Annotated in this window: 113 protein-coding genes and 1 pseudogene (2 of these 114 only partly in view); 53 read left to right on the top strand and 61 right to left on the bottom strand. The window is 33.5% G+C overall.

Annotated features, from left to right (window positions below; all coding sequences use genetic code 11):
• The 8 genes from guaA to A0O34_RS01285 form a co-directional block, all read right to left on the bottom strand.
• Window positions 1-849: the 5' portion of a glutamine-hydrolyzing GMP synthase gene (guaA, locus tag A0O34_RS01250; protein WP_066750333.1), read on the bottom strand. Its footprint begins 681 nt before the window's first position; only the first 849 of its 1,530 coding nucleotides appear in the window; it begins with the start codon at window positions 847-849; its stop codon lies off the left edge, out of view.
• 313 nt (window positions 850-1,162) lie between these two features.
• The gene (purD, locus tag A0O34_RS01255) at window positions 1,163-2,401 is read right to left on the bottom strand and encodes a phosphoribosylamine--glycine ligase (RefSeq protein WP_066750336.1); all 1,239 of its coding nucleotides are present in this window, start codon (window positions 2,399-2,401) and stop codon (window positions 1,163-1,165) included.
• A 93-nt stretch (window positions 2,402-2,494) separates the two neighbouring features.
• Complete coding sequence (gene purH / locus A0O34_RS01260) at window positions 2,495-4,012, bottom strand: bifunctional phosphoribosylaminoimidazolecarboxamide formyltransferase/IMP cyclohydrolase (protein WP_066759398.1); 1,518 nt, start codon at window positions 4,010-4,012, stop codon at window positions 2,495-2,497.
• Window positions 4,013-4,429: 417 nt separating this feature from the next.
• Window positions 4,430-4,993: a phosphoribosylglycinamide formyltransferase gene (purN, locus tag A0O34_RS01265; protein WP_066750339.1), complete on the bottom strand. Its 564-nt coding sequence runs from the start codon at window positions 4,991-4,993 to the stop codon at window positions 4,430-4,432.
• A gap of 152 nt (window positions 4,994-5,145) precedes the next feature.
• Window positions 5,146-6,138 carry a phosphoribosylformylglycinamidine cyclo-ligase gene (gene purM / locus A0O34_RS01270; protein WP_066750342.1) on the bottom strand — a complete coding sequence of 331 codons (993 nt, stop codon included), beginning with the start codon at window positions 6,136-6,138 and terminating at the stop codon, window positions 5,146-5,148.
• Window positions 6,139-6,348: 210 nt separating this feature from the next.
• Window positions 6,349-6,900 carry an NADPH-dependent FMN reductase gene (locus tag A0O34_RS01275; protein ID WP_066759400.1) on the bottom strand — a complete coding sequence of 184 codons (552 nt, stop codon included), beginning with the start codon at window positions 6,898-6,900 and terminating at the stop codon, window positions 6,349-6,351.
• Window positions 6,901-7,036: 136 nt separating this feature from the next.
• Window positions 7,037-7,765: a pirin family protein gene (locus tag A0O34_RS01280; RefSeq protein WP_066750345.1), complete on the bottom strand. Its 729-nt coding sequence runs from the start codon at window positions 7,763-7,765 to the stop codon at window positions 7,037-7,039.
• A gap of 474 nt (window positions 7,766-8,239) precedes the next feature.
• Window positions 8,240-8,611: a winged helix-turn-helix transcriptional regulator gene (locus A0O34_RS01285; RefSeq protein WP_066750348.1), complete on the bottom strand. Its 372-nt coding sequence runs from the start codon at window positions 8,609-8,611 to the stop codon at window positions 8,240-8,242.
• Between the two features lie 94 nt (window positions 8,612-8,705).
• Between A0O34_RS01285 and A0O34_RS01290 the strand changes: the two genes are divergently transcribed.
• Window positions 8,706-9,305 (top strand): FMN-dependent NADH-azoreductase, encoded by a 600-nt coding sequence (locus tag A0O34_RS01290; RefSeq protein WP_066750351.1) that lies wholly within the window; start codon window positions 8,706-8,708, stop codon window positions 9,303-9,305.
• Between the two features lie 297 nt (window positions 9,306-9,602).
• Here the strand turns inward: A0O34_RS01290 and A0O34_RS01295 are convergent, their stop codons facing one another.
• The 10 genes from A0O34_RS01295 to A0O34_RS01345 form a co-directional block, all read right to left on the bottom strand.
• A complete protein-coding gene (locus A0O34_RS01295) occupies window positions 9,603-10,769 on the bottom strand; it encodes an MFS transporter (RefSeq protein ID WP_082891071.1) in 1,167 nt (388 codons plus the stop codon).
• Window positions 10,766-12,298, bottom strand: coding sequence for a GMC oxidoreductase (locus tag A0O34_RS01305; RefSeq protein ID WP_066750360.1), 1,533 nt, complete (start codon window positions 12,296-12,298; stop codon window positions 10,766-10,768). Before A0O34_RS01305 ends, A0O34_RS01295 begins: the two co-directional genes overlap by 4 nt.
• 294 nt (window positions 12,299-12,592) lie before the next feature.
• Window positions 12,593-13,975: an MFS transporter gene (locus tag A0O34_RS01310; protein ID WP_066750363.1), complete on the bottom strand. Its 1,383-nt coding sequence runs from the start codon at window positions 13,973-13,975 to the stop codon at window positions 12,593-12,595.
• Window positions 13,976-13,987: 12 nt separating this feature from the next.
• Window positions 13,988-14,506 (bottom strand): nuclear transport factor 2 family protein, encoded by a 519-nt coding sequence (locus A0O34_RS01315; protein ID WP_066750366.1) that lies wholly within the window; start codon window positions 14,504-14,506, stop codon window positions 13,988-13,990.
• 105 nt (window positions 14,507-14,611) lie between these two features.
• Window positions 14,612-16,468, bottom strand: coding sequence for a glycoside hydrolase family 13 protein (locus tag A0O34_RS01320; RefSeq protein WP_066750369.1), 1,857 nt, complete (start codon window positions 16,466-16,468; stop codon window positions 14,612-14,614).
• A gap of 153 nt (window positions 16,469-16,621) precedes the next feature.
• A complete protein-coding gene (locus A0O34_RS01325) occupies window positions 16,622-17,662 on the bottom strand; it encodes a succinylglutamate desuccinylase/aspartoacylase family protein (RefSeq protein ID WP_228394338.1) in 1,041 nt (346 codons plus the stop codon).
• A 304-nt stretch (window positions 17,663-17,966) separates the two neighbouring features.
• Window positions 17,967-20,126: a glycoside hydrolase family 97 protein gene (locus tag A0O34_RS01330; protein WP_066750372.1), complete on the bottom strand. Its 2,160-nt coding sequence runs from the start codon at window positions 20,124-20,126 to the stop codon at window positions 17,967-17,969.
• 137 nt (window positions 20,127-20,263) lie between these two features.
• The gene (locus A0O34_RS01335) at window positions 20,264-21,232 is read right to left on the bottom strand and encodes a SusE domain-containing protein (protein ID WP_082891072.1); all 969 of its coding nucleotides are present in this window, start codon (window positions 21,230-21,232) and stop codon (window positions 20,264-20,266) included.
• 21 nt (window positions 21,233-21,253) lie between these two features.
• Entirely contained in the window at window positions 21,254-22,885 is a 1,632-nt protein-coding gene (locus tag A0O34_RS01340; RefSeq protein WP_066750375.1) for a RagB/SusD family nutrient uptake outer membrane protein, read from the bottom strand.
• Window positions 22,886-22,897: 12 nt separating this feature from the next.
• Window positions 22,898-25,633, bottom strand: coding sequence for a SusC/RagA family TonB-linked outer membrane protein (locus A0O34_RS01345; RefSeq protein ID WP_066750379.1), 2,736 nt, complete (start codon window positions 25,631-25,633; stop codon window positions 22,898-22,900).
• A 337-nt stretch (window positions 25,634-25,970) separates the two neighbouring features.
• Here A0O34_RS01345 and metG point away from each other — a divergent pair, with 337 nt between their 5' ends.
• Window positions 25,971-28,007 carry a methionine--tRNA ligase gene (metG, locus tag A0O34_RS01350; RefSeq protein WP_066750382.1) on the top strand — a complete coding sequence of 679 codons (2,037 nt, stop codon included), beginning with the start codon at window positions 25,971-25,973 and terminating at the stop codon, window positions 28,005-28,007.
• A gap of 22 nt (window positions 28,008-28,029) precedes the next feature.
• Entirely contained in the window at window positions 28,030-28,725 is a 696-nt protein-coding gene (locus A0O34_RS01355; RefSeq protein WP_082891073.1) for a hypothetical protein, read from the top strand.
• Window positions 28,726-28,839: 114 nt separating this feature from the next.
• On the opposite strand, the gene A0O34_RS01360 is transcribed toward A0O34_RS01355, so the two are convergent.
• The 4 genes and pseudogenes from A0O34_RS01360 to A0O34_RS01375 all read right to left on the bottom strand — a co-directional run bounded on the left by A0O34_RS01360 (window position 28,840) and on the right by A0O34_RS01375 (window position 31,742).
• Window positions 28,840-29,544 carry a class I SAM-dependent methyltransferase gene (locus tag A0O34_RS01360; RefSeq protein WP_066750388.1) on the bottom strand — a complete coding sequence of 235 codons (705 nt, stop codon included), beginning with the start codon at window positions 29,542-29,544 and terminating at the stop codon, window positions 28,840-28,842.
• An 81-nt stretch (window positions 29,545-29,625) separates the two neighbouring features.
• Window positions 29,626-30,636: pseudogene (gene glsA / locus A0O34_RS01365) on the bottom strand (glutaminase A).
• A gap of 14 nt (window positions 30,637-30,650) precedes the next feature.
• Window positions 30,651-31,196, bottom strand: a complete 546-nt coding sequence (locus tag A0O34_RS01370; RefSeq protein ID WP_066759403.1) for a hypothetical protein — start codon at window positions 31,194-31,196, stop codon at window positions 30,651-30,653.
• Window positions 31,197-31,310: 114 nt separating this feature from the next.
• Window positions 31,311-31,742: a hypothetical protein gene (locus A0O34_RS01375; protein WP_082891074.1), complete on the bottom strand. Its 432-nt coding sequence runs from the start codon at window positions 31,740-31,742 to the stop codon at window positions 31,311-31,313.
• A 182-nt stretch (window positions 31,743-31,924) separates the two neighbouring features.
• On the opposite strand from A0O34_RS01375, the gene A0O34_RS01380 reads away from it, so the two are divergent.
• From A0O34_RS01380 to A0O34_RS01390, 3 genes are all read left to right on the top strand, one after another.
• A complete protein-coding gene (locus A0O34_RS01380; RefSeq protein ID WP_066750390.1) occupies window positions 31,925-33,067 on the top strand; it encodes a vWA domain-containing protein in 1,143 nt (380 codons plus the stop codon).
• Between the two features lie 228 nt (window positions 33,068-33,295).
• Window positions 33,296-34,750: a sigma 54-interacting transcriptional regulator gene (locus A0O34_RS01385; protein WP_066750392.1), complete on the top strand. Its 1,455-nt coding sequence runs from the start codon at window positions 33,296-33,298 to the stop codon at window positions 34,748-34,750.
• A 193-nt stretch (window positions 34,751-34,943) separates the two neighbouring features.
• Window positions 34,944-35,294, top strand: a complete 351-nt coding sequence (locus A0O34_RS01390; protein ID WP_157885930.1) for a hypothetical protein — start codon at window positions 34,944-34,946, stop codon at window positions 35,292-35,294.
• Between the two features lie 86 nt (window positions 35,295-35,380).
• Here A0O34_RS01390 and A0O34_RS01395 read toward each other — a convergent pair whose 3' ends face one another.
• The 4 genes from A0O34_RS01395 to A0O34_RS01410 all read right to left on the bottom strand — a co-directional run bounded on the left by A0O34_RS01395 (window position 35,381) and on the right by A0O34_RS01410 (window position 40,473).
• Window positions 35,381-36,973, bottom strand: a complete 1,593-nt coding sequence (locus tag A0O34_RS01395) for a transporter (protein WP_066750395.1) — start codon at window positions 36,971-36,973, stop codon at window positions 35,381-35,383.
• A gap of 102 nt (window positions 36,974-37,075) precedes the next feature.
• Window positions 37,076-38,203, bottom strand: coding sequence for an HlyD family secretion protein (locus A0O34_RS01400; protein WP_066750397.1), 1,128 nt, complete (start codon window positions 38,201-38,203; stop codon window positions 37,076-37,078).
• A gap of 24 nt (window positions 38,204-38,227) precedes the next feature.
• Window positions 38,228-39,538, bottom strand: coding sequence for a TolC family protein (locus A0O34_RS01405; protein ID WP_066750407.1), 1,311 nt, complete (start codon window positions 39,536-39,538; stop codon window positions 38,228-38,230).
• A gap of 89 nt (window positions 39,539-39,627) precedes the next feature.
• Window positions 39,628-40,473: a helix-turn-helix domain-containing protein gene (locus A0O34_RS01410; RefSeq protein ID WP_066750409.1), complete on the bottom strand. Its 846-nt coding sequence runs from the start codon at window positions 40,471-40,473 to the stop codon at window positions 39,628-39,630.
• 70 nt (window positions 40,474-40,543) lie between these two features.
• On the opposite strand from A0O34_RS01410, the gene A0O34_RS01415 reads away from it, so the two are divergent.
• On the top strand, window positions 40,544-41,017 hold the full coding sequence (locus tag A0O34_RS01415; protein ID WP_066750411.1) for an Mpo1 family 2-hydroxy fatty acid dioxygenase: 474 nt from the start codon (window positions 40,544-40,546) through the stop codon (window positions 41,015-41,017).
• 80 nt (window positions 41,018-41,097) lie between these two features.
• Here A0O34_RS01415 and A0O34_RS01420 read toward each other — a convergent pair whose 3' ends face one another.
• Window positions 41,098-42,165, bottom strand: coding sequence for a DUF2891 domain-containing protein (locus A0O34_RS01420; protein WP_066750419.1), 1,068 nt, complete (start codon window positions 42,163-42,165; stop codon window positions 41,098-41,100).
• A gap of 159 nt (window positions 42,166-42,324) precedes the next feature.
• On the opposite strand from A0O34_RS01420, the gene A0O34_RS01425 reads away from it, so the two are divergent.
• The gene (locus tag A0O34_RS01425) at window positions 42,325-43,209 is read left to right on the top strand and encodes a DUF4349 domain-containing protein (RefSeq protein WP_066750421.1); all 885 of its coding nucleotides are present in this window, start codon (window positions 42,325-42,327) and stop codon (window positions 43,207-43,209) included.
• 53 nt (window positions 43,210-43,262) lie between these two features.
• Here the strand turns inward: A0O34_RS01425 and A0O34_RS01430 are convergent, their stop codons facing one another.
• From A0O34_RS01430 to dnaA, 4 genes are all read right to left on the bottom strand, one after another.
• Complete coding sequence (locus A0O34_RS01430) at window positions 43,263-43,640, bottom strand: hypothetical protein (protein ID WP_066750423.1); 378 nt, start codon at window positions 43,638-43,640, stop codon at window positions 43,263-43,265.
• 72 nt (window positions 43,641-43,712) lie between these two features.
• Entirely contained in the window at window positions 43,713-44,411 is a 699-nt protein-coding gene (locus tag A0O34_RS01435) for an SAM-dependent methyltransferase (RefSeq protein WP_066750425.1), read from the bottom strand.
• Window positions 44,412-44,450: 39 nt separating this feature from the next.
• Window positions 44,451-44,906, bottom strand: a complete 456-nt coding sequence (locus A0O34_RS01440) for a low molecular weight protein-tyrosine-phosphatase (protein WP_066750427.1) — start codon at window positions 44,904-44,906, stop codon at window positions 44,451-44,453.
• Window positions 44,907-45,023: 117 nt separating this feature from the next.
• Window positions 45,024-46,478 carry a chromosomal replication initiator protein DnaA gene (dnaA, locus tag A0O34_RS01445; protein ID WP_066750430.1) on the bottom strand — a complete coding sequence of 485 codons (1,455 nt, stop codon included), beginning with the start codon at window positions 46,476-46,478 and terminating at the stop codon, window positions 45,024-45,026.
• Window positions 46,479-46,613: 135 nt separating this feature from the next.
• Between dnaA and A0O34_RS01450 the strand changes: the two genes are divergently transcribed.
• The 5 genes from A0O34_RS01450 to A0O34_RS01470 all read left to right on the top strand — a co-directional run bounded on the left by A0O34_RS01450 (window position 46,614) and on the right by A0O34_RS01470 (window position 51,910).
• Window positions 46,614-47,024, top strand: coding sequence for an acyl-CoA thioesterase (locus A0O34_RS01450; RefSeq protein ID WP_066750433.1), 411 nt, complete (start codon window positions 46,614-46,616; stop codon window positions 47,022-47,024).
• Between the two features lie 100 nt (window positions 47,025-47,124).
• The gene (gene pheA / locus A0O34_RS01455; RefSeq protein WP_066759408.1) at window positions 47,125-47,973 is read left to right on the top strand and encodes a prephenate dehydratase; all 849 of its coding nucleotides are present in this window, start codon (window positions 47,125-47,127) and stop codon (window positions 47,971-47,973) included.
• A gap of 313 nt (window positions 47,974-48,286) precedes the next feature.
• Window positions 48,287-49,024 carry a hypothetical protein gene (locus tag A0O34_RS01460; protein WP_066750442.1) on the top strand — a complete coding sequence of 246 codons (738 nt, stop codon included), beginning with the start codon at window positions 48,287-48,289 and terminating at the stop codon, window positions 49,022-49,024.
• Window positions 49,025-49,136: 112 nt separating this feature from the next.
• Window positions 49,137-51,365, top strand: coding sequence for a DUF2339 domain-containing protein (locus A0O34_RS01465; protein ID WP_066750444.1), 2,229 nt, complete (start codon window positions 49,137-49,139; stop codon window positions 51,363-51,365).
• 107 nt (window positions 51,366-51,472) lie between these two features.
• On the top strand, window positions 51,473-51,910 hold the full coding sequence (locus A0O34_RS01470) for a hypothetical protein (protein ID WP_066750446.1): 438 nt from the start codon (window positions 51,473-51,475) through the stop codon (window positions 51,908-51,910).
• 46 nt (window positions 51,911-51,956) lie between these two features.
• On the opposite strand, the gene A0O34_RS01475 is transcribed toward A0O34_RS01470, so the two are convergent.
• Window positions 51,957-53,234, bottom strand: a complete 1,278-nt coding sequence (locus A0O34_RS01475) for a replication-associated recombination protein A (protein ID WP_066750448.1) — start codon at window positions 53,232-53,234, stop codon at window positions 51,957-51,959.
• Window positions 53,235-53,431: 197 nt separating this feature from the next.
• Here A0O34_RS01475 and yidD point away from each other — a divergent pair, with 197 nt between their 5' ends.
• Window positions 53,432-53,674, top strand: a complete 243-nt coding sequence (yidD, locus tag A0O34_RS01480) for a membrane protein insertion efficiency factor YidD (protein ID WP_066750451.1) — start codon at window positions 53,432-53,434, stop codon at window positions 53,672-53,674.
• Between the two features lie 433 nt (window positions 53,675-54,107).
• Window positions 54,108-54,974, top strand: coding sequence for a prolipoprotein diacylglyceryl transferase (gene lgt, locus A0O34_RS01485; protein ID WP_066759410.1), 867 nt, complete (start codon window positions 54,108-54,110; stop codon window positions 54,972-54,974).
• Between the two features lie 63 nt (window positions 54,975-55,037).
• On the opposite strand, the gene A0O34_RS01490 is transcribed toward lgt, so the two are convergent.
• A complete protein-coding gene (locus A0O34_RS01490; RefSeq protein ID WP_066750454.1) occupies window positions 55,038-56,552 on the bottom strand; it encodes an NAD(P)H-hydrate dehydratase in 1,515 nt (504 codons plus the stop codon).
• Window positions 56,553-56,769: 217 nt separating this feature from the next.
• Here A0O34_RS01490 and mscL (A0O34_RS01495) point away from each other — a divergent pair, with 217 nt between their 5' ends.
• Window positions 56,770-57,150 (top strand): large conductance mechanosensitive channel protein MscL, encoded by a 381-nt coding sequence (mscL, locus tag A0O34_RS01495; RefSeq protein ID WP_066750459.1) that lies wholly within the window; start codon window positions 56,770-56,772, stop codon window positions 57,148-57,150.
• A 106-nt stretch (window positions 57,151-57,256) separates the two neighbouring features.
• Window positions 57,257-57,634: a large conductance mechanosensitive channel protein MscL gene (gene mscL, locus A0O34_RS01500; RefSeq protein ID WP_066750462.1), complete on the top strand. Its 378-nt coding sequence runs from the start codon at window positions 57,257-57,259 to the stop codon at window positions 57,632-57,634.
• Between the two features lie 52 nt (window positions 57,635-57,686).
• Here mscL (A0O34_RS01500) and A0O34_RS01505 read toward each other — a convergent pair whose 3' ends face one another.
• From A0O34_RS01505 to A0O34_RS01515, 3 genes are all read right to left on the bottom strand, one after another.
• On the bottom strand, window positions 57,687-58,646 hold the full coding sequence (locus tag A0O34_RS01505; RefSeq protein ID WP_066750465.1) for a D-2-hydroxyacid dehydrogenase: 960 nt from the start codon (window positions 58,644-58,646) through the stop codon (window positions 57,687-57,689).
• Between the two features lie 103 nt (window positions 58,647-58,749).
• Window positions 58,750-59,151: an LNS2 domain-containing protein gene (locus A0O34_RS01510; protein WP_066750468.1), complete on the bottom strand. Its 402-nt coding sequence runs from the start codon at window positions 59,149-59,151 to the stop codon at window positions 58,750-58,752.
• Between the two features lie 154 nt (window positions 59,152-59,305).
• On the bottom strand, window positions 59,306-60,235 hold the full coding sequence (locus A0O34_RS01515; protein ID WP_066750472.1) for an IS1595 family transposase: 930 nt from the start codon (window positions 60,233-60,235) through the stop codon (window positions 59,306-59,308).
• A 487-nt stretch (window positions 60,236-60,722) separates the two neighbouring features.
• On the opposite strand from A0O34_RS01515, the gene A0O34_RS01520 reads away from it, so the two are divergent.
• Both A0O34_RS01520 and A0O34_RS01525 read left to right on the top strand, forming a co-directional pair.
• Window positions 60,723-61,484: a T9SS type A sorting domain-containing protein gene (locus tag A0O34_RS01520; protein WP_066750474.1), complete on the top strand. Its 762-nt coding sequence runs from the start codon at window positions 60,723-60,725 to the stop codon at window positions 61,482-61,484.
• Window positions 61,485-61,608: 124 nt separating this feature from the next.
• Window positions 61,609-61,998, top strand: coding sequence for a hypothetical protein (locus A0O34_RS01525; RefSeq protein WP_066750477.1), 390 nt, complete (start codon window positions 61,609-61,611; stop codon window positions 61,996-61,998).
• A gap of 17 nt (window positions 61,999-62,015) precedes the next feature.
• On the opposite strand, the gene A0O34_RS01530 is transcribed toward A0O34_RS01525, so the two are convergent.
• A complete protein-coding gene (locus tag A0O34_RS01530) occupies window positions 62,016-62,216 on the bottom strand; it encodes a hypothetical protein (RefSeq protein ID WP_066750480.1) in 201 nt (66 codons plus the stop codon).
• Window positions 62,217-62,733: 517 nt separating this feature from the next.
• Here A0O34_RS01530 and A0O34_RS01535 point away from each other — a divergent pair.
• The 5 genes from A0O34_RS01535 to A0O34_RS01555 all read left to right on the top strand — a co-directional run bounded on the left by A0O34_RS01535 (window position 62,734) and on the right by A0O34_RS01555 (window position 65,959).
• Window positions 62,734-63,336 (top strand): Pr6Pr family membrane protein, encoded by a 603-nt coding sequence (locus A0O34_RS01535; RefSeq protein ID WP_066750483.1) that lies wholly within the window; start codon window positions 62,734-62,736, stop codon window positions 63,334-63,336.
• Window positions 63,337-63,411: 75 nt separating this feature from the next.
• The gene (gene idi / locus A0O34_RS01540; protein WP_066750486.1) at window positions 63,412-63,921 is read left to right on the top strand and encodes an isopentenyl-diphosphate Delta-isomerase; all 510 of its coding nucleotides are present in this window, start codon (window positions 63,412-63,414) and stop codon (window positions 63,919-63,921) included.
• A gap of 1 nt (window position 63,922) precedes the next feature.
• Window positions 63,923-64,396 (top strand): hypothetical protein, encoded by a 474-nt coding sequence (locus A0O34_RS01545; RefSeq protein WP_066750488.1) that lies wholly within the window; start codon window positions 63,923-63,925, stop codon window positions 64,394-64,396.
• 8 nt (window positions 64,397-64,404) lie between these two features.
• Window positions 64,405-65,481, top strand: coding sequence for a glycine cleavage system aminomethyltransferase GcvT (gene gcvT / locus A0O34_RS01550; protein WP_066750497.1), 1,077 nt, complete (start codon window positions 64,405-64,407; stop codon window positions 65,479-65,481).
• A 139-nt stretch (window positions 65,482-65,620) separates the two neighbouring features.
• A complete protein-coding gene (locus A0O34_RS01555) occupies window positions 65,621-65,959 on the top strand; it encodes a hypothetical protein (protein WP_066750500.1) in 339 nt (112 codons plus the stop codon).
• A gap of 2 nt (window positions 65,960-65,961) precedes the next feature.
• Here the strand turns inward: A0O34_RS01555 and A0O34_RS01560 are convergent, their stop codons facing one another.
• Window positions 65,962-66,303 carry a hypothetical protein gene (locus A0O34_RS01560; protein WP_066750503.1) on the bottom strand — a complete coding sequence of 114 codons (342 nt, stop codon included), beginning with the start codon at window positions 66,301-66,303 and terminating at the stop codon, window positions 65,962-65,964.
• A 45-nt stretch (window positions 66,304-66,348) separates the two neighbouring features.
• Window positions 66,349-66,702 (bottom strand): arsenate reductase family protein, encoded by a 354-nt coding sequence (locus A0O34_RS01565; protein ID WP_066750506.1) that lies wholly within the window; start codon window positions 66,700-66,702, stop codon window positions 66,349-66,351.
• A 119-nt stretch (window positions 66,703-66,821) separates the two neighbouring features.
• On the opposite strand from A0O34_RS01565, the gene A0O34_RS01570 reads away from it, so the two are divergent.
• Entirely contained in the window at window positions 66,822-67,289 is a 468-nt protein-coding gene (locus A0O34_RS01570) for an acyl-CoA thioesterase (RefSeq protein ID WP_066750509.1), read from the top strand.
• An 11-nt stretch (window positions 67,290-67,300) separates the two neighbouring features.
• Window positions 67,301-68,173, top strand: a complete 873-nt coding sequence (locus tag A0O34_RS01575) for a sugar phosphate isomerase/epimerase family protein (RefSeq protein WP_066750511.1) — start codon at window positions 67,301-67,303, stop codon at window positions 68,171-68,173.
• 364 nt (window positions 68,174-68,537) lie between these two features.
• Here A0O34_RS01575 and A0O34_RS01580 read toward each other — a convergent pair whose 3' ends face one another.
• The 8 genes from A0O34_RS01580 to A0O34_RS01615 all read right to left on the bottom strand — a co-directional run bounded on the left by A0O34_RS01580 (window position 68,538) and on the right by A0O34_RS01615 (window position 74,806).
• Window positions 68,538-68,723, bottom strand: a complete 186-nt coding sequence (locus tag A0O34_RS01580) for a hypothetical protein (RefSeq protein WP_066759412.1) — start codon at window positions 68,721-68,723, stop codon at window positions 68,538-68,540.
• A 161-nt stretch (window positions 68,724-68,884) separates the two neighbouring features.
• Entirely contained in the window at window positions 68,885-70,126 is a 1,242-nt protein-coding gene (locus A0O34_RS01585) for an MFS transporter (RefSeq protein WP_066750514.1), read from the bottom strand.
• Window positions 70,127-70,199: 73 nt separating this feature from the next.
• Window positions 70,200-71,768 carry a ribonuclease Y gene (gene rny / locus A0O34_RS01590; protein WP_066750516.1) on the bottom strand — a complete coding sequence of 523 codons (1,569 nt, stop codon included), beginning with the start codon at window positions 71,766-71,768 and terminating at the stop codon, window positions 70,200-70,202.
• A 227-nt stretch (window positions 71,769-71,995) separates the two neighbouring features.
• On the bottom strand, window positions 71,996-72,283 hold the full coding sequence (locus A0O34_RS01595; protein ID WP_066750519.1) for a cell division protein ZapA: 288 nt from the start codon (window positions 72,281-72,283) through the stop codon (window positions 71,996-71,998).
• The gene (locus tag A0O34_RS01600) at window positions 72,283-72,585 is read right to left on the bottom strand and encodes a hypothetical protein (RefSeq protein WP_066750523.1); all 303 of its coding nucleotides are present in this window, start codon (window positions 72,583-72,585) and stop codon (window positions 72,283-72,285) included. The genes A0O34_RS01595 and A0O34_RS01600 overlap by 1 nt, the downstream gene beginning before the upstream one ends.
• Window positions 72,586-72,722: 137 nt before the next feature.
• Window positions 72,723-73,505 carry a type IX secretion/gliding motility protein PorT/SprT gene (gene porT / locus A0O34_RS01605; protein WP_066750526.1) on the bottom strand — a complete coding sequence of 261 codons (783 nt, stop codon included), beginning with the start codon at window positions 73,503-73,505 and terminating at the stop codon, window positions 72,723-72,725.
• 3 nt (window positions 73,506-73,508) lie between these two features.
• A complete protein-coding gene (gene ubiE, locus A0O34_RS01610) occupies window positions 73,509-74,240 on the bottom strand; it encodes a bifunctional demethylmenaquinone methyltransferase/2-methoxy-6-polyprenyl-1,4-benzoquinol methylase UbiE (RefSeq protein WP_066750529.1) in 732 nt (243 codons plus the stop codon).
• Entirely contained in the window at window positions 74,237-74,806 is a 570-nt protein-coding gene (locus A0O34_RS01615; protein ID WP_066750532.1) for a hypothetical protein, read from the bottom strand. The genes ubiE and A0O34_RS01615 overlap by 4 nt, the downstream gene beginning before the upstream one ends.
• A 102-nt stretch (window positions 74,807-74,908) precedes the next feature.
• On the opposite strand from A0O34_RS01615, the gene A0O34_RS01620 reads away from it, so the two are divergent.
• Window positions 74,909-75,976 (top strand): 3-oxoacyl-ACP synthase III family protein, encoded by a 1,068-nt coding sequence (locus tag A0O34_RS01620; RefSeq protein WP_066750535.1) that lies wholly within the window; start codon window positions 74,909-74,911, stop codon window positions 75,974-75,976.
• A gap of 66 nt (window positions 75,977-76,042) precedes the next feature.
• Window positions 76,043-77,248, top strand: coding sequence for a metallophosphoesterase (locus A0O34_RS01625; RefSeq protein ID WP_066750538.1), 1,206 nt, complete (start codon window positions 76,043-76,045; stop codon window positions 77,246-77,248).
• A 322-nt stretch (window positions 77,249-77,570) separates the two neighbouring features.
• Here A0O34_RS01625 and A0O34_RS01630 read toward each other — a convergent pair whose 3' ends face one another.
• Entirely contained in the window at window positions 77,571-78,299 is a 729-nt protein-coding gene (locus A0O34_RS01630) for a polysaccharide deacetylase family protein (RefSeq protein ID WP_228394339.1), read from the bottom strand.
• A gap of 109 nt (window positions 78,300-78,408) precedes the next feature.
• A complete protein-coding gene (locus A0O34_RS01635; protein ID WP_066750542.1) occupies window positions 78,409-79,374 on the bottom strand; it encodes an NAD-dependent epimerase/dehydratase family protein in 966 nt (321 codons plus the stop codon).
• A 93-nt stretch (window positions 79,375-79,467) separates the two neighbouring features.
• Between A0O34_RS01635 and ggt the strand changes: the two genes are divergently transcribed.
• The 3 genes from ggt to A0O34_RS01650 all read left to right on the top strand — a co-directional run bounded on the left by ggt (window position 79,468) and on the right by A0O34_RS01650 (window position 83,986).
• On the top strand, window positions 79,468-81,156 hold the full coding sequence (gene ggt / locus A0O34_RS01640) for a gamma-glutamyltransferase (protein WP_066750544.1): 1,689 nt from the start codon (window positions 79,468-79,470) through the stop codon (window positions 81,154-81,156).
• Window positions 81,157-81,593: 437 nt separating this feature from the next.
• Window positions 81,594-82,382 (top strand): PhzF family phenazine biosynthesis protein, encoded by a 789-nt coding sequence (locus A0O34_RS01645; protein WP_066750547.1) that lies wholly within the window; start codon window positions 81,594-81,596, stop codon window positions 82,380-82,382.
• A 323-nt stretch (window positions 82,383-82,705) separates the two neighbouring features.
• Window positions 82,706-83,986 (top strand): dicarboxylate/amino acid:cation symporter, encoded by a 1,281-nt coding sequence (locus tag A0O34_RS01650; protein ID WP_066750550.1) that lies wholly within the window; start codon window positions 82,706-82,708, stop codon window positions 83,984-83,986.
• Between the two features lie 286 nt (window positions 83,987-84,272).
• Here the strand turns inward: A0O34_RS01650 and A0O34_RS01655 are convergent, their stop codons facing one another.
• From A0O34_RS01655 to gyrB, 6 genes are all read right to left on the bottom strand, one after another.
• A complete protein-coding gene (locus A0O34_RS01655; protein WP_066750553.1) occupies window positions 84,273-85,124 on the bottom strand; it encodes a diacylglycerol/lipid kinase family protein in 852 nt (283 codons plus the stop codon).
• A gap of 75 nt (window positions 85,125-85,199) precedes the next feature.
• Window positions 85,200-86,012, bottom strand: a complete 813-nt coding sequence (locus A0O34_RS01660) for an RsiV family protein (RefSeq protein WP_066750556.1) — start codon at window positions 86,010-86,012, stop codon at window positions 85,200-85,202.
• Between the two features lie 73 nt (window positions 86,013-86,085).
• Window positions 86,086-86,913: an RsiV family protein gene (locus tag A0O34_RS01665; protein WP_066750559.1), complete on the bottom strand. Its 828-nt coding sequence runs from the start codon at window positions 86,911-86,913 to the stop codon at window positions 86,086-86,088.
• A gap of 118 nt (window positions 86,914-87,031) precedes the next feature.
• Entirely contained in the window at window positions 87,032-88,963 is a 1,932-nt protein-coding gene (locus A0O34_RS01670; protein ID WP_066750560.1) for a transglutaminase-like domain-containing protein, read from the bottom strand.
• 2 nt (window positions 88,964-88,965) lie between these two features.
• Window positions 88,966-90,858, bottom strand: a complete 1,893-nt coding sequence (locus tag A0O34_RS01675; protein ID WP_066750561.1) for a DUF3857 domain-containing protein — start codon at window positions 90,856-90,858, stop codon at window positions 88,966-88,968.
• A gap of 115 nt (window positions 90,859-90,973) precedes the next feature.
• Complete coding sequence (gyrB, locus tag A0O34_RS01680; RefSeq protein ID WP_066750563.1) at window positions 90,974-92,908, bottom strand: DNA topoisomerase (ATP-hydrolyzing) subunit B; 1,935 nt, start codon at window positions 92,906-92,908, stop codon at window positions 90,974-90,976.
• Window positions 92,909-93,141: 233 nt separating this feature from the next.
• On the opposite strand from gyrB, the gene A0O34_RS01685 reads away from it, so the two are divergent.
• Window positions 93,142-94,485, top strand: a complete 1,344-nt coding sequence (locus tag A0O34_RS01685; protein ID WP_066750566.1) for a cytochrome ubiquinol oxidase subunit I — start codon at window positions 93,142-93,144, stop codon at window positions 94,483-94,485.
• Complete coding sequence (locus A0O34_RS01690; RefSeq protein WP_066750569.1) at window positions 94,482-95,486, top strand: cytochrome d ubiquinol oxidase subunit II; 1,005 nt, start codon at window positions 94,482-94,484, stop codon at window positions 95,484-95,486. Before A0O34_RS01685 ends, A0O34_RS01690 begins: the two co-directional genes overlap by 4 nt.
• Window positions 95,487-95,542: 56 nt before the next feature.
• On the opposite strand, the gene A0O34_RS01695 is transcribed toward A0O34_RS01690, so the two are convergent.
• From A0O34_RS01695 to A0O34_RS01715, 5 genes are all read right to left on the bottom strand, one after another.
• On the bottom strand, window positions 95,543-96,355 hold the full coding sequence (locus A0O34_RS01695) for an OmpA family protein (RefSeq protein WP_082891075.1): 813 nt from the start codon (window positions 96,353-96,355) through the stop codon (window positions 95,543-95,545).
• A 113-nt stretch (window positions 96,356-96,468) separates the two neighbouring features.
• On the bottom strand, window positions 96,469-98,169 hold the full coding sequence (gene lysS, locus A0O34_RS01700; RefSeq protein WP_066750574.1) for a lysine--tRNA ligase: 1,701 nt from the start codon (window positions 98,167-98,169) through the stop codon (window positions 96,469-96,471).
• A gap of 203 nt (window positions 98,170-98,372) precedes the next feature.
• Window positions 98,373-99,299 (bottom strand): 23S rRNA (adenine(1618)-N(6))-methyltransferase RlmF, encoded by a 927-nt coding sequence (rlmF, locus tag A0O34_RS01705; protein ID WP_066750576.1) that lies wholly within the window; start codon window positions 99,297-99,299, stop codon window positions 98,373-98,375.
• Window positions 99,300-99,301: 2 nt separating this feature from the next.
• The gene (locus A0O34_RS01710; RefSeq protein WP_066750579.1) at window positions 99,302-99,676 is read right to left on the bottom strand and encodes a c-type cytochrome; all 375 of its coding nucleotides are present in this window, start codon (window positions 99,674-99,676) and stop codon (window positions 99,302-99,304) included.
• Window positions 99,676-99,888, bottom strand: a complete 213-nt coding sequence (locus tag A0O34_RS01715; protein ID WP_066750582.1) for a hypothetical protein — start codon at window positions 99,886-99,888, stop codon at window positions 99,676-99,678. Before A0O34_RS01715 ends, A0O34_RS01710 begins: the two co-directional genes overlap by 1 nt.
• A gap of 178 nt (window positions 99,889-100,066) precedes the next feature.
• On the opposite strand from A0O34_RS01715, the gene A0O34_RS01720 reads away from it, so the two are divergent.
• The 20 genes from A0O34_RS01720 (at window position 100,067) to A0O34_RS01815 (ending at window position 115,205) form a co-directional block, all read left to right on the top strand.
• Complete coding sequence (locus A0O34_RS01720) at window positions 100,067-100,519, top strand: cupin domain-containing protein (protein WP_066750585.1); 453 nt, start codon at window positions 100,067-100,069, stop codon at window positions 100,517-100,519.
• Between the two features lie 56 nt (window positions 100,520-100,575).
• Window positions 100,576-101,226: a hypothetical protein gene (locus A0O34_RS01725; protein ID WP_066750588.1), complete on the top strand. Its 651-nt coding sequence runs from the start codon at window positions 100,576-100,578 to the stop codon at window positions 101,224-101,226.
• Between the two features lie 245 nt (window positions 101,227-101,471).
• Window positions 101,472-102,902: an anthranilate synthase component I family protein gene (locus tag A0O34_RS01730; RefSeq protein ID WP_066750591.1), complete on the top strand. Its 1,431-nt coding sequence runs from the start codon at window positions 101,472-101,474 to the stop codon at window positions 102,900-102,902.
• A 37-nt stretch (window positions 102,903-102,939) separates the two neighbouring features.
• Window positions 102,940-103,293 (top strand): four helix bundle protein, encoded by a 354-nt coding sequence (locus A0O34_RS01735; protein ID WP_066750593.1) that lies wholly within the window; start codon window positions 102,940-102,942, stop codon window positions 103,291-103,293.
• Window positions 103,294-103,908 (top strand): anthranilate synthase component II, encoded by a 615-nt coding sequence (locus tag A0O34_RS01740; protein WP_066750595.1) that lies wholly within the window; start codon window positions 103,294-103,296, stop codon window positions 103,906-103,908. It begins immediately after the preceding gene.
• A 38-nt stretch (window positions 103,909-103,946) separates the two neighbouring features.
• Window positions 103,947-104,933: an anthranilate phosphoribosyltransferase gene (gene trpD, locus A0O34_RS01745; protein ID WP_066759414.1), complete on the top strand. Its 987-nt coding sequence runs from the start codon at window positions 103,947-103,949 to the stop codon at window positions 104,931-104,933.
• Window positions 104,934-104,955: 22 nt separating this feature from the next.
• A complete protein-coding gene (trpC, locus tag A0O34_RS01750) occupies window positions 104,956-105,732 on the top strand; it encodes an indole-3-glycerol phosphate synthase TrpC (protein ID WP_066759416.1) in 777 nt (258 codons plus the stop codon).
• A complete protein-coding gene (locus A0O34_RS01755; RefSeq protein ID WP_066750597.1) occupies window positions 105,729-106,367 on the top strand; it encodes a phosphoribosylanthranilate isomerase in 639 nt (212 codons plus the stop codon). The genes trpC and A0O34_RS01755 overlap by 4 nt, the downstream gene beginning before the upstream one ends.
• 68 nt (window positions 106,368-106,435) lie before the next feature.
• Entirely contained in the window at window positions 106,436-106,888 is a 453-nt protein-coding gene (gene tnpA / locus A0O34_RS01760) for an IS200/IS605 family transposase (RefSeq protein WP_066759417.1), read from the top strand.
• Window positions 106,889-106,982: 94 nt separating this feature from the next.
• On the top strand, window positions 106,983-107,501 hold the full coding sequence (locus A0O34_RS01765) for a hypothetical protein (protein ID WP_066750599.1): 519 nt from the start codon (window positions 106,983-106,985) through the stop codon (window positions 107,499-107,501).
• Complete coding sequence (gene trpB, locus A0O34_RS01770; RefSeq protein ID WP_066750602.1) at window positions 107,491-108,669, top strand: tryptophan synthase subunit beta; 1,179 nt, start codon at window positions 107,491-107,493, stop codon at window positions 108,667-108,669. Before A0O34_RS01765 ends, trpB begins: the two co-directional genes overlap by 11 nt.
• A gap of 178 nt (window positions 108,670-108,847) precedes the next feature.
• Window positions 108,848-109,582 (top strand): tryptophan synthase subunit alpha, encoded by a 735-nt coding sequence (trpA, locus tag A0O34_RS01775; RefSeq protein ID WP_066750604.1) that lies wholly within the window; start codon window positions 108,848-108,850, stop codon window positions 109,580-109,582.
• Window positions 109,583-109,660: 78 nt separating this feature from the next.
• Window positions 109,661-110,389, top strand: a complete 729-nt coding sequence (gene lipB, locus A0O34_RS01780; RefSeq protein WP_066750607.1) for a lipoyl(octanoyl) transferase LipB — start codon at window positions 109,661-109,663, stop codon at window positions 110,387-110,389.
• A 24-nt stretch (window positions 110,390-110,413) separates the two neighbouring features.
• Window positions 110,414-111,010, top strand: coding sequence for a hypothetical protein (locus A0O34_RS01785; RefSeq protein ID WP_066750610.1), 597 nt, complete (start codon window positions 110,414-110,416; stop codon window positions 111,008-111,010).
• 148 nt (window positions 111,011-111,158) lie between these two features.
• On the top strand, window positions 111,159-111,791 hold the full coding sequence (locus tag A0O34_RS01790) for an NAD(P)H-dependent oxidoreductase (protein ID WP_066750613.1): 633 nt from the start codon (window positions 111,159-111,161) through the stop codon (window positions 111,789-111,791).
• A gap of 21 nt (window positions 111,792-111,812) precedes the next feature.
• The gene (locus A0O34_RS01795; protein WP_066750616.1) at window positions 111,813-112,247 is read left to right on the top strand and encodes a MarR family winged helix-turn-helix transcriptional regulator; all 435 of its coding nucleotides are present in this window, start codon (window positions 111,813-111,815) and stop codon (window positions 112,245-112,247) included.
• Window positions 112,248-112,670: an organic hydroperoxide resistance protein gene (locus A0O34_RS01800; protein WP_066750619.1), complete on the top strand. Its 423-nt coding sequence runs from the start codon at window positions 112,248-112,250 to the stop codon at window positions 112,668-112,670.
• 177 nt (window positions 112,671-112,847) lie between these two features.
• On the top strand, window positions 112,848-113,102 hold the full coding sequence (locus A0O34_RS01805) for a hypothetical protein (protein ID WP_066750621.1): 255 nt from the start codon (window positions 112,848-112,850) through the stop codon (window positions 113,100-113,102).
• Window positions 113,103-113,172: 70 nt separating this feature from the next.
• Complete coding sequence (locus A0O34_RS01810; RefSeq protein WP_066750623.1) at window positions 113,173-114,294, top strand: lactonase family protein; 1,122 nt, start codon at window positions 113,173-113,175, stop codon at window positions 114,292-114,294.
• A gap of 80 nt (window positions 114,295-114,374) precedes the next feature.
• Window positions 114,375-115,205 carry an SGNH/GDSL hydrolase family protein gene (locus A0O34_RS01815; protein ID WP_066750625.1) on the top strand — a complete coding sequence of 277 codons (831 nt, stop codon included), beginning with the start codon at window positions 114,375-114,377 and terminating at the stop codon, window positions 115,203-115,205.
• 17 nt (window positions 115,206-115,222) lie between these two features.
• Here the strand turns inward: A0O34_RS01815 and A0O34_RS01820 are convergent, their stop codons facing one another.
• Window positions 115,223-115,343: the 3' portion of a peptide deformylase gene (locus A0O34_RS01820; protein WP_066750627.1), read on the bottom strand. 509 nt of this gene lie beyond the right edge of the window; the window shows 121 of its 630 coding nt (coding positions 510-630); its start codon lies off the right edge, out of view; its stop codon occupies window positions 115,223-115,225.

The following is a 115,343-nucleotide window of genomic DNA, read 5'->3' on the forward strand; positions in this document are numbered from 1 at the left end:
TAATTTAGATAAGAATCTTTCTGAAGCGTCAACCAATTTAATATTCATATTAAAATGCTCACCGTAATTTTCCATTACTTTTACGTCTTCATTCTTTCTCAATAAACCTGTATCAACAAAGATACACTGCAACTGATCACCGATTGCTTTGTGAATTAAAACGGCTGCTACAGAAGAATCTACTCCTCCTGAAAGACCAAGGATTACTTTGTTGTCTCCTACTCTTTCTTTGATTTCTGCAACTGTTTTTTCGATATAATTGGTCAGTTTCCAGTTTTTCTCAGCATCACAGATTGAGAAAACGAAATTTTCCAACATTTTACCGCCTTCCTCAGTGTGAGAAACCTCAGGGTGGAACTGTACGCAATAGATTTTCTTATCTTCATTAGAAATAGAAGCAATAACGCCAGATTTTGCGTTTAATTCAAAACCTGTCGGCAATTCTCCAACCTCATCAAAATGACTCATCCAAACTACAGAGTTTTGGGTAACGCCTTTTAATAAAGAACTTTCTTTAATGATATCTAAATGAGCTTTTCCGTACTCTCCTTTTTCGCCTTTATTTACTTTTCCGCCTAAAAGGTGTGCCGTTAACTGCATTCCGTAGCAAATTCCCAACACAGGAATTCCCTGCTCGTATAATTCTTTTTCAACTAAATGAGCATTTTCTGCATTCACAGAACTTGGTCCGCCAGAAAGGATAATTCCTCTTGGCTGCTTTTCTAAAATAGTTTCTAATGGCGTATTGAAAGGTAAAATTTCAGAATATACACCCATCTCACGGATTCTTCTTCCGATAAGCTGGTTGTACTGAGATCCGAAATCTAATATGATAATACCGTTATTCATTTTTATAATTGATAAATGATTATTGATAATTGATGAGTTATTGTTTGATTATAAAAAAACGTTTTTAAGAGTGTTTGTCATTCCGTAGGAATCTAAACTTTCTAAATTTCATCATTGTTGTAGAGATTCCTACGGAATGACAAATGTTGCGTTGAATTTCAAATCAAATATTTCACCCAATTTTCTTCTTTAAATTTTGGCTAAAGCCAATTTCGATTTCACTTTTTTTAATCGGGCTAAAGCCCGACCCTATTGATGAAACGTTTTACAAAAAAAGACCTGGATTTCTCCAAATCTTTTTTCGTGATTTTTATTAAAACTTCCCGATGTCTTCTCTGTAGAAACTGTAATCGAAGTGTACATGTCCTGCATCTTCGTATACTTTCTTGCGGGCATCATCGTAAGTTGCTCCTGTAGCCACAATGTTTAGCACTCTACCACCATTTGAAACGACTTTGTCGCCTTTCTTGATAGCTCCTGCGTATAACAGCTGGCTGTGTTTTACTTTATCTTCACCTACAATTTCGAAACCTGTTTCAATGTTTCTAGGATAACCTCCAGAACACATTACAAGACAAATAGCTTTTTCGTCTTTAAACTTAAGCTCGATGTCTCTTCCTTCCATACAGTCGTTGATAACGTCTAATAGATTGTTTTCCATTAAAGCCATCAATACTTGAGTTTCAGGATCACCGAATCTCATGTTATACTCAAGCAAGTAAGTTCCTTTCTTAGTTACCATCAATCCGAAGAAGATGATTCCTTTGAAACTGAAACCTTCAGCCTTAAGACCTTTTACAGTAGGTTCTAAAATATTTTGTTCGAAATCTGCAGCGTGTTCTGCTGTAAATTCCGGGCTTGGTGCCACTGAACCCATACCTCCTGTGTTTGGGCCTGTATCACCGTTTCCAGCTTTTTTGTAATCCTTTGCAGCAATACAAGGGAATAGTTTTTCACCGTTTGAGAATGCAATGATAGAAGCTTCAAAACCTTCTAAAAATTCTTCAATAACCAAACGGATACCAGCGTCTCCATAGATTCTTCTGATCATGAAATCGTGGATCGTAGCTTCAGCTTCTTCCAATGTGTCGCAAATCACAACACCTTTTCCACCTGCTAAACCACTAGCCTTGATTACTAAAGGATATTCCTGAGTTTGTACATATTCTTTAGCTTCGTTATACGAATCAAATACCACAGCTTTTGCTGTCTTGATATCATAGGTCTGCATGAATTTTTTAGAGAAAGCCTTACTTCCTTCAAGACTTGCTACTTTTTGATTCGGACCAAAAACTTTAAGATCATGTTTTTTAAACTCATCCTTCAACCCTGCTACAAGCGGAGCTTCCGGACCTACGATCGTAAGATCTACTTTTTCTTTAATGGCAAAATCTCTAAGTTCTTTAATCTCTGATAAATGAACATTTTTCCCTATTACATCGGTAGTAGCGTTTCCGTTTGCAAAAAACATTTTAGAAACTCTCGAGTCATTTTGAAGTTTAGCTGCCAAAGCAGACTCTCTTCCACCTTCACCTATGATTAATATTCTCATACTTTATTTAATTAACTAGTCTATAATATTACAAATATATAATTTTGAATGTTAAAAAAACAATCTCAAAATATAATTTTAATTCTATTTTAATTAATGGAAAAAATGTCTAACACCAGTAAACATCATCGGAATGCCATGCTCATTTGCTGCTTCGATGCTGTCTTGGTCTTTTACACTTCCTCCCGGCTGAATAATAGCTGTGATACCCTCCTGAGCGCAGAAATCTACAACGTCACGGAAAGGGAAAAAGGCATCAGAAGCTAATACTAGATCTCCTGTGAATTTTCCTTTAGCTCTTTCAATTGCCTGTTGGGTTGCCCAGATTCTGTTAACCTGTCCGCCACCGATTCCGAAAGCCTGGATTCCGTTAGAAACAACAATTGCGTTTGATTTAACGTATTTCACTACTCTCTGAGAGAAAAGCAACGCTTTCTTCTGCTCTTCTGTCGGCTGAGTTTCAGTAACCACTTTAATATCATCAGAAAAGATACTGTCGTTATCCTGAACTAATATTCCGCCATCAACCTTCACCCAAGTCTGCTTGTCAGAAACAGGGTTTACGATTTTTATAATTCTTAAATTTTTCTTCTTTCTTAAAATTTCCAAAGCATCTTCGTCAAAGCTAGGAGCCATAACGATCTCAAGGAAAGTTTTGTTTAATTCTTCTGCTGTTGCAGCATCAACCTTGTAGTTGGTAGCAACAATTCCGCCAAAGATAGAAATAGGATCACACTCAAAAGTTTTTTGATAGGTCTCCAATGCTGAAGTTCCGATCGCAACTCCACAAGGGGTAGAATGCTTCACTGCGCAACAAGCCATTTCTTCTTTGAATTCATTTACCACTTTCCAGCAAAGATCCATATCACGAAGGTTATTGAAAGACAATTCTTTACCTCCCAATTGTTCGAAATCTTTCATTGCTCCATTCTCGAAAGTAGAAACATAGTAAGCAGCCGTCTGATGTGGATTTTCACCATATCTCAAATCAGAAACTTTTTTGTAAGATGCACTTAGATAAGTAGGATAATCCTCTTCTAAAAGCATTCTTGAAATAGCCGCATCATAAGCAGAAGTAAGGTTGAATACTTTTCCTGCCAACTTTTTACGCGTTTCGATGTATGTGTCACCGTTTTGTTCCATTTCAATTTTTACTGCTGCGTAATCTTCAACATCAGTAATTACTGTTACAGAATCAAAATTCTTAGCTGCTGAACGAAGCATTGACGGACCTCCGATATCTATAAACTCTACCTTTTCGTGTAATGAAATGTCTTTGTTAACATTTTCAAAGAAAGGATAAAGGTTTACGATCACCATGTCGATCAAATCAATCCCATGTTCCTGAACCGTCTTCATGTGTTCTTCATTTGAACGAACAGCCAACAAACCTCCGTGAACTTTCGGGTGTAAAGTTTTTACTCTACCATCCAACATTTCAGGGAAATTAGTAACCTCGTCAATCTGAATTGGATTTAAACCAGCATCTTTCAAATGTTTGAATGTCCCTCCTGTAGAAATCAATTCGTAATTCTGGGCTTCCAAAAACTGTGCAAATTCGATCAATCCGCCTTTGTCAGAAACACTGATTAAAACTCTCTTTTTACTCATTTTACTTTCAATTTTTTTCATAGGATTTTATCCTATGCTTGTTTAAACCATTCTTAATTATAATCTAATAGGATTTTATCCTATTCTGATCTAAATCGTCCCTTCGGGACTCTTTCGTGGTATCAAGAATTTTTACTTTTCAATTTACTTTTCACAGTTATTTCAAACTGTAAATCGGGTCTTTCACCTCCGATTTTACTTTATTTTACTTAGATTTTTTTGCTTTTTTTCGAAATATTTAAAATCTAAATGTGTTTTTTATGCTCTGTTTGTCATGCTGGAAGCATCTCAACTATGCTTAGATTCCTACGGAATGACAAACTGGATGTTCTTTTTTAACGCAAAGAGCGCTAAGTTTTTTTATTAATGCTGAATGTTTTTAAGTTCGCAAAGGCGTTTCACTCAGCAAAGGTTTAATTAGTTTCCTAATACTTTATTGATCGCTATCGGGAAAATTTCATATTCAACTAAATGAACTTTTTCAGCGACCGTTTCGGGAGTATCATCTTCTGTTACTGCAAATGATTTTTGAAGAATGGCTTCTCCTTCATCAATTCCCGGAGTTACAAAATGTACCGTTGCTCCACTTTCTTTTTCTTTAGCTTCAATAACCGCATGGTGAACATGATGCCCCCACATTCCTTTCCCTCCGTATTTCGGAAGCAAAGCAGGATGGATATTGATTATTTTTCCGCTCCAGTTTTCACAAAATTCAGGTTTTAGAATGGATAAAAATCCTGCCAATACTATTAAATCTGTATTTTCAGGGATGATTTTACTCAATTCGCTGCTGAAGTTTTTTCCTCTTGGGATCAGAACGTTTTCTATGTTATGATTTTGGGCTCTTTCCAGTCCGTAACATTCTCTGTCGGCAACAACTAAAGATACTTTTGCATTCTGGATTTCTCCATTATCAATGGTATCAATGATTCTCTGAAGATTGGATCCTGAACCTGAAACAAGTATAACTATGTTTTTCATGTTTATTTTGTGAGCCTTGTCAAGGTTTCGAACCTTGACAGGCTTTCTATATTATTTACTAGCCCCGATTGCAGCGGCATCCTTTTTTGTTGCGGCCGGAGCGAAGCGGAGGCCGTAATAAAAAAGATATAGCGGAAAGCGGGATTAAGCTCCTAAAATTTTAAATCTATTTTTTCGCTTCCTTCTGTGATTTCTCCGATCTCGTAAGCATCGTCCAGAAGGTGTAATACTTTTTCTGCATGTTCCGGATCAACCACTACGATCATTCCAACACCCATATTGAATGTTCCGAACATTTCTTCACGAGCTACACCACCTCTTTTTTCCAATTCCAACATAATACTTGGAATCTGGATTTTAGAAGCATCAATAGTTGCACATAATCCATCACCGATAATTCTCGGAATGTTTTCGTACAATCCACCACCTGTAATGTGAGCAATACCGGCAACCTGTACTTCCTCAATCACTTTGTGGATGTCTTTGTAATATAATCTAGTCGGAACTAAAAGTGTTTCGTATAAAGGTTTTCCTTCAAATTCTTCTTCAAAATTTGGGAATACATTTCTTACCAAAGAGAATCCGTTTGAGTGAAACCCTGAGCTTGGAAGAGCGATGATTTTGTCACCCGGTTTGATTTTAGAACCGTCGATAATCTGATCTTTTTCAACAATTCCTACACAGAATCCTGCAACATCATAATCTCCCGGCTTATACATTCCAGGCATTTCAGCAGTTTCACCACCGATCAATGCACAGTTGTTGTCTTTACAAGCTGCCACCATTCCTAAAACGATCTCAGCAGCAATTTCAGAATCTAATTTTCCGCAAGCCAAATAATCTAAAAAGAACAATGGTTTTGCACCGTGACAAAGGATATCATTTGCACACATTGCAAAACAATCTACCCCGATAGAATCGTATTTTTTAGAATCTAAAGCTACTTTCAGCTTCGTTCCTACTCCATCCGTTCCTGAAACCAAAACAGGATTTTTGTATCCTCCGATTTCATAGAAAGCCCCAAAACTCCCCAAATGATTCAATACATTTGAATTGTGGGTTTCACCAACCGCTTTTTTGATCTTGTCAACGGTTTTGTATCCTTCCTCTTTGTCTACTCCTGCTGATTTGTACGTGTTGCTCATGTCTACTTTTAAAAATTTATTTCAAACTTTTTATATCAATTTTAGAAAATAAAAAAGCCGACAATCTTGGTAGATTATCGGCCGTTATTTTATCTCAGAATTTCAGTGCCCACAGTTTTTCCTTTTATGGAGAAACATTCTTTGAAAGTGGACTGAATTTTCATCTTTTTTCTTTTTGCAAAGATATTAATTTTAAATTAATATTCAACCCTATTTTTCAAGGATCGATTCAATAGCCGAAATCTTCTGAATTTTTTCTCTTAACTCACTGTCTTTTTCTTCATTAGAAATCTTTTGAGCCGATTTGTCAAAATTATCATTAAAGAAAGGAAGTGTGAAAGTATCAACGATATTTCCTCCATGTGACGGAAAACGTTTTTCTGCTGCTTCCAAAACACCTAATCCTCCTCTTCCTCCAGGAGCTGTAGCCATCAACAACATTGGAACTTCATTCCAAACTGTTCTTGGTTTGATTCTTGAAGTCCAGTCGAACACATTTTTAAATGCTGTAGAATACGTTCCGTTATGCTCAGAAAGAGCAATCAAAAGAACATCTGCGTTATCAATTTTTGATGCGAAATCTTGCGCTTGCTGAGGAATTCCGCTTTCTACTTCTCTTTGATGTTTGTAAATTGGCATTTCAAAATCGTTCATGTCAACGATTTCCACTTCTGCGTTTTCGAATAATGTTGTGGCATACGTTACCAATTGTCTATTGATTGATGCATCAGAATTACTTCCTACTACTGCTAAAATTTTCATTATATTTTTTCTGTTTAAAGTATTTTTATTTTTTAAAACGCAAAGATCGCAAAGAATTTTGACAATTCGCGTATTTTTAAGTTCGCAAGGGCGTTTCATTCAGCTAAGGGTACATGCTTTTATTTATCCCTAAATTTTATTTTAAATAAGACGGTAATTCCATCGGAACTTCCATTAAAAGGATTTCCGAATCATCTATCGCTTCAATATTGAAACTTTGAGTATCCCAGATTCCTAATCCGTCTCTTTCATTTAAAATTCTGTCACCAACTTTTGCACTTCCTTTTAATACAAAGGCATAAACGCCATTTCCTTTTTTGTTAAGTGTGTAATTTTTGCCGTTTCCCTGAGTGAAATTGGCTAAATTAAACCATGCATCCTGATGAATCCAAACGCCATCATCGTTTTTGTTTGGAGATAAAATCTGTTGGAAACCATTTACTTTTTCGCCTTCTTTGATACTTTTCTGGTCGTATCTCGGTTCAACATTTTCTTCTTTTGGGAAAACCCAGATCTGTAAGAATTTTACGGCTTCATCTTTATTTTTGTTATATTCGCTGTGCATTACACCTGTTCCTGCGCTCATTACCTGAATTTCGCCTTTTTTGATAACGGCAGTCGTTCCCATCGAATCTTTATGTTCTAAATCGCCTTCCAAAGGAATGGAAATGATTTCCATGTTTTTGTGGGGATGCGTTCCGAAGCCCATTCCCTGAGAAACGGTGTCGTCATTCAATACTCTCAACACTCCGAAATGTGATCTTTCTGTATTTTGATAGTTCGCAAAACTGAATGTATGGTAAGAATTTAACCAACCATGATCTGCGTGACCTCTTGTATCTGCTTTATGGTATACTGTTTTCATATTGTGATTATTTATGGTACAAATTTACGGTGTGCAGACTGGGAAAATGTTGACGTAGGATAAGAAAGGTGAAGAGAACTTTTAAATGCCTTTTTTTAAACGCAAAGAACACAAAGAATTTTTATTAATATTGAGAATATTTTTCGTTCGCAAAGGCGTTTCACTCAGCAAAGGTTGTGCGTTGTATTTCATTCAGAGCGAAACGAAGTGGAGTGTGGAATCTAAACTTATTTTGTAAAGTTGATTTTATAATAATGATTGTTGAGATTCCTGCGAATGAAAAAATGGTTGTTATCGTGTATTATTAAAAGGACGACAAATACCGTAGCCCCGATCGCAGCATTTGTTTGAGCTCATTTTGTAGGTTTCGGCGGCGGCTTTGCCGCCGCCGAAACCTACAAAATAGCGAGTGCGGAGAGCGGGAAATAGCTCCCGAAAAATAAATAATAAGTAATTGGTAATGATTAATATTTCCTATTCGCTTTTCTCGGCTTCCGTTGGGCTTCCGAAAATATGTTTGCGGTGATTTTCGCCCCAATCTTTTAGAGATTCTACGACGGGGTGCAATGTTTTGGTGTGGGCTGTAGGAAAATATTCGATGCTTACAGGATAGGTATCTTTTACCACTCTCTCTACCAAGCCGTTTTGTTCGAGTTCCTTTAATTCTTTGGCTAAAACTTTGGAAGTTAACTTCGGAATACTTCTTTCTATTTCTGTAAAACGTTTATTTCCTGCATTTAATGAAATGATAATCTGTAATTTCCATTTTCCATTGATAACGTCTAATGTATCACGAACAGGCTTCAATGCCTGCATACAGTCTTTATGATTGTGTTGTTTTTCCATTTTTTTTCACTTTCCTTTAGGTAACTACTATACTTTAGAAAGTAAATTTACAATAATTTTGTCAGTATCAAAAACAAAAAAAAGTTAAAACAAAATGGCAAACATTTTAAATATCCAAACCAGTATCAGCGGAGAAAACTCTATAAGCAACAAACTTTCTCAAGCTGTTATCAATCAATTGTTAGAGAAAAATCCTGGCAGCAAAGTTGTTACGCGTGATTTGGCTGCGAGCCCTATTCCACATTTGGAAATTCATCATTTTAGCGCTTCAAGAGTTCCGGACGAAGAAAAAAGTGAGGAAGAAAAAGAAGCAGGAAAATATTCGGAAGAATCATTGAAGCAAATTCAGGAAGCTGATATTATTGTGATTGGTGTTCCTTTTTATAACTTCACTTTTCCATCAACGTTAAAATCGTGGATCGACAGTATTGCGGTTGGCGGAAAAACATTTTCTTATGCTGACGGAACTCCAAAAGGTCTTATTCATGGCAAAAAATTATATTTAAATTTTGCAATAGGCGGAGTTTATGAAAACGGATTGATCGAAAACATGGAGCATTATTTAAAAACTTTATTCGCCTTCATCGGGATTACTGATGTGGAAGTTTTCCAATCTCAGGGACTAATGGTTCCTCAATTAAAAGATGAAAATTTAGCAAAAACGGTGGCGCAAATTGAAACAGCTTTGTCGTAGATAAATGAATTGTCAATAGTGAATTATAATAACTATTGACAATTTTATTTTTTATCTGTCCTTTTGTCTTGAAACAAACGGACCAAAAGTTCAAGACTGGAATATTCCGCTAAAAATAATTTCTGTTCACTAAAAATTCTAAAACTTGCGCGAATTTAATATTCGTTTTTCGATTCAGAATTTGTGTCGCGCTTCAAACAGTAGAATTTTCTTAACGTTCTCAGAACTTATTTTCTTAACGCTACAACTTCCTAGGTCGTTAAAAAATAACGCTATATCTTTGAATTTAGAGAATATTTAGAAGGCTTCTTTTATTTTAGAATTTCGTTTTAAATAGAAAAGCAAAACGCAAATAACAACCATACAAACGATTAAAAAATGAAAAATAATATTGGTTTGATTAGAAAAATTTCCTAAAACATTGGTGATAATTCCCGTTCCGATTTGGTTTGCTGCCATTAAAAATCCGGATACCAAAACGGACAATGTCGGAAATTCCACCGTTCCCCAACCGATAGATCCCGGAAATATACTTCCCATGAAAAATCCGATCAAGAACATCATTAATACAACAATATTTACGTTTGGAAATAGTATTAATAATAAAAGTAATCCCGCGACAATCAAAGGAGAGAACAAAAATACGTAAGACAAATCATTATTTTTTGAGAAAATCCCGAAAAGCAGACGGTTTAAAGCTATTCCACCCCAGAATAATGATAATCCCAAGCTCGCTTTGTTATTATCCAATCCTTGATTTTTGAGAATTATCGCACCAAAACTCCCGAAAGTCCCTTCAATAAAGCCATACAAAACGATTGCGATAAAGAAAATCCACAATTTTGAAGGAATTTTAAAATGCTTTGGAAGTTCGAAAAATGTTCCTTTTTCCAGTTTTAAAAATAAAAAAAGGACGAAAATTATTAAAACTAAAACAAAGATACCTGCCGGAACGTACATCCAGTTTTTCACATTTCCAATTAAATTCATCATCATTGGAGAAGTCGAAGTTCCCAATCCGACCAAAAACTGCAATATTAAAATTGCGGAAGATTTATTTTTTTCAAATAAGCTTGCTGCTAAAGGATTCAAAGTCGTAATCGAAAGTCCAAAACCTGAGCCTGTGAACGCTACCAAAATCATTAATACAGGAAAAAGCAAAGATTTATCATTCATGAAAAACTGGAGCATCCACAAAATTCCTGTTGAAGTAATCATTAATAATAATCCGGCTACCAAAACGATTTTCGGACCGAATTTATTCACCAAAAACGGCGCTCCCAAACATGAAATGATAATACAAATCACCTGCGGAATAAATAAATTCCCAAACTGCGATGATGAAAGTCCAAAAAGTGAAGCATCCGTAAAAGCCGTTCCTAGAGCCGGAAACACGACAAAATTAACTCCCGTAAAAAAAGCCAATAAAAAGATGATAACGATTTGGGCTATTCTGAAATTCATGATGTTAAAACATTGGTTTTAAGATGATCTCCCACTCTCAATGCCATTGCAATGATTGTCAGCGCAGGATTTACCGCACCACTTGAAACGAAAAATCCACCATCGACAATATATAAATTATCGAGATCATGTGCTTTACAGTTTGTATCTACGACCGAAGTTTTCGGATCTAATCCCATTTTTGTAGTTCCGTTTTGATGGGCGGGTGAAGCAATGTCCATTCCTTTGCTGAAATAAATTCCTTTAAACAAAAACGATTTGAATTTTCCTGAAGCTTTTAATGCTTTGATCAATTCTTCTTTCAGAAATTCGTGTCCCTGTTGATTATTAGAAGTATAACTTATTTTAATTTGTCCGTTTTCAACCGTTACTCTATTATCCGGATCGGGCAAATCTTCCGAGGTCAGCCAAAAATCTACGGCGTGTTCTGCCATTAATTCAAATGTAAAGCCTGGCGCTGCAACAGGGCTATCAGCTTTAATCTGATGTTCGTCTGATTTTCCTAACATCTGAATGTGTCCTAGAGGAAATTCATAGCCTTTATTAGCATGGTAAAAATCATTAATTCCAAATGTTTTTCCGAATTTTGTGTGATTGGGTTCTGTGTACAAAGCTACCAACGCAGAATTTTGATGAAACATATAATTTCTGCCCACCTGATCTGAAGAATTGGCAAGTCCGTTGAGGAATTTTTCACTTTTACTTTCCAAAAGAAGTGCCGCGGAATTGATTGCTCCCGCAGAAAGAATAACCAAATCAGAAGTCAAGGTTTTTGTTTCTCCGTTTTCTTCGACAACAATTTCGGTGATCTTGGTTCCTTCTTCATTTGTATTTAATCGCAACACTTTTGTATTGACCATCAATTCAACATTCGGATATTCCAACGCTTTTGCCAGCGAACAAAGATGGGCGTCACCTTTTCTTTCCGCAGCATCGGGAAAACCATCAAAACGGTCTAATGTGTATGGTGCATTTGCGGATTCGTGAGGTTTAAAATCAACTCCAATCGGCAAATTAAACGGATGCCATCCGTAATTAAATAATTCATCAACGACTTCCTGAATTCTTGGTTCGTGGGATAAAGGTGGATTTGGATAAGGCTCGGAATCAAAAGGTTCCGTCGGATCTGATCCTCTTTTGCCATGAACATGAAAAAGTTTTTCTGATTCAAGATAATAATCCTTCAAATCTTGATATTGAATAGGCCAAGCCGGTGAAGTTCCGCCATAATGGTGTATTTCTTTAAAATCTTCTTCTCTTAAACGAAATAAAGCAGCTCCATAAAATTTGGTATTTCCGCCAACATTGTAATGCATTCCGGGGCGAAACGGTTTATTGTGTTTATCGAGCCAAAGATCTGTCGTTGTGTATCTGTTTTTCTGAAAAACTTCCACGGAATCCCAATTTTCTTTTTCTACGGGAACATAATCTCCTCTTTCAACAATGAGAATTTTTTTTCCGCTGTCTGCCAATCGATACGCCATTGTTGCGCCTCCTGCCCCGCTTCCTATTATAATGATGTCGTACATTTTTTAAAATTTAATCTATCTAAATTAGAGATTAAAAGCTACGATTAGCTTAATAAAAAATTAAAATTCAATAGATTGTATGAATAGAAATTAGATTTTAGATATTAAAAATTAGATTTATTTTCTAAGTGTACAATTCGAATTGTTATTGTAGGTTTTGGCTAAAGCCTTCTTTTTAGATTAACTAAGAAAGCGGGCTAAAGCCCGCTCCTATTGATGTGTATCGTTAAATTTAAAGAATTATCAAAAATATAATTCATAATTCATAATTCATAATTCATAATTCATAATTCATTAAAAATGTACCTGTTGAATTTCCTCTTCAATTTCCTGTGGTGTTTCGTCTTCTGATTTAATGAAAATCATTGTAACTATTGCTCCAATCAACATACAGACTCCTCCAACCACAACATAATCCATTGCCTGATTTCCGAAAATATTGCTTACAATCGGACCTCCGAAAAGTCCATTAATGATTTGCGGAATTACAATAAAAAAATTGAAAATTCCCATGTAAACGCCCATTTTTCTTTGCGGAATAACCTCAATCAACATCGCATAAGGCATTGCTAAAATACTCGCCCAAGCAAACCCCAGTCCTATCATTGACATCCAAAGATGGTTGACATCTTTAATGAAATACATTGAAATCAATCCTAATCCGCCACAAGCTAAAGCAAGAGCGTGGGTTTGTTTTTTCCCGATCCATTTTGCAATTGGAGTTAATAAAAAAGCGAATGGAATTGCCCAAAGATTGTACATTCCGAATAATTCGCCCGTTAAATCTCCTGCGTTATTGAACGCTTTCGAGTGAGTATCTTCAGGAGAAAGTCCAAAATGATGGGTTGCTAGAGCACTTGTCGTAAAAACCCACATCGTAAACAAGGCAAACCAAGAGAAAAACTGGACGATTCCCAATTTTTTCATTTGAGTTGGAATGTTCGCAAAATCCTTGAAAATATCTCTGAATTTAGACTTTTCTTCCACCACTTCTTTTCCATCATCAAATTCCGCAAATTCTTTTGGTGAATATTCTTTAGTTGTAATAATTGTGTAAAGTATCGTTATGATCAGCAATCCGGCTCCTACATAAAAAGAATAGATGACATTATCTCCTACAAAACCCTCCGGAGCTTCATTTGACACTCCTAATTTTGTCAGTAAACTTGGAACATACGAACCTACAACCGCCCCTATTCCAATTAAAATAGTCTGAATTGAAAATCCCAATGTTCCCTGATGTTTCGGAAGCATATCACCTACCAAAGCTCTGAAAGGTTCCATCGCAATATTCACGGAAGCATCCATCATCGCAAGGAAAATAACCGCTAATAAAAGTGCATTTGCCGCAAACATATGAGTCACCGTTGCGGCATTCGGAAGCAAGACCAATCCAATCGCACACAAGATCGCGCCAATTAGAAAATATGGTTTTCTTCTTCCTAATGGGCTCCAAGTGTTATCGCCCATATGTCCAATGATTGGCTGAACGATTAATCCCGTAAAAGGTGCAACCAGCCAAAACCAAGACAATTCGTGAACATCAGCTCCTAAATTGGCCAAAATTCTGCTCGCATTTCCGTTCTGTAAACCAAAAGCCATCTGAATTCCCAAAAACCCCATGCTCATATTGATGATTTGAGGCATGGAAAGATTCGGTTTAATTTTTTTTGACATTGTGTTTTATGTTTATTTTTTTGTTTTTAAATCCTGAATAAGAATATCTTCAATTGCAGTTTTTTCAGAAACCACTTTATCAGACACATCATTTGGAATTGTCATTGAAAGTACATATTGTTTTACTTTCCAAGCTCCGTTTATTTTTTCTACAACTCCGGAACCACGGCAGATTTTCATTTGAGTATCCAATACCTCATCAAACCAAGCCAATTTTCCGTCTTTGCTGAAATAAATGTTTCTTTTTAATGAAGTGAAATTCCAGGTTTTCTTTTTGTCGAAATAAGGTTTTGCCCAAACCATGAACGCTTTTTTATCCCAAACTTCGGTTGCATCTGTTCCAATAAAAGTCGATTCATCGGCATAGAAATTAAAATAAGCATTGAAATCAGCTTTTGCTGCTGCGACATTGAAAGCGTCGAGCATTGTTCCGATTTCTGTTTTTTCTTTATCAAATTTTGATTGCGCTGAAATGGCTGTAAAGCTCAGTACAAATAAGATTAAAGTAAAGAATATTGTAGTTTTTTTCATATTTAAGTTATTTTTTATTCTCTAAACACTAATAGCACAAATATTTTCACGAATGACACTAAATAATTTGTGAAAATTTGTGAAAATATTTGTGCCAATAGTGTTTTATTTTAATTCAATAATTATCGACGTTTTTGCAGGTATTTTTAAGCTGTTTTGTAGTGAAACTTCCTTATCAGAAATCACATCTTTACCTTTTGAAAAACCGTTTAAAGATTCTGCAAAATGTTTTAAATCTAATGTTTCTTCTTTTTCATTATTATTTAAAACCACCATTACGCTTTCTTTTTCATTATATCTAAAATACACAAAAACATTATTCTGTGGAACGAAATTTTTAGTTTTTCCGGAATGGATCACTTCTTTTCCTTTTCTCCAGTTTAATAATTTCTGAGTGAACTCGTAAAATTCCTTTTGTTCAGGCGTTTGAGCAGAAGTTTGGAAAGCATTTTGTTTATCCGACTTCCAACCTCCCGGAAAATCTCTTCGGATATCTGCATCACCGCCTTTATTTTTGTCGCCACGCATTCCAACCTCGGAACCGTAATAAATTTGTGGAATTCCACGAACTGTTGAAATTAAGGTTAATCCCAATTTGTACGCTTTCGGGTCATTATTAAAAATTTCATTCCATCTTTCTGTGTCATGATTTTCAAAGAAAACCATTACATTATTGATGTCAGGATAAAGAAAATCGCTTGCTAAACTGTTGTAAATTCTGTTCATTCCCGTGTCCCAACCTTCTTTTTCCTTCAAAGCTTTCGGCATGTCGCCGTACAGCATAAAATCCATCACAGACGGAAGGTTTGAGTTATAATTCGCCGCTTCTCCTGTTTTTGAACCCTTTTGCCAAGCTGAAATATAGGCCGCGGTATTCAGCCAAGTTTCTCCAACAATATTGAATTTCGGATATTCGTCAGTGATTGCTTTTGCCCATTTTGCCATCGCTTCTTTATCGTTGTAAGGATAAGTATCTACACGAAAACCTCCCAATTCAGCGTATTCTATCCACCAAATTGCGTTTTGTATTAAATATTTTAAAACTAAAGGATTTTTTTGATTAATATCAGGCATCGTTGTATCAAACCAACCGTCTAATGCTACTTTTTTGTCGACTTCAGAAGCATTTGTATCGAATTGTGTTGTTGTTTTGTAATTGGAACGTTTGAATCCTTTTTCCTCATCACTAAATAAATGAATCCAATCTTTTGTGGGTAAATCTTTGATCATCCAATGCGAAATTCCCCAGTGATTGGTGACGTAATCCATCACCAACATCATGTTTCTTTTATTTAATTTTTGAGAAAGTTCTCTGTATTCTTCGTTGGTTCCGTAACGTCCATCAATTTTATATAAATCGGTTTGGGCGTAACCGTGATACGAATACACTTTTTCATTGTCCTCATTCACCGGAGTTAACCAAACTGATGTCGCCCCTAAATTTTGGATATAATCAAGATTGTTGATGATTCCTCGTAAATCTCCACCATGTCGGCCATTTGGAAGACTTCTGTTTGCTTTTTCCGTTAAATTTGGACTTGAATCATTTTTTTCATCACCATTTGCAAAACGGTCAGGCATTATTAAATACATTACATCTTTAGAAGTAAAAGATTCTCTGTTGGCAGAGTTTGGCATTTTTTCTTTTAATTCATAAGTGTAAGAACCAATATTTTTTTTGCCGTTTTTAATATTGATCTTAAATTTCGGAACATTGATTTCGTTGGTATTAACCGTCACAAAAACATAGTTAGGGTTTTCAACTTTCTGAATATTTTTAACCTGAACACCATCTGAAAGCTCGACTTCATTATTGGCAATATCTTTTCCGTAGACTAAGATCTGAAGTTCGGGGTTTTTCATTCCTTTCCACCAGAAAGCGGGTTCAACCTTGTCTAAAGGTTTTTGAGAAAAAGCTATGACTGCAGTTGAGATCGCAATAATTGTGTATAATTTTTTCATTTTTTTGTGCTTTTATTTTAATTAAAATAGGTGCTTTTATTTTTTTAACGCTAAGAACGCTAAGTTTTTTTTTTGACTACTATATTCTTTTAGTTCGCAAGGGCGCTTCACTCAGCAAATGATAGCAACATTTAAAATTTATTCTAAATTTATCTACTTTTCTGAATACCCGATGCAAAATAAAGTTTCATCTTTATTTACAGGTGGAGTTCCTATTTTGTATAAAATAATTCCATCAGTTTTAGAAATAACATCCTGTTTTTTGTTTCCAAATCCATCTGTAATATAGCCTAAAATTTGATTTTTTGTTACTTTATCTCCACTTTTCAACTCGCTGTAAAAAATTCCGCTTTCGGGAACTTTTATATAATCCTGCCGATCAAAAAATGTTGGTTTTCTTTCGTTTTTAATCTTCGGTTTACTTTTTACATAATTTCCAGAAGATTCAAGCATATTGTAAACGGCAATTTTGATCATGTCTACATTTTCTTTTTGAACGGTCCCTAATTTTCCAGCTTCAATGCTTAAAGCTGTAATCCCCTGCTGGGTTGCCTGTTTAAAGACATATTTTGCAGGTTCTGTAGACGTAAGATTGTATGGGTAAGAAACAATGTAGTTAATTTGAGATTGAGCAGATAGATTGTGAGCTAATTTTGTATTTTCAGGGCTATCTTTTCTGTCGTAATAACACACAAAAGGCAGCAAATCTTCATTCGCATCTCCTCCGTGAATGTCTAAAAATATGGTGGAATTTGAAATAATTTCTTTCGTAATAATATTCGCGATCTGGTCGGTAGGAGTTCCGTTTTGAGAACCCGGAAAAGCATTATTTAAATTTTTATTATCTAACGGATTAATGAAAGGTGTTCTTTTCTGAAAAGCCTCAACATTCGCGATTGGAACAATGATTAAAGTTCCTTTTACTTGTTCAGGTTTGATCTCATTTAGTAATTCCTGAACGGCAATAATTGGTGGATATTCGTAGCCGTGAATTCCTGCAACGATGCTGAAAACAGGGCCTTTTTCTTTTCCTTTAATTATGGTTATTGGTAAATAGGTTTCTTTTGAATCATTTTTGATCGTGAAAATGGTATCCTTTCTGAATGTTCCTTTCTGCTCAATTATTTGACTGATCTTCTGTGCGTTGATTAACCCGCCTATTAAAACCAACGATAGTAGAGCTGCTTTCTTCATTTTTTTCATAGAATTAAAGATAATTAAATATTTTTTTAACACCTGTTGTTCTTTGTGTAATCTTATTTAGAAAAAGATTTCTAATCGAATGAGAAAAAAGTTTGTCAAAGTCTTAAGATTTTGACAAACTTTGTAGTTGTGTACTCACTCGTAGCCCCGATCGCAGCATTTGTTTGAGCTCATTTTTTTTTGGATTCGGCGCGGCTTTGCCGCGCCGAATCCAAAAAAAAATAGCGAGTGCGGAGAGCGGGAAATAGCTCCTAAAAATTATTTGCTATTCCAAATCTTCACACTCGCTTAAATTTTATTTTATTGGCTTAATAGAAATTGCGAATCCGCCACTTCTTACCATTTTAAAATTAATTTTTGATTTGTTTGTGATCTCTTTCTTATAGATATTATAACTTTGAGGATTATCGATATAATCAGCATCTTTTCCATCTTCATAGATTGTTGCTTCATACTTTTGACCTTTATCTAAGAAAGAAAAATCTACAGTATATTCACGTTTGTTTTCATCGGTAATACCTCCAACGAACCAATCATCTGTTCCTTTAGCTTTTCTAGCCGTAATTACATAATCACCAGGTTCTGCCGATAAGATTTTTGTATCATCCCAATCAGCAGCAACATCCTTAATAAATTGGAAAGCATCCATATGCTTTTTGTAGTTTTCAGGTAAATCGGCCGCCATTTGAAGAGGCATATACATTGTAACATACAACGCCAATTGCTTTGCCAATGTAGTTTTCACAAAACGCTTATCTCCAGGGAAATAATAATCTAATTTTGTCTGAAAAATTCCCGGTGTGTAATCCATAGAACCACCCATCCATCTTGTAAATGGTAAAATCGTCTGATGATCAGGATTATTTCCTCCGAAAGCTTCATACTCCGTTCCACGAGCAGCTTCTGCAGAAATATAGTTCGGATACGTACGGCTTTCTCCCGTCGGACGAACCGATTCGTGAGAATTGACCATGATTTTATACTCGTTTGCTTTTTCAGCAATTCTGTAGAAATGGTTGATTGTCCATTGAGAATAATGATGTTCCCCTCTTGGAATAATATCTCCTACATAACCCGTTTTCACAGCATCATAACCGTATTTGTTCATTAATTGGAAAGCTTTGTCCGCCCATCTTTCGTAATTCGTTGCAGAACCAGAAGTTTCGTGGTGCATGATTAGCTTAATTCCTTTTGAATGAGCGTATTCATTCAACATTTTAATATCAAAATCCGGGTAAGGAGTGATAAAATCGAAAACAAATTCTTTTGAATGACCGAACCAGTCTTCCCAACCGATGTTCCAGCCTTCAATTAATAATCCTTTGAACCCATTTTCTGCTGCGAAATCGATATACTCCTTAACTTTAGTATTGTTGGCAGCATGTTTTCCGCTTGGTGTTAATTTTGAAAAATCGGTTTGTCCGATACGAACATTTGACTCAGGTTCCGCGTATGCCCACTGAGATTTCCCGATGATCATTTCCCACCAAACGCCCATATATTTTGTTGGATGAATGTAAGATGTGTCGGTATATTTTGTAGGCTCATTAAGATTAAAAATCATTTTTGAAGCCATCACTTCTTCCGCTTTTGGCGAAACAATGATCGTTCTCCAAGGCGTAACAGAAGGTGTTTGGATATATCCTTTTGCACCCTGTCTGTCTGCAGTAAGGTGCGTTTTAAATTTGAAATTCTGAGCATCAACTTCCAAATGTGAAGCCGGGTAATCTAAAACTGCAGCTTCCGCAACGTTGATATATAAAGGATCTTTGCCTTCTTTTTTCAGCATTAATGGAGACTGAACGGCATTTTTAACTAAAGCCTGGGACGCATTTGCATCAAAAGCCTTATCCCATCTTGCAGGAATTTCAGAAATTTTTGTTTCCTGATATTGGTATTCCTGAGAATCGTAATCTGCAACCATCCACCAAACTTTCATGTCTGTTGGGAAATCGATTTCAGAATCTTCTTCACGAATTGTGAAATAGTTTAGGTTTTTCTGCTGTGGAAACTCATACCTGAATCCCAACCCGTCATTAAACAATCTGAATTTTACAACAATACTTCTGTCAGCCGACGCCTGATTAAGCGTAACTGCCAATTCATTATAATTATTGATATAGTTTTTCTTTTCACCAAGAACAGGCTGCCAGGTTTCGTTTTTAGAATCTCTTTTTTCATCTGTTTTTGTAAAACCGTTGTTAAGATCGAATTTTGCATCTTCAGGTTTTGCAATCTCCGATGCAAATTTTATCGAAGTATCTTTAAATAACCTCAACCCTAATTTGGAATCCTCAACTACTGTTGCGCCATTGTATTTTAGGTTATAATAAGGTACTCCTCCTTTTAACTGGAAACTCATTTCAAACTTTCCGTCCGGCGATTTTAAAGATTGTGCATTGGCAACTCCAAACATCATTGAGAGCAAAAATGCTCCGATTGTCATTTTCTTCATATTGATTATTATAAGCTTTAAAAATAAAAAAACTGCTGCTGTAAAGTAACAGTTTTAAAGAATTTATAGTTACTAATTTATAGTATAAGTAAGTGCATACGGATCGAAAGTAATCGTGTGTTGACCTGCTGAAATCGCTAAATTACCTCCAGAAGTTGAAGCATTTCCGCCAGCCCCCCCCAATTTGGTTGACTCCAGTCATGATTAAGCCTGAATTTAAACTCTCCAGCTAAAAAGGTAGCTGTAGCAGTCCACTTCAATTGAGTATTATCCCAAACCATATCTATATCTGTACTCCAGTCACCACCAGGTGTTGCAGATCCTATTAAACTCATTTGATAGGGGATCATCTTCAGAGTATTAGCATTTGTATCTACCGTAGTTTGATAGTAACCAAGACCAGGTGCTATAATATCACCACCTGTATTATACAAAATAGGAATTGTATTTATTCCTGATGAAAATTGACTATTTGTTCCGTAAGAATTGTCCCAGTTTTTCTGTGGGGTAATTTTGAATGCAAGTCCATTATCTGCAGTTGCCAGAAATTTAATGTAACCAACATAAATACCATTTGAAATTGGAGACATAAGAGTATTTGCCGTATTAGGATCCCATTCCTGATATTTACCCGGAGCATAAATATAAGAAATCAATGCATAAGGATTTACAGAAATTTTTTGTACTGCCGAATAAACAGGGGCGCCTTTTCCTACAGTAGTTTTTAATCTTACATCTACATTAGAAGCAACACCAGTTGGTAATGCAAGGCTCAACATTAAAGCATTAAATTCTATTACAGTATAAGATTTAGATAATACTCCACTACTTAAACCTGCTTCTTTTAGTGGGGAAAAGCTTGTGCCGGTAACTGCAAATTGCAACACATTGGTAGTTTCTACCGCAGGAGTATATTCCGCAGGAGTAATAGTGAAAGTAATTGCATTGTTATTTGCATTTGCACTAGATAAAGACAATGTAGTTGCACTTGCTTTAAGTGTAGGCTCAGATTTTAAAGATAAAACAGCTTGATCTTCATCTTTTTCGCAAGACCAAACCAGCATAATAGCTACAGCTGCGAAAAGAAGTTTTATTATATTTTTCATTATTGTAATTTTTTTTAAAATTTAATAACCTGGGTTTTGAGATAGGTTAGAATTGATATTCAAATATTTATTCGGAATAGGGAATAAAGTTCTGGTAGGTGCTATAGAATTTCCATTTTGGATCCCTCCTTTCCATTGCCAAGTGTAGCCGGATACGTAATGATTTAATCTGATTAAATCCTGTCTTCTTGTGCCTTCCCAGTACAATTCTTTAGCTCTTTCGTTCAAAATAAACATTTCTTTAGCGTCAGTTGTAGTAAGAGCATTAATATCAGACATTGTAATGTTTGTAGCATTACCTCTTGTTCTTAAAGTATTGATATACCCTAAAGCTGTAGCTGTACTACCTTTTCCATTAACAATTGCTAGTTCTGCATACATCAAATAAGCATCTCCCATTCTGAATAAAGCAAAATCTGCATCTGCAAAAGTACCATCACTTCCGCTTGCACCGCTTGCTTTTTTGTTAGAAAACTTAATCAATTTTGTACCTTCTTCAAATTTAGCATAATCTGAAATAGATGCAGGATCTGTACTTCCAGCTACTTTCATTACTCTAGCATCTGTTCCTGTAGATTGAATAAATTCTTGGCGGGCTCTAAAACCTGCCCAACCATCATTAACACCTAATGTAGCTCCTACCGGCTTAGTACAACTTGCAAGAATTAAAAAAGTAGTTCCTCCGTAAGTTTTTGTTTTAACACCATCAAAATTAATAGGGAAAATAACTTCATCTTGCGCTCCATTGATATTGTTATCTGCTTTAAATAAATCAGCATAAGGTATTGTTGCTACTTTATATGGCGAACCAATTACTTTTGTGATTTCGGTTAAAGCCTCCGTACTTCTATCTGTACCAGTATATACTTTTGCATTTTGGTATAGTTTGGCTTTCAACATCCAAGCAGCAGCTTTATCTGCTCTACCGTATTCATTGGTTTTTGCAGCTGCTAAATCTCCATCTATATCATTTAACTCTCCAAGTATATAGTTGAAAACATATTCTCTTGATTGTGCTGACGGTGTTACACCAGAACCAATAATGTAATCCTCTGTTGCAAAAGGAATTTTACCGTAAATATCTATTGCGTGATAGTAAGATAAAGCTCTTAAAAATCTTGCTTCCGCACGGAAAGTTTTTATTTGGGCTTTTAACTCTGCTGAAACCCCTCTTGATGATAATTTTTCATCGGTAGTTTCTCTTAAAAACTCATTTACCAAGCCAATTTGGAAAAATATTCTTGCAAAAAAAGCCTCATTGAATTTATTATCTGCGTTCCAAGTATTGAAGTTTAAATCTTTAATCCCCGGATTATCAGATTCTCCCCAAGCAATAATAGCTTCATCAGTTGTTAATTCTTGTAATTGCCAATATCCTCTGATATATTGTGAAAAACCCTCGTTAGGGCCTCCATCTACTTCTAATCCTAAATCTGAATTTCCGTTAGGAGAAGTTTGTCCCGTTACCGCTAGACCAGCATAAATTTTCGCTAAAAACTGCTTGTACGAGTCTGGATTGGCATAAAATTGTTCAGATGTGTATAGTTCATCATCATTTACTTTAACATCCAAATCATTAATACAAGAAGTCACTGATAAAAGAAATACACCAGCAATAGCCAGGTTTCTTAATTTTAATATATTTAATTTCATTTTTTCTAAAGTTTAAAAGTTTGCATTAATCCCTAAAGTAAACATTCTTGCTCTTGGATATATTGAAGAATCTCTTCCTTCATTAAATACTTCTGGATCTATGTTTTTATATTTCGTGATAACGAGTACATTATTTACACCGGTATAAAATCTTATAGAACCATTGTTTTTTAATAAATTATTAAAAGTATATCCTAAAGTTACATTATCCAATTTCACAAAACTTCCGTTTTTAACGTAATAGTCAGATTCTTTATTGGTAAATCTAAAATTAGTATTAGTAAAGTCTACAGGAGCATTATTAATAGTACCATCTACCGTATTATAAATGTTACCTAATTGCGCTCTATCTGCAGAAATTTGATCATATAAATAATTTCCTATACTTGCTCTCCAAGCCATAGAGAAATCGATATGTTTTCCAAAAGTTGCATTGGTCATAAAGCCCATTGTTACATCTGCTTGTGGTTTTTTGTAAATATATTTATCTGCAGAAGTTATGACACCATCATTATTTCTATCTACATAAGCTCCTTCTATTGGTTTACCATTGTTATCATACACCTGTTGGTACACATTAAACGCATAAGGAGAATATCCTGTTGTAAATGTTTGTATAAAAGCACCCAAACCTACACCACCTTTATCAATTTTATCTGACTCTAACTCTTTAATTTTTATATTGTTATAGGTTGCATTATAATTGAAATTCAGGGTGAAGTTTTCTTTTTTCACAGCTTTTATATCCAATCCCAGCTCTATCCCTTTAGACTGTAGTCTACCAATATTTTTAGGACCAATAATCCTTAAATTTTCTAAAGGACCTTCTGGTACGATAGAAAGCAAGTCTTTAGTATCTGCTAAATAAAAATCTAATGTCCCTGTTACTCTATTTTTAGCGAATCCAAAATCTAATCCTAGATTATATTTTATACTTTCTTCCCATTTTAGGTTTTCATTATATCCATTGGCTTTTGCAATCTGATAAAACGTATTTCCGAATTGATAGTATAATGTAGAAGATACGTTATAGGTTTTAAAATAATCATATCTGTAATCTAAAATATCTTGCTGTCCTGTTTTACCAACACTTGCTCTTAGTTTAAGATCCGAAAGTGTAGAATTTCCTTTCAGGAAACTTTCTTCAGAAATTTTCCAAGCGGCAGCTACTCCACCGAAATTACCCCATCTGTTATCTTTACTAAAACGAGAAGAACCATCTCTTCTATAATTTACGGTAAGTAAATATTTATTGTTATATCCTAAATTTAACCTACCAAAAAATGCCTGTAAATTAACATCCGGTTTAGAATCCGGATTATAAAAATTATTAATAGGGTCTAAAGTGTATAAAAATGTATTTTTAGTATCGAAACTAGTTTTATGGTAGTTTTGATATTCATAACCTCCCATTACATCAAAATTGAATTTGCCAAAAGTTTTACCATAATTCAACTGTACGTTAGCATTTTTATTCAATAGGCTTTCTCCAGTGAAAGACTCTGAACCATAATATGCAAAAGTATTTGCAACAGAATAATATCCGTTTCTAGAATTTTTAGTTGTAGTTATATGCCCGTCTAATTCTTTACTATCCAAACCTGCGTTAGCAACTAATCTCAATTCCGGTAAAAAATGGAATTTATATTCCATGTTTACATTTCCAAAAAATCTTTTGAAATTTTGAATATCGTGCTTATTTCTTAACTGTGCTACAGGATTCGAAACTCCATTAGGATTATAAGTGCCTGTCGTAGAATTGAAATTACCTCCTCTGTTTTCATAGTAACCATCTCCGTAGATAGAATTGTCATCATAAACAGATTGTGTAGGGTTCATGGAAAGTGCATTACCTATAGCTGCTTCATCGGCATTATTTTTAAAAGTATAAGAATAAGTACCCGTAATATTAAATTTTAAATGATCATCGAAAAAACTAGGGCTAATTGCAATATTTCCTGTTGTTCTTTGAAAACCGGAAGTAATCAATAATCCACTATTTTCTAAATGATCTACAGAGAAACGGGTTGGTACTTTTCCAAACAAACTTCCGGAAACAGAAGCGTTAATATCATTAGTTACAGATGTTTTAAAAATTTCATCTTGCCAATCAGTATTAGCAGTGCCTAATTGAGCTATTTTATCCGGAACAAATTGATTAATTAAAGTCCTAAACTCATCACCATTATATACTTTGATTTTTTTAGCGAGCGTATTAACCGTAGTAAAAGCATTTAATGATACCCTTAATCTTTTTCCTCCTTTTTTGGTTGTAATTAATAAAACCCCATTAGATCCTCTAGATCCGTAAATTGCAGTAGAAGCTGCATCCTTTAATATAGAAAAAGATTCTATGTCATTTGGGTTGATAGTAGATAAAGAAACTCCATCTAAAGGCAAACCATCTACAACCAACAAAGGCTCATTACTTGCATTTAAAGAAGAGCCTCCTCTTACTCTGATGATCGGTTCACTTCCTGGTGTTCCAGATTGGGTGATTACCACTCCGGCAGCACGACCATTAATAAGCCCTTCTGCAGTTGTTACAGCACCTTTATTAAAATCGGCTGTTGATAGAGAGGTGATTGAACCTGTCAGATCAGTCTTCTTCTGCTTCCCATACCCTATCAAAACAACCTCCTCTATTTTTTTCTCCTTAGTAATAGAGTCTTTTGTTTGTGCATGTATCATTGTGCTTGCCAAGAGAAAAGCAGGCGCAATTTTTAATACCGTTGTAAAATTTTTCACAATATTGTTTTTTTATATAGTTTGTTTTTTATAATAATTTTGGCATAGAGCCAGACTTGTAATTTATAAAAAAAATAGAATTATCATAAATTTAATGAAAATTAAGATAAAATTATGTAAATTACCTGAGTATTTTAAACCAAACTACTGTTTTTCATTCACTTACGATAAATTATGTGAAACATAACAACACGCCAAGGTTAACAATAAGTTAAACATCTATTTAACTAAATGTAATATTTCAAACATCCTAAACAATTTTAAAGCTTTTTAAGCAGAGACTAGCACCAGTTTTTGGGAGATAATCCGTATCTTTGCAGATAAAATTTTACTATAAATGTCAAACAGAAAGATGATTACGGCAGCTTTGCCTTATGCAAACGGACCGGTTCATATAGGACATTTGGCAGGTGTTTATATTCCTGCGGATGTTTACGCAAGATTTCAGAGAAGATCAGGAAAAGATGTAGCGTTTATCTGTGGTTCAGATGAGCACGGAATTCCTATCACCATCAGAGCAAAAAAAGAAGGAGTTACTCCACAAGATATTGTAGACAAATACCACGAGATCATCAAAAAATCGTTCTCAGATCTTGGGATTTCTTTTGATGAATACTCCAGAACGACTTCTAAGAATCATCATGATACAAGTCAGGATTTCTTTAAAGTTCTTTACGAAAAAGGGAAATTTACAGAAGAAGTTTCTGAGCAGTATTTTGACGAACAGGCTAATGAGTTTTTAGCTGACAGATACATCGTTGGAACTTGTCCGAATTGTGGAAACGAAAATGCGTACGGAGATCAGTGTGAGAAATGCGGTACTACTCTTTCTCCATCAGAATTGATTAATCCAAAATCAATGTTAAGCGGAAATGTTCCGATTCTTAAAGAAACTAAGAACTGGTATCTTCCATTAAACGAATATGAAGATTTCCTTAATGAATGGATCATTGAAGGCCATAAAGACGACTGGAAACCTAATGTTTACGGACAGGTTAAATCTTGGTTAAACGATGGGTTAAAACCGCGTGCTATGACCAGAGATCTTAACTGGGGGGTTCCTGTTCCGCTTCCAAATGCAGACGGAAAAGTATTGTATGTTTGGTTTGATGCACCAATTGGATATATTTCTTTCACGAAAGAATGGGCTGCGAAAAACGGAAAAGACTGGAAAGATTACTGGCAGCGCGAAAACAGTGATTTAGTTCACTTTATCGGAAAGGATAATATTGTGTTCCACTGTATTATTTTCCCTGCGATGATGAAGGCTCACGGAGATTATATCATGCCAACCAACGTTCCTGCTTTTGAATTTTTAAATCTTGAAAACGATAAAATTTCAACCTCAAGAAATTGGGCAGTTTGGGCACATGAATATGTTCAGGATTTCCCTGGACAGCAAGATGTATTAAGATATGCTTTGCTTTCTTCTGCTCCTGAAACTAAGGATAATAATTTTACTTGGAAAGATTTTCAAACTAAAAATAATTCAGAATTAGTTGGAATTTTTGGAAACTTTATCAATAGAGTTGCTGTTTTGATTCATAAATATTATGATGGAGTTGTTCCTCAAGGTGATGTAAATGCTCCTGAATTACAGGAAATCAATAAATCAGCAAAAGAAATTTCAGGATTCTTAGAAAATTACGAATTCAGAAACTCATTAACTGCTTTAATGAATTTAGCACGTTTCGGAAATCAATATCTTCAAGCTGAAGAGCCTTGGAAAACCATTAAAGACAATCCGGAAAAAGCGGCACAATCTTTATTCGTTGGAGCTCAGATTGCCGTTGCTTTGGCTCAATTGTGTGAACCATTTATGCCTTTCAGTTCTGAGAAATTATTGAATATGTTCAACGTTGAAAAATCAAACTGGAATGATGTTGAAACTAAAAATGTTTTAATTGAAACAGGCCATAAAATCAACGAATCATCACTTCTTTTCTCAAAAATTGAAGACGATGTTATTGAAGCTCAGATTCAAAAATTAGAGGACACAAAACAAAACAATAAAAAAACAAACCCTAACGCAAATCCTATGAAAGAGGAAATAACTTTTGATGATTTCACGAAAATCGATTTAAGAACAGCTACTATTATTGAAGCTGAAAAAGTTGAGAAAGCTGATAAATTATTAAAATTAACTGTTGACACTGGCGTTGACGTAAGAACAGTTGTTTCCGGAATTGCAGAAAGTTTCACTCCGGAAGAAGTGATCGGAAAGCAGGTAATGATTTTATTAAATCTTGCTCCAAGAAAAATCAGAGGAATTGAGTCTCAGGGAATGTTGCTATTAACAACAAAACCAGACGGAAAATTATCTTTTGTAACTCCAGATGATTCTCATGTAGAAAACGGTATTGAGATTGGATAAATTCTAATTAAAACTATATGAAATGGGCATTTTTGTGCCCATTTTTTTATTAATCATGGTAAATAAAAGTGTTTTAAGAAAACTATCAGACTACGAATTAAATAAGTACATAAAAGAAGGTAACCGCTTTACTCCCGAGGCAGTTCAAATGGCTTTTGAAATTCTTGAGGAAAGAGGACGAACTTTCACAACCGAAGAGAAAATCAGTATTCAAAATATCATTCAAAACAAAAAAGAATCTGAGGCTGCAAAAAAGAACGAAGAAATTGAAGACTGGAAAGATCATATTACCACAGATTCATCCGCCATCAGATTGTATTCAAGAGCATTACTTTTGAGTTCAAGTTTCTTTCTTGGAACTTTTTATGGAGCTTTTTTATTAAGTCTAAATTTTATAAAACTAAAAAAATATGCTTCAGCAGTCTTTACTATGTTTTTCGGAATCATCTACATTCCTTTTCAATACTATACTTACCGATTTTTAATCGGAAATGGCTTTGCAAACTCTTCGAGATATAGCCCCGAAATTCTTCCTTTAATTTTAGGACCTTTAATTTTAATTATAATTTGGGTAACAATGATGCCTAAAAGACTTGCATATAGAACGCAGTCATTCGTTTTCCCAGTAATTCTTGCAATTGCCATGCTGATTTTGATTTTCATCAATTATCAGGGATGGTTTTCAAGTTATTTTTTATTGAGATTTACTCAATTATAATATATAAATGTAGGAAAACGGTAATCTTCAACATTTTAAATAAGAAAGACGCATAGATTTATGCGTCTTTCTTGTTTTTATCCGTCATCGCGAAGAGTAATGACAAAAAACTAATTATTTCTTAGTCAATTTTGCTAAATAACAATCTTCGTCCTGCATTACTTTTTCAATGCTGAAACCATTATTTTCAGCAGCATTTTGGAAGGTATTAAAATCAAGATACAACCATTTTATAGGATCTTCTGATTCCCCTTTGTAATGAACGATATAATCTAACTCTCCGTAATATCCTGTCGCCGGAATTAAAACTCCTCCATCATCATCACGGTCAAACATATATAAAATATCGGTGCTGTCGATGAGGATTTGACCGTTTTCGTTTAATAAAGAATGAAGCTTTTTAAGGTAGATATCAATCTTCTCAAGACTTTCAAAGATTCCGGTTCCGTTCATTAATAATAAGATAGTATCAAAGGTCTGACCTGAAAAATCAAGGATGTTTTCACAAACTGTATTTTTGATTCCTCTTAATTGACCCACCTCAACAGATTTAGCTGAAATATCTAAAGCCAAGACATCTAAACCTCTTTCATTTTGAAGATATAATGAATGCGAACCTGCCCCTGCTCCAATATCCAAAACTTTTCCTTGAGATAATTCCAGCGCTTTTTGTTCAATATCATTCATCTCTTCAAAGTCTCTGAAAAGATATTCCACCGGAAGCTCGTCCAACTCAGAAATTGAAGTTTCAGTCTGCAAATCTTCAGGATTTTCGTTGTGAAAATAATCCCAGATTGCTTTACCCATTAAATCTTTCATGTCATATTTTAATACAGCAAAGATAAGGTTTTGAGAAGGAAAAATGAAGGTCAACTAGAAGACAATATTCTGAAATATTATTTAAAATACACTCAAATCATATTGTTTAACCAAGTCTAAAATCATGTGATAACCTGCTAGAGAATTTCCATGTTGATCTAAAGCCGGACTGAAAACACCAATCCCCATTTTTCCGGGAACAGATACCGTGATTCCACCTCCAACACCAGATTTGCTTGGTAAACCTACATTTCGAGAATATTCTCCACTGAATTCATACATCCCAGCCGTCAGCATTTGTGATTCAACTAATTTTGCGATGTCCTTATTTTTATGCGTAGAATCTCCGTCAAATCGTACACATTGATTAGCAAAGAAGTAGCCTATTTTAGCCAAATCTTCAGTATTCAACTCAATAGAACATTGTTTGAAATAATTATCCAATTGATCCTCATTTCCAGAAATCAATCCATTATTTTTCATCAGATAAAACATTCCTCGGTTACGATTTCAAGTAGATTTTTCAGATTCATAAACAGATTTGCTGTAATCAATTGTTTGATTTTTGGTAATATACCTTACCATATCCAAAATTTTAAGAAACGGTTTTTCACCATCTCCGGCAATTAAAGAAGTCGTAAGAATAGCACCCGCATTCATCATAGGATTAAGCGGCTTTCCTATTGTTTCAAGATTAGAAAAATGATTAAAAGGTTTATCAGATCCAAAATATCCCATTTTATCAAAAACATTTGCTTCTCCCCTTTCGTTCACAGCAACCATTAATGCAATAATTTTAGAAATACTTTGCATCGTAAACTTCTTCTGAACATCACCTGTATTAAAAACTTTACCATTTTTATCTACAACCGAAAAAGCAATCGCTTTGGCGTCCATTTTACCTAGTTCAGGAATATAATCAGCAACTTTACCTTTCGTATAATACGCCCTGTTTTGTTCGAGAATACTGTTTAATGTTTTTTCCGAAATCGTTGAAATATCTGCTGTTTTCTGAGCATATATCACCGTATTTAAAGAAAGAAAAGCTGCAACAAGAATTCCTTTTGCAGATAAAAAGCTGTTTTTTTTCATATTGAATATAATCTCTATTTTACTTTTTCTAAAAGATATAATTTAGCCCCGGAAAATGCCAATTTAGGCATCAGATTACCTTCCAGAACCATTGTTTTATTATTGACATCAATCACGGAGATGTAGTTATTGGAATTGTATTCTATATAATTTTCCTTTTCTTTCGTTATAGGATTTTTTCCGAATTCTAAAGAGTATTTCACCCAATCTTCCTTCTCAGAACTACAATGAACGGGTTGAAATTTAGATCTCTTAGCCTTGAAAATAATCTGATCGAAGCTATCTGTACAGTCTGATGTAAATGAACTTTCAGGATTTTGATCTTTTGTAAAGTCTTCAAAAGAGCCATGGTAAACTCCTACGACCTTCCAAGTTCCATCAAGACGGTCTTCATCAATTTTTCCGTTGGCTTTACGAACTGCCCAGCTAATTCCGTTGACTGTTCCTTTTACGGCTTTGTAGCTTACATTTACAGCTCCTTTAACCACTTTTGCAGCAGTAGATACCACACAAGAGTTTAATACTAGAAGAGCTGAAACCAGAAATACTATTTTTTTCATCATCGAATTTTTATTGTTTACAAATATAATTAATTAAAATTTTCATAAATATTATATTCGAAATCTTTCATAAAGCATGCTCAGTAATAATAAAAAAACGGAGCTTATTTAAAACTACAGCCATTTATTCTCAAGAATCCAAACATGAGTATCTTTAATAAATTCCTCGCCATATACTGATATACCGGGAATTTTATTCTTATACTTTTTTATTGTTTCTGTCAAAAAATTATAAAAAACAGTTCCCATGATTAGCCGTTGTTCGTCTTTAGATAAGGGATGGTATCTGCCATCTATAAAAGGACGGATGATTTCTTCTTCAATTAATAAATCCATTCCTAATGCATTCTCATCTTTATAAAATCTTCTTTTTGGCTTCCATTCATACGCCTTGGGAAGGCAACGAAAACATACCCATAAATCAAAAGGAAGCTTATTTGTGTATTTTAAAAGTACATCCTGCTCATAAGCATACAGCTCATCTCCTATCTCACTTACCCAACACCACTTGCCACTTGGTGTGTCAGAGGTTAAATCAATTTTCATAATTTAATTTTACATTGTACAACTATCAAATATAGTCTTATTCTACAAGTCTATTTAATTGAAAAATCTCACGAATGTTATACTCTCATTCTTATCACCATCATTACTATTTTCTATTTTCCACAGATAATCTTGCAAAAATATTTCCATAACTTGTAGTGTTTTAAACAGCATCATATCTTATGACAAATAAAGATTTTAATTATCAAAAAGGATATACTTTCAGTAAACATATTCCGGAAGATATATCACCTTTTGATCGGGTATTTGATATTTTCAAAGATTTACTGACGCATACTTCTGGTGATATTGAGGAAGCTTTTGAGTGGCTCGATATGCTTGATAAAGAATATAACATTTTCAATGATGAATATACTCTTGAAGATTTTGAAGCAGACTTAAAAAAACGCGGATACATTAAAGAGGAAGAAGATTCTAAAGACGGTAATTCAGGATCAGGAAAAGGTAAAAATATACTGACCGCCAAACTTGAAGCCGCTTTGCGTGAGTATGCATTAGATCAAATTTTCGGAAAACTCAAAAAAAGCGGTGTAGGAAACCATCGCACCACAAAAACAGGAGTCGGTGATGAGCATGATGGCGAAAACCGTAATTTCCAATATGGAGATGATCTTTCTTTGGTAAACATGACCGAAAGTCTAAAAAATGCCCAGATCAATAACGGAATTTCAGACTTACGATTGACAGAAGACGATCTTATTGTAGAGGAAACCAAGCATAAGGCGCAAATGAGTACTGTGTTGATGATCGACATCAGTCACTCCATGATTTTGTATGGTGAAGACCGCATCACGCCTGCCAAAAAAGTAGCTATGGCATTGGTGGAATTAATCAAACGAAAATATCCAAAAGATTCCATTGATATTATTGTTTTTGGAAATGAAGCATGGCCAATCAAAATCAAAGATCTACCCTATTTGCAAGTCGGGCCTTATCATACCAACACTGTTGCCGGGTTGGAATTGGCAATGGATATTCTTCGCAGAAAAAGAAATACCAACAAACAAATTTTCATGATCACTGACGGGAAACCAAGTTGTATTAAGCTTCCTACCGGAGAATTTTACATGAATAGTGTCGGTTTAGATGAAAAAATTGTTAACCAATGTCTCAACAAAGCAGCAGAAGCAAGAAAACTTAAAATTCCGATCACCACATTTATGATTGCACAAGATCCCTATCTTCGTCAGTTTGTAAATGCATTTACTGCTCAAAATCAAGGAAAAGCCTTTTTAACAGGTCTTTCCGGTTTGGGAGAAATGATTTTTGAAGATTACGAAAAAAACAGAATAAAGAGAATTTAAATAAAGGCTGAATGTTGGAAGCTTGAAGATAGAAATTGATACACTTTACAACGAACCACGAAGTGGTTCAATAATATTAGCCTCGGGTACAACCCGGGGAAATAAAAAATCAAAAACAAACATTAAATATCATCCCCAAAACATCAACTATCAACTATCAACTATCAACTATCAACTATCAAAATTAAACCCTCCTCCATCCAACCCTCAGAAATAATAAAATTTAAAATGAAAAACGATATTACATTTAAAGAATTAAAAAAATCAGGATACCAAGATAAAACGATTAACGAAGAAATTCAGGCTAATTTAATTACAAAAATTAAAGCTAAAGAACCTGTATTTGAAGGACTTTGGGGTTATGAAGATTCGGTGGTTCCTCAATTGAAGAAAGCTATTCTTGCTGGACATCACATTAATTTATTAGGTTTACGCGGACAGGCAAAAACCAGAATTGCCAGAAGTATGGTAAGTCTTCTTGATGAATATATGCCGATCGTAAAAGGTTCTGAAATCAATGACAGTCCATTTCACCCGATTTCAAAATATTCAAGAGATCTTATCGCCGAACATGGTGATGAAACTCCGATTTCTTGGGTACACCGTTCAAACCGTTTCTTTGAGAAACTGGCAACACCAGATGTGAACGTTGCCGATTTAATTGGTGACATCGATCCTATCAAAGCAGCAACGTTAAAACTCCCTTATTCCGATGAACGTGTTTTACATTACGGAATGATTCCACGCGCCAACCGTTCTATATTTGTTTTGAATGAATTACCCGATTTACAGGCTAGAATTCAGGTTTCTTTGTTTAATATTTTACAGGAAGGTGATATTCAGATCCGCGGATTTCAATTGAGAATGCCTCTTGATATTCAGTTTGTCTTTACAGCAAATCCGGAAGATTATACCAATCGTGGAAGTATTGTTACTCCTTTGAAAGACAGAATTGGGTCACAAATTTTCACTCACTATCCAAAAACAATTGCTCTTGCCCGACAAATTACGGAACAGGAAGCGGCCATTTCAACTCAGGATAAATCACAGATACAGATTCCTAGTTTAGCGAAAGATCTTTTGGAACAGGTTGCTTTTGTAGCCCGTGACAGTGAATATGTTGATGCGAAAAGCGGCGTAAGCGCACGACTTACCATCAGTGCAATGGAAAATCTAGTAGCTGCGGCAAAATTAAGATTAATTGAATCAGATGCAGAAAAAACTACGGTTCGTTTGCTTGATTTCATGTCGATTATTCCATCAATTACAGGAAAAATTGAGCTTGTTTATGAAGGCGAACAAGAAGGTGCAGATTATGTAGCTAAAATACTGATTGACAAAGCAGTCATGATACAATTTGAAAACCTTTTCCCACGTATTTCTAAACTAGAAAAAGACGGAATTAAAAATCCATACACTGATTTAATTAAATGGTTCAACAAAAATCATCTTGAACTAAATTATACTGATACAGACGAAGAATTCTATGGCAAACTTAACAGCATCAAGCCTTTAGTGGAAGTTGTTGAGGAAAATACTTCAGAACTAAGTATTGAAGATCAAAACTTCTGTAAAGAATTAGTTCTATGGGCATTAACGATCAGTAAAAAATTAGATAAAGCCGAAAATCAAAACACTTTCACATTTGATTCTACAGGAATTGGTCAGTTTTTACGTAATTAAGGTTAAAAATATATAACTTAAAAGTTTGTTTCAAGTATTTTGGAACAAACTTTTATTTTAATTACCTTAGGTGATATCAATAAATCTAAACCTAACAGGTTTTTGAAACCTCTTAGGTTTGACATATGGATAAAAAAATTAACGTTTAAAATATTCTTTAAAAGTCTTTTAATGAAGAAAGCTAAATATTAAAATGAATACATGGACACCAATTCCTCTTGAGGAACTGTATGAAAACATTCACAAATACGAAGTGGAATTACACGGTAAATTCTGGAATTTCTGGCAATTAATAAAAATAGATCCTATAAAATGGAAAGAGGAAGAATATGGAGATGAAGGGGGTGGTTTTTGGGTGGTTGCAATTTGTGGTAAGAAAGTGGTATGGTATAATGATATTGAAGAAGGTTTCAACATTTCAAACTATACAAAATGGGGCAAAATAGACGAATATTACTGCAATCAAGATGAAATAAATATTGCTGTATTAAGAATGTATGAACTCATTACATTTGGTGGAAATACAATAGGCCAAGCGAGATAATTACACCTTTCTTGATTTAATCCTTAAAAAAGTAAAACCCCACTTTACAATAAAATGGAGTTTTACAAGTGAAAAACAAGGTATCTTTATATCGCAGGCCCGGCTGCGTCTTTTATATCTTCTATTAATCTTTTTCGTTCTCTTAATCTTCTTCTTGCAATCACCGATTTTCCGCTCAGCATTCTTACGAATCGGACATATGTAAACTGTTCTCTTCCAAAATGATGGGTGATAATGTAAGTCAGCACCACAAACCCTGCAAGAATAATATATCCGAATAGCTTTTTATTGGCGGCAATAATTGCATTCAACTGAATAGCTTTCATATTGGCGGCTACATTTTGTGGACTTATCGTCATTCCATCCATATAAACTGCCAAATCTCCAACCGCAACGATCTGAAAACGATATTGAAACCAAGAATATAAGGCTGAGAAAAATCCAACCGCAAAAAACGTTCTCCAAACCAATACTAATCCGATGGCGGCCAACATATCATCCAATTCCAATTTATCCAACGTATAAAACCAAACTGAGATGAATAGCGAACCCATTCCATATCCTTTCAAAAACATCGGCAAATACCATCCGTCATAACTGAATTCTAAGACCATCGAAAAGTACATGATAATTACATAGCCCATCATTGCTGAAAAGCCTGAAAAGATGAACATCTTCAACGGAATTTCTTTTTTAAACCAAAATATTGCCGTTACTCCCGCTAAAACCAATCCTGGAATCATTAATAAATTCAATCTTGCATTCGTTAATTGATCATAGCCCAAAACTCCTACGGCAAATGTATTTTGAATAGAAGTTGTTCCTAAAAACATCCCTAAACACATCAACATAAATAAACCGTGCTGAACATTGTTTTTTGAAAATATGGTGAAAGACAAATAAGGTCTTTTTAAGGTTAATTGTCTCAATACCAACGAAGAAAAACTCACAAAAGCAGCTATACTGGCATTAATAATTTTACTTGAATTCAACCAATCCTGCTGTTTCCCGAAAGAGAAAACATACGCTGAAAACATGAACGTTGAAACGAAAAGTAAAATACTCAGCCAATCAATATAATGCAACGGAATTTTTAAAGCAAAGTATTTATCGTGCATAAAAATCCAGTGTAAAAGCGCCAAAATAAAACAGAGAACCGATATTAAAATATAGAATTGCTGCCAATTATATTGAATCGAAACTTCCACCGCATAATACGCTGCTACTTGATTCATTACTAAAACGAACGTATAAAATGCTCCATAAAACATTCCTCTGTTACCGATCATCGCCATTAATGGTAAGAACAATTCTATGGTAACCATCATTTTTAGAAATCCGATAACTAAAGAAGTAAAAATAAAGATCATTGGATCAATAGTCGTAGCATTCAGATAACTTAATAAGCCCAAAAGAACCAATAAAACAATCATTTTATCACGAACTTTAAACCTCATTTTCATTCTCATAACAATCGGCATACACGCTCCCATTCCAATCGTTGTGGCATAATTTGCCCACATGAAATATTCCGTCATAGCACCGGTACCGCTCACTAGATAACTGATATTTCCCGTGAACACTCCACCCAATGGCATCACTACGGCAAGCAGCAATACAATCAGCAAAAGCTGTATGGGTTTTGGTACCCAATCGTGATATAGTCCTTTGTTATACATGTTTTTAGATATTTAAAAGTTTGAAGTTTGATGATGGAAGCCGGAAGTTTTTTCAAGCTGCATAAACTCACTTCTTTCTGCATCCAGCTTCCAACTAAAAACCTATTTATTAATACTGATATTCATATTCATCCCCGCGCTCAGTTTAGCAATATCTTCTTTTTTATTAGAATCCGTAAATTCGATTCTTACAGGAATTCTTTGCTGAACTTTAATGAAGTTTCCGGTAGAATTATCCGTCGGCACACTTGAATATCTTGATCCTGTTGCTGCTGAAACTGCCGTTACAATTCCTTCAAATTGTTGTCCACCCAAAGCATCTGCTGTCATCACCATTTTCTCTCCAATCTTAATATTAGGCATCTGACTTTCTAAGAAGTTGGCGGTTACCCATTTTTGACCGTTCAGAACAATCGTTGCAACTTGCTGACCTGGTTGAATTAATTGTCCTTCTGAAATCGTTCTTCTTCCCATCACGCCATCGTAAGGCGCGATAATTACGGTATAAGAAAGGTTGATTTTAGCCATATCCAAAGCTGATTTCGTTCTTTTAATCTCAGCATCATTGATTCCTAATTTGCTCTTCACTTCCGTTGTTGAAAGATTAGCAGATTGTTTTTGATTAACAAACGTTTCATACGCTGCTTTTTGAGCATCATATTCCGTTTTTACCTGATCGTATTGTTGTCTTGTTACCGCTTCTGCAGTTAAAAGATTTTTATATCTTGTTAAATTTTGCTCAGCATTCCAAAGTCTGGCTTTTGCTCCTGCAATATTAGATTCCATAACACTTACGTTATTGGAAACAGTGTTTACTGAAGAAGAAGTTGCTGAACGTTGTGCCAACGCATTTTGATATGCTGCTTCCGCCTGGCCTAATTGGGTTATAATCTCACGATCATCCAGAATAGCAAGAGTATCTCCTTTTTTTACAGGTTGATGTTCAATGAATTTTATTTCTTTAATATATGCCGAAACTCTCGTATTGATTGGGTTGATAAACTCCTCAACCTGAGCAGCTTCTGTATATGTTTTATCTCCGATATGAAAATATTCACGAACCAGCCAAAACAGTCCGAAACCGATCAGTAAAAAAACAATCGTGTTTGAAATAATCGCTCTTATCTTATTCTTTTTATTTTCTTTCTTTTTTTGAGCAGCACTTGGTTTTTCAGGAGCCTGAACCGTTTGTGGCGCTATATTTTGAGTATTTTGTTCCTTGTTTTCCATTGTTTGATTTTCAGTTTTAAAAAATTAAAGCGTTCCTGTAGATTTCAAAAGATTGTAATATTGATACAATACATTAATCTCTGCATTCGCAAAATCCAGTTCAGATTGTAGTTTTTGGTTTTGAGCATCGATCATTTCGGCTTGTACAGCCAACTGATTCAGATATTTAGCTTCTGTAATTTTGTAGTTTTCTTCAGCTAATAACTTAGCATCATTCAGAATATCAGCCTGTTGAATTGATTCCTGATATTTTACATATGCAGCATTCACTCCCATATCAATATTTTGCTGAACCAAAGTCATGGCATCATTAGCCTGATTTTTTTGCAGCTCTCCAAGCTTTACTCTTTCTTTTGTTTTATACAGATTATCAATATTATAACTCAAAGAAATACCGGTTTGCCAACCTCCGGAATACATATCCAGGACAGGATTTCTCGTCGTAATTGGTCTTTGCAAAGTATAACCTCCGAAACCTGCTATTGTAGGCATTTTATCTGTTTTAATAATCTCAATATTTTTATCGGCAACATCAATATTCGTCTTCGCAGATTTCATTTGTGGATTGCTGTTATGCGCTAAATCAAAATAATAATCCATCCCGATTCCTGATTCTTTGTTGTTTAAACTTTCAATCGGAATAATCTCAGTATCAGAAGATAAACCTAAGGCGATACTTAAATTATAATTAAGTATTTTTTTGTTGTTCGCCAACGTTAAAATTCCCTGATCTAAGTTTTTGATCGCCAATTCTCCACGAATCACTTCGTTTCGGGTAACCATTCCCTGCTGATAGAATTTTTGAATGTTTTTCAAACGTTCCTGAGCCAGTTTTTTGTTATTTTGAAAAACCGATTCTTGGTTTAAAATTTTATAAACGTCCAAATAATTAGAGATTACTAAAAACTTCACATCCTGTTTGTTTTTCTCTAAATCCAATTCTGATAATTGCTCACGAAGTCCGGCCAATTCAATAGACTTATTCACCAATCCACCTTTAAAGATCAGTTGAGTCGCTTGTACCGCGTAAGAGCTTCCGTAATGCGGCATCGGAATATTGGTAGAGTTTGAAAAATCTTTATCGATTGCCAAAACATTACCCAAATAAAACTGACTTGTAGAAGCCGTAATTGTAGGCAGCTTTTGCAGTTTTGTAACATTCGTATTTTGTTTCGCAATATCAATATTCTGTGCTGAAACTTTTAATTGCTGATGATTTTGTAGCGCCAGTTCGGCGACTTCATTCGCTGTCAGCTGTTTAATTTCTTGTGAAAAAAACAGCGCAGGAAATAGTGCTATCACGAGTGATAGAGCTGTTTTTATATTCTTAACCATTTTACCTTGTTTTACGAGTACAAAGTTACGGCAGTGATGAAGTCAAACAAATGTTTGAGAATTGGAAAAAGATGTTCAAATGTAAGATTTTAACTTTCGAACTGATTTCTATATTGGCTCGGACTTACCTCCAAATGTTTCTTAAAAAAGTGAGAAAATGAGTATTGATCGCTAAATCCCAAGATCGATGAAATCTCTGAAACAGGCTTTTTTGAAGAGTTCAAAAGCACTTTGGCTTCATTCATTACAATCACTGCGATGATCTGACTTGCCGACTTTCCTGTTATCGTCTTCACCACCGAAGAAAGATGTCTCGTTGTAATCGACTGCCGCTCGGCGTAGAACTCAACAGTTCGCTCTGTGAGATGGTGCTCTGCAAGATCTGTCAGGAAATTAAAAACAATCTCTTCCTGTCTCGACATTTGGCTCATAGAATTATTATCTTCCTTAGAAATAATTCCCGCCATTTGGTAACAAAACACTGAAAATAAATGTTCTACCATTTCTTTTTTGTACGTCATTTCGGTTGGAGAATCAAGAATATATTTCAGAAAGTTGACACTTTTCCAAACGACGTCCATTTCGTCCTGTTGAAAAGGAACGCCAATATTCATCTGTTGACGAAAATAACGATAGGTAATTAATCTATTGAATTTCAATGATAACGCAGAAATAAATTCTCGCTTATAAGAAACCATTCTTGATTGAAAATCATCACTTACAGAAACCATTTCGTAAATTGTTTGTGGATCGGTGACCATAAACATATTCTCAGAAAGCTCCAAATCACGAAAATGCTGTTTGAGCTTTATTGTTCCTGATTTAATAAAAATAAAAGCAGGGTTATCCGGACGAAAAGGCTTATCGGCAGAGATCCTTTCGAAAATATTATGTTGCGTAAAAATCTCTACTCCAAACTTTTCTAAGACAGACATAACACAAATGTAAGCAATATGCTCTGCGATTACAAAATTTTATTAATTTAGTATTTTCCAAATTCCTATTATGAGAAAGATTGATTTACTATTTGCAGAATATGCCGAAAGCCATAGAAACTCAACCAATAAGCTGATCCATTGGATCTGTGTTCCTTTGATTTTCTGGACGATTTTAGGGTTTATTTCTCTTATTCCGTCAATGTCAATTTGCTTCAGATATATTGGCTGTATCAGTTATGTAAGTCTTTTTGCGATGGTTTTAGTAACCATATTTTACATGAGACTTTCCTTTTTAATTGGCCTGATTATGCTTCTTGTAATGACTTTAATGGAGAGTTTCGCTTATGGAATTAATATTCGTTTTAAAGAAAATTCGTGGCTTGTATATCTTGCCGTTTTTATCGTCACTTGGATTTTACAGTTTGTAGGCCATAAAATTGAGGGTAAAAAACCGTCTTTCTTAAAAGATTTACAATTTCTCTTAGTCGGACCAATCTGGCTTTTAAGTTTTGTTCTTAAAAAACTGGGAATTAAGTATTAAAAATCTATTTTAGGTTGGAAGCTGGATGCAGGAAGATAGAAGTTTATGCCGTGTGAAAAACTTCCATCTTCAAGGCTTTTTTAATCTTCCAAAGCATAAACTGCAAAACTGGACAGCCAATGATCACCACCATAATTTCCTTGGAAAAGAAGTGGAAGTCCATTGTTTAAAAATACAGTTGCCGTTTTTTGGAATTCCTTTTTTAATGGATGATTATTGGGAAGAGATTTTGCAATTCCTTTCATACACCATGCTTTTGTAAAAGACAAACCAACCAAATGAACGGTTTGATAGTCAGACAAATCGCTTACGACAGGTATTTTTTCAATATTCTCTAAACTTCGTTTTTCGTAGAAATTATTTAACCATTTTACAAATTCTTGTTGAGGAAGAACTCTTCTCATTAAATCTGCAATTTCCAAACTTGGCGAGAAGAAATCTGAACCGTCGGGTTCCAAATAAGCAGGTGTTTTGGTATTATTTAAGTAAAAATATTTTGCCCTTTCTATTAATTGACTTTCAAAAGCTTTATCACCCGTTGCTCTAGCCCAATCGAGTGCAAAAACCATTGCAAAAGCAGTATTAGGATGAACTCCGGTTCTGTTTGGATACGTTTGCTTAGGCAAATAAGCCTTCCATGAACTTAAAATTTTGTCCGTTAAAGGTTTTAAATTCTGATGCCAGATTTTAGCTTTAGGATTATCCCAAGTCGCTAATTCTTCATCAAGCTTAAGCACCCAAGCCCAGCCGTAAGTTCTTTCAAATGTTGTGGTTAGCTCATATTTGGTGAAATAATCAGCTTCTGTCTGAAGATTTTCTTTTTGAAATGAGTTTTCAAGAATCTTTTCAATCTCTTTTGCATTCGCTAAATTAGGTTTTGTTTTCAGCAATCTAACCAACATCCAATGTCCGTGGACAGAGCTGTGCCAATCAAAACAGCCATAAAAACTGGGATGCAGGGCTTTTGGAGTCAACGGAACTTCCTTTTCATTATTAATGATATGTGCCGTTTTATTCGGGTATTCCTGATTGATGCAATGGATGGGTTTATCAGCCAATTTCATCGCCATTTCATCAGTAAGTTTTGGAACTTCCTGAGCGTACATCAAAAATGGAGAAAATATAAATGCTAAAAGACTCTTTTTCATTCAATAAAAATATAAAATAATTTGATTTTTTAATGACTTAAATAAACAAAAACCTCCAAAACCAAAATATTTTCATTAATTCTAGTCAATTATTAAAATTTTCACATCAAATTACAATCTTAAGCATAGTTTTTGATAAGAATTCATCAAAATTTATCCATGAGAAAATTATTGATCCCTTTATTTTGCCTTCTTCTTATTCATTGCAATAAACAGGAACCCATTCAAGTAAAAGCTGACTTAGTCGAAGTCCTTCAGGAAAAACCTTCTGATAAATATCTTCCTCCCCCACCACCAAAAGAAGAAATCTCTAAAAATTATGCACCAACAGCTAATGCGATATCGAATATAACAGAAAATAAATCTGAAAAAGACACAGATATTATTTCAAAGAAAGTAATCAAAAATGGCAATTTGATCATTCAGGTTGGGGATATTAAAAAAGCTCAGAATCAGACTACTGAAATTTTAAATAAAAACCAAGCTTACATTCAAAAAGAAGAATTCCGAAATATAGATACTGATGAAAATTTAAATTTGGTTATTCGTGTTCCACACAAGAATTTTGATGCATTGATCAACTCATTTTCTGACGGAATGGGTTCTGTTTTGTCTAAAAATATTTCGTCTGATGATGTTACAGAAGAATATACTGATGTTTCTATTAAACTCGCAAATAAGAAAATCTACCTTGAAAAGTATAGAGATATGCTTAAAAGTGCCGCAACAACAAAGGATATTCTTGAAATTCAGGAAAATATCCGCGAATTGGAAGATGAAATTGATGTTTCGGAAGGTCGACTTCGTTTCATAGATGACCGAGTGAATTACAGCACCTTGAATTTAAGTTTATATAAAGAAAAAGTGCGAAGTTCAGCTACTTCTAAAATTGGTTTTGGAAGCCGTTTTGGAGACTCAATTACAGAAGGCTGGAATAGTTTTATAAGCTTTGTGTTGGGAATTATTTCGTTTTGGCCGTTCTTTTTATTGATTCCATTAATTATTTTTCTTTGGAGAAGATGGAAAGCGAGAAGAAAAAAATAAACAAAAATCCGAATATTGATTAATATTCGGATTTTATATTTTTAGTTTAAAACTTAGGCATTAAAGTGATTTTTCACCGTTTCTAAAACCTGTTCATCAGACATTTGCTGTGCAGTATCCAATGTAATATCCAGATTTTTGAACTGAGCCGTATCATGTAGATAATGTTTCAATTCTTCCTGAATTTTTCCTGGGCCTGTAATATAAACCTCCTGAGAATTGGTTAATAAATGCTCTACTTCCTTAAAGAATTTCACTTTATTCGTTCTTTCAGCATTGTTTCCGGCGTTTTCACTTGAATTTCCATGTTGAATTTCCGCTTTTACCGGACTGCAAAGAAAAAACTTAAATGCATTTTGAGCATCATGATTTTTAACAACTACAGCTTTCTCACTGTCGATCCAAAGTCCTGCTAATTTTTTTTCAGACATAATTTAATTTTTTGATGTTATGCTGATTAATACACAAGAATGATGCAAAGCTTACGTTAACGCATGTTAAAGTTATTTACCTAAAACGAAAACGGCCGGAATTTTATGAAGTTCAGGTTTTTGTTTCTGCCATTCTTTTATCGTTTTTGTTTTGATAAATTCATGTTCAGGATCGTTGATATTGGCTGCGATACAAAGCTTTGTATTAGGAGAAAGAAACTTAGTTAAATCTTCAAAAAGCGCATTATTTCTGTAAGGTGTTTCCATAAAGATTTGTGAATATCCAGTTCGCTGAACTAAGCCTTCCAACTGTAAAATTTGCTTTTTCTTTTCGCCTTTTTCAATCGGTAAATATCCATTAAAACTAAATTCCTGTCCATTAAAACCACTTGAAATTAAAGCCAAAATAATCGATGAGGGCCCTGAAATTGGAACAACACGAATATTTTTTTCATGACACCATTTCACGATTAGGTTTCCAGGATCGGCGATACATGGAAGTCCGGCTTCGGAAAGCAGACCGAAATCCTGACCTTTCAACATTAATTCCTGAGCTTCTTTGATATCTTTATTTTCGGTGTATTTATCTAATAAAAACAGCTTTAAATCTGACTGCTTTTTTTCAGGTGCAAAAAATTTAACAACCTTTCTTGCGGTCTTTTCATTCTCAACAAAGAAATAATCCGTCTGCATGATATAATCTTTCAAAACAGGCGAAAAGTGAGTAATAGAAGTATTTTCAGATAAATAAGCCGGGAGTAAAAAAAGCATTTTTATTAGAATTATAAGTTATTAATTATGAGCTTGTTGCTAGTTGTTGGTTTTTAGTTGATTGAGAATTGCATCGCAACCCTTATCAAGCAATTGGAAAACGTTTTCGAAATCATTCATATCGCCCCAATATGGATCGGGAACTTCCGAATTTTTACGATCTGCTACATTCTCTAAAAATAATGAAATTTTTTGACGCTGTTCATCATTTTTAGTTTTTGAAATTACATCTTCATACACCCGATGATCCATGCAATAGATCTTATCAAAAGTTTCAAAATCTGAACTTACAATTGGTCTTGATTTTTGTCTTGAAATATCAACTCCATGGTTTTCAGCAGTTTTCACTGCTCTTTTATCAGGATGTTCACCTTCATGCATTGAAATTGTGCCTGCCGAATCTACAAAGAAATTTTCAGGAAGCTTTGTTTTCATAATTCCTTCTGCTAAAGGACTTCTGCAAATATTTCCCAGACAGACCATCAGTATTTTCATGCTATTGAATTTAAAGATTGAAAAAATTAAATGCTTACAATATTTTCTTCTGACAAAACTAAATAAAAAATGAAGAATAAAAATTATTCTTCATTTCCTTTATTTTAATTAAAAATATTAATGTTTGATTCTTTCCGCAAGATCCTTAACGTACTTTTTAACTTCCTTGTCGATCTTGGAAACATCTTTGATCGTATCACAGGCATACATTACGGTAGAGTGATCTTTTCCGCCCATTTCTTCACCAATTTTAGTGAATGTAGCGTTGGTAAGTTCTTTAGCAAAATACATCGCCAATTGTCTTGGAAGAGCGATCTCTCTTTTTCTTGTTTTAGATAAAAGCTGCTCTCTTTTGATTCCGAAATAATCACATACAACATCCTGAATATAAGGAATATTGATAATTTTCTTCTGGTTTGCAGCAATCTTATTAATTGTATCTTTTAATAATTCAAGGCTTAATTCAGATTTGTAAATCGTAGAATAAGCAATTACAGAATTAATAACTCCGATAAGCTCTCTAACGTTGGTTTTAGCTTCAGCAGCAAGGAAATCCAACATATCTTCTGTAAGAACAATCCCGTCTCTGCTTAATTTATCAACAATAATTTTCTTACGTGTCTGTAAATCCGGAGATTTTATTTCTGCAGAAAGTCCCCATTTGAAACGGGAAACAATTCTGTCCTGAATATCCATAATATCAACAGGAGCCTTATCAGAAGTAAGGATAATCTGTTTTCCATTTTGATGTAAATAGTCAAAAATGTGGAAGAAACTATCCTGAGTAGCAGATTTTCCAGAAAGGAACTGAATATCATCAATAATCAGAACATCCACCATCTGATAGAAGTTTGCAAATTCCGTTTGTTTGTGCGCTTTTGCCGCTGAAATAAACTGTTGAATGAATTTTTCAGAAGACAAATAAAGAACTACTTTATCAGGAAACTGACTTTTAACTTCAAGACCAACCGCCTGTCCTAAGTGCGTTTTCCCAACTCCATAACCTCCGTATAAAAACAAAGGGTTGAAAGCCGTTGCACCAGGTCTTTTTGCGATAGATCTTGCTACCGTTGCAGCAAATTTGTTACTTTCTCCTTCAACATAATTATCGAAAGAAAAATCAGCTTTTAAGTTAGAGTCAATGTTAATTTTCTTGATTCCAGGAACTACGAAAGGGTTTACAATATTCGAAGAAAAACCTTGAGGCATTGTTTCCTGCATTTTCGGAGTAGGAACGCTTTTCCCTTTCATATTCATTGTAACAGGCTTTTCTAAACCATTTGGTTTATTTTCCATTACAGAATACCATAATTTTACTCCTTTACCTATATTTTTTTTCAGGGCAGCAGAAAGTAAGGATAGGTAATTATCCTCAATATATTCCTTGTAAAAATCACTCGGAACCATCAATGTAAGGTTATTATCAACCAATGAAATTGGCTGCACCTTATCAAATAATAAGTCGAAAGATTTCTCAAGTTTTTTTAGATCAGAACTATCTTCAGCTGCGTTAAGATTGTCACGCATAAACTGAAGGCACCTCTGCCATATCATCATTAAATTGTCATCCATTTTTATGCCCCGATTAATTCTTGGTTAGTACTTTTTTTAGAAGGAAGACAAAGGTCGAATTTTTTATCTGATAAAAAAATTTTGGAGGTATTGATTATTTAAAAATATATTTGTATGTATAATTAAGCATTAAACATGATACATACAACACACACAATACGAGTGCGTTACGGAGAGACAGACCCTATGAAATACGTCTATTACGGTAACTACGCAGAATACTTTGAAATTGGCAGAGTTGAACTTTTCCGAAGCATAGGAATGTCATATGATGAGATTGAAAACCAGGGAATTTGGCTCCCCGTTTCGGAGTATAAAATTAAGTATTTGAAGCCTGCTTTGTATGATCAAGAATTAGAAATTCATACCTTCATAAAAAAAATTCCAGGGGTGAAAATTGAATTTTTTTACGAAATTTACAATGCGGAGCATATTAAAATCACCGAGGCGTCTACCACTTTATTCTTTTTAGATGCAAAAATGAATAAAATTATCAAGTGCCCGGATGCTCTTATGAAACTGATTGAAGAAAACTGGAAACCGTAGAATTTAGTTTAGGGTTTAGTAAAAACTTCGGGTTTAAATTTTTATTGCCATATTTGAACTTTGATTCAAAGAAATATAGAATTTAATTTATAAAAATATGATGAAGATTGCATTTTTGGGTCCCCATGCGAGTTTCACACAGCTTGCAACTGCTCAATTATTTCCAAATGAAGAACTTTTACCACAGGCTAACATTTTAGACTGTTTCAATGCAGTTGAAAAAGGGGAAGTAGACAAAGCGGTTGTTCCGTTAGAAAATTCAATTGAGGGTACAGTTTCTATGACGTTGGATTATTTATATAAGACCTCTTCGATAAAAATTGAAGCAGAAGCTGTAATGCCGATTGCTCACCATTTGATGATTCACCCTGACAATAACGCTAATGAAATCGAGAAAATTTATTCTCACCCACAAGCGTTGGCTCAGAGTTTTCATTTTTTGGACACGAATTATAAAGAGGTGCAAAGACAGGATTTTTCTTCCACTGCTGCAGCTGCAAAATATATTTCTGAACATCCTGAGCTTAAAAGAGCGGCAGTTGCCAATCAGTTTGCAGCCAATTTGTATGGATTGAAAATTATTAATCGAAATATTCAGGATTTTGAACAAAATCATACCCGATTTATTATAATATCAAAAGAACAGAATATTTACAATAATAATCAACTTGAAGTTATTGGCGAAAAATCAGGATTACTGATTACCTTGCCGGAAGATCATGCTGGAGGCCTGCATCAGGTATTGTCTGTTTTTGCATGGAGAAAAATGAATTTAAGCAAAATAGAATCCAGAACGTTAAAAACAGGTCTTGGAAATTATTTCTTCTTCATTAATGTTGCCGGAAAATGGGATGCCATCTTACACAAAAATGCACTGGAAGAATTAAAATCAATTAACGCAAATGTAGATTTTCTGGGAAATTATAAAGAATTTCTTCTGAAGAGTTAAAGTCATAAATTTTCTCATTTATAAGCAATACTGTCATATTTCATGACAGTATTATTTTTTTTCAATTAAAATAATTAACCATTTAGTGATTTATTAATTAAATTTTTTCAACCTAAAATAGAAATTCTATTTTTCACATTCGCATTAATAACCTAATTACATGTAATTTTTAAACAAAAACTAAACATATGATTAAAAATATTTTATTAATTACAAATTAACATTAAAAAATACCTAATTACGCGGGCATGATTTTTGCTTTAGAAAAGTTGAAAACTAACTGATTTAACCATAACTAATTAAATTTTTTAACATGAAAACTAAAATTTGTAGTGCAATTTTATCCTTAATTGCAATTAATGCTTTTTCACAAGTCGGAATCGGAACTCCAAATCCTTCAGCAATGCTCGATGTAAACGGGACAATGAAGCTAAGGTCTACTCCTGTTGCTCCAGCCCTCCCGGGATATCAAATTTTGGCATTAAACCAAAATAGTGGCGGTGACTTTCAGGTTGCTCAGGTAAACCCTCAGCTCATTATTGATGCAGCAGTGAATGCAATCAATACAACAAATGCTAATACAAGTGTATATTCTGCTAAGAAAACTGCAGGTATTAATTTATTAAGCTTATCTCTTTTCCCAAGTGGATTTAGAGCCGTAAATTTTCTACAGGCAGAGAGAACTTTAGGAACTGAATCATTATTCTCTGACACGGATAACACTTATACCATTCCTACAAGTGGTGTGTATGCAATTGGATTTTCTTTCCGATACGGAACAGGACTTCAGGCTGCTATTTTATCAAACTCTCCAGGAGTCGGAATTTTAAGAACACGCTCTGGAGTTGCAACTCTTATAGACAGCAGAACCTTCAGTGGAGCAAATCTTCTTTTATTAAGCTTAACGATCTCAGAAGCAAGTTTAAACTCTCTTTACACACTGCAAAGTGGTGATAAGATCTCGTTTGGACTTACAGGATCTTCTTTGCTTGATGTTGGGTTATTAGGCTCTAGTACAGGTTCTTTTTATATCTATAAAGTATCGAACTAAAATTTTACTTTCTTTAATCACTCTATAAAATTAGTCCATCGTACATTTTGTGCGATGGATTAATTCTTTGTAACGTCCCCGAATTTTCTATATTTGATAAATAAAACGACAAATGGAAAATTCCCTGTTCATCATATTAATCTTCGTCTTCTTTTTTGCATATTATACGCTTAATAAAAAAATCAGTCATCTTGAAAATGAAATCTCTGAGCTTAGAAAAAAGGCAACTAAAAACGCACAATTAACTGAAATTAAAGAAGAAAGAATAGATCCTGAAGTAAAATTTACTTTAAGTGAAGACATTCAGGAAGTTCAGCCGATAAAACAACAACCTCCCGTTTCCAAAGAAACTCCTCCTCAAAAAGATTGGATTGCTCCGATTTTTGATTTTTTGAAACAAAACATACTGACAATCATTGGAATTTTCACTTTGGTTCTGGGAATCGGTTATTTTGTAAAGTATGCGATTGATAAAAACTGGATCGGAGAAACTTCAAGAGCAGGAATTGGTTTCTTAATCGGTGGCGGAATTATGCTGACTGCCCATTTTTTAAGGAAAAATTACGCTGTATTTTCATCAATTATTACGGGTGGCGGAATTGCAATTTTATATTTCACAACAACTATTGCTTTCAGAGAATATCATTTGTTTACACAGAATCTCGCCTTTATCATAACTTGTATTATCACACTGATTTCCATACTTCTATCCTATTATTACAAGAGTGAAACGTTAATTATTTTCTCATTATTTGGCGGATTTTTGGCACCGTTAATGATCAGTACCGGACAAAGCAATTACCCTTTCCTCTTCACTTACATCATGGTTTTAAACATCGGAATGCTCACCATTGCATTTCTAAAACATTGGAAAAGTGTGGGTTGGATCGCATTTATTTTTACTAATATTTATCTTTTTTATTGGGCTGTAGAAAAACCAGAAATTTTAAGCATCTATTTTTATATTATTGCTTATATAATTTTCTACGCATTTGCTTTGCAGAGTTATATCAAGAAGAATGTACTTTCTACTTATGATATTTTAATGCTTGTATTGATTAATTTCTCAAGTATTATTGGTATCGTGTATATTTTCAATGAATTAGAATATGAACCAGTTATAATATTTCCAATTATTTTTGCTTTAATTAACAGCTTATTATTACTCAAAGAATACAATAAAAAAGACTTTGGAATCAGTTATTCTGTTTTTACAGGAATTACAGTAAGCCTTGTTACCATTGCGTTTGCGTTGCAGTTTAAGACCCATTTAATCACCACAGTTTGGGCTATTGAAGCAACGTTACTTTTATTTATCTGGAAAAAAACCAGTCTCAATATTTTCAAACTTTGTTTTTATGTTTTGTTCCCTTTGGTTATTGTAACTCAAATGGTTACTTGGGCTGAATATTATACTGCGAAGAATCTCAATATTGTCTTCAATCCTGTATTTTTAACGAGTTCAGTTACCGTAATCACAACTCTTGCGAACTTGATTTTGCTAAAAAAACTCCCGGAAACTCAAAAACAAGACAACAGTTTTTTTGAATACACCTTTAAAATTTTAAGCTTTGGAGTGATTTACGTTGCTCTGTTATTGGAAATTATTTATCATATTTCTGAAAAACCTTGGTCGTTCATTTTCAGTATCGGACTGTTATTCAGTGTATATTATCTTTTTATTATTTTATTGTTCCGCAAAAAATTAGATATCAATAAAGATTTTGAAACTGGACTTATTTATATCTTTTTGTTTCTGTTAATGTTGAATGTTTCATTTTCCGCATCAGGAATTGTGACGTCTATTTTAGTAAAGAAAATTGATATTAATTTTTATGCTGTACACCTACTCTATTGGATTCCATTTATTTATACACTTTGGAAAATATTACCAGAATCAGATTTTTTCAAAAAAGAAATTGCGTATTGGTTTGTATCTATTACGCTTATTACCGTAATCAGCTGTGAATTGTATCATTTATATATTCTGGCTAATACGTCTGACATTTTGACAGTATGGAAGTTTGAAAAACATTTCAGTATTTTATATTTGCCAATAATTTGGGCAGTTCTTGCAAGTATTTTTATTTATTTGGGTTTAAAGAAAAACATTTCAGAACTCAACAAAGTTGGTTTTGCTCTTCTTGGTTTAATGATTTTAAAACTATACGCTTATGATGTTTGGCAAATGGATAACGTTTCAAGAATTATTGCTTTTATTATTTTAGGTGTCATTTTATTACTAAGCTCTTTTATGTTTCAGCGATTAAAAAATATCATTAAAAATCTAGTTGATAAAAAAGATGAAACAATTGAAAATGACAATCCGGAAATGCAATAAAAGCTCTTATTGATAGTTAATTTTTAATTTAACCTAAAAATTCATTCACATTTTATAAAAAATACTTATATTTATCAAGTTTTTAACAGTTACATATTCCATAAACTATGAAAAAATTACTCTACTCTTTATTAATATTTGCTTCAGCAAGTTTATTTGCTCAGAAAAATACATCTACAAAATTTGCAATTGCCAATGACGTTGTAGGATCTGTAGAAATGTTCGCCACTAAAGGCAACATGCTCCAAGGTAAAGGTATTCCAAGAACAAAAGCTGCATTACCTCAAAACCTTAAAAAATATGCTGATCTTGCAGATAACGGACTTGTAGAATATAAGTTTATCAAAGGTTACGAAGGTTTAGACAGACTTACAGTAGCTCAAATCAATGAGATGGACAGTCTTCCAAAAGAAACACCGGTTTTCATCGATGGTTATGAGTTTAAAAATCCTGAAACTAAGGTTTACGCAGAAATACTGAACAACAAACAGATCAAAGAAGAGAACGGTAAAAAATTCTTAACTTTTACAACTAAAGCGAAATAATTTTATTATTCAAAATATAAAAGGATACTCAGTGAGTATCCTTTTTTTAATATTTATCATTCCATTTTTTCTTGAGCTCATCGTAGATTTTCTTTTCAGTTGCATTATTTCCGGGCTCGTACAATTTCAAACTTCTGATTTCCTGTGGCAGAAAATCCTGATCCACAAAATTGCCTTCATAAGAATGGGCGTATTTATATTCTTTGCCGTAATCCATATCTTTCATCAGCTTTGTCGGCGCATTTCTGAGATGTAGAGGAACAGGCAGGTTTCCGGTTTGCTTTACCAATGCCAAAGCATCATTAATAGCCATATACGCTGAATTACTTTTCGGAGAAACGGCCAGATAAATCGCTGTTTCACTCAAAATAATTCTCGCTTCCGGATTTCCTATAACGTTAATCGCCTGAAAGCAATTATTGGCGATCATTAAAGCAGTAGGATTCGCTAAACCAATATCTTCAGCAGCCAAAATCAACATTCTTCTGGCAATAAATTTAATATCCTCACCTCCCGCGATCATTCTTGCCAGCCAATAAACAGCCCCATTCGGATCACTTCCGCGCATAGATTTAATGAATGCCGAAATAATATCATAATGCTGTTCACCATTTTTATCATACAAAGCCATTGTTTCCTGAAGAACTTCAAGAACATCAGAATTAATGATTTCGTTGGTATCAGAATTTTTATATTGATTTAAGACAAGCTCCACAGAATTGATCAATTTTCTAGCATCACCTCCCGAATATTGGATCAAAGCTTCTTTTTCTAAAATTTTAAAATCTGTATTTTCTTCTTTATTAAATCTCTCAGAAGAAATATCAACAAGTTCTTCCAGTTTTTCATAGCTCAAAGCCTTCAAAACATAAACCTGACTTCTCGAAAGCAAAGCGGAAACCACCTCAAAACTTGGATTTTCAGTAGTTGCACCAATTAAAACAATCCACCCTTTTTCAACCGCATGAAGAAGTGAATCCTGCTGAGATTTATTAAAACGGTGAATTTCATCAATAAATAAAATCGGTGATTTCCCTGAAAACAAATTCTGATTTTTAGCTTCATCGATAATATCCCGAACATCTTTTACTCCTGAAGAAACTGCGGAAAGTTTATAAAATGTTCTCCCTGATTTTTCAGAAATAATTTCAGCCAAAGTTGTTTTTCCGGTTCCGGGAGGTCCCCAGAAAATAAGAGAATTCAGAGCATTATTCTCTATCATTTTTCTTATCGTCCCTTTTTCTCCCGTAAGATGCTCCTGCCCGAGAACATCATCTAAGGTTTTAGGTCTTAATTTTTCAGCTAATGGAATATTTTGATTCAAGATTTTTTTGATTTGATTTAAAGTGAAAATTTTTAATACAAAGATGACAAAGCACCCATAAATATTTCAATTTTGAATGTGTAAATATACAAAATCGACAAACGCCGGAATTTATCCGATGAAACAACTATTTACGCCCCGAAACTTATAACAAATTTAAACTAATTTTAATTTTTTTACCCTATTTTTGCATTGCTTTGAAACTTACATTCAATAAAATCATCACTTTTCCTTTGGTAGTTTTAATAAAATTTTACCAATGGTTTATCTCGCCTTTACTTCCAAAAAACTGCCGTTACGAGCCTACATGTTCACATTACATGGTAAAATCGTTGCAGGTTCACGGTATTTTTAAAGGTTTTTGGTTAGGTTTGAAGAGAATTTCAAAATGTCATCCTTGGGGAGGAAGCGGATATGATCCCGTTCCACCAAAAAAATAAAATCAACGAACAAACTATTAAAAAAATAGAAATGAGTAATATTTTTTTCAGAATTTACCTTGTATTATTTGCCTTTGTTACACAGTGCTTTTTTGCACAGGATTATCAGGGCAGTTTATCAGACGGAACTTTAAAGGTAAATTCAACTGAACTTCCTGTAAAAATTTATGCAACAACTGAAGCTCAAGATCTGAGCGGATTTGCCGATAAAAAAATAGACAACAATGTTTTGGTCATTCTGAATGAATCAAACTTTGAGCCTTCATATTACAATTATAGTGTGCAAACTTTGGCAAGATTTAAAGAAAATCAGTATCAGTTTTTTGATAAGAACTTTAAATTAATTCAAACCGGAGCTACGCAGGACAATATCACTACATTTAAATATGCTGTAAAATCTAGCAAGCCAATTACAGCTTCTGATAAGGTAGAATTGGAAACTCCATTTAAGATCTGGGATCCTTCAAAAGGGATTCAATTAGGACCAATTACGCTACATTTCTATAGCTTAATGTTTATTTTCGCTTTTGGATTAGGCTATGTTTTAATGGCTAAAATTTTCAAGATCGATAATGTAAACATAAAATATCTGGAACCTCTTTTCACTTGGACGTTGATCGGAACTATTTTGGGAGCAAGATTGGGACACGTTATTTTCTATCAGCCGGAATTATTCAAAGAAGATTTCTGGAGTGTATTTTTACCGATCAGCACTAAAAACGGATTAAAATTCACAGGATTTTCAGGATTAGCAAGTCACGGAGCTACAATCGCTCTGATCTTTACAACACTTTATTATTCATTTAAAATCATCAAGAAAAATCCATTCTGGGTATATGACAGAATAGGAATCGTAGTTGCTTTAGGAGGTGCTTTTGTAAGAATGGGTAACTTTTTCAATTCTGAAATTATAGGAAAACCTGTTGACCCTAGTTCACCATTCGCTATATTTTTCCCTCAGCAAAGCAGCGAGTACGGCGTAACAATTCCACGTTATCCTACACAGTTATTTGAAGCAATCGGGTATGTTTGTTTATTCGTTTTATTATGGATCTTATACACAAGAACCAACAAAAAATACCAACAGGGATGGTTATTTGGACTGTTTTTTATCATTCTTTGGGCAATCAGATTCTTTGTAGAATTCTTGAAAGAACCTCAAGGAGACGAATTCATTCAATTTGGAGGATTAAATACAGGACAGATCCTTTCAATTCCTTTTATGATCGCAGGATTTGTGATTATGATCTATTCTAAGAAATTCAAAATCACAGAAGCAGAAAACGGGAAACCGGAATAAGCTTACTTTATCATATTTAAAAAGGCAAATTTGCATCACGCGAATTTGCCTTTTTTATTTATGCTATAATTTTATCGCAACATTTTTATTGAGTTCTTCGAAAACATTTCCAAATTCATTAATAACATCCGTTGGAAGCATAGATTCTTTAGAATATTTTTCAGCAGCAAATTCAGCGGCTTTTCCATGAAACCAAACACCGAAAATGGCAGCATTTTCTTCCGAGTATCCCTGAGCAAGAAATGAAGTTATGATTCCTGTTAGTATATCTCCGCTCCCTCCTTTTGCCAAACCTGAATTTCCTGTAATGTTATAAAAAACATTTCCTTCCGGAGTAATTATTTGTGTGTGATGATCTTTTAAGACAATATAAATTTGAAGTTCATTAGCTTTTTTTCGGGCTAACTCTATTCTTTCGAAAGAGTTTTTTATAGCACCAAATAACCTTTCAAACTCTTTTGGATGCGGAGTTATGATCGATTTTTTTGGAATTAATTTTAAGTTTTTCTCATCTTTTGAAATAATATTTAAAGCATCAGCGTCCAACAGTAATGGTTTTGGATATTGTTTTAAAAATTTCAATAGAGATTTTTCCGTTTCCAAAACTGTTCCTAATCCTGGGCCAATTCCACAGACTGAGGTTTCATCAATATCAAATTGATCGATATAATTTTCACCACCCTGTATAAACATCGCTTCCGGACAAGAAGTTTGAAGAACCTCATATCCACATTTCGGAGCTAATGTAAAAGTTAATCCAGCACCAGTTTTTAAAGCTGATTTTGTCGCCAAAACAGCGGCACCGACTTTACCATAGCTTCCGGCAGCAATCGTCACTTTTCCATAAGTACCTTTATGAGAAAACTCATTTCTGGGTTTGAAGATACTTTCTACAATTTTATCATCAATAACAAAATCCGGTGTTGCTGTATTCGAAATGTATTCTTCGCTTAAATTTATATCTAAAATAATGACTTTTCCTGTATATTTTCCCGTTTCGGGATACAGGAAACTTTTTTTCCAAAACTGAAAACTTAATGTATAATCTGCTTTAAAAATAGTAGAATTTTCATCAGAAATAACGTCTGTAAACAATCCTGACGGAACATCAATTGAAATTCTGACATTATTTTTAGCGTTTAAATCATTAACAAGTTGTTTATAATCTCCCTCCAACTCTCTTGATAATCCGGTTCCGAAAAGAGCATCAATAATTACGGTTCTGCTATCAAAACGATAGCTTTCAACATCTTTAAAGTTCTTAATAAGTACGCCCGAGACTTCTTTTAATTCTTTAAAATTCACATTCGCATCATTGGAATATTTTGCTTTGGGATCTACAAAAACATCAACATCAAAACCTTTTAAATACAACATTTTCGCGATCGCAAAGCCATCTCCGCCATTGTTTCCACTGCCGCAAAATATGGTGAAATTTCTGTGATTTTTGCAGTTTTCATAAATCCAGTCGACACAGTTTTGTGCTGCCCTTTCCATTAATTGAATTGACGAAACAGGTTCATCAGAAATTGTAAATTCGTCACATTTACGAATCTGCTCTGCTGTGAAAATTTTCATAATTATTATTGTTTTTATTATACATACTACTGTTAACAGCAATTTACAAAGAATTTTCTTTTATTTTTTTAAATTAAACAACAAATAAACCTAATGTGAAATTAAATCGCATAAAAATTTAATTCACTTATATTTTTAAATAAAAACTTGAAATCATAAAAATTTTTATAACATAAATTCCTATTTTTGTTCATAATAATACTTAAAAATATAAATTATGGGATTTATTAAAGAATTTAAATCATTTGCTTTTAAAGGAAATGTACTTGATCTGGCAGTCGGTGTTATCATTGGTGGAGCCTTCGGAAAAATAGTTTCGTCTTTGGTAGAAGATGTTATTACTCCTTTATTATTAAATCCTGCTCTTAAAGCTGCGGGTGCAGAAAACATCTCAAAACTATCTTGGAATGGTGTTACTTATGGTAATTTCCTTTCTGCAATAATTAGTTTTTTATGTATTGCAATGGTATTATTCTGGATCATTAAAGGGGCAAATAAAATTACCCATAAAGAGGAACCAGCTCCAGCTGGACCTACTGAAGACCAAAAATTATTAATAGAAATCAGAGATTTGCTTAAAAATAAAAACAACATATAAAACACAGACCACTTCAAAATTGAAGTGGTTTTTATTTATTCTTGAAAAACTAATCCCTAACAAATCAAAATTTTATTATATTTGCCTGTAACACAATGTAAAATTTATGGGATTTTTAAAAGAATTTAAAGAATTTGCCTTCAAGGGTAATGTTATTGATCTGGCAGTCGGTGTAATAATCGGTGGTGCCTTCGGGAAAATTGTATCGTCATTAGTTGCAGACGTCATTACCCCTTTATTATTAACTCCTGCCCTTAAAGCTGCGGGCGCCGATGACATTACAAAATTATCATGGAACGGGGTTACCTACGGAAACTTCTTATCATCAGTGATAAGCTTTTTATGTATTGCAATGGTACTTTTCTGGATCATTAAAGGCGCTAATAGAATATCTAAAAAAGAAGAACCAGCCCCTGCAGGACCAACTGATGACCAAAAATTATTAACGGAAATTAGAGATTTGCTTAAAAGTAAAAATATATAAAAACAAAAACACCTCAAGTTGAGGTGTTTTTTTATTCTTTATTATAATCAGATTACTGAATCTGTAAAATACTTGAAATTTGTTCTGCCAAAGACAAACCAATTCTGTCCTGAGCTTCCAAAGTAGATGCCCCTGTGTGAGGTGTCAAAGAGATTTTAGAATGATTAAGAATCTCTTTAGAAGGCGTTGGTTCGTTGATGAAAACATCAAGACCTGCAAACCTTACTTTTCCTGAATCTAAAGCTTCAATTAAAGCAGACTCGTCGATCACACCACCTCTTGAGCAGTTTACGATAGCAACTCCATCCTTCATGATTTCAAATTCATTTTTCCCTATCATGTAACCGTCTTTCTGAGCCGGAACGTGAAGCGTGATGAAGTCTGAATGCTTCAAAACTTCCTGTAAAGGTTCTGTTTCAATATCAACATTGATGAACTGGTTGTTGTAGAATTTCACTTTGATGCTTGCTTTTCCAACATTACTGTCAGCAGCCACAACTCTCATACCAAGGCCTAAAGCGATCCTTGCAACCTCTTGTCCGATTCTTCCCATCCCAACAATTCCGATGGTTTTTCCTCTTAATTCGATACCTGCAGCGTACGCTTTTTTAAGACCTCCAAATTCTGTATCTCCTACTAAAGGCATTTTTCTGTTAGAATCCTGTAAAAATCTTGCTCCTGAAAATAAGTGAGCAAAAACCAATTCAGCAACCGATTCTGAAGAAGCAGAAGGTGTATTGATCACATGAATTCCTTTTTCTCTTGCATAATCTACATCAATATTATCCATTCCTACTCCACCTCTACCGATGATTCCAAGGGACGGACAATTATCAATAATATCTTTTCTTACCTGCGTTGCACTACGCACTAATAAAGTACGGATTTTGTGCTCGTTGATATAATCTACCAAAAACTCCTGCGGAACTTTTGCAGTGATCACTTCAAAACCTTTCTCAGTCAATGCATCAATCCCAGACTGATCCAACCCATCGTTTGCTAAAACTTTCATAAATATTCTTTATCTATTTAAAAACTAAAAGATTTAAAAATTAAAAGATCATGCAGTATTACCCACTTTAATCGTTTAATCTTTAAATCCTCGAATTATAATTTTAATCTTTAAAAACTTCAATCGTAACTTGCTTTTCTACAAGATCCGTGAATTTTCCTTTATATCTTGTCGCTCTTACCAAATGATTGTCTATCCAGTGATAGTTCCCACCTCTTGGTTTTCCGCATAAAACACTGTGATATTTAAATCCGTGCTTATCCAACCAATCAATGGTAATTTGCTTTAGATTTTCTGTTCTTGAAGTAAAAAAACAGATCTGGTGACCTTCGTCGTACCATTTATTCACTGTTTCTAAAGCGTCTGGATAAGGCTCACAAGTAACCATTCTCTCCGGCTCTTCATTTGGTACATCGTCCGTAATCGTTCCGTCGATGTCTATTAAATAGTTTTTTACCCCGTCCTTAAGAATCGGACTTAAATGCTCTTTGTATTCTAATTCCATCATGAAAATTTGAATTGCAAAGTTACGATTTTTACATCTAACCGATGTACTAAACTTAGTTTAAATTAAGGCACCTACATACAATGTTACACCACTAAAAATTCTACAAAGATTCTTCTGAGTCTTTGTATTTTTTATTTATATGTAAAGTTATTTATTTTGCTTTTAGCTTCTCATAGGTTAAATTACAACCTTTGATATTTGAAATCATATGCATGAATTTTTCACTAGGACTCATTTCTCTAGTGTTATGTTTAAAGACAAATTCGTTGATATATAATTGTAAATGCTTCTTTGAAGTAACTCTATAAACACCAATAATTGCTCCTTTTACACGAGTCCAGAAATTCTCAATACAGTTTGTGCTTGCATTACCATTCACATATTCTTTCTTTCCATGATTAACTATTAAGTGATTGTAATATTTATGTAAATTTTTATATGCTGTCCATTCATCAGTAAAAACATTATCATATAAATTAACTGTTCTAAAAATAAAGGGTTCTAAATCATATCTACTAACTGTTGGAACAACTCTAGCAACTACTTTTCCACCACGCTGAATTAATCCCAATACAGGAACTTTATCTTTAAAACTACGTCCTTGTGAATGTTTTACTTTTTTGTCTGCATGACGATTTTTATTTTTCCCACCTACATACGTTTCATCAATTTCAACTTCACCTGATAATAAGTGATTATTTTCAAATGCAGAACATGCTCTTAATCTTTTAAGAATAAACCAAGTTGTCTTCTGCGTTAAATTGAGGTCTCTTTCTAATTGTTTAGATGATAAACCTCCTTTATGACTTGTGAATAACCATATTGCAATAAACCAATCTTGAAGTTTAAGATTTGAGTTCTTAAATAAACCAATATTTCTTATGGTAAAATATTTTCCTGTGTTCTTACACTTGTATTTATTGTTCTTACATTTATAGACTTTTGATGTCTTATCAAACGGTGAAACTGGATTTCCATTCCAAAAAATCTCTTCTAAGAAATTTATGCACTTCTGTTCATCTGAAAATGTTAAAATTAATTCTTTTAATGATCTAATTTTCAACCCATTAAAAATATTCATATCTTCTATTGTTAGAAGTATACTATCCGTAAATGTGTGTTTATTATAAGATGAAAGCGCTAATGTTGCGCTAAAAAAACATCAGTCATGAAAAAACTCTTTATATTTGTTCAAAATTATGGATATAGCATATCCTAATAAGACATTTTCGAACACATAGAACGCTTGTCTAACGACATTCCTCAAGAAAATCTGGTACATTTAATTGGAGGGAATATGTTAGCAACTTTCATGTCATATCTATATGGCATGGGGCTGCTGCATCTTCGACTCCAACGGTTTACCAGAACCTTCTTGATAGAATTTGCTAGTAGTCCTCATGCTTTCTTTATTTACAAATAACTCTTTTTCGGGACTGAGAAGAAATTAAATCACATTTATGATTAACTCAATTATGGATTTCCGTAAGGAAATGAACTCTTTACAAAATAGCTTTGTGAAGTCTAACACTATGAATGAAACTCTATTAAAAATCAAATTTTAAACCATGAAAAAAACATTATTATCAGGAGCTATCATAGCTTCAAATTTTGTATTCAGTCAAATAACACTTGAAAAAACATACACTTCAGAGAGCCTTCAAGTTTATACAAATACAACTGAAACAAATTATTATTCTGTTGGTCAGAATCTTACAACAATTAAGATCTATAATGCTAATCACACATTGAAAAAACAATTTTCACCAACTATTCCAACAGGATATTCAATGAATATAAGTTCTTATAACAATTTCATTCTATCTAAAAACATTTTTAATACGGATAATCTCTTAGAAATTGTTGTCGTTTTTAACAAGTATGATAATGGGTCTATAAACAAAATTGTAATCTTTAATGAAGACGGACAAATTGTGAAAGACTTTGGAGAGAATTATAGATTTGATGATGAATTTGATTTCCATGTTTATCACGATAATACAACTAATTCCAATAAATTAAGACTCTATAAAACCACAACAAACTCCACTGAAATATATAACCTACCAACAACCTCACTTGCAGCAAAAGAAGTTCAATCTCAAGGTAAATTATCCGCATTTCCAATTCCTACAAACAAAATATTGAACATTATAAATCCAGATAATGGAGCTAATAAAGTTCAAATTTATGATGCATCTGGAAAGTTGGTTATGAATAAAACTTTCAGTTCCAATGAAAATAAAATTTCTATTGATGTTGAAGCTCTAACGAAAGGCATTTATATCTATAAAATTGGAGAATTGAGTTCCAAGTTTATTAAGAATTAATATTTTCATTATAGTGTGATATGAAATACCGCTGATAAAAAAGTGGTATTTTATTATGGTTTTCCGTAATGGTGATGGCGTTTTTCTTTGTAAATTTATAGCTTAAATTATAAAATATTAAACTATGAGAAAATATCATTTATCTTATGATATAATAGATACTAAAGATAGCACACAATATAAAGAAGACAAAGAATATTTATTATATTTACTTTATTCATTAGGTTATAATTCAATTTATTCATACGCTGATTCTACAATTATTGTAGAATATGATGAAGATAAAATTACACAGACTAAATTATTTGACTTTTTAGAAAATAACGTTCAGCATAATGTCCGATACTATATATCTTTAATCTCACAAATACAAGATAAACCTATTGATTCATTCTATAATGAAAAATATTTTAACTTTTTACAAAGAGAAAGAAATACAGAATTTCAAAAAGAACTTATAAATATTGATTGGGATTATTTAAAAAAGCTTTATGGTGATAGTTTAGAATACTAAATTACTATTATAAATGTTTAATAAATATCTGTAATAATGTTTTCAAAATCAAACATTCCTTTTAATTTAAAAGCACATAAATATCCATTAACTATAGGTTGATTTTTATTATCAGTTAATTTTATTGATTTTGGTAAACATTTAAATGTTTTAAAATATTCTATTGAAATATAAATTTTCCAATAGAAATTAAATAATTTTTGTTTGATATTTTTCATAGCATATAATATTTATAAGTTATTCTTATATATTATTTGCTATGATTTTTAAGTTTTTAACTTAGTGTAACATTGTATGTAGGTGCCTAAATTAATATTACACTCTTTAAATTATTATTTCCCGAATAAAATAAAGACTTACCCTATCGTTTTTACAATTGTGATTAAAAATATTTTGTTTTTGAAAGCAATCCTCATTTACTGATAATTAAATAATATTTTTTGTTTTACTTATTTAAATGTAATGCCTTTGTTTATCTTTATTAAAGTTGTTTTACTTCAAAAAAACTTTGTTTAGCCTTGCGATTATTAAACACAAAGAAATACAAAGAATTGATTTTAATTTATTAAAACTAAGATAAACAAAAGCGTTTCACTTATTTCCGAAATACAAAGATTCAAAATACATCATAACATTTATAAGTGAAATTTACGTCTTGACTTTCTAGTTTAAAATCAATACTAATTATATGAATTGACTTTTTTGTTTTATATTTATATCAACTAATTACAAACTATGAAAAAAAATATTGCCCTAATTTTCGCCTTTATTGGTTGGTTTGCCTTAATTGCCCAATATTATTTGCACATAGAAAACAGGATAAGCTCTTTACTGGAAGCTAACTTTAGGTTTTTCACTTATTTTACAATATTGGTTAATTTACTTGTTACATTATATTTAACAAGTGTAGCTTTAAAAAAACAGGGAGCTGAGGACAAAAATATAGGCTATTTAACGGCAATTACAGTGTATATTACAATTGTTGGAGTTACTTATCAAATCATTCTGAGAGGAACATGGCAACCGACCGGTTTGCAAAGAATTGTTGACGAATTACTTCACAGCGTAATGCCTGTTCTCACGATAATTTTCTGGTATTTATTTGAAAATAAAGCTAAAGTAAAATACAGTCAGATATTAAAATGGGCTATATTTCCGATTGTTTATCTTATTGTTATCTTAGTCAGAGGTAGTTTTTCAGGGTTTTATCCTTATCCTTTTGTGGATGTAACTGCTTTGGGTATGACAAAAGTTTTAATTAATTCTTTATTTGTTACGATCTTCTTTTTCATTACATCCTTTTTATATATCAGAATTGGAAAAGCATTGAAAAAATAATTGTAGCCTCGCAGATTAATATGATGTTTCACCAAAAATTTCCAAAATACATTTATTAAACTTACATTTGTAGGAATGGAAGAATTCGTAGTTTTGGTAAATTCGGCGGATGAAGTTTTAGGCTTAATGGAAAAGCAGCAGGCTCACATTAACGGCTTATTACACCGCGCATTTTCCGTTTTTTTATTCAATAATAAAGGTGAGATGCTTTTACAGAAAAGAGCGTCAGAAAAATACCACTCTCCCAATCAATGGACCAATGCAGTCTGCTCGCATCCAAGAAACGGCGAAACTTATCTTGACGGAGCAAAACGCAGAGTTAAAGAGGAACTGGGAATAGACACAGAACTTTCAGAAAAATTCAATTTTATTTATAAAGCAGATGTTGGCAGTGGGCTTTGGGAACACGAGCTTGACCACGTTTTTGTAGGAAACTACGAATCTGATTTTAATTTAAATAAAAACGAAGTTGAAGAAGTAAGATATATTTCCATGGAAGATCTCGATAAGGAAATTACGGAAAATCCTGAAAATTTCACCGAATGGTTTAAGATCATTCTCGAAGAATATAAACACCATTTTTAAAATGATTAAAAAATCAATATTAATAATAACATTACTGTTGGGATTTTTTTCGTTTGCCCAAAAGCAGAAGGTTTACGAGAATTCAAATTACTCTATCAATCTTCCCGATGGCTGGAAAGCAATGAATGAAGGCGATATCGTCAACATTTTTCCTACCAACGAAATTGGAGCGATCACAATTTCAGAATATCATGATCTGAATCTTCCAAAAGCAGAAACAAAAAAATTCATTCTTGCTCTTTACAAATCGAGTGATGATGAAAGCAAAATAAAAAGTAAGAACGGCAAGAAAGGATATACAGAATATTTTTACGAATATTTTGATGAAAAAGAAAAATTATTCTGGATCACCAAAGTTTTTCAAAAAGATAAAAATCTATACATTGTTTCCATCAACTGTGGTCAGAAATACTGGAACGGAAATTACATGACCCTTTTTAATGAAACTTTTAACAGCTTTAAAATAAAGAAATAGAAATAAATATGAAGAAAACAGCCTTGTACGACAAACACGCTTCTTTAGGAGCGAAAATAGTACCTTTCGCAGGTTTTGAAATGCCTGTACAATATTCCGGAGTTACAGAAGAACATTTTGCTGTAAGAGAAAAAGCAGGATTATTCGACGTATCTCACATGGGACAATTTTTCGTTGAAGGTCCCGGAGCTAAAGATCTTCTGCAATTGGTTACGACTAACAATGTAGACGCTTTAGAAAACGGAAAAGCTCAATATTCTTGTCTTCCAAACGAAAACGGAGGAATTGTAGACGACCTTATCGTTTACAAAATGGAAGATGAAAAGTATTTCTTGGTTGTAAATGCTTCAAACATTGAAAAAGACTGGAATCACATTGTAAAATACAACAATTTTGATGCTGTATTGACGAATGCTTCTGATGATATGTCGTTATTGGCAATTCAGGGGCCGAAAGCTACTGAGATTCTTCAAAAACTGACAGATACAAACCTTTCTGAGATTCCTTACTACAACTTCACAGTTGGGTCTGTGGTAGGTGTGAATGACGTAATTATTTCTAACACAGGTTACACAGGAAGCGGTGGTTTTGAGATTTATTTCCAAAATGAAAGCGCTGAAAAATTGTGGGATGAGATCATTAAAGCAGGAGAATCTGAAGGAATTATTCCTTGCGGATTAGCTGCCAGAGATACTCTAAGACTTGAAAAAGGATTCTGTCTTTACGGAATGGATATCGATGATACAACTTCTCCGATTGAAGCTGGATTAGGCTGGATCACAAAATTCGACAAAGATTTCGTGTCTAAAGATATTTTCGCAAAACAGAAAGAAGAAGGTGTTACAAGAAAATTAGTTGCTTTTGAACTTCAGGACAAAGGGGTGCCAAGACACGACTACCCTGTTGTAGACGCTGAAGGAAACGTGATCGGAAAAGTAACTTCCGGAACTCAGTCTCCGATGAAAAAAGTAGGTTTAGGATTGGCTTATGTTGATAAACCTCATTTCAAACTTGGTTCAGAGATCTTTATTCAGGTAAGAAATAAAAATATCCCTGCAAAAGTGGTGAAAGCTCCTTTTGTATAATTAAAAGATATATTTAATAGTAAAAACCGCAGAGCTTTCTGCGGTTTTTTTTATTTTTATGCTGCAACTCTCCGTCAAGTTTGTCATTCCAGAGGAATCTATACTTAGTTTAGAATAGCATTGCTGAGATTCCTCCGGAATGGTAAAAATTGTGGTTGAGTTTGCTTTAATTCAACAGGCTCAACACAAGCTTGCCTCGCTCCTCGCAATGAATATGCATTTTACATCATCCGAAGTTGAGAAAGTTCAAACCAATTTAGTTTCTCATCGTCCCAGTCCCAGAAAGTTTAAACCTAAACAGGTTCTCTTCGTCCGAAGTCCGGAAAGTCAAAACCTATTTAGGTTTGCTCCGTCGGAAGTTCCGACAGCTCAAACCTGTTTTGATTCTCTTCGTCGGAAACTCCGACAGCGTAAAATTATATTTTGGATAAAAATTAACCTTTTTTACAAGAAAATTGCTGTCAGCCTGAGAGACTGACATTATTTTGGAGCGTGCTGAAAACAATAATCGTTTCCTATTTTAGTATAATGTTGGTATCTCGTTCCCCTTTTTGTGGTTCCGAGACACTGATTTCCTTTATTGGTTCCGTTTACTTTTTTAGGTTTTGATGCAATTCCATAAACAGATGGTCTTGGCGGATTGCATTTTTTGCAAGGTTCCAAACCCATTTTCACCGCCTGAGTCACATCAAGCTGTGAAGAAAAATTATTAACCACTTTACAGGTAGACAGATGATATTTTGCCCCTGAAGGTGTTTTATAAACCGTTTGCCCACTCAGGCTAAACGAAATAAAAATCAATATGGAAACCAAATACTTCATTGAAATTCTTATCTAATCAGAACAGCAAATGATTATTTAATGATATTAGTTTGAGTGAAAATAATCTCTCAATTCTCCAATATTTTTTTTATCATTTCCGATAAAAATCTCTTTATCAGTAAGGAATACAGGACGTCTAAGGAACGTATAATGATCAAGCAAAAGCTCCTTAAAATCTTCCTCTCCCAATGTTTTCAGATCCAATTCTCTCAATTTTATCTGAGTAGATTTTTTACTGAATAATTCTTCGTATGATCCTGCAATTTTATGCATCGCTTCTAATTCCTCAATCGTTATAGGCTCTTTTTTGATCTCACGAAGTTCCCAATCTTTAAGACTAAACTGTGCTAATATTTTTCTACAAGTGTCACATGTATTAAGATAAAATACTTTTTTCATTTATTTTTTTAAGTTATTTTTTGTTAAATGAAACTCTTACGAAAGTTCCAACCTCCAAAAGTATGATTTAATCCGCCATTTTAAGAATTATTAAATACCTTTATTCAAATTTTATAAGAATGGATAACAAACCTATCACTTTTCAGTTTATTTCTGAGCCCTCAGATGTTAATTATGGAGGGAATGTTCATGGAGGAAGTGTAATGAAGTGGATCGACCAAGCAGGGTACGCATGTGCAACGACGTGGAGCGGAAATTATTCCGTAACTGTGTATGTTGGTGGAATACGTTTCTATGAACCCATCAAAATCGGGGAAATTGTAAAGGTGGAAGCACAAGTCATTTACACAGGTTCTTCGAGTATGCATATTTCTATCAATGTTTTCTCCAGAAACCTGAAACAGCCTACTTTTGATAAGAAAACCCACTGTATCATTGTTTTTGTGGCAGTTGATGAAAACGGAAAAAAACTTCCTGTCCCAAAATGGGTTCCTGAAACCGAACAGGAAAAACAACAGGAACAATATGCAAAACGCCTGATGGATCTCAGAACGCAGATTGAAGATGAAATGAAACCCTTTTTATAGTTTCTTGAAAAATGCTTAGAAAAGATTTCATACAACTTTCTTCATTGGGAATTTTAGGATTGTATTCCTGTGGAATTTCTCATTTAAAAATTAATAAAAACCCTTTGGCAATACAACTTTACACCATTCGTGATGCAATTTCAGATGATTTGGAAAAGGCATTGGAAAAACTTGCAGCTTTAGGATTTCGGGATCTTGAAATTTATGGATATAACGGAACTTTTTTTGGTAAAAGCAGAACTGAATTTCAATCTATTCTAAAAAATACAGGATTAAAAGTCATTAGTTCTCATCATACAATCGGAATTATTCACCAAGAGAAAGGAACTTTATTAAACAATTGGGAGAAATCGGTTGAAGATTTAAACTTCATCGGATCTAAATATATGGTCTGTTCTTATCTTTTTGATGAAGAAAGAACGATTGAAAACTATAAAAAACTGCCTGAATTATTTGAAAAATGTGGAGAAACAACTCAAAAAGCAGGAATTCAGTTTGCGTATCATAATCATGATTTCGAGTTTGAAAAATTTAATGAAAATCAAAATGTGTATGATTTTATTTTAAGTCAAACATCACCCGATCTTGTGAAAATGGAGTTAGATCTTTACTGGATCTCAAAAGCCGGACTCGATCCTTTATTGTATTTTGAAAAATATCCTAACCGTTTTCCTTTGTGGCACGTGAAGGATATGAAAAAGGATACAAAAGATTTTGCCGAAATAGGAAACGGAGTTATTGATTTTAAGAGAATTTTTGAAGCAAGAGAAAAGGCAGGTTTACAACATTGGTTTGTTGAGCAGGATTCGAGTGATAAGGATATTTTTGAGAGTATCAGAATGAGCCGAGATAATATTCAAAATCACAGTTTTTTCTTTAAATAATATTTTTTTAAAAAACCTTTTTAAACTTTTTATTTTAACCACAAAAGATGCAAAAGCCATTATTGGACGATTTAAAATTTAGCTCTTTTGAAAATAAAAACTCTCAAAAGAATAAAAATCAAAGATTTTTAAAAACTTATATGTTCTTGTTTACTGTTTATTATGAACTTAAATAAATAATATGTTTAATCTTTTGTGCCTTTTGTGGTTAAAATAAAAAGTTTAAACAAGTTCGTTCGCGTAAAGATTGTAAAGATTTCTTAATAATCATAAAATACAAAAGCCTTCTGGAATATTTCAAAAGGCTTTTGCGTATTAAATGTGGAAATGTTTATTTCTAGGTTGAAATAATTCTAAAAATTGCTTAGCAAGTAATTACTTGTGGACAACCTATATATTGTGAGCAATATTTAGGTCCTGTCACTGCTCCTGTGCAGCTGCATCCGCAAAGTGATAAATCCGGAGTTCCAATTTTACCTATTCCTCCGATGATGTTTTTAAGATCATCTTTTCTTAATTTCTTAGCGTTTTTTAAAATGTTGTTTGACATGTGATTTGGTTTTGGAGTTAACAATATAGTTTTAATTATTTCAAAGTTAAACAAAAATATATTATTTGCAACATAATTTATTTTTTAATTAATAATCCGTTGATATCAATCGAATTACTATTTAAATAACGATAAAAAGAGAAAAATATTATTTAAACACCTTATTCTGTAAAATCCAAATCTTTGTCATGCGTCTCGGAAATCGTCAATGCAGAATACAGCGCCAAAGCAAAAACAATGACACCAACAATCGCAGCACTGATGATCACTGAAAAATTATTTTTAAAAAGATCAAAAGCTAAAATCATGACCGGAACCAATCCTCTTACCATATTTGGAACCGTAGTTGTTGCCGTATTTCTGATATTTGTCCCAAATTGTTCTGCCGCCAACGTCACAAACATCGCCCAATACCCTGTTCCTAAACCAAGCCAGACGCAGAAGAGATAATATTTTGTTTCGGTATCCGTATTTCCGAAAAGCATAATGGAAACTCCGATCAATGTGAAGATCAGCATATAGAAAATGGCCATTTTACGAGATTTCAAAGCGTGGGAAATAAATCCACTCGCTAAATCTCCGACAGAAATTCCGACGTAAGCCCACATGATTGCTTTTCCAGGGTTGAGATCTTTAATTCCAAATTCAGGGGCAAATTGGTTCGCTAATACCGCTAGAATCCCGATGCAATACCAAGTTGGCAGCCCGACAGCAATACATTTTATATATCTGATGAAACGGTCTTTATTTGTAAAAAATGAGAGAAAATTTCCTTTTGAGACAGATTTCATCTCAATATTTTTATAAATGCCCGATTCTGAAACACTTATTCTTAGAAATAAAAGCATGATTCCCAGAACTCCGCCGATGATGTAAGAAATATTCCAACCTCCGGCTAATTCTACGGTTAATTGTGCCACAACCGCTCCCATTAATCCAAAACCTGCTACAACAGAGGTTCCGATTGCCCGTAAATTCTTCGGTAGACTTTCAGAAACCAGTGTAATTCCTGCTCCAAGTTCTCCGGCAAGGCCAATCCCTGCGATGAACCTTAATCCGGCATAAGAATATACCAAATGCTCTTTTGGAAAATGAGGTAAAAATCCACAAGCAATATTGGCTAAAGAATACACTAAAATAGATCCGAACAATACAGACAACCTTCCTTTTTTATCTCCAAAAACACCCCAGAAAATTCCTCCGATCAACAATCCAATCATTTGGCAATTGAGGATGAAGGTTCCGTCTACATCAGGATTCAGTCCTAAAGCTTTTAAACTCGGAATTCTTACAATGCCAAATAAAAGCAGATCATAAATATCTACGAAATACCCCAAGGCAGCAATGATCACGGGAATAGAAAAAATGTACTTCAGTTTTGAAGACAATGACAGTTCTTGCATTTTTAAATTTTGATAAAAATAAAAAACCTTTCAATTTCTTGAAAGGTTTTTATAAAATATCTTTGATCGATTATTATCTTGCAATATTCACAGCTCTCGTTTCTCTGATTACTGTTACTTTTACTTGTCCAGGATACGTCAATTCGTTTTGGATCTTTTCAGAAATATCATAAGACAACTGAGAAGCAGTTTCGTCATTTACTCTACCGCTTTCTACCATTACTCTCAACTCTCTACCCGCCTGGATTGCATAAGCGCTAGAAACTCCTTCAAAGCTTAATGCTGCAGCTTCAAGATCTTTCAATCTTTGGATATAAGATTCTAATACCTGTCTTCTTGCTCCCGGTCTTGCTCCTGAAATAGCATCCGCAACCTGAATGATCGGAGATAATAATGACGTCATTTCTACCTCGTCGTGGTGAGCTCCAATCGCATTGATAACTTCTGCATTTTCACCGTATTTTTCAGCCCACTGCATACCTAATAAAGCGTGAGGAAGTTCAGACTCCTGCTCAGGAACTTTACCTATATCGTGTAATAGACCGGCTCTTTTCGCTAATTTTACATTTAATCCTAATTCAGCAGCCATTGTTGCAGCGATATTCGCTACCTCTCTTGAGTGCTGTAATAAGTTTTGTCCATAAGAAGAACGGTATTTCATTCTACCTACGATCTTGATCAATTCGGGGTGTAAACCGTGAATTCCTAAATCAATGACCGTTCTCTTACCAACTTCAATGATTTCCTCCTCAATTTGTTTTCTTGTTTTTTCAACAACTTCTTCGATTCTTGCAGGGTGAATTCTACCGTCTGTTACCAATCTGTGAAGTGATAGTCTTGCGATCTCTCTTCTTACAGGATCGAAACATGAAAGAAGAATAGCTTCCGGAGTATCATCAACGATGATCTCAACACCGGTTACCGCTTCTAAAGCACGGATATTTCTACCTTCTCTACCGATAATTCTACCTTTTACTTCATCAGATTCAATATTAAATACTGATACCGAATTTTCGATCGCCTGTTCTGTACCAATTCTCTGAATTGTTTGAATAACAATTTTTCTAGCTTCACCTTTAGCATTTAACTGAGCTTCTTCCATGATGCTCTGAACGTGAGCCTGAGCTCTTGTTTTTGCTTCAGCTTTCATTGATTCTACCAATTCTGCTTTAGCTTCTTCTGCTGTGTAGTTAGATATTTTCTCAAGAATTTCAACTTTTTTAGATGTTACTACATCTAGTTCCTGTTGTTTTTTATCTAAATTTTCTGTTTTCTTGGCGTAATCAGCAATCTGTCTGTCTAAGTCTTTTTCAAGCTTACCTGCTTTGCTAAGCTCGTCATTAAGCTTATTTTCTTTGTCTTTGATCCTTTTTTCACCCTCCTGCATCTTCCTCTCTCTCGATTGGATATCTGCGTCGTGCTGAGATTTTAATTCAAGAAATTTCTCTTTAGCTTGAAGATTCTTTTCTTTTTTTATGGATTCAGCTTGTACATTAGCTTTTTCTATAAGGTTTTCGGCATTTTTCTGTGCATCATCTATAATAAATTTGCCCTTAGTATTCAATGAGCTTTTAGAGAAAAGTATCCCTATCACTGCACCAATTACTAAGCAAATAACGCCGACTATAATGGCTGTTGTCATATATATTGAGTTTTAATTGTCTATTTAATATTAAAATAAAAAAAGCCTACAATAATTCAATGATATAGAGTAAACTCCTAATCAACACGATTTGAACTGATCTCCACTGTCTGTAATCCGGATAACCGGCGCGCCATTCGATGGATGTTTGTTCGGTAATTTTTTAGCGTTGAGTTTACCTTTAATGTGTTAGAATTATTGTAGGCAGGTTTTCTGGAAAAAAAAATCTATTTTCCAATTTCATTCAACGATTGATTAATACTTACTAATCTTTCGTTGGTTGAATTTATATTTTTTTCGTAGTTCATAGACGTCACTTCAGCATTTGTTCCCAGTTTCAGGGCACACATCGCTAAAGCATCTTGTTTGTCTCTCACATCGAAATTCTGTTCAAAATCTTTAATCATATTCTCAATTTGCTTCCCCACTTTACGTAAAGTTTCTTCTTCTGCTGCGGGCACATTCAGCGGATACACTCTTCCTGCGATATTGATGGTTATTCTTCTTACCTCCATTATAATCCACTGTTTTGAAGCTGAGCAATACAGAAATCTACCTCTTTTACCAATCTGTTGATGTGATTTTTCATTAACCTATTGTGTTCAGGGTTTCCTGATATTGCTGAATAAAGTTTTATATTTTTTTGTTCTTCTGCTAATACCTGATTTTTTTTCCTCTCCTCATCGTATTTCTTCTTCAGTTCTTCATGCTCTGTATTTAATTCTGTTAATCTTTCATTAAGACTTTGATAATTCTTTTGTAAGTTCAAAATCTTTTTCTCTAATTCTGAAAAATTGTTTTCTAAATCTTGAAGCATTTCAGGTTTCTATATTCTAACTATTAGCAAAAATAAAAAAATAATGACAGTAACAAAAATAAAAGTCCCTATATTTTGATTTTCCAACAAAAAAGGAGATGTAATACACCTCCTTTATATTTTTTAAGCTTATTTTCTTATTCAAATTTCAATACAAAGAATACAGCTCTTGTTTGCAGTGTAGACATTGCAGCCGTCCAATAAGGCGGTGTATTGGCATTATCTGCCACCAACTCGTTGTTCATGATGAATGTTCCTCTGATCGCAGGCGTCAATTTAAATTTATTGAAATAAAACTGAATACCCATCTCAGCAGACCAAGCAAAATTATGCGTTGTAGATCTGAATACCTGTTGCAGGTTATCATCCGTAGAATCCGAATTAGACTGTAAATTCACAATATAATTCACCCCAGCAGCAACATAAGGTCTTGAGTTGTACCATCTTTGACCATGAAGTTCCAACATTACAGGAATATCAACCAAAGTAGATTTGATCTGTCTTGTTCTGTCTTTATCATTCAACGGAATTGGAATAAAAGGTGCATTCGTCAAAGTTCCCGCAGCGTACTGGTCGTTTGATTGTGTATTAAAAGTTAATTCCCTCTGAGCAAATTGCAAGCCTGGTTCAACTTTTAGATCCAAATAATCGTTCAGTCTCCATTTTGCGATCAAACCCGCTCCGAAGCTTTTACTATTTTTAGATGTAACAAGATTTTGGTTCCCTTCCATACCGTATCTTGGGTTAAGTACTATACGGTAGTCTACTATATTACCATTTAAATAAAACCCCCAACTGAATATCTGCTGGTCAAAATCTTCCAACTTGTCCATTCTGTTTCGGGTTCTAAATTGCGCGTCTGCAAAAACAGCAATATTTACTGAGGCTAAAACCAGTGCTTTTAATAGAAATTTATTCATAGGTTACTTTGTTGCTTTATAAATTGTGGCTATACCTAAACTTAGTTTTTTATATTCAACTTTTTTAAATCCTGTATCTAAAAGAATTTGTCTCATCTTTTCCCCGAAAGGAAAAGCATTAACAGAATCCGGAAGGTATGTGTATGCCCTATTATCTTTAGAAACCAATCTGCCGATGGCAGGTAATATATTTTTGAAATAAAACATATAAAATGGTGCTAAAAACCCCTCAACCTTTGAAAACTCCAGTATGTAAACACTCTTGTTATCCTTAACTACCCTTCTTAACTCTGCTAAACCTTTTGTAAGGTTCTCAAAATTCCTTACTCCAAATGCAACGGAAACAGCATCGAATCTATTGTCCTCGAAAGGTAAATTTTCTGCATCCCCTTTTTGCATGGAAATTTTGCCGTCTAATTTAAGTTTTTTTATTTTAATAACGCCAACATTTAACATTTGTTGCGATAAATCCAAACCAATTACTTTTGCATTGGTTCCTTTTTCAATAGTAATTGCCAGATCTCCCGTTCCAGTAGCCACATCCAGCACTTCCTGCGGGTTATCTTTTTTCATCATATTTACCAATGTATTTCTCCACAAAACATCAATTTTCATGGATAAAACATGATTCAAAAGATCATATTTCGGTGCAATATTGTCGAACATATCCTCTACCTGGCTCTTTTTTGTAGCCTCAGAATTGTAGGGCGTCACTTTGTTGATATCGTTTGTCAAAACTTGTAATATTCTTTATAATAATTAAGGAAATCTTGTTTTCTGAAGATCTTTGATCTTGATTCTACCTGCTGTACATTTTTGATCATTTTATCATAATCTTCATCTACATTATAGTAAAAATCGTCTGTATAAAGCTTATTGAAGCGTTTTGGCGCCCCAAAATACTGCTTTCCGTCTATAACGGTCTTATCCAGCGCCAAAAGTAATGAATCTTTTTTAAGATTGTACCCATAATATTGACGATTAACATAATAATCTTCATGAGCAATATTCAAAAGCCCACGGATTTTATTCACTTCAAATGCAGAATCATAGAGTAATTTCTTATTCTGATCAAAAACTTTGATGGCATTTTTACCCTGTTTAAGATCCACATGCACAAACTGTCCTGCGGAAATAATTCCTTCAGAACCGTTATTAATCTTGTAATAATAGGTATTGGGGGTAGGATTATCTACTAAGTAATAATTTTTCTTAGCTAAAAAGAAGAAGTAAATCCCAAAGGCCATCATAAACACCACAACAGCAATCGCTAAACCTTTTAAAGATGGATTATTTTTCATAGATTGTAAAGTACAATTTTTGCAAATTTAATAATATTTTTAATTCTTTCTTATTAATATTAATTATTAACTTTGCGTCTTTAAAAAAAATCATTTAAACGAATGCCGAATACAATCATTATTGGTTCCGGATCTTATATTCCTAATAGAGTTATTGGTAGAGACTATTTCATGGATGCTGAGTTCTATACGGATGAAGGTGAAAAAATAGAAAAACCTACAGAAGAAATCATCTCAAAATTTGTAGAAATTACAGAAATTGAAGAACGTAGGTATATTGAAGACGATAATTCTAACTCAAGGATTGGTTACGAGGCATCCAAAATTGCCATTGAAGATGCAAAAGTAAATCCCGAGGAAATTGATTACATCATTTACGCAAGTAATTTTGGTGAGGTGAGTACAGCTGGTCTTGTGAATTTCATGCCAACGATGGCTGCTAGAGTAAAAAACCACTTAGGCATCAGAAACAGAAAGTGTATTACTTATGACATGATTTTCGGATGTCCGGGATGGGTGGAAGCAATGATTTTGGCTGATAATTTAATTAAAGCTAACGTTGCCAAGACAATTCTAGTTGTTGGCAGTGAGACTTTAAGCCGCGTTACAGATCCTTACGACAGAAATAAAATGATTTTTGCAGATGGAGCCGGAGCAGTTGTTGTAATAGCTACTGAAGAAGAAAATGTGGGAATCATTAACCACAATACAATCTGTGATAACGGTCCTGAACTTGATTATTTAGTAAGCGCAGGTTCTCTTAATAAAGAAGCAGATCAGGAAAAATTTTACATCAGAATGCTTGGAAGGAAAATTTATGAGTACGCTCTTAAAAACGTTCCTGTAGCTGTAAAAGAAACGATTGATGATGCAGGACTTTCTATTGAAGATATTGATAAAATATTAATTCACCAGGCAAACGCTAAAATGGATTATGCAATGATCGAAAGAATTCACAGGCTTTATCATGTGAAAGATTATGATCATTCAATCTCTCCTATGACGATCCAGAAGCTGGGAAATTCTTCCGTAGCAACAATTCCTACATTATTTGATTTAATAATTAAAGGAAAACTGGAGGGTCATTCGTTTAAAGATAAAGGTAACATTGTTATGGCTTCGGTTGGTGCCGGAATGAACATCAATGCTATCGTTTATAGATTTCCTTAAGAATATTTAATTAAAAATATAAAAAGCACAGGGAAGTTATTCTTTGTGCTTTTTTTAAACATTATTATGCAAAGAAATTTTTTATTTATTGCCGCGATCTTCTTATTTTTAGAAGTCTATATCTACCAGGCAATAAGAACGTTAACGGATAACTCATGGATAAGAGCCGGATATTGGATTGTATCTTTGGCTGTTTACGGATTTTTCGCCTACGAAGTTTCCCACTTCCAAAGATCGGATAGAAGTACGGTGAGGGCGCAAATCATGATCTCTTTATTTTTAATCTTTATTTTACCTAAAATTTTTATCGTTCTGTTTTTATTGATTGATGATATTTTCAGAACAGGAGGTTACTTAATTGGGCTAACGAGGCCAACTGAGAACTTTTTCCCAGAAAGAAGAAAGTTTTTAAGCATTATGGGACTTGGTTTAGGAGGTGTACTTTCGGCATTGTTTATTGATGGAATCACTTTTGGAAAATACCGTCATAAAGTAAGAAGAGTGAGAATAAATTTCACCAACCTTCCGAAAAGCTTTAAAGGCTATAAAATCATACAAATCTCAGACGTTCATAGCGGAAGTTTCTCTGATCCAAGTAAATTGGAACATGCAATTGATTTAATTAATGAACAAAACCCTGATTTAGTTCTATTTACAGGAGATATGGTGAATAATATTGCGGATGAGTTCAAACCATTTATTCCTTTATTTTCAAAAATTAAAGCGAAGGATGGCAAGTTTGCCGTTCTTGGAAACCACGATTATGCAGATTACGTAACATGGACTTCATTAGATGCCAAGAAGAAAAATCTTGACACCCTAATCGATTACGAAAAACAAGCAGGCTTCGATATGTTGAGAAACGAACATAGAGTAATTGAGAAAAACGGTGAGAAAATCTACATTTTAGGTGTTGAAAACTGGGGATTAAAACCTTTTCCTCAATTTGGAAAGCTAGACGATGCCTTAAAAGGAGTTCCGGAATCAGCAACAAAAATATTAATGAGCCACGACCCTACCCATTTCGATTACGTGGTTAAAAAACACCCGATAGATGTTCATTTGACACTTTCTGGTCACACACACGGAATGCAATTTGGTTTAGATTTAAAAAATATAAAATGGTCGCCCGTTCAATACCGTTACCCAAAATGGGCTGATTTATATGAAAGTGAAGGAAAAATGCTTTATGTAAACAGAGGATTTGGTGTGCTGGGTTATCCTGGAAGAGTTGGAGTTTTGCCGGAAATTACGCTTTTTGAATTGGCTTAATTTTAAACACAAATAACACTAATTTTTTGCACGAATAACACAAATATTCTTAATCTAAAAAGTTTTAGAGAGTTTTTTTAACGCAAAGATTTTATTTTGAGCATTATATATTTAAGGGAGTAAAGATGAATCAACTTATTGATTTGATTAAACTATCGTTTCAGCTTCGCGAAGCAAATTTATTTGCCTTTGCTATCTAAAAATCAACAGCTTTAATAATTATATCTTTGCGTTTAAATTAATTTTCTAGGCACAAATACATTAATATTTCCACAAATTAAAACACAAACATCTGTGTAAATCTGTGAAATCAGTGGGAAAATTAAAAAATATAATCTTTCATACGAGAAGTCGCCATGTCATTCTCGTTGATCCAGGTAAGGAGGGCATCTAATTTGTCCTCCATTTTTCTGCCCGAAAACAAGCTTCTGTAATATGGAATGTCAAATTGATATTTTTTGAAATCGGTGAACTGCCAAGAATTAAGATAGATCAAAACAAAGTCATCATTCTTCAATGTTTCAAACACCATATTTCTGTAATATTTCATCGGTAAGATCTGAAACATAAAATCATTATACGGCAATTGAAAGTAAGGAGAAATACTTTCCGGAATAATACTCAATCCATCCTCTTCTGTGATCTCTGTATTTCTTTTTAGACGCTTAAAAGGAAAAAGAATATTCGCATTATCGATATTGGAAACATAATTAAATTCCAACAATTTTAAACTTTCCTGAGGTTGCTTAAAATCTTTTTGTCGGATTCCGCGGATCTGTTTTTCGAGAAAATCCTGCGTATTTTTTTTGACATTTTCAATTTCCTGAAGACCGGAATTTTTATTGTAAAAAGCAATTTCATGCCCTTGGGATGAAATTGCTTTTATTAAATTTTTAAGTTTTTCGGCGATAGAAATCTCCACAAAAAAACTTGCTTTTACATCATGAATATCTAAAATTCTAAGAATAGCTTTTGTATTATCTTCTGTAATTTTCAGTCTTTCTTCATCAGTGATTTGAAGGTCGTTTTTCACGCCTGCTTCAATATTCATAATGTTAAAAGTGAATAATATCATTTAAACTAAGTTTTAGATAAAATTTATATTTAATTATTAATCAGATGTTAAAGTATATTTTAATTAAAGCTTAACTTTAGATAAATTAATCTTTACCTAATTTCACTTTAAGATTCTTGATCATGTCTTTAGACATTTCAGAAATTCCGAAATCATAGGTTAATCCCCAATCTTTTTTCGCTACAGAATCATCAATGGATGCCGGCCAAGAATCTGCAATTGCCTGTCTGAAATCCGGTTTATAATCGATCTCAAAACCTGGAATTTCTTTCTTAATTTCTTCTGCCAATTCTTTTGGAGTGAAAGACATTCCACCCAAATTATAAGACGAACGAACCGTTACACTTTCTTTCGGAGCGTCCATTAATTTCAATGTTGCGTTAATTGCATCATCCATATATAACATCGGCATTCCTGTATTTTCAGAAATAAAACTTGTGTATTTTCCTTCTTCAATTGCTTCATAAAAAATCTCCACAGCGTAATCTGTAGTACCTCCACCTGCAGGAGTTTTCCATGAGATCAATCCCGGATATCTGATACTTCTTACGTCTACTCCATACTTATCGAAATAATATTCGCACCATTTTTCACCTGCCATTTTAGAAATTCCGTACACCGTTGTAGGATTTAAAACAACATCCTGCGCTACATTTTCTTTAGGAATTCCTTTCCCGAAAACAGCGATAGAACTTGGCCAAAATATCTTTTTAAGAAGACCTTCTTTTGCCATTTCACAAAATTGAAGAAGAGGTTCAAGGTTTAATTTCCAAGCGAAAATTGGCTGCTTTTCAGAAGTTCCTGACAATAATGAAGCCAAATGATAAACAGTTGTAATGTCGTAATCTTTGATGACCTGCTTTACCAACTGAGTATTTGTAACGTCCATTCTTTCGTAATGACCTGCAGCAGTAATGCCTTTTTGCCATCTGTCTAGTCCAGAAGCCACTACATTTTCTGCACCGTGGATCTCAACAAGTCTATTCGTAAGCTCGGTGCCGATCTGTCCCAAAGCACCCGTAATTAGTATTCTTTCCGTATAGGATTCCATTTTTACTTTTTTATTATGATGATCAAAAGCAAAAATAGAAATTTTAGACCCTATTCTAAAACAAAATTGTAAATTCGATTATAATTTTTAAAAATGAAAAAGTTAATTATTTCGATCATTCTGTTTTCTCATTCGGTTTCAGCACAATACACCGATATCAACATCGTAAAAGAAGTTAAGGTTAAAAATAAAGGAGTTGTTGTTTCTGCGCATCCTTTGGCCAGTGAAGCCGGGGCAAAAATCCTTAAAATGGGAGGAAATGCCTATGATGCAATTACTGCCACACAATACGCTCTAGCCGTTGTCTATCCCCAAGCCGGAAATATCGGCGGTGGTGGATTTTTAGTTGGAGCGAAAAGTAATGGCGAAAAGTTCACTATCGATTACCGCGAAACAGCTCCCAAAAAAGCTTCTAGAGATATGTATCTTGATAAAAACGGTAAAGCAAACACAGATTTATCTCAAAATGGAAGATTAGCAGTTGGAATCCCCGGAAGTATTGCCGGATTTTTTGCGACTTTAAAATATTGTAAACTTCCTATGAATCAAATCATTCAACCAGCAATTGATTTAGCTGAAAAAGGTTTTGCGATTACAGATAAGGAAGCTGATATGTTGAACTCGCAAAGAGAACATTTCCAAAAACATAATAAATCGACTATCCTTTTCGTGAAAGACACCCCGTGGAAAGCCGGAGATCTATTGATACAGAAAGAATTAGCAGAAACTTTAAAACTCATTCAAAAATTAGGAGCTAAAGGATTTTATGAAGGAAAAACTGCCGATCTTTTGATTGCCGAAATGAAAAAAGGAAACGGAATCATCACTTTAGAGGACTTAAAAAACTATAAAGTGGCCGAAAGAAAAGCTTTAGAATTCGATTATAAGGGAAGTAATGTTGTTACGATGCCTTTACCTTCAAGTGGCGGTGTACTTTTAGCTCAAATGTTGAGAATGGCCGCTTTTGAAAATTTAGAAAAGTATCAGCAAAACTCCACTCCCGTCGTACAGATTATGGTGGAAGCCGAAAGAAGAGCGTACGCTGACAGAGCAGAATACATGGGAGATCCTGATTTTATTGAAGATAAAACGTCTTATCTAATCTCTGATGAATATTTAAAAAACAGATGGAAAAGCTTCAGTTTTAATAAAGCAACTCCAAGTTCAGAGGTTGGAAAAATTATTAAACAACCTAAAGAATCAACAGAAACCACCCATATTTCAGTTATTGACAAAGATGGAAATGCAGCAGCAGCAGTAACCACAACTCTTAACGGCTATTACGGCAGCAAAGTATTAGTAACAGGCGCAGGATTCTTTTTAAATAACGAAATGGATGATTTCTCGGTAAAGCCTGGCGTTCCCAATATGTTTGGAGCTGTGGGCGGAGAAGCTAATTCAATTCAACCTAATAAAAGGATGCTTTCTTCCATGACCCCAACTATTATTCTGAAAAACGGAAAACCTTATATGGTTGTTGGAACTCCCGGAGGAACTACAATTCCTACTTCGGTTTATCAGTCTATCGTTGATGTTGTTGATTTTAAATTGAATGCCAATATATCCGTTAATGCTCCGAAATTCCATCACCAATGGCTTCCTGAAACGGTTTCTGTTGAAAATAACTTTCCGGAAGCAACAATTTCAGAATTAAAAGCTAAAAATTATGTGATTGAAAAAGTAAAATATATTGGAAAAACAGAAATGATTCTTATTGATGATACTGCAACTATTCACGCAGTTGCAGATGGTCGTGGAGATGATTCTGTTGCGGTGGAATAATTTTCCTTTGATTATTCTTAGAATCTAAGTTAATAAATGAAGGAAAAATGCTTCGACTGTTTCTTGCTCAGCTTGAAATCACTCAAAATTAACCATCATAACAACAATTGGTATTAGAAGTGTCATGCTGACACGAATTAGTCGAAGTGTCTAAAATATCTATAAAATTTTAAATCGTTCGTTTCAGCGCTACCGTTTAAAATAACAACACACTCATTTATAGTGTGTTGTTATTTTTCCCAATCCTCAAATAGAAATATAGCTACTTATAAACTAATAACACTCAAGTTTGAAATTAATAATTAATTTTACTGAAGGTAGTACCTCGTGATAAATTTACAGGACTGAATATTTTTGAAATCACTGTTATTTAAGGAAAACTACATCATCAAAAATTAATTGCAACACATTTATAGTTAATAAAAATAAAACGGAAAATGAAATATGACATTTATCAAATCGATGCTTTTACAAACAAGACCTTTGGAGGAAATCCAGCTTGTGTAGTCCCTCTTGACAACTGGCTGCCAGATGACATATTATTGAAAATAACGAAAGAAAATGCAGTAGCAGAAACGGCTTTTTTTGTTAGCAAGGGCGACAAAATTCATTTACGATGGTTCACACCTGAAATTGAAATGGACCTGTGTGGTCATGCGACTCTTGCAACAGTACACTGCTTAAAGACAATTCTTAACTACAAAAGTGATACAATTGTTTTTGAAACATTAAGTGGTGACTTAACAGTCTTGTGTGATAAAGATCTTTATAAAATGGATTTTCCATCGAGAATGCCATCACCTGACATCCTTCCAAAAAACATTCAAGATTCACTAAATATTAAACCTGAGAAGGTTTTAAAGTCAAGAGATTATGTTTTGGTTTATGACAACGAAACCGATGTGAAAAATATTAAAATTGACAGGCAGTTGTTTGATCAGATCAATCTTGATCCAGGAGGAGTAGTTGTTACAGCAAAAGGTGATAATTGTGACTTCGTTTCAAGATTCTTTACACCTCAGGCATCCATTTTGGAAGATCCTGTAACTGGTTCATCACATTGTTCTTTAATTCCGTATTGGGCAGAAAGACTGAATAAAAAAGAACTATCTGCACGTCAGATTTCTGAACGGATAGGAACTTTATTTTGTGAAGACAAAGATGATCGTGTAATTATTAGCGGGCAAGCAAAAACATATTCTATCGGAAACTTTTGGATAGAATAGCTTATCATCAATAGAAATTAGGTTAAACTTTAAAAATAGTAACAGTCTTAAATCTGTTACTATTTTTTTTATAATCTATTAATACTACATATTCGTAAAGCTTTATAAGATAAGTTGAATCTTCGTTACTTTCCGACTATTATAATTTCCTACTCTAAAGTAACAAAACAGCCCCCTCCGAAATAAGCCGTCATTATACAAAACTCATTTCAAGGATTTTCATTTTATTTCAGCTACGGCGGGCTAAAACTTTTCATGACTTTTGTCATATCTAAAGATAAATTTGCTTAATTTTCAGCCTTTAAAATCATAAACTTTTCGTTTTGAAAGCAAAAAAAATCTATCAGCAGCTTTATTTTCAGGTTATTATCGCAATAATTGCAGGTATTCTTTTAGGCAGATTCTACCCCGAATTGGGTGAAAAAATGAAACCGTTAGGTGATGGCTTTATCAAATTGGTAAAAATGATTATTGCTCCGGTAATTTTCATTACACTAACATTAGGAATCGCTCACATGACAGATTTGAAAAAAGTGGGAAGAATTGCCATAAAAGCAATGATCTACTTCTTTACCTTTTCTACTTTAGCTCTAATTATTGGTTTAATTGTGGGAAATATTTTACAGCCTGGACATGGTTTAAATATTGACCCCGCTACTCTATCAGGAGACGTTTCGCAATATCAGCAAAAGGCTCATGAGACGACTTTAACGGGATTTATGATGAATATTATTCCTGAAACTTTGTTTAGTCCATTGGTTGGGGAAAATATTTTGCAGGTTCTTTTGGTTGCTATTTTAATGGGAACTGCATTGGTTTTAACCAAAGAAAAAAGCCAGAAAATAACAGATTTTTTACAAGATCTTTCAACTCCGATCTTCAAAATCGTTCATATGCTGATGAAATTAGCGCCAATCGGAGCTTTCGGGGCAATGGCTTTCACCATCGGAAAGTATGGACTTCATTCTGTTTTAAACTTAATATTCTTAGTCGGAACCTTTTATATTACTTCTGCCCTTTTTGTGGTTTTAGTTTTAGGAGCCGTAGCGTGGTACAATGGTTTCAGTATTTTCAAATTAATGTATTATTTGAAAGAAGAACTGCTTTTGGTTTTAGGAACAAGCTCTTCAGAATCTGCTCTTCCGGGAATTATGGAAAAGCTTGAAAAAGCAGGGTGTTCAAGAGCAATCGTAGGTTTGGTGGTTCCAACCGGTTATTCTTTCAATCTTGATGGAACCAATATTTATATGACCTTAGCTTCATTATTTATTGCTCAGGCTTTAAATATTGATCTTTCAATTGAGAAACAATTAATCTTACTTTTGGTTGCTATGTTAAGTTCAAAAGGAGCCGCAGGAGTTACTGGAGCCGGATTTGTGACTTTAGCTGCAACATTAGCCGTAGTTCCTGAAATTCCGATTGCTGGAATGACTTTGATTCTTGGAATTGATAAATTTATGAGTGAATGCCGTGCTTTAACAAATGTTATCGGAAATTCTGTAGCGACTGTAGTGGTTGCCAATTGGGAAAAACAATTGGATAAAGATCAGTTACAATATTGCCTCGATCACCCGAATGAGATTGAGAAAAAATTGGAGGTTTGATTTCTTAGGAGCTTAATCCCGCTTTCCACTATATCTTTTTCGCCAACGCTTTTCAAGACCATTTCAGAAAAAGGATGTCGTTGCAATCGGGGCTAGGGTATTTGTCGGAATTTTAAATTATCGTCATAAAAACTTAATACATACTTTGTCATCCTGAAAGGATCTAAGCATAATATTAGAAGATAGTATGGAAAGATTCGCGTATAGATTCCTCCGGAATGACAAACATTATGGTAAAAAGTCTATTAGATTGAGATTGCTTCGTCGCTTCGCTCCTCGCAATGACCTACACCAAAATATTCAAACTCGAAGGCTGAACTTTCACGTGGATCGGCGACTTTATTTTGTTGAATTCTCCGTCCAAATGCCAATTTTTGGTATTTACTTTAAATTCGATCTCTGAGACAGGAAGATAAGTTACATAACTGTCGTCTTTCAATCTTTTTGTAAACATTCGGAAAGCGAAAAGAGCCGAATAGGTCAGCGGAAATTTTTTAACCAAAACCATATCTACCAAACCATCACTTTTGCTCGCATTTGGAGCAATGTAGGCATTATTACCGAACTGACGGGTATTAGCAATATTCAACATTAAATATTTCCCATTGTACTGCTGATATTTTTCATCTGAAAACTTAACTTTGATCGGTTTATAATTAAAGAAAGTTTTAAGCGAAACTTTAATGTAATTTTTGAATCCACGATCGGTTTTTTCAAATTCCTTTACTACTTTTCCATCGAAACCTGTTCCTGAAACATTGATAGAAAGCCTTTCATTAACCGTGAATGTATCTATTTTTCTGGAATTTCTTGCTTTAATCTTCTCTAAAAGCTCATCTAAATTCTTGCTGAATTTTGTTTCATTAGAAAATCCGTTTCCTGAACCTGCTGGAAAAATAGCTAAAACTTTTTCAGTATTGATTAGATTTTTGGCCACCGTAGAAATCGTACCGTCACCACCAATTGCCACAAAAATATCGACTTTATCAAAGTTATTTTGAATAAAATCATCCGTTCCCTGAATAGATTCTGAAACATAATACAGTGGATTTCCAACCTTTTTTATCAGTTCATTAAGAAATGGCTGATAATTTTTCTTGGCCGAAAAAGGATTGATGATAAAAGCTACTTTTTCCATTGGTACAAAAGTAAAAAATTGTGCTGTTATTGGGAAGTATTTTAAAATTATTTAATTATAATTCAATAGTAACCTTTATTTGATCATCATTCGGTCTTTAAACTCGAGGTTCAAAGTTCCACTCAAATCATTCCAAGAAACAGGAATTATAATGTCGCCGATTGAATATCCTTTTTTAATTTCATCCTTATTATAGTGAAAATATAGATTATTTTCATCGAAATAAAAGTTTTCCGTTATCGGAATCTTTTCAAGTAACAATGCATTATACTCTTCTACATCATATTTTTTCATCTGTTGCATCATGGTTGTTTTATCAATATTATTACTTAATATCTCGGAAAGTTTGTCTTTCGGAATAGACGTAATGTCCTGAAGTGTTAATTTTTTATTTTCATTGAGGTCAAAAACCTTTTCTGAATAATTATAATAATTACACACACCGCCAACGAACATACTTTCATAATATTGGATATGCAGATATTCATTTTTATTAAACTTAAGATTCATTTGAGAGGTTTTTTCCCACTTTTGCAAGTGTTTTAGATGAACTAATTTATTTACCCCTTTAAGTTTTGTATATAATTCGTTCTTTTTTACTTCCAAATATTTTTTCAAACCTTCTTTAGAAAAATCTTGAATATCCTCTTTTGCATAAATAGTATGAAGTAGTTCTTGATCTTTCAATGTTGGGAATACCAATAATTGTGATGAATATTTCACTGTAATGGAGTCTAGAAGTTTTGTAAAATCTTCTTCTATAACAGAATCAATAGTAAAATTTACAGGAATAGTAGACTGTATATGTTTATTTTTAAAGCCAATCTCTTTACAGGAGAAAAACATTAGAAGTAATAAAGCGACCAAAATAATACCTGTATTTTTCATACGACTGTGTTTGATTTTATAGGTCAAAAAATGTTCCAAAGAAAAAAAGCTTCCTGTAAAGGAAGCTTTGATATTATTTGATTTTCATTCTGTTTTTGAATTCTGGGCTTAAAGTTCCGCTCAACTCTCCCCATGAAATCGGGATGATAATATCCCCTGCTGCAAAAGCGGTTATTTCATAAGGACTGTAATGAAAGTATAGGTTTTTATCATCAAAATAAAAGTTATTGGTTGCCGGAATCACATCTACTAAAAGCATTTCAGAATTATTAACTTTCCCGTTTTCATCCGTTGTACCACTATTTATTTTATTGATATTTTTCATTAATAATGTCTCAAGCTTATTTTTTAGCATTGAAGTAATATCTTTCAGCTCAACTTTTTTGCTGTTTTTTAGATCGAAAACCCTTTCGTTAAAGCCATAATTATCGTGCGCTCCACCTTCGTACGAACCCCAGATGTATTGAATATGCATGAAATCATTAACGTTAGATTTAAGATTCATAGAAGAACTTGTGTACCATTCCTGAGAGTATTTTATATCCGAAATAAAGTCTTCCGAGTTTTTTTTAATAGAACTATAAAATTCGTCTTTCTCTTTTTTCAATAAAGCTTCTATCCCATTTTTAGAGAAATCCTTAGTATTTTTATTTACAAAATAAATACTGTCTAATAATTTTTCATCTTTAATGGATGGAAAAATCAGCATTTTTGAAGTATATTTTAACTGTAAAGAATCACTAAGCTTTATGGAATCATTCACTTTTACGGAATCAACAGTAAATTTTTCAGGTTGAGGAACTTCTGTTTTTTCGTCTGCAGTATTCGTCGTTTCCGTTTTTTTACAAGCCGAAAAAATAAAGAAAGAAGATAATGCTAAGACAGCAATTGTATTTTTCATATTTCAATTTTCCTATTAAATACAAAAACCATTCAAAAAATGAATGGTTTTATGATTATTTTAAAAATATATTCAATATTTAAATTAATAATTATTTAAAATACTGATTATCAATATATTATTTCTTAACCAAGCTTATAACCTGATTTTCACTTTTTGAAGCTACACCCCAAATTTGCTTAAATGCAGGATAATATTCTTTAGGATAATCTGCACTTCCAACAGTTGTTGTTGAAACGATTTCAAGTGTATTACCTTTTTGTTCAATCATATAACTGTATGCAATTTCTTTGTCTTCGGTAACAATCTTTTTACTCTGTGGAAGTTCTTCAATTGTATATCCTTCAGGAATTTCTAAGACAACTTTTTTCACTCTCGTGTAAGGAGAAATAAAATCGATTGTATATTTTCTTTGTTCCGTCTGATCAAACTCATTTGAGTTTTTGTTTAAAAACAACATCGGGTTGATGATCATTTTCTTCCCGACTCTATCAATAAGATTATCCGAAGAGAATTTCATAGTACTTTCAAAATCACCACTTTCAAGCACTTTAGAATCAATTCCTGTAAAATCTATTGCAAAATTTTCTTTGTACTGTTTTTTGTATTTATCACTATTATCATCATAACTTTCCTTTGCAAACATCGCGTAAGTTCCGGTATCTTTATCAGAATACGTTCCTGAAATGCTTCCGTCTTCATTGATCTTCGCGTTGGCCGTAAGATAAGTAAAACTAGGTTTAGCGTTTACCATTTGTATCTGCTTTACCTTGTCTTTTGTTAGTAAGATCCCGAAATTATTCCAGTCTCTTGGAGGCAGCTGATCCATAGATGATTGTTTAGCTGTAGCATCATAAATATGTAAACCATCTTTTGTTTCGATAGCAACGATAACAAAATTCATATTGGAAACGTTGGGAGACGTAAGATTGATCAACCCGTTATTTACCGTAGAAATAAGAACCGGATCTGCTTTAATTCCCGCTTCACGAAGCATCATAACCAGAAAAAGATTAATTTCCGCGGCGTTTCCTGTTTTAGTTTCTAAAAGCTTTTTGATTCCATCTTCTGTGTAAATACCTCTGTCATTATTCCATGTAAAAGTATTTTTCACATAATTAAAAATAGCATCTGCTTTTTCTGTATCGTTTTTTAAGTTTGAAATTCCGGCCGGCATGTTTTCTTTTGCCAGTTTTGATCTTTTAAGCTCTCCACCAAAATCTTCATTTTCATACAGCCTATCTTTGATCTGCTCCCAAGATGAAGAATAAAGTTTTAATTGACTAAAATTGGTTGAATTTAATTCTGCGCTTAATTTTGTTCTATAATTTCTGTCATTTTTAACAAATTTTTCAGCCTTAAAACCTTTCAAATTCTCATATCCAAATCTATACGTTCTGTATTGAGTCCCATATAAGTTTCTATCTTCAACTATTCTATATTTTGGAGTTAGAGAACCTGTATAATTGATGTTATATGAAATGTTTAAGGGATTATCCAAAACATATTCTGTATACATTGAAGGCGTATCACCTTCTATCAATACTTCAGGGATAGCAAACAAAAATGGTGAAATAACTTCATATTGATACTCAATCACAGAGCCATTTTTCACATTTGGGAATGCAAATTTGTTGATTGTAAGATATTTGCTCTCCTTACTCTTATATTTTGAGCTTTTCTCAACTTTAATTGGTACAACAACTCCGTTCTCTAGATTATAAGTAAACGCTTTTATTTTATTCAATCTTTCTTCGCTACTCCCGTTTTTGTAAAGTGGAATTTCAAGATTCAACCAATCTTCAGCCTTATCTTTATCATAGATTTTTACTCTGTAAAAAGCTTTTTTATGAAGATCTCCCGTAACAACATCAATCATAAAATGTTGAGATTTATATAAAATTTCTGCAGGAGCATTTTCGTCTAAAGCTGATTTTTGCTTCGATAAATCTGCGTCATTGAACTTTGGAGGGGCTAGAAATTCATGCTTTTGAGCATCAATAAAAATAAAATTTATTGAGCAAAAAGCAATTAAGAATATTTTTTTCATGGTTAGATCTTAGTAATTAGAATTTTTGAGTTATCGTTGCTTATCGTTTTTTTTCTAAAATTGATATAATCGTTGTATTTTTCTTTCGGAAAAACACCTTTATTGACACGGATTTTTCTGCTTACTTTCAGCTCAGATCCGTTTTTTATAAAGCTTAATTTGTAAGTCCCAAACTCTGAAATAAGGTTTACATCATTAGGAACTTCGTCTATTTTGAAGCTGTTTGGAATGGTAAAATTAATTTCAAATTCATCTTCGAAAGATTGTCCGATCTCAAAAGGCAGTTCCCTGTTTTCTTCTGTTTTGTAAATACTGTTTGTAAATATCGGTACAGCTCTGAATATTACACTACTTCCTGCATTTTTAGAATAATTATTAGCTTTAAAATCAATATTGTAGGTTGCAAAAGCATTATCACGATCGTTAACGAAATTTTTCATTTCTATTTTCTCGCAATTCAAAACATCCAACCGTTTTTTTATCGCTTCATTTTTCTCTTTTGGAGATAAATTAGCAAAGCCTACATTATAATCATACTGACTTCCTGTGTAAACAAATTCTCCCACGCCTGTTAAACTATTATCTTCATTAAGTTTAACTTTTAAAATCTGTTTTTCTCTATTTTTCTCAGCTGAAGAAGCAGGAGTATTGATAAGCTCAATTCCGTTCTTTTTGATTGAAAGCACATTTCTGTCCGTTGTATTATAACTTAAATGATTGAAAGCCATCTGCTGAGAGGTATTTTCAAGCCAAATATTTCCTTTTTCTGTAGGAACCATTAAAATAGCATGATTTCCACCCATTTTAGGAAAATCAGGATCGAAAGAAATATCAGAAGAACTCGAATTAATCACCGAATAATAAGATGGAATACCGGCCTCATCAAGAAGCGTTTTCATGTAATTGGTAAGACCTTTACAGTCTCCGTATCCTTTTTTATGAACCTCATCAGGAAGCATCGGCTGCCACCCCCCAATTCCTAATGCAACAAATATGTATCTTGTTTTTGCCTGCATATACTGATAAAGCTTTTTTACTTTCTCTTCCGTAGAACCTTGTAAATTAAGGCCTGCAACCTCAGCTTTAATCGTTGGTGTAGAAACAGAAACAGGCTCTAAGATACTGTTGTAATACCAAGAACCGAAGTCTGACCAGGTTGTAAGATTTCCTTGTTTGCCTTCAAGATTAAATTTAGCCAATGAAAAACTTACTTTCGGTAATATTTTTTCTGGTTGAGGCAGTAAATTAATTTCATCAATTGCAGGAACATTTTTATAGGTATAGACTTTTTCTGTTCCGTTATTATTTTCAATTACTGAAGCGTAATTATATTTTGAAGGGTAAATTTTTGTTCTTAGATCAATCCCTGATTTATTTATAATCTTAAACTGCTTTTCTTCAACGGATGTATTGGTGCTTGAAAAAGGTGTAAAATCAGGAATAAAAACGGTGTTTTCATCAGTAATTTGATAAGAATATTCTACCGTGTATGGATATTGAACGGGAGTATAAGTTAAACTTAAAAATCTACTATCAGAATAGAAAACTCCTTGTGAATTATTGGCATAATCACCAAAATCGGATTTTGAATATGATTTAATTTTCTTACCCGACTCATCATAAACGATTACTTTAACATCAGAGATTTGATCCCCTTTCTCATACGCGATATTCACAACCGCTTTTTCATCTCCGTCTTTATTAAGGACTGTTAAAGCCTTGTTGTACTGATATTTTATATCATCAATTTTATTGATCTGAATTGTTGTAAAGTCTTTTCGAACCACAACATCTGCATTTTTCTTTAAATTCTCAGGGATTGCCGAAGCAGGGTAAGTTTGTGCGTAGTAAAGGGAAGCTATAGAACACGCCCCAATACAAAGTATTTTCATCATAGTTACTAAAATTATGCAAAAGTAACAAAATCTTAATAAATGTTAAAATTAATTTTCAAAATAAAAAAAGACCTCATTTCTGAAGTCTTTTAAATTTTATTTAAATTAAGATCAATTAAACATCAATCTTAGCATATTTTGCATTCTTTTCGATGAATTCTCTTCTTGGCGGAACCTCGTCTCCCATCAACATTGAGAAAACACTGTCTGCTTCAACAGCATTATCAATTGTAACCTGCTTCAAGATTCTGTGTTCAGGGTTTAGCGTTGTTTCCCAAAGCTGTTCAGGATTCATCTCTCCAAGACCTTTATAACGTTGAACTTCAACACCTTTACCATCCGGAGACATTTCTAAAGTAAACTCTTCACGTTCTTTTTCGTTATAAGCATATACTTTTTTGTTTCCTCTTTTTAGTAAATATAAAGGAGGTTGAGCAATATAGATATATCCATTCTCGATCAATTCTTTCATAAATCTAAAGAAGAATGTAAGAATCAACGTAGAAATGTGAGAACCGTCAATATCGGCATCGGTCATGATCACAACTTTATGGTATCTTAATTTAGCCATATTCAAGGCTTTACTGTCTTCTTCAGTTCCTACAGAAACTCCAAGAGCTGTGTAAATATTCTTGATCTCTTCGTTATCATAAACTTTATGAAGCATAGATTTCTCTACGTTCAAAATTTTACCTCTCAAAGGTAAAATAGCCTGAAAATGTCTGTCTCTACCTTGTTTCGCAGTTCCACCTGCTGAATCTCCCTCCACTAGGAATAGTTCAGATTCTGCCGGATCTTTAGATGAACAGTCGGATAATTTTCCCGGAAGTCCAGAACCTCCCATTGGCGATTTTCTCTGAACCATTTCACGAGCTTTCTTCGCTGCCTGTCTAGCTTTTGCCGCTAAAACAACTTTCTGAACGATGATTTTTGCTTCATTAGGATTTTCTTCCAAGAAGTTTGAAAGCATTTCCCCTACAATTTTATCAACTGCACCGGAAACTTCAGAGTTACCTAATTTAGTTTTGGTCTGTCCTTCAAACTGAGGTTCCATTACTTTTACAGAAATCACGGCTGTTAATCCTTCACGGAAGTCATCACCTGTAATTTCTACTTTTTCTTTAGCTGGAATCCCCAAATCATCAGCATATTTCTTCAAAGTTCTCGTCAAAGCACGTCTGAAACCTGCTAAGTGAGTACCTCCTTCATGCGTATTGATATTGTTTACATAAGAGTGAAGGTTTTCGCTGAATGACGTGTTATAACGCATCGCCACCTCAACAGGAATATCATCTCTTTCTGCTTCCATGAAAATTACGTGTTCCATAATTGACTCACGGTTTCCATCGATATATTCTACAAATTCTTTTAATCCACCTTCAGAATGGAAAATTTCCTCAGGGAAAGATCCGTCTTCGTTTGGTTCTCTTTCATCGATAAGAGTGATCGTGATTCCTTTATTAAGGAAAGCCAATTCTCTCAATCTCGTTGCAAGAGTATCATAATTGTAAACAGTTTCCTGGAAAATCGTAGCATCCGGCTGGAAGAAAACTTCGGTTCCTCTTTCCTCGGTAGTTCCTATCTCAGCAACATCCGCCAATGCTTTACCTTCTGAATATTTTTGTTGATACAATTTACCGTTAAGACTTACTGTAGCAACCAATAAAGTTGAAAGTGCATTTACACAAGAAACCCCAACTCCGTGAAGACCTCCGGAAACTTTGTAAGAATCTTTATCAAATTTTCCTCCTGCTCCAATTTTGGTCATTACAACCTCCAGAGCAGATTTTTGTTCCTTTTCGTGGAAATCTACAGGAATACCTCTCCCATTATCTTTTACAGAGATACTTTCTCCGTCATGAATTGTTACCTTAATAGTATCACAGTATCCTGCTAAAGCCTCATCAATAGAGTTATCTACTACTTCATAAACCAAATGATGAAGACCTCTTACTCCTACATCACCAATGTACATAGAGGGTCTTAGTCGAACGTGTTCCATCCCTTCTAAGGCTTGGATACTGCTAGCTGTATATTGTTTTTGACTCATATTAAATATTAAAATCTTGCTATATGCAAAGACCTACAAATATCGTGATTTTTTTCGATTTATCAAAGTTAAAAAGAGCCAAAAAAAGCAAGGATTTCCAATATAAACAGCCCTGAAATTTTTAATTGAAAAGAAACAAAGTTATAGCAATTTCCCGACAGGCCTTACTGTTTTAAATCATATTAAACATCAATAATTTATGCTTAAATTTATTTACTCAAAAATTGATTATTATGGACGATTTTCTTGCAGCTCGTGCACAAATGGCCATATCCTTAGGTTTTCATATTGTTTTTGCCTGTGTCGGTATGGTTATGCCTTTTTTAATGGCTTTTGCCCACTGGAAATACTTAAAAACCAATAATGAAATCTATAAAGGTCTTACAAAAGCCTGGAGCAAAGGAGTTGCTATCTTATTTGCCACCGGAGCTGTTTCCGGAACAATGCTTTCCTTTGAATTGGGGCTTCTTTGGCCCGGATTTATGAAACATGCCGGCCCTATTTTCGGAATGCCATTCTCTTTGGAAGGAACCGCCTTTTTTATTGAAGCCATTGCCATTGGCTTTTTCCTGTATGGATGGGATAAATTTAATAAATGGTTCCACTGGTTTTGCGGATTTTTAGTTGGTTTAAGCGGTTTAGCGTCAGGAATTTTGGTTGTTGCAGCTAATGCCTGGATGAATTCTCCGTCCGGATTTGATTATATTAATGGACAATACGTCAATATAGATCCTATAAAAGCGATGTTTAATGATGCCTGGTTTCCGCAGGCTTTACATATGACGGTTGCAGCATTTTGTGCGACAGGATTTGTAGTCGCGGGAGTTCATGCTTATTTAATAATGAAAAAGAAAAATGTAGAATTCCATACCAAGGCATTTAAAATTGCGGCTGCATTTGCATTAGTTGGTGCTTTTGGCGCTCCGTTGACAGGAGATGTTGCTGCGAAATCTGTTGCGGAAAGACAACCTATTAAATTAGCAGCAATGGAAGCCCATTTTGAAACTGAAAAAGGCGCTGCTTTTGTTTTGGGAGGAATTCCTGATGAAGAAAAAGGTGAAGTAAAGTATGCTTTAAAAATTCCAAAAGTATTGAGTTTTTTGGTAAGTAACAATTTTAATTCTGAAGTAAAAGGTCTGAATGATTTTCCAAGAGATGAATGGCCTCCGATTTCTGTTGTTCATTATGCTTTCCAGATCATGATATTTTTTGGAGTTGTGATGATATGTATAGGAGCTGTTTATTTGTATGCTGTTTTCTTTAAAAAGGAATGGCTTACGAAAAATTGGTTGTTAAAAACATTTTTCTTTGCCACACCTTTCGGATATATTGCATTAGAAGCAGGCTGGACGGTAACTGAAGTTGGCCGACAACCCTGGATTATCTACGGAATCATGAGAACGGTTGATGCTGTGACTCCGATGCCGGGAATTCAGTATTCTTTTTACTTCTTTACGGCAATTTTTGTGTCTTTATCATTAATTATAATTTTCCTTTTGAGAAGACAGATACAGATGGTTCCGAAATTATATGACCCAACCGACGTTCAGTTTAACGATAAAAATATGAAATCATGATCTATGTAGTAATAGGCTTTCTCTGGCTATCCATTTGCTTGTATGTGATTTTGGGAGGTGCCGATTTTGGAGCCGGAATTGTTGAGCTTTTCACAAAAAAAAGAGCCCGTGACAAAACCAAAGAAATCATGTATGAATCAATTGCGCCTGTTTGGGAAGCCAATCACATGTGGCTCATTATCGCGATTGTGATCCTTTTTGTAGGCTTTCCTGAGATTTACACAACAATGTCAATTTATCTTCATATTCCTTTGGTTTTAATGCTTTTAGGGATTATTGCAAGAGGTACAGCATTCACTTTTAGACATTATGATGCTGTGAAGGATAATTGGCAGGTTTTATACACTCAAATCTTCTATTATGCAAGCCTTTTAACTCCTTTTTTCTTGGGATTAATTGCTGCTGCAACGGTTTCCGGATCTATCAATCCTGATGCAACTACATTTTTAGATCTGTATATTTTCAGCTGGCTGAATTGGTTCGGAGTAGCAGTTGGCTTATTTACCGTTTCACTTTGTGCTTATCTGGCGTCTATCTTTTCTTTGAGAGAAACCATCGATAGATTGGAATTAGGCTTAATGATCAAAAAATCAAAACAAACGATGATCTTCGTAGTAGCTACGGGAGGATTGGTATTTTTAACGGCTTACCTTTCAGATATTCCTTTGGTGAAATGGGTTTTCTCAAAAACGTTAGGAATTACATCTATCTTTTTTGCTACTGTTGCTTTAGGTTTGATCTTAAAAGCGATGAAAAACAGGAAATTACTTCCGGTAAGAGCGTTGGCAGGGTTTCAAATCATTATGATCTTGGTTGCTGCAACTTATCAGCATAATCCGAATATCATTTTATTAGGAAACGGACAATATCTTTCTCTATTACAACATGTGGCTGCACCGAAAACAATTTCAGCATTGGGTTGGGCTTTGATGCTTGGCTCTCTGTTTATTCTGCCGTTTTTGTTTTATCTGATGGCTTCGTTTAGTAAGCTTAGAAAATAACAGTCAATAATATAAAAATATAAACCGTCAATCTTTGGCGGTTTTTTATTTGAATTCTATTTCTTAAGTAAAACCACTTCCACTCTCCTATTTTTAATACGATCATTTTCCGTACGCTCAGGGTAAATTAAAGGATTAAGATGACCTAACCCAACAGCTTTTATTCGGCTTGAATCAATTCCTTGCATTTGTAGAAATTCCTTAATTGCATTAGCTCTCGTCCAGGAAAGATTAAAGGTTCCCAAATCGATATCTTTACCATCAAAATTTTCGTAATCACAGCAAATATGACCTTGTAATTCAATCTCTAATGTCGGATTTTCTTTCATTATTTTGAGGAGCTGCTTAATACTTTCGTTACCGTTTGGAAGCCAGACATGACGGTTTCCAATAAAATTAACATTGGGCAGCGAAAATGTTTCTTTCACTTTCATTTCTGAAATGTTTGTATTCAAAAAACTAGGAAATTCTTTCTGTGAAATTTCTTGTCCCTTTTCAATAAATAGATCTACTCTTCTGTTTTTTCCGCGTAATTCTTCTGTACTGTTATCGTTAATTTGTTTTTCATCACCTAAACCAACAGTACTTTTCAAATTGATATTATTTCCGATTTTTTCCTGTAAATATTTACTGACCGTATTTGCTCTTTTTTCAGATAAAACCTTGTTATATCCAACACTTCCTGAAGGATCGCAATTTCCAAAAACTCTGAATGTGAGATTAGTTTTTAATTGAGCCAGACTATCCAATTTCTTTTTAGATTCATCATTAAGTTCAGAACTGTTATGCACAAAATAAACTGATGTAAGCATTTGCGCATTAATCCCGATGGAAGAGAAAATCAGAAGGCAAAATAGAATGAGTTTCATCAGTTTTAGGTTTTGTAGAAAAACGGAAAATATTACTTTATAGTTTATTAAAAACAAAAAATCCTGAAAAATTTCAGGATTTTTATATAATTTATTTTTAGTGATCTAAATTTTTAAACCAACTTCATAAAAACATTTTCATCAATCTTCTCAACTTTCACCAAATTATTTTTAGTTAAAACTTTAGAAGCTTTATCCCATTTTTTACCGGAAAGTTTGCTTTTTTCTTTCACTTCAGCTAGAGAAAATGCTTCTTCCTGAGTTTTTAAAATATCAAGGATCGCATTTTCATCTTCTCCCAACTCAATTTGAACTACCGCTTTTTCAGGCTTCATTTGAGGGAAGAATAATACTTCCTGAATAGATGCATTATTTGTTAAGAACATAATCAATCTGTCCATTCCGATACCTAAACCAGAAGTTGGCGGCATACCGTATTCCAACGCTCTCAAGAAATCTTCGTCAATAAACTGACCAGCTTCATCATCACCTTTTTCAGATAATTTTAACTGCTCTTCAAAACGTTCTCTTTGATCAATCGGGTCATTAAGCTCAGAATATGCGTTCGCAATTTCTTTTCCGCAAACCATTAATTCAAAACGCTCAGTCAAACCTTCTTTGCTTCTATGTTTTTTAGTTAAAGGCGACATTTCGATTGGGTAATCTGTAATGAAAGTCGGCTGAATGAAGTTTCCTTCACATTTTTCACCAAAAATTTCATCGATTAATTTCCCTTTACCCATTGTTTCGTTCACCTCAATTCCGATAGATTTAGCAAAATCGAACAATTCCTGTTCGGATTTTCCTGTAATATCAAAACCTGTAAATTTCTGGATAGCTTCCGTCATAGAAACTCTTGGATAAGGAGCTTTCCAGCTGATATTATGTTCGCCGAAAGTTGATTCTGTACTTCCATTTACCTGAGTAGCACAGAATTCTAATAATTTTTCCGTGAAATCCATCATCCAATTGTAGTCTTTATAAGCTACATAGATTTCCATTGCTGTAAATTCTGGGTTGTGCGTTCTGTCCATCCCTTCATTTCTGAAGTTTTTTGAGAATTCGTAAACACCGTCAAAACCACCAACGATCAATCTTTTCAGATATAATTCGTTCGCAATTCTTAAATATAATGGAATATCTAAAGCATTATGATGTGTCATAAACGGTCTTGCAGCAGCCCCACCAGGAATTGACTGTAAGATTGGAGTTTCAACCTCAAAATATCCTGCATTATTGAAGAAATTTCTCATGGCATTGAACAATTTTGTTCTTTTCACGAAAACTTCTTTCACATGAGGATTTACCGTTAAATCTACATAACGTTGTCTGTATCTCATTTCAGGATCGTTGAACGCGTCATGCACTACTCCATTTTCATCAGTTTTAGCCTGAGGAAGCGGACGTAAAGCTTTAGTAAGAAGTGTAAAGTTTTTAACTAAAACCGTCATTTCACCAACCTGAGTTGTAAATAAATCTCCTTCAATACCGATAATATCACCGATATCTAAAAGGTGCTTGTACACTTCATTATATAAAGTTTTATCTTCTCCTGTACAGATCTCGTCTCTGTTGAAATATACCTGAATTTTACCTGTAGAATCCTGCAATTCAGCAAAAGAAGCCTTCCCTTGAATTCTGCGAGACATCAATCTACCAGCGATCTTCACCTGTTTATTCTCAGAGAAATCCTGTTTTATAGACTCAGTAGTGTCTGTGATTGTATATTCATCCGCAGGGAATGCATTAATCCCCATTTCACCAAGCTTTGTAAGCTTTTCTCGTCTAATGATTTCTTGTTCTGATAATTGCATTATAATTATTTAAAATAACGTGCAAAATTAGTGATTTTAGAATTGATGGTCAATGCCTTTTCTCAGAAATTTAGAAATATAATGGTGAATTTTCAATTGAGAATTGAGAATTTGATTCGCAGGGAATTTATTCTTGGAGATAATTATTGATTATCAACTATTTAAATATCAATTATATTTTTTTTATAAAACTATAATTAATATTAGAACCAGGCTTTACGATTTTGCTGAGGAATAAATGTCCACGCCAAGATTCTGCTTACTTTCTGGCCTTGAGCCATATCAATGGTTTTGAAATCAACAGCTTTAACTTTCTTTAAAAGCGAAGTTAACTTATATAAATTATCTTTTTTAGAAACCAAACACGTAAACCATAGAATTTGTGAGGAATAAAGAGAACTTTCCTCAATCATTTTTGAAATAAAAGCCAGTTCACCACCTTCACACCACAGTTCAGATTGCTGTCCTCCAAAATTAAGAAGTGGTTTTTGTTTTTTTGATTTACTGATATTTTTTGTTTTTCTAATGTTTCCTTTCATCGCAGATTCTTCAGAATCATGAAAAGGAGGATTACACATAGAAAAAGTAAATTTATCTTTTAAACCTACAATATTTTTAAAGATAAAATGAGAATCCGGCTGTTGTTTTAATTGAATAACACATGATAAATCAGGATTATGATCTAAAATCTGTTGGGCATTTTCCAGAGAATCTTTATTGATATCGGTTCCCAACATTTTCCAACCGTAAGATCTGTGGGCAATTAAAGGATAAACAAGATTGGCACCTGTTCCAATATCCAAACCGCTTACAGAAACTCCTGTGGGAATTTCTTTTTTTTCTTCGGCTAATAAATCGGCTATATAATGCACGTAATCTGCCCTTCCAGGAATTGGTGGACAAAGATTAGAGTCAGGAATATCCCAATTCTGAACTTGATAAAAATGTGATAACAAGGCTTTATTGAGTAGTTTAACAGCCTTTGGAATACTAAAATTAATGGTTGTCGTTTGATAAGCATTAATAAAAACGTACTGTTTCAGCTCTGGCACGCAGGAAATTAGCTTATCAAAATCATAAGGATCACGATGCAGATTTCTTGCGTGCAGACTGAGTTTTTCAGTAGTCATATTTATTTTTTCTGACTTAAAATATATTCTACCATCTTTTTAGCATCTTCTTTAGACACCTGTGGATGGGGCGACATTGGAACACCTCCCCAAACTCCGCTTCCGCCTTCTATAATTTTGGAAGCCAGCAATTCAATATCTTTTTGAGAATATTTCTCTGCTATTTCCTTATAAGAAGGTCCTATCATTCTCTCATTTACCGAGTGACACCCCGAACAATCCAATGTTTCGATGATCTGATCACCCGAAAGATTGGTTTTTACAAGTTCTGAAACAGCAGTTGTTTCAGAAGACGTGGCGTCAACTGATGGAGTTTCTTTTTTAGAACAGGAAAGAATAAGTAAACTTACACAACCTGTCAAAAATAGTTTTTTCATTATTTTTTCGCTGTAGAATCTGTTTTAGCAGCTTCAGGAGCTGGAGTCACAGCTGGAGCAGCAGCAGGTTTAGTAGTAGAATCAGCAGCTACAGTTGGTGCTGTTGGCTCTTCTAGCATTGTGTTGCTGTCTTGTAAAGAATGGTCAGTTTTTTTAGAACAGTTTACTACGAATAAACTTCCGATAAATGCAATTGCTAATACTTTTTTCATTGTTTTCTAATTTAGAGCAAAAATATAAAAAAATAAGCTTCCATGCTCATGACAAACCCCCAGTTTAAAAGATATTTTTTTTCTGTACCTTTTTATAAAGTGAATTAATCATTAATAATAATTCATCATATAGAGATATTATTACTAAAATCATTAATTTTATATTAAAAATAAAACCATGAACAGAAAAACAATTTTAAAAACAGCATTTTTAATCCCGGTTTCGTTAATAATTTTTTCTTGTGACGACTCCTCTCCTACCACTGAAACAGGATATTCTGACAAGATAGAATCTGTAACTTTATTAAAAACAACAAAATCCTGGGACGGCACATTGTATGAAAAATATCCCGATGGACAACCTGAAATTTCCGTTCTTAAAATCTCCGTTCCACCCAATAAAGAATTAGATTGGCATACTCACCCTGTCATTAATGCAGCCTATGTAGAAAAAGGAGAAATTGAAGTTGAAAGAAAAGATAACGGCAAAAAACAATGGCTCAGACAAGGACAAGCCGTTCCAGAAATGGTAAATATTGCTCATAAAGGCAAAACAGGAGAAAAAGGTGTTACGCTAATTGTATTCTACAGTGGAAGTCCCGACATTCCTCTCTCAGAACCTGCACATTAAGATAATTTTTTCTACATTTTTGTTTTTTGTATTAAAGATAATATTAAATTTAAACCATGATAATCATTTCAAAAATTCTGTTTTTTGCGAGTCATCATGGTTTTTATACTGTGATCATTCTCTTTCTATTTTTTGGATTAATCTCTTGGGTTACCAAAAAAGCATTATTTCTGATTCCTATAATTCCTTTGGCAATTTTAAATGGATTTGGCGGACAATTTTTAAATGCATGGTTTTTAAACAAATACGGAATTGAAAGCACTGCAATTGTCACTTCCGATGTTGAAACAAATTCGACGTTAAATGATCAATATATTCATGATTATGAAGCTATTGTCAAAAAACAAGATGGAAAGTATATTGATACTTTTTTCTCAACAACAACGGCTGCTATTTATCCAATAGAAAACTCGATTAGAATTCCTCAAGTAAACAAACCCTTTCCTGTAAAGTATATTCCTGGGTACGAAAAGAATATAGTTATCCTTTACTATCAATCTGATGAAGGAAAAATGCAAAATAAATACAAAAAAGAAGCCCCAATACAAAAAGCGAAGATCAAATATGAAGCAGACCGAACAAATAAAGAATTCGTAGAAGAATACATTTCCGCATTAGAAGAATATCTAAAATCTTATGATGACGAAAATTATAAACTGAAAATCGAAGAATTGAAGAAAGAATTAAAACAACTGAAATTAGAGTAACCATTTTAAGTTTTTTTATTTTCTCTTTTTTTGATTTTTGTATTAAATTTTTTTCTAAATTTGTCACATGTTTAATATGAGCAATAACAATTGGTGGTGGCTTTCAAACTCTTCGTCGGGTCTGAAGTTATTATCATGTTGCTAAATCAACAGCCGGAATAATATACTACAATATATAAGACTTTGACGATTTTCGTTGAAGTCTTTTTTTTATTTACAATCAATTCAAAAAAATAAAACTGCAAATGTTTAACAAAAAAATAAAGATAAAAACCGTTTCCAAAAAAACACTGGGAGATCTAAAAACACCCATGAATATCTATCTGCAGCTTCGTGATAAGTTCAGAGATACTATTCTTTTGGAAAGTTCTGATTCTAAGAATATTGACAATAATTTTTCATTCATCGCCATCAATGCTGTCGCGGGAATCGAAATAAAAAACCTTAATGAATTTGAAATAAAACTTCCGAGACAGGAGCCTATCAAACAATTCATTATAGAGCATAAAGTCGCTGATGTTTTTGAAGATTTTACTAAAATTTTCGAATGCGAAAAAACAAATGATCCTGTTGAACAAACCGCTCAAAGCCTTTTCGGATATACAAGTTTTGAAGCTGTTCAGTTTTTTGAGAATGTCAATTTTAAAGCTCAAAGCCCTGAAGTTGAGATTCCAATTCTTCGTTACAGACTGTATCAATATGTGATTGCCATCAATCATTATAATGATGAAATGTACATTATTGAAAATCAGATTGAAGGTGTAAAATCCGAACTTTATTTGCTGGAAAGTATTATTAAAAATCAAAATTCTGTCGTTTATCCTTTCAAAAAAAATGGTGCAGAAACGTCCAATATTACTAATGAAGAATATATTGAATTAGTAAAAACTGCCCAAAAACACTGTATGAGAGGAGACGTTTTTCAATTAGTATTAAGCAGAAGATTTGAACAGAAATTTCAGGGAGATGAATTCAATGTTTATCGCGCTTTGAGGAATATCAATCCCTCGCCTTATTTATTCTTTTTCGATTACGGAAATTATAAATTATTCGGATCAAGTCCTGAAAGTCAATTAATTATCAAAAACAACAAAGCAATTATTCATCCAATTGCAGGAACATTCAAAAGAACGGGACATTTTGAAACTGACCTTCAATCCATTGAAGAATTAAAAGCCGATGCTAAAGAAAATGCAGAACATACAATGTTGGTAGATTTAGCTAGAAATGATTTGGGAAAACTAGGAAAAAATGTAACCGTTACCAAATTAAAAGAAATCCAGCTTTTTTCTCACGTTATCCACATGGTAAGCGAAGTTACCGCTGATTTACCTGAAAATACAAATCCATTCGAAATGGTTGCCACCACTTTCCCACAGGGAACTTTAAGCGGTGCACCAAAACACAAAGCGCTACAATTAATCAATAAATACGAGAAAGATTCCCGCGGATATTACGGTGGCTGCATCGGAATGATCGGGTTGAATGGTGACTGTAATCAAGCTATCATGATCAGAACCTTTTTAAGTAAAAATAACACTTTATATTATCAGGCCGGAGCCGGATTGGTTGCAAAATCAAACCCCGAAAGTGAGTTGGAAGAAGTCAACAATAAACTGAATGCCCTGAAAAAAGCAGTTGAAAAAGCAGGGAATTTGTTGATAGATAATAGTTGATTGTTGTTAGTTAATAATACTCGTAAAAACACAATATATGGAATACACAAATTTGGATGTTTGGATTGAATCAAGAAAACTTACTAATCTAGTCTATGATTCAACTAAAAATTATCCTAAAGAAGAATTATTTGGGCTGACAAATCAAATTAGGAGATGTGCTGTTTCTGTTCCATCTAACATTGCAGAAGGCTGTGGAAGAAATACATCGAAAGAAACAATACATTTTCTGTTTATCGCAAGAGGTTCTTTATATGAATTGGAAACTCAGTTTTATTTATCATCAGACCAAAATTATTTAAGCAACGAAAAATTTACAGCTATTTTAAATCAAATTATTATTTGCAAAAAGTTGTTAAACGGATTTATTAATTATTATAGAAACAAATAAATGGACACCACTATAAAACAATCAACTATAGACAATCAACTATCAACTAAAATCCTAGTTTTCGATAATTACGACAGCTTTACTTACAACCTCGTTCAGATCATCGAAAGAGTTTTAGATCAAAAAGTTGATGTGGTAAGAAATGATCAAATTTCTCTGGAAGAAATCAATAAATATGATAAAATAATCCTTTCTCCAGGCCCGGGAATTCCCGAAGAAGCAGGTATTTTATTAGATGTTATTAAAGAATATGCTCCTACAAAAAGTATTTTGGGAGTTTGTCTTGGTCAGCAGGCAATTGCAGAGGCGTTTGGCGGAAGTTTGATCAACCTTTCCGAAATTTTTCACGGTGTGGCTACTTCAGCAGAATTAGTGAAAAATGACACGAAACTTTTTAGAAATATCCAAAGTGGTTTAGCAGTCGGAAGATATCACAGTTGGGCTGTTGATCCCAAAAATTTCCCACAAGAACTGGAAATTACCGCAGTAGACAAAGACGGAATGATCATGGCGTTACAACATAAAACATATGATGTACACGGTGTTCAATTCCATCCCGAAAGTATTTTAACTCCAGACGGAGAAGCAATCATTAAAAATTTCCTTTTAAATTGAAAACAATAGAAATTCCTTCAACCATAAAAATCCCACAAATGAAAGAAATCCTGGAATACCTGTTCAATCATCATACCTTATCAAAATCTGAAGCTAAGGCAATTATGATTGAGATCGCTCAAAATAAATTCAATGTGATTGAAGTAACCGCTTTTATCAGTGTTTTTCTGATGAGAAATATTACTTTGAAGGAATTGGAAGGTTTCAGAGAAGCTTTGTTACAAATGGCGGCTACCGTAAATCTGGATGCCGATGACGCAATAGATATCGTTGGAACCGGAGGTGATGGCAAAAACACTATCAATATCTCAACTTTAGCAAGTTTTGTGATAGCCGGAGCAGGTCAGAAAGTAACTAAACATGGAAATTATGGAGCATCTACAACCACAGGATCTTCAAATGTGATGGAGGAACTTGGATATATTTTTAAAAATGATTCCGACATGCTGAATAAAGATCTTGAAAGAGCTAATATCTGCTTTTTGCATGCGCCATACTTTCATCCTGCATTGCAGTCAGTCGGAGCATTGAGAAGATCTTTAGGCTTGAGAACATTTTTCAATTTGTTGGGTCCGTTGGTCAATCCGGCGAAGCCACAATTTTCAATGATCGGAGTTTACAATCTTGAAATTGCCCGAATTTACCAATATCTGTTGCAAAAAGATAAACGAGATTTCATTTTGGTTCATAGTTTAGATGGATATGATGAAATAAGTTTGACCCACGACACCAAAATTATCACTAAAAATGGGGAAGAAATCTATTCAACTGAAGATTTAGGTTTTGACTCCATTTCTCAGGAAAGCATAAAAGCGGGAGAAACAACTCAGGAATCTGCGAGAATTTTTAGAGATATTTTGGAAGGAAGAGGGACAAAACAACAAAATTCCGTGATTTTAGCTAATGCCGCCGTTGCCTTAAATCACACCAAAAAATTCGGAAGTTATGACGACTGTCTTTTGTTGGCGCAGGAAAGTTTAGAAAGCGGAAAAGCATTGAAAAGCTTGGAATTGCTTCTGCAATAATCACCTTTTAAAATGTAGAATGATGACAATATTAGACAAAATCGTAAAAAGAAAAAGGGAAGAAATTACAGTTTCAAAATCAAAAATTTGTATTGAAGAATTGAAAGATTCTCAGTTTTTTGGAAGAAAAACCCTTTCATTAAAAGAATCTATAAAAAATAAAAGCGGAGTTATTGCCGAGTTTAAAAGACAATCTCCATCAAAAGGAATTATTAATGATCAGGTTTCTCCTTTAGAAGTTGTTTCAGCGTATGAAAAATTTGGCGCGAGTGGAATTTCAATTTTGACAGACAAAGATTTTTTCGGTGGAAGTTTTGAAGATATTTTAAGTGTAAGAAATCACATCAATATTCCAATTTTACGAAAAGATTTCATGGTGGATGAATATCAGTTTTATGAAGCAAAAAGCATTGGTGCTGATGTTATTTTATTGATAGCTTCTTGCCTATCAGCTAATCAGGTTCAGGAATTTACGGAATTATCTCATGAATTAGGATTAGAAGTTTTATTGGAAATTCATACCGAAGAAGAACTTAATCATTTCAATCCAAAAATTGATCTGGTTGGAATTAATAACAGAAATTTAAAAGATTTTAAAGTTGATTTACAGCATTCTGTGAACTTAAAAAACTTACTTCCAAAAGACGTTTTATCCATCGCAGAAAGTGGAATTTATACGATTGAAGATTTCAATTATTTGAAAGAAAAAGGGTTTGACGGGTTTTTAATGGGCGAATATTTTATGAAAAATAAAAACCCTGCAAATACGTTTGAAGAATTTATAAAAACAATTTCATGAAACTTAAAGTCTGCGGATTAACAAAACTTGATCAGATTCAGGAATTAATTTCTATGAATACAGATTTTCTTGGTTTTATATTTTATAAAAAATCACCGAGGTATGTTCTGAATCATTTAAATTTAGAAGACATTTCAAAAATTAACCATCAGGGGAAAGTTGGAGTTTTTGTGAATGAAGAGGTAGATACAATAATTGAGACAGCACAAAAAGCAAATCTGAATTTTATACAGCTTCACGGCGATGAAAGTGAAAATTTTATTTCAGAATTAAAAGAAAAATTAAATCTTGAAATTGGAATTATAAAAGTAATAAGGATTGGAAATGAGAGACTGGACAGCGCAAGTAGCATTCAGGAAACTATCAACCGACAACTGAAAACCAGCAACTATTTACTTTTTGATACAGATAGCAAAGCATTTGGAGGAACAGGAAAACAGTTTGATTGGACTTTATTAAACGAATTTGAAATTCCACTTCCTTATTTTTTAAGCGGCGGAATTTCAGAAGAGAATATCAATAATATTAAAATTTTAAATCAAAATCCATTTGCTTTAGATATTAATTCAAAGTTTGAATTGAAAGCTGGAATTAAAGATATGGAGAAAATTACAAAATTTAAACACTTATACTAGAAAGAGTCCCAAAGGGACGATTTAACAGAGAATTGGATAAAATCCAATTAATCAAAAAACACAAACAAATGCCACAATCATTAGTTAAAAATTATATCCATATTATTTTCAGTACAAAATATAGGAACGATTTTATTGATGAAAAAATAGAAAAAGAATTATTTTCCTACATTGCTATAATATGCAAAGACTTTGAAAGTAGTGCCTTGCAAATTGGAGGAACGGATAATCATATCCACATTCTTTGTTTGCTGTCGAGAAAAATTGCCTTAATGAAATTAGTTCAGGAAATAAAATCACATTCATCAAAATGGATAAAAACAAAAGGGAAAAGATATGAAGACTTCTTTTGGCAAGAAGGTTACGGAGCATTTTCGGTAAGTGAAAAGAATATTTATGCTACAATTAATTATATTAAAAATCAACGCGAGCATCATCAGAATCAAAGCTTCAAAGATGAAATGATTGGAATACTGAAAAAACATAAAATACAGTATGATGAAAAATATTTGTGGGATTAATATTCATATTTGAACTGGATATATTTTATAGGATTACATCCTATGCTTTATTAAATCGTCCCTTCGGGACTCTTTAAGAGAAAAAAAACAAAAAATGATAAACATACATTTAATAAGAAAAAATTTCTATAAAAGATTATTTCCGCCAAAGTTTGAAAATGAAAGAGTTCAAGCTTTGTACAATTTTGTATCTAAAAATGACAATAATTTCGAACATTGGGAACTCGATGGATTATTAACGGATTTTATCAACATCATTAAAATTTATGATGAAAAAGATACACAACACTTTTTTGATACGATCAATTTATGGAACAGCTATTATCTTGTTATTATTTCCGATAAATTTTTAGATAATAGAGTAAAATCGAATGTTACCTATGATTTTGGAAACATTTATGCTAAAATATTTTTACTGTATGAAAACTTTGATTCATATTTTTTAATTGATAATCTGGAGATTGCGATTACGATGTACAACTCAAAATTGGACATGACTACTTTAATTGATCTGAACGGTAAAATCAATTTATTATATCATAAAAAACTGATAACCAAACAACAATTTGAATATAACTTGTCATTTATAAATAATTTACAAAATGAATTATAAAAACCCCGATGAACACGGATATTATGGAGAATTTGGAGGTGCTTTTATTCCAGAAATGCTTTATCCGAATGTAGAAGAATTACAAAAAAACTACCTCAAAATCATAGAATCAGAAGATTTTCAGACCGAATATCAGGATCTTTTGAAAAACTACGTTGGACGTGCTACTCCACTATATTTTGCCAAGAATTTAAGCCAAAAATATAATACCAAAATCTATCTTAAAAGAGAAGATCTTAATCATACCGGAGCGCATAAAATTAACAATGCTTTAGGGCAGGTTTTATTGGCAAAACGTTTGGGTAAAACCAGAATTATTGCTGAAACCGGAGCCGGTCAACACGGCGTTGCCACCGCTACAGCTTGTGCTTTATTGGGCTTGGACTGCATCGTTTACATGGGTGAAATCGATATTCAAAGACAAGCTCCGAATGTTGCCAGAATGAAAATGCTAGGAGCAAAAGTTATTCCTGCAACTTCAGGTTCTAAGACCTTAAAAGACGCTGTAAATGAAGCATTAAGAGATTGGATCAATAATTCCGTAACCACTCATTATGTGATTGGAAGTGTGGTCGGTCCGCACCCTTTTCCGGATTTGGTAGCGAGATTTCAGAGTATTATTTCAAAAGAAATCAGAGAGCAACTAAACGAACAAATTGGAAGACAAAATCCCGATTACGTCATTGCATGTGTTGGCGGTGGAAGCAATGCAGCAGGAACTTTTTACCATTTTGTGAATGAAGAAAATGTAAAAATTATCGCCGCTGAAGCCGGAGGTTTAGGAGTCGATTCAGGAAAGTCGGCAGCGACCACTTTTCTGGGAACTTTAGGTGTTTTACACGGAAGCAAAAGTTTAGTGATGCAAACGGAAGACGGACAAGTTATAGAGCCCCACTCTATTTCCGCAGGATTAGATTACCCAGGAATCGGGCCTTTTCATGCACATCTTTTCAAAGAAAATCGCGCTGAATTTTTCAGTATTAATGATGATGAAGCCTTAAAATGTGCTTTCGAACTGACAAAATTAGAAGGTATCATTCCCGCGTTGGAAAGCGCTCATGCTTTGGCGGTTTTAGACAAGAAAAAATTCAACGAAAATGATATTGTTGTCATCTGCCTGAGCGGTCGTGGTGACAAGGATATGGAAACGTATTTGAAGAATTTATAAGTCGATTTTGGCGATAAATTCCGTCTTCCACTCCCGCTTTTTTACTTCGTAAAAAGAGCTCCGTTCAAGCCGGATCGCAAGGTAGAATCCAAAACAACTTTTGTCAGTTCAAAGAACTTTCAGGAAATAAAATTTTAATTTAAAAACTTATTTTTCTTTAATTTTTTAAACAATTTAAATGAAAAAACTAAACATATACTTCACAGCAGGAATTCCACAACTGGAAGATATCGCTGATATTATACAACTCATTCAGGACGCCGGAGCAGATATGATGGAAATCGGAATGCCTTATTCTGATCCTGTTGCAGATGGACCCGTTATTCAAAAAGCTCATGAACTGGCTTTAAAAAATGGAATGACGATTGAAAAACTTTTGTCACAGTTAAAATCGATCAAAAATGAAATCAAAATTCCGGTGATTTTAATGGGATATATCAATCCTGTTTTAAGTTTTGGCTTCGAAAACTTCTGTAGAGAATGTTCAGAAAGTGGAGTTTCAGGATTAATTATTCCAGATCTACCGCCTATTGAATTCGAAAAAAATTATCAGAAAATTTTAGAAAAATACAATCTGAATTTCACATTTTTGGTAACTCCCGAAACTTCTGACGAAAGAATTCTCTATCTGGATTCATTAAGTTCAGGATTTTTATACGCAGTAAGTTCCTCATCAACAACAGGAAAAGAAAATACAATATTAAAAAATGAAGATTATCTCTCAAGGTTAGCATCTCTTCCGTTAAAAAACCCTGTTATGATCGGTTTTGGAATAAAATCAAAGCAAGATTTCGAAAACGTCACAGAAAAAGCCGATGGCGGAATTATCGGGACTGCTTTCGTAAATATTTTACTACAAAATAAAGATTGGAAGATAAAAGCCATAGATTTTATTAATTCCATAAAAAATTAAAATTCACTAAATTTGTATGTCAATAAAATGGTATAAAATCGTGATTCTATATCATTACAAGAAAATCGACATCCACACATGAATACAAATCAGAACAAAGTAGTAGAATTTGAAGATCTTGGCGTAAAAGAATATCAACCATCTTGGGACTATCAGGAAAAGCTGATGAAAGATATTATTGATACCAAAATCAAAAACCGCGATTTACCTGCTGAACAACATATCACCACTTCCAATCACTTCCTTTTTGTGGAGCATCCTCACGTTTATACCTTAGGAAAAAGCGGGCATGAAGAAAATATGCTGGCCGGAATGGATCAATTAAAGGAAATCGACGCTACTTTCGTGAAAGTAAATCGTGGCGGAGACATTACCTATCATGGTTACGGACAAATTGTTGGCTACCCAATTTTAGATCTTGAAAATTTCTTTACGGATATTCACAAATACATGCGAAATCTTGAAGAAGTGATCATCAGAACAATCAATGAATACGGTTTGAAAGGGGAACGTTCTCCCGGAGAAACAGGCGTTTGGTTGGATGTTGGAAAACCTTACGCAAGAAAAATCTGTGCAATGGGTGTAAAAGCTTCCCGTTGGGTGACTTTACACGGTTTTGCACTGAATGTAAACACCGATATGCGATATTTTGAATATATTGTTCCTTGTGGGATCAAAGACAAGCAGGTGACTTCTTTAAAAAGAGAGTTGGAAAGAGAATTGACACCCGAAGAAATGGAAGATATTAAAGCTAAGATTAGAAAGCATTTTACGGATGTTTTTGAAGCGGAATTGGTCGAGAAATAAAAACTTTATTCAAAAAATATTTAATTGAAAAAGCTTATTGTATTTATTTTATTATTTGTTGGAAACTTTATTTTTTCTCAGAAAATTCCAGTATTAAACTTGAGATCATCTGTTGAAAGTGATATTCGTTTACCTGTTGCTTTAAATAATGATGAATTATGTATTATTCTTCAATATAACAACGGTTGGTCTGCATACGATACAAACAGATATTACATTTTCAAAAATAACAGATCTGTAGAAATATATAACGAAGAATTTCCAAAGTCTTACTTAAAAAATAAGGAATTGAAGACATCTATAAAGAGATTAGAATTAACAGCAGCAGTTCAGGATAGTCTTTTTAAAATAATAAACTCAAAGAAAATTATTGAGTTTCAAAAATACGATCAAAGTGATTTTAAAATTAAATTAAATTCGTCTTCTAATATGCCACCTCCCTGTAGAATTTATGATTCTACGGGATATTCATTAAAGTTTATTCAAAATAATAAGCAAAATGCCTACAGTTATTATGCGCCAGAATATTATTTAGAAAAATGTCCTGATAAATCGATTAATAAAATTGTACTTAAAGAATATTTACAAGTACTACAAGAATTCTGGAATGTTAAGTTATAAAAGTTCTATTATATTATCTACAATGTTTATCTGTTAGTATTTACAATTGGATTATAGATTCTATCAAAAATGCATTTATCAAAATTAAATTGCACACAATTAAATTTCGCCATACCTTTGTCTTATAATTTTTAAATAAGAACAAACAATGTCATTAATAGAAGATCTAAATTGGAGACATGCAGTAAAAGCATACGATTCAACTAAAAAAGTATCACAGGAAGATTTACATAAAATTCTAGAAGCTGCGAGATTGGCTCCTACTTCATCAGGATTGCAACCTTTCAAGATTATCGTTGTAGAAAATCAGGAACTAAAAGAAAAAATGGTTGCCGGAGCATTGAATCCGGAAGTTATGAGAGATTCTTCTCACGTATTGGTATTTGCCGCTTGGGACAGCTATTCTAACGAAAAAATTGATAAAGTTTACGATCTTCATACCGATGTAAGAGATTTGCCAAGAGGTCGTTTTGGAAGCTATACCGATAAGATCAAAGAAATGTACGAAGCGCAAACGCCTGACGAGCATTTTGCACACACGGCGCGTCAAACTTATATTGCATTAGGTTTAGCAATGGCTCAGGCTGCCGAATCGAAAATCGACAGTACTCCTGCGGAAGGTTTCAGTAATGCGGTAGTTGATGAAATTCTTAATTTGAAAGAATTAGGTTTAAAAAGTGTAAGCCTTCTATATCTTGGTTACAGAGATGCCGAAAAAGATTGGCTTTCAACAATGAAGAAAGTTAGAGTTCCAATGGAGGACTTTATCATTACAAAATAACACCTCATTCAACCTTATCTTATGGAAAATTTAAAACAGCTAAAACTGGAAAACCAAATCTGCTTTCCTTTGTATGTCATTGCAAAAGAGATCACCGGATTGTACAGACCTTTTCTTGATGAGCTGGATATCACCTACTCTCAATACCTCGTAATGATGGTGCTTTGGGAGAATGATGGACTTACCGTAAGTCATATTGGGGATAAATTATTTCTCGACAGCGGTACTTTAACTCCTCTTCTCAAAAGGTTGGAAGCTAAAGGATTTATCGTAAGAAAAAGAAAAAAAGAGGATGAAAGAGTGGTTGAAGCATTCTTAACCGAAGTCGGAAAACAACTGCAGCAAAAAGCATGTGAAATTCCAAAAAAGATTCAACAAAAAATTGGTATTGAGCCTGAAGATCTCATTCAGCTTAAAGATACCATCCAAAAAATATTAAGCAAAATAGAAAAATAAATGAAAACATTATATACAACAAAAGTTACTGCTAAAGGTGGCAGAAACGGACAGGTAAAAAGTGAAAACGGAGTTCTTGATCTTGAAGTAAGAATGCCAAAAGCACTTGGTGGAGCTAATGAAGATTTCGCTAATCCCGAGATGCTTTTTGCAGCAGGATATTCAGCATGTTTTGATAGTGCCTTAAACAGAGTGATCAGTTTATCAAAAACAAAAACGGGCGAAACTTCTGTTACAGCTCAGGTAAGTATCGGACAATTGGAAAACGGAGGCTTCGGTCTTGCAGTGGAATTGGATGTAAATATTCCTGAAGTTTCTATTGAAGAAGCGCAATCTCTTACTGAAAAAGCTCATGAAATTTGCCCTTATTCTAACGCTACAAGAAATAATATCGAAGTAAAACTTTCGGTGACGAATAACTAAGATCAATTTCTTACATTATAAATTAAATCTGTTTCTTTTCGAAGCAGATTTTTTTATTTTTAAATAGAAAAGGAGAAAATAAAAATTGTTGTTCTGTGGAAAATAATTAATTTTATGGAGCTTTTTAAGCAAAAATTTAAAAACAAATAACCAGAAAACAATTAAACATATAGATAAATGAAAGAAAATGAATTTTCTAAATTAAGTGATCAGGAATTATTAGCAAAAAAGAAACAACTAAAATCCAGCAATATAATAAATGCTGTAATTATTGGTGTATTAATAGGAATTGTAATTTACAGTTTCATAAAAAACGGTTTCGGATTTGTCACATTCTTGCCATTACTTTTCGTTTACTTCATTGTAAAAAACCAAAATGAGAGCAAAGAGCTTGAAAAGGAAATTAAATCCCGAAATTTAAACCAAGAATAAAAAACTCATAAAATTCTGATTTAATTAAAATTAAACTTCTTTCATATTTACTTATCAATTAAAAAATACTTTGAAAAAACTTCTATTATTCACCATCACAATATTTGTTTGTCTTAACTTCTACTCTCAACATACATACGCTTTTTTTGGCTCATTTAATCGGGATAAAGATACGGAAGGAATTTTTGTTTATGAATTAGATACCATCAACGGAAACTTGTCCAAAGTCACTACCGTAAAAGGAATTTTAAATCCATCATTTTTAACTTTATCTCCAAACGGAAAGTATGTTTTTGCCTGTACAGAAAGTAAAACGCCAAATGGAGGAAAAGTAAGTAGTTTTGAATTTAATCCAGAAAATAAAACCCTGACTTTCATCAACAGTCAAAAAAGTGGTGGCGAAAATCCCGTTTATCTTACCACACACAATGGTGGAAAATGGCTGGTTAACGGAAATTATACAGAAGGAAGTGTTTCTGTCTACCCGATTTTAGATAACGGAATAATTGAGCCGTTTGTACAAAATTTTCAATTTTCAGAAGGAAGTATAAATCCTGGCAGACAAGACCGTTCTCATATTCATTCGACGGTTTTTTCTCCGAATTTTGATTACATTTTCTTTCCGGATTTGGGAGCAGATAAAATCAGAGCTTACAAATTCGAAAGTAAAAAAAATGAACCTTTACAAGTCGCAGAAATTCCTTTTACGAAAACAAGTTTAGGAAGTGGGCCAAGACATTTTACATTCCATCCCAACGGAAAATTTGCCTATTGTATTGAAGAAATGGGCGGTGCAGTTAGCGCTTATTCTTATGAAAACGGAAAACTGAATAATATTCAACGAATTAACACACATTCCGAAAAATATAAAGACGATTTCGAAAGTTCGGATGTTCATATTTCTCCTGATGGAAAGTTTTTATATGCTTCCAATCGCGGAAATGAAAATAATATTGCTATATTTTCCATTCAAAATGACAGTACCTTAAAAACAATTGGTTATCAATCTATAAAAGGTAAACATCCGAGGGTTTTCGCTCTCGATCCCAGCGGAAAATTCTTAATCGCGACAAATGCACAAAGTGGAACTGTTGTTGTTTTTAAACGAAATCAAGAGACTGGTTTATTGAAAAAAATTAGGGAAAAGATTAAAATTAAGGAAGTTTCTTGTGTACAAATAAGAAAATATTAATTTCTCGAAGTAATGAATAATTTCATATTTTTGATCACCAAACACTTACAATGTATTTTGTAAACCAACATCACCTTTTTATGAAAAATATTCTTTTAATAGTAGCAATATTAAATACAATATACTGCAAATCACAAAAAAAATCAGATGAAATCAATGTTTTATTTATTGGGAACAGTTTAACTTATTTTCATGATATGCCACAAACTGTTCAGAAAATGGTAAATGAAACAGATCCTAATATAAAAATCGAGCAAAGTACATTTCCCGGTCAATCTTTGTCTGGCCATCTATCGGAGATTATTACATCCAGAACAGAAAACGGAATTAATACACGAAAAAAAGAAGTCGGCGAAATCACAGAAACAGAAAAGAAAATCAAAGAAAAAAAGTGGGATGTTATTATTCTGCAGACAGGAACAGTGGATATTTTAATTCCGGAAAATCGTGAATTAAAAGTAAATAAAGCTATTGATGATATTAAAAATCTGGCTTCAAATCCTGAATGTAAGTTTATATTTTTCAATGCATGGGCATCTAAAAGCGAATATCCTCAACAATATTGCTATCCAAATTATTTTATTGATGAATCCATTAAAAAAGATAAATGTTGTTCAACAGTTTTTAAAAGTTTAGAAGATGAAATGAAAGCAATTAATGAATCTTCACAGCTAGTTGCCAAAGAAAATAATCTAATTAAGTCTGATAACGGAACCAAATTTTTTGAAGTTCTCACAAAACATCCTGAAATTGAACTTTATGAAGACGAAATTCATCCTAATAAATACGGATCTTTTTTAAACGCCTGTGTTTTTTATCAGATATTGACCGGCAAAAAAGCGTCTAATTTAAAGTATAATGGAGATATTGATATAAAAACAGCTGAAATATTAAAGAGAGCTGCTGAATAATCATATCAATAAACTTGTTATCTCGTCATCGAATCACTTTTCTTATAAGCATCAACCGGTTTATAAGAATTATTTTTCTCTTTTTCTTTTTTATCTGAGATTAAAATTCCGAAAAGATGGTCTATTTCATGCTGGAAA

This window comes from Chryseobacterium glaciei (assembly GCF_001648155.1).
GTDB lineage: Bacteria > Bacteroidota > Bacteroidia > Flavobacteriales > Weeksellaceae > Chryseobacterium > Chryseobacterium glaciei.

Bases quoted from the DNA above. Each gene is read 5' to 3' on its own strand.
- A0O34_RS01795 (WP_066750616.1), top strand. From the start codon at position 111,813: ATGGAAAATTTAAAACAGCTAAAACTGGAAAACCAAATCTGCTTTCCT.
- A0O34_RS01560 (WP_066750503.1), bottom strand. From the start codon at position 66,303: ATGAAGTATTTGGTTTCCATATTGATTTTTATTTCGTTTAGCCTGAGT.
- A0O34_RS01435 (WP_066750425.1), bottom strand. From the start codon at position 44,411: ATGCTTTTTTTACTCCCGGCTTATTTATCTGAAAATACTTCTATTACT.
- A0O34_RS01625 (WP_066750538.1), top strand. From the start codon at position 76,043: ATGCAAAGAAATTTTTTATTTATTGCCGCGATCTTCTTATTTTTAGAA.
- purH (WP_066759398.1), bottom strand. From the start codon at position 4,012: ATGAGTAAAAAGAGAGTTTTAATCAGTGTTTCTGACAAAGGCGGATTG.
- A0O34_RS01425 (WP_066750421.1), top strand. From the start codon at position 42,325: ATGAGAAAATTATTGATCCCTTTATTTTGCCTTCTTCTTATTCATTGC.
- porT (WP_066750526.1), bottom strand. From the start codon at position 73,505: ATGAATAAATTTCTATTAAAAGCACTGGTTTTAGCCTCAGTAAATATT.
- A0O34_RS01570 (WP_066750509.1), top strand. From the start codon at position 66,822: ATGGATAACAAACCTATCACTTTTCAGTTTATTTCTGAGCCCTCAGAT.
- A0O34_RS01655 (WP_066750553.1), bottom strand. From the start codon at position 85,124: ATGGAAAAAGTAGCTTTTATCATCAATCCTTTTTCGGCCAAGAAAAAT.
- A0O34_RS01410 (WP_066750409.1), bottom strand. From the start codon at position 40,473: ATGTCTGTCTTAGAAAAGTTTGGAGTAGAGATTTTTACGCAACATAAT.
- A0O34_RS01285 (WP_066750348.1), bottom strand. From the start codon at position 8,611: ATGGAAAAACAACACAATCATAAAGACTGTATGCAGGCATTGAAGCCT.
- A0O34_RS01710 (WP_066750579.1), bottom strand. From the start codon at position 99,676: ATGAAAAAACTATTTTTGACAGGTTGTGTAAGTTTACTTATTCTTTCC.
- A0O34_RS01430 (WP_066750423.1), bottom strand. From the start codon at position 43,640: ATGTCTGAAAAAAAATTAGCAGGACTTTGGATCGACAGTGAGAAAGCT.
- A0O34_RS01490 (WP_066750454.1), bottom strand. From the start codon at position 56,552: ATGAAAATTTTCACAGCAGAGCAGATTCGTAAATGTGACGAATTTACA.
- A0O34_RS01725 (WP_066750588.1), top strand. From the start codon at position 100,576: ATGATAATCATTTCAAAAATTCTGTTTTTTGCGAGTCATCATGGTTTT.
- A0O34_RS01335 (WP_082891072.1), bottom strand. From the start codon at position 21,232: ATGAAAAATATAATAAAACTTCTTTTCGCAGCTGTAGCTATTATGCTG.
- A0O34_RS01400 (WP_066750397.1), bottom strand. From the start codon at position 38,203: ATGGAAAACAAGGAACAAAATACTCAAAATATAGCGCCACAAACGGTT.
- metG (WP_066750382.1), top strand. From the start codon at position 25,971: ATGTCAAACAGAAAGATGATTACGGCAGCTTTGCCTTATGCAAACGGA.
- rny (WP_066750516.1), bottom strand. From the start codon at position 71,768: ATGACAACAGCCATTATAGTCGGCGTTATTTGCTTAGTAATTGGTGCA.
- A0O34_RS01765 (WP_066750599.1), top strand. From the start codon at position 106,983: ATGATAAACATACATTTAATAAGAAAAAATTTCTATAAAAGATTATTT.
- A0O34_RS01695 (WP_082891075.1), bottom strand. From the start codon at position 96,355: ATGAAACTCATTCTATTTTGCCTTCTGATTTTCTCTTCCATCGGGATT.
- lysS (WP_066750574.1), bottom strand. From the start codon at position 98,169: ATGCAATTATCAGAACAAGAAATCATTAGACGAGAAAAGCTTACAAAG.
- A0O34_RS01385 (WP_066750392.1), top strand. From the start codon at position 33,296: ATGAAAAACGATATTACATTTAAAGAATTAAAAAAATCAGGATACCAA.
- A0O34_RS01720 (WP_066750585.1), top strand. From the start codon at position 100,067: ATGAACAGAAAAACAATTTTAAAAACAGCATTTTTAATCCCGGTTTCG.
- gyrB (WP_066750563.1), bottom strand. From the start codon at position 92,908: ATGAGTCAAAAACAATATACAGCTAGCAGTATCCAAGCCTTAGAAGGG.
- A0O34_RS01600 (WP_066750523.1), bottom strand. From the start codon at position 72,585: ATGCTTCAAGATTTAGAAAACAATTTTTCAGAATTAGAGAAAAAGATT.
- A0O34_RS01290 (WP_066750351.1), top strand. From the start codon at position 8,706: ATGGCAAACATTTTAAATATCCAAACCAGTATCAGCGGAGAAAACTCT.
- A0O34_RS01315 (WP_066750366.1), bottom strand. From the start codon at position 14,506: ATGAAAAAAACTACAATATTCTTTACTTTAATCTTATTTGTACTGAGC.
- A0O34_RS01800 (WP_066750619.1), top strand. From the start codon at position 112,248: ATGAAAACATTATATACAACAAAAGTTACTGCTAAAGGTGGCAGAAAC.
- A0O34_RS01405 (WP_066750407.1), bottom strand. From the start codon at position 39,538: ATGGTTAAGAATATAAAAACAGCTCTATCACTCGTGATAGCACTATTT.
- pheA (WP_066759408.1), top strand. From the start codon at position 47,125: ATGAAGATTGCATTTTTGGGTCCCCATGCGAGTTTCACACAGCTTGCA.
- A0O34_RS01805 (WP_066750621.1), top strand. From the start codon at position 112,848: ATGAAAGAAAATGAATTTTCTAAATTAAGTGATCAGGAATTATTAGCA.
- trpC (WP_066759416.1), top strand. From the start codon at position 104,956: ATGACAATATTAGACAAAATCGTAAAAAGAAAAAGGGAAGAAATTACA.
- A0O34_RS01305 (WP_066750360.1), bottom strand. From the start codon at position 12,298: ATGTACGACATCATTATAATAGGAAGCGGGGCAGGAGGCGCAACAATG.
- A0O34_RS01330 (WP_066750372.1), bottom strand. From the start codon at position 20,126: ATGAAGAAAATGACAATCGGAGCATTTTTGCTCTCAATGATGTTTGGA.
- A0O34_RS01510 (WP_066750468.1), bottom strand. From the start codon at position 59,151: ATGGAATTAGAATACAAAGAGCATTTAAGTCCGATTCTTAAGGACGGG.
- A0O34_RS01415 (WP_066750411.1), top strand. From the start codon at position 40,544: ATGAGAAAGATTGATTTACTATTTGCAGAATATGCCGAAAGCCATAGA.
- A0O34_RS01665 (WP_066750559.1), bottom strand. From the start codon at position 86,913: ATGAAAAATACAATTGCTGTCTTAGCATTATCTTCTTTCTTTATTTTT.
- A0O34_RS01755 (WP_066750597.1), top strand. From the start codon at position 105,729: ATGAAACTTAAAGTCTGCGGATTAACAAAACTTGATCAGATTCAGGAA.
- A0O34_RS01685 (WP_066750566.1), top strand. From the start codon at position 93,142: ATGGACGATTTTCTTGCAGCTCGTGCACAAATGGCCATATCCTTAGGT.
- A0O34_RS01645 (WP_066750547.1), top strand. From the start codon at position 81,594: ATGAAATATGACATTTATCAAATCGATGCTTTTACAAACAAGACCTTT.
- A0O34_RS01310 (WP_066750363.1), bottom strand. From the start codon at position 13,975: ATGTCAAAAAAAATTAAACCGAATCTTTCCATGCCTCAAATCATCAAT.
- A0O34_RS01375 (WP_082891074.1), bottom strand. From the start codon at position 31,742: ATGAAAATTGATTTAACCTCTGACACACCAAGTGGCAAGTGGTGTTGG.
- gcvT (WP_066750497.1), top strand. From the start codon at position 64,405: ATGAAGAAAACAGCCTTGTACGACAAACACGCTTCTTTAGGAGCGAAA.
- purN (WP_066750339.1), bottom strand. From the start codon at position 4,993: ATGAAAAACATAGTTATACTTGTTTCAGGTTCAGGATCCAATCTTCAG.
- A0O34_RS01595 (WP_066750519.1), bottom strand. From the start codon at position 72,283: ATGGAGGTAAGAAGAATAACCATCAATATCGCAGGAAGAGTGTATCCG.
- A0O34_RS01790 (WP_066750613.1), top strand. From the start codon at position 111,159: ATGTCATTAATAGAAGATCTAAATTGGAGACATGCAGTAAAAGCATAC.
- A0O34_RS01390 (WP_157885930.1), top strand. From the start codon at position 34,944: ATGAATACATGGACACCAATTCCTCTTGAGGAACTGTATGAAAACATT.
- A0O34_RS01530 (WP_066750480.1), bottom strand. From the start codon at position 62,216: ATGAAAAATATCAAACAAAAATTATTTAATTTCTATTGGAAAATTTAT.
- trpD (WP_066759414.1), top strand. From the start codon at position 103,947: ATGAAAGAAATCCTGGAATACCTGTTCAATCATCATACCTTATCAAAA.
- A0O34_RS01280 (WP_066750345.1), bottom strand. From the start codon at position 7,765: ATGAAAACAGTATACCATAAAGCAGATACAAGAGGTCACGCAGATCAT.
- A0O34_RS01715 (WP_066750582.1), bottom strand. From the start codon at position 99,888: ATGAAAAAAGTATTAGCAATTGCATTTATCGGAAGTTTATTCGTAGTA.
- A0O34_RS01370 (WP_066759403.1), bottom strand. From the start codon at position 31,196: ATGAAAAAAATAGTATTTCTGGTTTCAGCTCTTCTAGTATTAAACTCT.
- A0O34_RS01690 (WP_066750569.1), top strand. From the start codon at position 94,482: ATGATCTATGTAGTAATAGGCTTTCTCTGGCTATCCATTTGCTTGTAT.
- A0O34_RS01520 (WP_066750474.1), top strand. From the start codon at position 60,723: ATGAAAAAAACATTATTATCAGGAGCTATCATAGCTTCAAATTTTGTA.
- A0O34_RS01450 (WP_066750433.1), top strand. From the start codon at position 46,614: ATGATACATACAACACACACAATACGAGTGCGTTACGGAGAGACAGAC.
- A0O34_RS01815 (WP_066750625.1), top strand. From the start codon at position 114,375: ATGAAAAATATTCTTTTAATAGTAGCAATATTAAATACAATATACTGC.
- purM (WP_066750342.1), bottom strand. From the start codon at position 6,138: ATGAGCAACACGTACAAATCAGCAGGAGTAGACAAAGAGGAAGGATAC.
- A0O34_RS01535 (WP_066750483.1), top strand. From the start codon at position 62,734: ATGAAAAAAAATATTGCCCTAATTTTCGCCTTTATTGGTTGGTTTGCC.
- A0O34_RS01675 (WP_066750561.1), bottom strand. From the start codon at position 90,858: ATGATGAAAATACTTTGTATTGGGGCGTGTTCTATAGCTTCCCTTTAC.
- A0O34_RS01360 (WP_066750388.1), bottom strand. From the start codon at position 29,544: ATGAAAGATTTAATGGGTAAAGCAATCTGGGATTATTTTCACAACGAA.
- A0O34_RS01730 (WP_066750591.1), top strand. From the start codon at position 101,472: ATGTTTAACAAAAAAATAAAGATAAAAACCGTTTCCAAAAAAACACTG.
- rlmF (WP_066750576.1), bottom strand. From the start codon at position 99,299: ATGACTACTGAAAAACTCAGTCTGCACGCAAGAAATCTGCATCGTGAT.
- A0O34_RS01465 (WP_066750444.1), top strand. From the start codon at position 49,137: ATGGAAAATTCCCTGTTCATCATATTAATCTTCGTCTTCTTTTTTGCA.
- ggt (WP_066750544.1), top strand. From the start codon at position 79,468: ATGAAAAAGTTAATTATTTCGATCATTCTGTTTTCTCATTCGGTTTCA.
- A0O34_RS01620 (WP_066750535.1), top strand. From the start codon at position 74,909: ATGCCGAATACAATCATTATTGGTTCCGGATCTTATATTCCTAATAGA.
- purD (WP_066750336.1), bottom strand. From the start codon at position 2,401: ATGAGAATATTAATCATAGGTGAAGGTGGAAGAGAGTCTGCTTTGGCA.
- A0O34_RS01525 (WP_066750477.1), top strand. From the start codon at position 61,609: ATGAGAAAATATCATTTATCTTATGATATAATAGATACTAAAGATAGC.
- A0O34_RS01575 (WP_066750511.1), top strand. From the start codon at position 67,301: ATGCTTAGAAAAGATTTCATACAACTTTCTTCATTGGGAATTTTAGGA.
- lipB (WP_066750607.1), top strand. From the start codon at position 109,661: ATGAATACAAATCAGAACAAAGTAGTAGAATTTGAAGATCTTGGCGTA.
- A0O34_RS01460 (WP_066750442.1), top strand. From the start codon at position 48,287: ATGAAAACTAAAATTTGTAGTGCAATTTTATCCTTAATTGCAATTAAT.
- tnpA (WP_066759417.1), top strand. From the start codon at position 106,436: ATGCCACAATCATTAGTTAAAAATTATATCCATATTATTTTCAGTACA.
- idi (WP_066750486.1), top strand. From the start codon at position 63,412: ATGGAAGAATTCGTAGTTTTGGTAAATTCGGCGGATGAAGTTTTAGGC.
- A0O34_RS01670 (WP_066750560.1), bottom strand. From the start codon at position 88,963: ATGAAAAAAATATTCTTAATTGCTTTTTGCTCAATAAATTTTATTTTT.
- A0O34_RS01395 (WP_066750395.1), bottom strand. From the start codon at position 36,973: ATGTATAACAAAGGACTATATCACGATTGGGTACCAAAACCCATACAG.
- dnaA (WP_066750430.1), bottom strand. From the start codon at position 46,478: ATGGATGACAATTTAATGATGATATGGCAGAGGTGCCTTCAGTTTATG.
- A0O34_RS01470 (WP_066750446.1), top strand. From the start codon at position 51,473: ATGAAAAAATTACTCTACTCTTTATTAATATTTGCTTCAGCAAGTTTA.
- trpA (WP_066750604.1), top strand. From the start codon at position 108,848: ATGAAAAAACTAAACATATACTTCACAGCAGGAATTCCACAACTGGAA.
- A0O34_RS01660 (WP_066750556.1), bottom strand. From the start codon at position 86,012: ATGAAAAATACAGGTATTATTTTGGTCGCTTTATTACTTCTAATGTTT.
- A0O34_RS01380 (WP_066750390.1), top strand. From the start codon at position 31,925: ATGACAAATAAAGATTTTAATTATCAAAAAGGATATACTTTCAGTAAA.
- A0O34_RS01515 (WP_066750472.1), bottom strand. From the start codon at position 60,235: ATGAATATTTTTAATGGGTTGAAAATTAGATCATTAAAAGAATTAATT.
- A0O34_RS01355 (WP_082891073.1), top strand. From the start codon at position 28,030: ATGGGCATTTTTGTGCCCATTTTTTTATTAATCATGGTAAATAAAAGT.
- A0O34_RS01565 (WP_066750506.1), bottom strand. From the start codon at position 66,702: ATGAAAAAAGTATTTTATCTTAATACATGTGACACTTGTAGAAAAATA.
- A0O34_RS01735 (WP_066750593.1), top strand. From the start codon at position 102,940: ATGGAATACACAAATTTGGATGTTTGGATTGAATCAAGAAAACTTACT.
- A0O34_RS01275 (WP_066759400.1), bottom strand. From the start codon at position 6,900: ATGAAAATTTTAGCAGTAGTAGGAAGTAATTCTGATGCATCAATCAAT.
- A0O34_RS01295 (WP_082891071.1), bottom strand. From the start codon at position 10,769: ATGAATTTCAGAATAGCCCAAATCGTTATCATCTTTTTATTGGCTTTT.
- A0O34_RS01420 (WP_066750419.1), bottom strand. From the start codon at position 42,165: ATGAAAAAGAGTCTTTTAGCATTTATATTTTCTCCATTTTTGATGTAC.
- A0O34_RS01555 (WP_066750500.1), top strand. From the start codon at position 65,621: ATGGTAAAAATTGTGGTTGAGTTTGCTTTAATTCAACAGGCTCAACAC.
- A0O34_RS01325 (WP_228394338.1), bottom strand. From the start codon at position 17,662: ATGAAGAAAGCAGCTCTACTATCGTTGGTTTTAATAGGCGGGTTAATC.
- A0O34_RS01545 (WP_066750488.1), top strand. From the start codon at position 63,923: ATGATTAAAAAATCAATATTAATAATAACATTACTGTTGGGATTTTTT.
- A0O34_RS01320 (WP_066750369.1), bottom strand. From the start codon at position 16,468: ATGAAAAAATTATACACAATTATTGCGATCTCAACTGCAGTCATAGCT.
- A0O34_RS01340 (WP_066750375.1), bottom strand. From the start codon at position 22,885: ATGAAATTAAATATATTAAAATTAAGAAACCTGGCTATTGCTGGTGTA.
- A0O34_RS01585 (WP_066750514.1), bottom strand. From the start codon at position 70,126: ATGCAAGAACTGTCATTGTCTTCAAAACTGAAGTACATTTTTTCTATT.
- A0O34_RS01635 (WP_066750542.1), bottom strand. From the start codon at position 79,374: ATGGAATCCTATACGGAAAGAATACTAATTACGGGTGCTTTGGGACAG.
- A0O34_RS01740 (WP_066750595.1), top strand. From the start codon at position 103,294: ATGGACACCACTATAAAACAATCAACTATAGACAATCAACTATCAACT.
- mscL (WP_066750462.1), top strand. From the start codon at position 57,257: ATGGGATTTTTAAAAGAATTTAAAGAATTTGCCTTCAAGGGTAATGTT.
- trpB (WP_066750602.1), top strand. From the start codon at position 107,491: ATGAATTATAAAAACCCCGATGAACACGGATATTATGGAGAATTTGGA.
- A0O34_RS01630 (WP_228394339.1), bottom strand. From the start codon at position 78,299: ATGAATATTGAAGCAGGCGTGAAAAACGACCTTCAAATCACTGATGAA.
- A0O34_RS01615 (WP_066750532.1), bottom strand. From the start codon at position 74,806: ATGAAAAATAATCCATCTTTAAAAGGTTTAGCGATTGCTGTTGTGGTG.
- mscL (WP_066750459.1), top strand. From the start codon at position 56,770: ATGGGATTTATTAAAGAATTTAAATCATTTGCTTTTAAAGGAAATGTA.
- A0O34_RS01505 (WP_066750465.1), bottom strand. From the start codon at position 58,646: ATGAAAGTTTTAGCAAACGATGGGTTGGATCAGTCTGGGATTGATGCA.
- A0O34_RS01580 (WP_066759412.1), bottom strand. From the start codon at position 68,723: ATGTCAAACAACATTTTAAAAAACGCTAAGAAATTAAGAAAAGATGAT.
- A0O34_RS01440 (WP_066750427.1), bottom strand. From the start codon at position 44,906: ATGAAAATACTGATGGTCTGTCTGGGAAATATTTGCAGAAGTCCTTTA.